At 61.6% G+C, this 115,343-nt stretch carries 104 protein-coding genes, 1 tRNA gene, 2 pseudogenes and 1 riboswitch (2 of these 108 cut by a window edge); of the genes and pseudogenes, 39 read left to right on the top strand and 68 right to left on the bottom strand.

Going from position 1 to position 115,343, the window contains the following annotated elements; genetic code table 11:
• Both R3E82_01105 and R3E82_01100 read left to right on the top strand, forming a co-directional pair.
• A protein-coding gene (locus R3E82_01105; protein ID MEZ5549465.1) for an ABC transporter permease crosses the window boundary here: on the top strand, positions 1-570 show its 3' portion. 315 nt of this gene lie to the left of the window's left edge; the window shows 570 of its 885 coding nt (coding positions 316-885); the start codon falls outside the window, past its left edge; the stop codon is at positions 568-570.
• Positions 567-1,496 carry an LLM class flavin-dependent oxidoreductase gene (locus tag R3E82_01100; protein ID MEZ5549464.1) on the top strand — a complete coding sequence of 310 codons (930 nt, stop codon included), beginning with the start codon at positions 567-569 and terminating at the stop codon, positions 1,494-1,496. Before R3E82_01105 ends, R3E82_01100 begins: the two co-directional genes overlap by 4 nt.
• A 63-nt stretch (positions 1,497-1,559) precedes the next feature.
• On the opposite strand, the gene R3E82_01095 is transcribed toward R3E82_01100, so the two are convergent.
• The 3 genes from R3E82_01095 to R3E82_01085 form a co-directional block, all read right to left on the bottom strand.
• Positions 1,560-2,474: a TIGR03564 family F420-dependent LLM class oxidoreductase gene (locus R3E82_01095; GenBank protein MEZ5549463.1), complete on the bottom strand. Its 915-nt coding sequence runs from the start codon at positions 2,472-2,474 to the stop codon at positions 1,560-1,562.
• Positions 2,475-2,596: 122 nt separating this feature from the next.
• Positions 2,597-3,208: a pyridoxamine 5'-phosphate oxidase family protein gene (locus tag R3E82_01090; protein ID MEZ5549462.1), complete on the bottom strand. Its 612-nt coding sequence runs from the start codon at positions 3,206-3,208 to the stop codon at positions 2,597-2,599.
• A gap of 19 nt (positions 3,209-3,227) precedes the next feature.
• Positions 3,228-5,825 carry a serine/threonine-protein kinase gene (locus R3E82_01085; GenBank protein ID MEZ5549461.1) on the bottom strand — a complete coding sequence of 866 codons (2,598 nt, stop codon included), beginning with the start codon at positions 5,823-5,825 and terminating at the stop codon, positions 3,228-3,230.
• Between the two features lie 207 nt (positions 5,826-6,032).
• Here R3E82_01085 and npdG point away from each other — a divergent pair, with 207 nt between their 5' ends.
• From npdG to R3E82_01055, 6 genes are read left to right on the top strand one after another with little or no spacing between them, the layout of a single operon-like run.
• Entirely contained in the window at positions 6,033-6,704 is a 672-nt protein-coding gene (npdG, locus tag R3E82_01080) for an NADPH-dependent F420 reductase (protein MEZ5549460.1), read from the top strand.
• 49 nt (positions 6,705-6,753) lie between these two features.
• The gene (cofE, locus tag R3E82_01075) at positions 6,754-7,527 is read left to right on the top strand and encodes a coenzyme F420-0:L-glutamate ligase (protein ID MEZ5549459.1); all 774 of its coding nucleotides are present in this window, start codon (positions 6,754-6,756) and stop codon (positions 7,525-7,527) included.
• The gene (cofD, locus tag R3E82_01070; protein ID MEZ5549458.1) at positions 7,527-8,453 is read left to right on the top strand and encodes a 2-phospho-L-lactate transferase; all 927 of its coding nucleotides are present in this window, start codon (positions 7,527-7,529) and stop codon (positions 8,451-8,453) included. Before cofE ends, cofD begins: the two co-directional genes overlap by 1 nt.
• A 41-nt stretch (positions 8,454-8,494) precedes the next feature.
• On the top strand, positions 8,495-9,223 hold the full coding sequence (gene cofC / locus R3E82_01065) for a 2-phospho-L-lactate guanylyltransferase (protein ID MEZ5549457.1): 729 nt from the start codon (positions 8,495-8,497) through the stop codon (positions 9,221-9,223).
• A complete protein-coding gene (cofH, locus tag R3E82_01060; protein MEZ5549456.1) occupies positions 9,220-11,709 on the top strand; it encodes a 5-amino-6-(D-ribitylamino)uracil--L-tyrosine 4-hydroxyphenyl transferase CofH in 2,490 nt (829 codons plus the stop codon). The genes cofC and cofH overlap by 4 nt, the downstream gene beginning before the upstream one ends.
• Positions 11,710-11,756: 47 nt before the next feature.
• Positions 11,757-13,043, top strand: a complete 1,287-nt coding sequence (locus R3E82_01055) for an FAD-binding oxidoreductase (GenBank protein ID MEZ5549455.1) — start codon at positions 11,757-11,759, stop codon at positions 13,041-13,043.
• Between the two features lie 15 nt (positions 13,044-13,058).
• Here the strand turns inward: R3E82_01055 and R3E82_01050 are convergent, their stop codons facing one another.
• Entirely contained in the window at positions 13,059-13,814 is a 756-nt protein-coding gene (locus R3E82_01050; protein ID MEZ5549454.1) for a gamma-glutamyl-gamma-aminobutyrate hydrolase family protein, read from the bottom strand.
• Between the two features lie 109 nt (positions 13,815-13,923).
• Positions 13,924-15,156 (bottom strand): MFS transporter, encoded by a 1,233-nt coding sequence (locus R3E82_01045; protein ID MEZ5549453.1) that lies wholly within the window; start codon positions 15,154-15,156, stop codon positions 13,924-13,926.
• A 508-nt stretch (positions 15,157-15,664) separates the two neighbouring features.
• Between R3E82_01045 and R3E82_01040 the strand changes: the two genes are divergently transcribed.
• The 4 genes from R3E82_01040 to R3E82_01025 all read left to right on the top strand — a co-directional run bounded on the left by R3E82_01040 (position 15,665) and on the right by R3E82_01025 (position 19,701).
• Positions 15,665-16,726 (top strand): Gfo/Idh/MocA family oxidoreductase, encoded by a 1,062-nt coding sequence (locus R3E82_01040; protein ID MEZ5549452.1) that lies wholly within the window; start codon positions 15,665-15,667, stop codon positions 16,724-16,726.
• Between the two features lie 153 nt (positions 16,727-16,879).
• Positions 16,880-17,713: an AraC family transcriptional regulator gene (locus R3E82_01035; GenBank protein ID MEZ5549451.1), complete on the top strand. Its 834-nt coding sequence runs from the start codon at positions 16,880-16,882 to the stop codon at positions 17,711-17,713.
• A 113-nt stretch (positions 17,714-17,826) separates the two neighbouring features.
• On the top strand, positions 17,827-18,210 hold the full coding sequence (locus R3E82_01030) for a nuclear transport factor 2 family protein (GenBank protein MEZ5549450.1): 384 nt from the start codon (positions 17,827-17,829) through the stop codon (positions 18,208-18,210).
• A 135-nt stretch (positions 18,211-18,345) separates the two neighbouring features.
• Positions 18,346-19,701, top strand: coding sequence for an alkyl/aryl-sulfatase (locus tag R3E82_01025; GenBank protein MEZ5549449.1), 1,356 nt, complete (start codon positions 18,346-18,348; stop codon positions 19,699-19,701).
• A 599-nt stretch (positions 19,702-20,300) separates the two neighbouring features.
• Here R3E82_01025 and R3E82_01020 read toward each other — a convergent pair.
• The gene (locus R3E82_01020; protein MEZ5549448.1) at positions 20,301-20,798 is read right to left on the bottom strand and encodes a helix-turn-helix domain-containing protein; all 498 of its coding nucleotides are present in this window, start codon (positions 20,796-20,798) and stop codon (positions 20,301-20,303) included.
• 93 nt (positions 20,799-20,891) lie between these two features.
• Between R3E82_01020 and R3E82_01015 the strand changes: the two genes are divergently transcribed.
• Entirely contained in the window at positions 20,892-21,482 is a 591-nt protein-coding gene (locus R3E82_01015) for an alpha/beta hydrolase (GenBank protein MEZ5549447.1), read from the top strand.
• 80 nt (positions 21,483-21,562) lie between these two features.
• On the opposite strand, the gene R3E82_01010 is transcribed toward R3E82_01015, so the two are convergent.
• The 3 genes from R3E82_01010 to R3E82_01000 all read right to left on the bottom strand — a co-directional run bounded on the left by R3E82_01010 (position 21,563) and on the right by R3E82_01000 (position 24,276).
• Positions 21,563-21,886, bottom strand: coding sequence for a cupin domain-containing protein (locus tag R3E82_01010; GenBank protein MEZ5549446.1), 324 nt, complete (start codon positions 21,884-21,886; stop codon positions 21,563-21,565).
• A 105-nt stretch (positions 21,887-21,991) separates the two neighbouring features.
• The gene (locus R3E82_01005; protein ID MEZ5549445.1) at positions 21,992-23,056 is read right to left on the bottom strand and encodes a sugar phosphate isomerase/epimerase; all 1,065 of its coding nucleotides are present in this window, start codon (positions 23,054-23,056) and stop codon (positions 21,992-21,994) included.
• Positions 23,053-24,276 carry a Gfo/Idh/MocA family oxidoreductase gene (locus tag R3E82_01000; GenBank protein MEZ5549444.1) on the bottom strand — a complete coding sequence of 408 codons (1,224 nt, stop codon included), beginning with the start codon at positions 24,274-24,276 and terminating at the stop codon, positions 23,053-23,055. The genes R3E82_01005 and R3E82_01000 overlap by 4 nt, the downstream gene beginning before the upstream one ends.
• 49 nt (positions 24,277-24,325) lie before the next feature.
• On the opposite strand from R3E82_01000, the gene R3E82_00995 reads away from it, so the two are divergent.
• Genes R3E82_00995 through R3E82_00985 form a run of 3 tightly spaced genes read left to right on the top strand, consistent with a single transcriptional unit; the run spans position 24,326 to position 27,290 of the window.
• Positions 24,326-25,378: a Gfo/Idh/MocA family oxidoreductase gene (locus R3E82_00995; GenBank protein ID MEZ5549443.1), complete on the top strand. Its 1,053-nt coding sequence runs from the start codon at positions 24,326-24,328 to the stop codon at positions 25,376-25,378.
• A complete protein-coding gene (locus R3E82_00990) occupies positions 25,375-26,139 on the top strand; it encodes a TIM barrel protein (GenBank protein MEZ5549442.1) in 765 nt (254 codons plus the stop codon). Before R3E82_00995 ends, R3E82_00990 begins: the two co-directional genes overlap by 4 nt.
• Positions 26,136-27,290 carry a PLP-dependent aminotransferase family protein gene (locus R3E82_00985; GenBank protein ID MEZ5549441.1) on the top strand — a complete coding sequence of 385 codons (1,155 nt, stop codon included), beginning with the start codon at positions 26,136-26,138 and terminating at the stop codon, positions 27,288-27,290. Before R3E82_00990 ends, R3E82_00985 begins: the two co-directional genes overlap by 4 nt.
• Before the next feature lie 37 nt (positions 27,291-27,327).
• Here the strand turns inward: R3E82_00985 and R3E82_00980 are convergent, their stop codons facing one another.
• Entirely contained in the window at positions 27,328-27,711 is a 384-nt protein-coding gene (locus R3E82_00980; GenBank protein MEZ5549440.1) for a zf-TFIIB domain-containing protein, read from the bottom strand.
• Positions 27,712-27,791: 80 nt separating this feature from the next.
• A complete protein-coding gene (locus tag R3E82_00975) occupies positions 27,792-29,042 on the bottom strand; it encodes an acyl-CoA dehydrogenase family protein (protein ID MEZ5549439.1) in 1,251 nt (416 codons plus the stop codon).
• Between the two features lie 175 nt (positions 29,043-29,217).
• Here R3E82_00975 and R3E82_00970 point away from each other — a divergent pair, with 175 nt between their 5' ends.
• Complete coding sequence (locus R3E82_00970) at positions 29,218-30,324, top strand: MBL fold metallo-hydrolase (protein ID MEZ5549438.1); 1,107 nt, start codon at positions 29,218-29,220, stop codon at positions 30,322-30,324.
• Complete coding sequence (locus R3E82_00965; protein ID MEZ5549437.1) at positions 30,293-30,631, top strand: hypothetical protein; 339 nt, start codon at positions 30,293-30,295, stop codon at positions 30,629-30,631. The genes R3E82_00970 and R3E82_00965 overlap by 32 nt, the downstream gene beginning before the upstream one ends.
• Here R3E82_00965 and R3E82_00960 read toward each other — a convergent pair.
• On the bottom strand, positions 30,613-31,491 hold the full coding sequence (locus R3E82_00960) for an MBL fold metallo-hydrolase (GenBank protein ID MEZ5549436.1): 879 nt from the start codon (positions 31,489-31,491) through the stop codon (positions 30,613-30,615). The genes R3E82_00965 and R3E82_00960 overlap by 19 nt on opposite strands.
• A 201-nt stretch (positions 31,492-31,692) precedes the next feature.
• Here R3E82_00960 and R3E82_00955 point away from each other — a divergent pair, with 201 nt between their 5' ends.
• Positions 31,693-33,501: a long-chain-acyl-CoA synthetase gene (locus R3E82_00955; GenBank protein MEZ5549435.1), complete on the top strand. Its 1,809-nt coding sequence runs from the start codon at positions 31,693-31,695 to the stop codon at positions 33,499-33,501.
• A gap of 26 nt (positions 33,502-33,527) precedes the next feature.
• Here R3E82_00955 and R3E82_00950 read toward each other — a convergent pair whose 3' ends face one another.
• The 4 genes from R3E82_00950 to R3E82_00935 form a co-directional block, all read right to left on the bottom strand.
• Positions 33,528-34,970, bottom strand: coding sequence for an OmpA family protein (locus R3E82_00950; GenBank protein MEZ5549434.1), 1,443 nt, complete (start codon positions 34,968-34,970; stop codon positions 33,528-33,530).
• A gap of 137 nt (positions 34,971-35,107) precedes the next feature.
• Positions 35,108-35,653, bottom strand: coding sequence for a sigma-70 family RNA polymerase sigma factor (locus R3E82_00945; protein MEZ5549433.1), 546 nt, complete (start codon positions 35,651-35,653; stop codon positions 35,108-35,110).
• Positions 35,654-35,686: 33 nt separating this feature from the next.
• Positions 35,687-36,535: a mechanosensitive ion channel gene (locus tag R3E82_00940; GenBank protein MEZ5549432.1), complete on the bottom strand. Its 849-nt coding sequence runs from the start codon at positions 36,533-36,535 to the stop codon at positions 35,687-35,689.
• Positions 36,536-36,583: 48 nt separating this feature from the next.
• A complete protein-coding gene (locus R3E82_00935; protein ID MEZ5549431.1) occupies positions 36,584-36,868 on the bottom strand; it encodes a hypothetical protein in 285 nt (94 codons plus the stop codon).
• A 138-nt stretch (positions 36,869-37,006) separates the two neighbouring features.
• Here R3E82_00935 and R3E82_00930 point away from each other — a divergent pair, with 138 nt between their 5' ends.
• Positions 37,007-37,666: a hypothetical protein gene (locus tag R3E82_00930; GenBank protein ID MEZ5549430.1), complete on the top strand. Its 660-nt coding sequence runs from the start codon at positions 37,007-37,009 to the stop codon at positions 37,664-37,666.
• Positions 37,667-37,677: 11 nt separating this feature from the next.
• Here the strand turns inward: R3E82_00930 and R3E82_00925 are convergent, their stop codons facing one another.
• The 6 genes from R3E82_00925 to R3E82_00900 all read right to left on the bottom strand — a co-directional run bounded on the left by R3E82_00925 (position 37,678) and on the right by R3E82_00900 (position 43,571).
• Positions 37,678-38,355, bottom strand: a complete 678-nt coding sequence (locus R3E82_00925) for a lytic transglycosylase domain-containing protein (GenBank protein MEZ5549429.1) — start codon at positions 38,353-38,355, stop codon at positions 37,678-37,680.
• Positions 38,356-38,902: 547 nt separating this feature from the next.
• Complete coding sequence (locus tag R3E82_00920; protein MEZ5549428.1) at positions 38,903-39,910, bottom strand: TIGR03617 family F420-dependent LLM class oxidoreductase; 1,008 nt, start codon at positions 39,908-39,910, stop codon at positions 38,903-38,905.
• Positions 39,911-39,968: 58 nt separating this feature from the next.
• Positions 39,969-40,976, bottom strand: coding sequence for a TIGR03617 family F420-dependent LLM class oxidoreductase (locus tag R3E82_00915; protein ID MEZ5549427.1), 1,008 nt, complete (start codon positions 40,974-40,976; stop codon positions 39,969-39,971).
• Positions 40,976-41,677, bottom strand: coding sequence for a histidine phosphatase family protein (locus tag R3E82_00910; GenBank protein ID MEZ5549426.1), 702 nt, complete (start codon positions 41,675-41,677; stop codon positions 40,976-40,978). The genes R3E82_00915 and R3E82_00910 overlap by 1 nt, the downstream gene beginning before the upstream one ends.
• A gap of 28 nt (positions 41,678-41,705) precedes the next feature.
• The gene (locus R3E82_00905; protein ID MEZ5549425.1) at positions 41,706-42,560 is read right to left on the bottom strand and encodes an enoyl-CoA hydratase-related protein; all 855 of its coding nucleotides are present in this window, start codon (positions 42,558-42,560) and stop codon (positions 41,706-41,708) included.
• Between the two features lie 27 nt (positions 42,561-42,587).
• The gene (locus R3E82_00900; protein MEZ5549424.1) at positions 42,588-43,571 is read right to left on the bottom strand and encodes an LLM class flavin-dependent oxidoreductase; all 984 of its coding nucleotides are present in this window, start codon (positions 43,569-43,571) and stop codon (positions 42,588-42,590) included.
• Between the two features lie 109 nt (positions 43,572-43,680).
• Between R3E82_00900 and R3E82_00895 the strand changes: the two genes are divergently transcribed.
• Positions 43,681-44,733, top strand: coding sequence for a phosphotransferase (locus R3E82_00895; GenBank protein ID MEZ5549423.1), 1,053 nt, complete (start codon positions 43,681-43,683; stop codon positions 44,731-44,733).
• Positions 44,734-44,787: 54 nt separating this feature from the next.
• On the opposite strand, the gene R3E82_00890 is transcribed toward R3E82_00895, so the two are convergent.
• Complete coding sequence (locus R3E82_00890) at positions 44,788-45,828, bottom strand: LLM class F420-dependent oxidoreductase (GenBank protein ID MEZ5549422.1); 1,041 nt, start codon at positions 45,826-45,828, stop codon at positions 44,788-44,790.
• 30 nt (positions 45,829-45,858) lie between these two features.
• Positions 45,859-46,197: a glutathione S-transferase N-terminal domain-containing protein gene (locus R3E82_00885; GenBank protein MEZ5549421.1), complete on the bottom strand. Its 339-nt coding sequence runs from the start codon at positions 46,195-46,197 to the stop codon at positions 45,859-45,861.
• A 48-nt stretch (positions 46,198-46,245) separates the two neighbouring features.
• Here R3E82_00885 and R3E82_00880 point away from each other — a divergent pair, with 48 nt between their 5' ends.
• Entirely contained in the window at positions 46,246-46,950 is a 705-nt protein-coding gene (locus R3E82_00880; GenBank protein MEZ5549420.1) for a thiol:disulfide interchange protein DsbA/DsbL, read from the top strand.
• 4 nt (positions 46,951-46,954) lie between these two features.
• Here R3E82_00880 and R3E82_00875 read toward each other — a convergent pair whose 3' ends face one another.
• Positions 46,955-49,093 (bottom strand): TonB-dependent receptor, encoded by a 2,139-nt coding sequence (locus R3E82_00875; GenBank protein MEZ5549419.1) that lies wholly within the window; start codon positions 49,091-49,093, stop codon positions 46,955-46,957.
• A gap of 45 nt (positions 49,094-49,138) precedes the next feature.
• A riboswitch (TPP riboswitch) is annotated at positions 49,139-49,239 on the bottom strand.
• A gap of 103 nt (positions 49,240-49,342) precedes the next feature.
• Between R3E82_00875 and R3E82_00870 the strand changes: the two genes are divergently transcribed.
• The 3 genes from R3E82_00870 to R3E82_00860 are packed head-to-tail and all read left to right on the top strand — an operon-like array spanning position 49,343 to position 53,008.
• Positions 49,343-50,044, top strand: coding sequence for a DUF4126 domain-containing protein (locus tag R3E82_00870; protein ID MEZ5549418.1), 702 nt, complete (start codon positions 49,343-49,345; stop codon positions 50,042-50,044).
• A 16-nt stretch (positions 50,045-50,060) separates the two neighbouring features.
• Entirely contained in the window at positions 50,061-52,421 is a 2,361-nt protein-coding gene (locus R3E82_00865; GenBank protein MEZ5549417.1) for a transglycosylase domain-containing protein, read from the top strand.
• Positions 52,418-53,008: a hypothetical protein gene (locus R3E82_00860; protein MEZ5549416.1), complete on the top strand. Its 591-nt coding sequence runs from the start codon at positions 52,418-52,420 to the stop codon at positions 53,006-53,008. Before R3E82_00865 ends, R3E82_00860 begins: the two co-directional genes overlap by 4 nt.
• A 151-nt stretch (positions 53,009-53,159) precedes the next feature.
• Here R3E82_00860 and R3E82_00855 read toward each other — a convergent pair whose 3' ends face one another.
• From R3E82_00855 to R3E82_00840, 4 genes and pseudogenes are all read right to left on the bottom strand, one after another.
• Complete coding sequence (locus R3E82_00855; protein MEZ5549415.1) at positions 53,160-54,527, bottom strand: MFS transporter; 1,368 nt, start codon at positions 54,525-54,527, stop codon at positions 53,160-53,162.
• Positions 54,520-55,776, bottom strand: coding sequence for a glycolate oxidase subunit GlcF (gene glcF / locus R3E82_00850; protein ID MEZ5549414.1), 1,257 nt, complete (start codon positions 55,774-55,776; stop codon positions 54,520-54,522). The genes R3E82_00855 and glcF overlap by 8 nt, the downstream gene beginning before the upstream one ends.
• Positions 55,757-56,866, bottom strand: a complete 1,110-nt coding sequence (gene glcE, locus R3E82_00845) for a glycolate oxidase subunit GlcE (GenBank protein MEZ5549413.1) — start codon at positions 56,864-56,866, stop codon at positions 55,757-55,759. Before glcE ends, glcF begins: the two co-directional genes overlap by 20 nt.
• Before the next feature lie 19 nt (positions 56,867-56,885).
• Positions 56,886-58,265, bottom strand: a pseudogene (locus tag R3E82_00840) (FAD-linked oxidase C-terminal domain-containing protein).
• A 195-nt stretch (positions 58,266-58,460) separates the two neighbouring features.
• Here R3E82_00840 and R3E82_00835 point away from each other — a divergent pair.
• Positions 58,461-60,410 (top strand): ATP-binding cassette domain-containing protein, encoded by a 1,950-nt coding sequence (locus tag R3E82_00835; GenBank protein MEZ5549412.1) that lies wholly within the window; start codon positions 58,461-58,463, stop codon positions 60,408-60,410.
• 13 nt (positions 60,411-60,423) lie between these two features.
• Here R3E82_00835 and R3E82_00830 read toward each other — a convergent pair whose 3' ends face one another.
• The 10 genes from R3E82_00830 to R3E82_00785 form a co-directional block, all read right to left on the bottom strand.
• Positions 60,424-61,365 (bottom strand): nitronate monooxygenase, encoded by a 942-nt coding sequence (locus tag R3E82_00830; GenBank protein MEZ5549411.1) that lies wholly within the window; start codon positions 61,363-61,365, stop codon positions 60,424-60,426.
• Positions 61,366-61,442: 77 nt separating this feature from the next.
• A complete protein-coding gene (locus R3E82_00825; protein ID MEZ5549410.1) occupies positions 61,443-62,213 on the bottom strand; it encodes a hypothetical protein in 771 nt (256 codons plus the stop codon).
• Between the two features lie 128 nt (positions 62,214-62,341).
• The gene (locus R3E82_00820; GenBank protein MEZ5549409.1) at positions 62,342-63,184 is read right to left on the bottom strand and encodes an ABC-2 family transporter protein; all 843 of its coding nucleotides are present in this window, start codon (positions 63,182-63,184) and stop codon (positions 62,342-62,344) included.
• A complete protein-coding gene (locus tag R3E82_00815) occupies positions 63,177-64,064 on the bottom strand; it encodes an ABC-2 family transporter protein (protein ID MEZ5549408.1) in 888 nt (295 codons plus the stop codon). The genes R3E82_00820 and R3E82_00815 overlap by 8 nt, the downstream gene beginning before the upstream one ends.
• Entirely contained in the window at positions 64,024-65,070 is a 1,047-nt protein-coding gene (locus R3E82_00810; protein ID MEZ5549407.1) for an ABC transporter ATP-binding protein, read from the bottom strand. Before R3E82_00810 ends, R3E82_00815 begins: the two co-directional genes overlap by 41 nt.
• Positions 65,071-65,119: 49 nt before the next feature.
• On the bottom strand, positions 65,120-66,772 hold the full coding sequence (locus R3E82_00805) for a long-chain fatty acid--CoA ligase (GenBank protein MEZ5549406.1): 1,653 nt from the start codon (positions 66,770-66,772) through the stop codon (positions 65,120-65,122).
• A gap of 85 nt (positions 66,773-66,857) precedes the next feature.
• Entirely contained in the window at positions 66,858-68,450 is a 1,593-nt protein-coding gene (locus tag R3E82_00800) for a glycerol-3-phosphate dehydrogenase/oxidase (protein MEZ5549405.1), read from the bottom strand.
• 100 nt (positions 68,451-68,550) lie between these two features.
• On the bottom strand, positions 68,551-69,597 hold the full coding sequence (locus R3E82_00795; GenBank protein ID MEZ5549404.1) for a GGDEF domain-containing protein: 1,047 nt from the start codon (positions 69,595-69,597) through the stop codon (positions 68,551-68,553).
• Positions 69,598-69,637: 40 nt separating this feature from the next.
• Positions 69,638-70,804 (bottom strand): CoA transferase, encoded by a 1,167-nt coding sequence (locus R3E82_00790; protein MEZ5549403.1) that lies wholly within the window; start codon positions 70,802-70,804, stop codon positions 69,638-69,640.
• A complete protein-coding gene (locus R3E82_00785; protein MEZ5549402.1) occupies positions 70,801-72,441 on the bottom strand; it encodes an acyl-CoA synthetase in 1,641 nt (546 codons plus the stop codon). The genes R3E82_00790 and R3E82_00785 overlap by 4 nt, the downstream gene beginning before the upstream one ends.
• 830 nt (positions 72,442-73,271) lie before the next feature.
• Between R3E82_00785 and R3E82_00780 the strand changes: the two genes are divergently transcribed.
• Complete coding sequence (locus tag R3E82_00780) at positions 73,272-73,499, top strand: hypothetical protein (GenBank protein MEZ5549401.1); 228 nt, start codon at positions 73,272-73,274, stop codon at positions 73,497-73,499.
• Positions 73,496-73,744, top strand: coding sequence for a PspC domain-containing protein (locus R3E82_00775; protein ID MEZ5549400.1), 249 nt, complete (start codon positions 73,496-73,498; stop codon positions 73,742-73,744). Before R3E82_00780 ends, R3E82_00775 begins: the two co-directional genes overlap by 4 nt.
• 12 nt (positions 73,745-73,756) lie before the next feature.
• Here the strand turns inward: R3E82_00775 and R3E82_00770 are convergent, their stop codons facing one another.
• The 8 genes from R3E82_00770 to R3E82_00735 all read right to left on the bottom strand — a co-directional run bounded on the left by R3E82_00770 (position 73,757) and on the right by R3E82_00735 (position 82,647).
• A complete protein-coding gene (locus R3E82_00770; GenBank protein ID MEZ5549399.1) occupies positions 73,757-74,665 on the bottom strand; it encodes a DUF6279 family lipoprotein in 909 nt (302 codons plus the stop codon).
• Between the two features lie 25 nt (positions 74,666-74,690).
• Positions 74,691-75,407 carry an amidotransferase gene (locus R3E82_00765; GenBank protein MEZ5549398.1) on the bottom strand — a complete coding sequence of 239 codons (717 nt, stop codon included), beginning with the start codon at positions 75,405-75,407 and terminating at the stop codon, positions 74,691-74,693.
• Between the two features lie 369 nt (positions 75,408-75,776).
• Positions 75,777-76,013: a hypothetical protein gene (locus tag R3E82_00760; GenBank protein MEZ5549397.1), complete on the bottom strand. Its 237-nt coding sequence runs from the start codon at positions 76,011-76,013 to the stop codon at positions 75,777-75,779.
• Between the two features lie 26 nt (positions 76,014-76,039).
• Positions 76,040-77,968, bottom strand: a complete 1,929-nt coding sequence (locus R3E82_00755; GenBank protein MEZ5549396.1) for a ShlB/FhaC/HecB family hemolysin secretion/activation protein — start codon at positions 77,966-77,968, stop codon at positions 76,040-76,042.
• Positions 77,965-80,499, bottom strand: coding sequence for a protein kinase (locus R3E82_00750; GenBank protein ID MEZ5549395.1), 2,535 nt, complete (start codon positions 80,497-80,499; stop codon positions 77,965-77,967). Before R3E82_00750 ends, R3E82_00755 begins: the two co-directional genes overlap by 4 nt.
• On the bottom strand, positions 80,496-81,221 hold the full coding sequence (locus R3E82_00745) for a protein phosphatase 2C domain-containing protein (protein ID MEZ5549394.1): 726 nt from the start codon (positions 81,219-81,221) through the stop codon (positions 80,496-80,498). The genes R3E82_00750 and R3E82_00745 overlap by 4 nt, the downstream gene beginning before the upstream one ends.
• Complete coding sequence (locus R3E82_00740; GenBank protein MEZ5549393.1) at positions 81,218-81,547, bottom strand: FHA domain-containing protein; 330 nt, start codon at positions 81,545-81,547, stop codon at positions 81,218-81,220. Before R3E82_00740 ends, R3E82_00745 begins: the two co-directional genes overlap by 4 nt.
• 242 nt (positions 81,548-81,789) lie before the next feature.
• Positions 81,790-82,647: a tetratricopeptide repeat protein gene (locus R3E82_00735; GenBank protein MEZ5549392.1), complete on the bottom strand. Its 858-nt coding sequence runs from the start codon at positions 82,645-82,647 to the stop codon at positions 81,790-81,792.
• Positions 82,648-82,826: 179 nt separating this feature from the next.
• Here R3E82_00735 and R3E82_00730 point away from each other — a divergent pair, with 179 nt between their 5' ends.
• On the top strand, positions 82,827-83,228 hold the full coding sequence (locus R3E82_00730; protein ID MEZ5549391.1) for a hypothetical protein: 402 nt from the start codon (positions 82,827-82,829) through the stop codon (positions 83,226-83,228).
• 49 nt (positions 83,229-83,277) lie between these two features.
• On the opposite strand, the gene R3E82_00725 is transcribed toward R3E82_00730, so the two are convergent.
• Positions 83,278-84,282, bottom strand: coding sequence for an LLM class F420-dependent oxidoreductase (locus R3E82_00725; GenBank protein MEZ5549390.1), 1,005 nt, complete (start codon positions 84,280-84,282; stop codon positions 83,278-83,280).
• A gap of 201 nt (positions 84,283-84,483) precedes the next feature.
• Between R3E82_00725 and R3E82_00720 the strand changes: the two genes are divergently transcribed.
• On the top strand, positions 84,484-84,918 hold the full coding sequence (locus R3E82_00720; GenBank protein ID MEZ5549389.1) for a hypothetical protein: 435 nt from the start codon (positions 84,484-84,486) through the stop codon (positions 84,916-84,918).
• Positions 84,919-84,964: 46 nt separating this feature from the next.
• Here R3E82_00720 and R3E82_00715 read toward each other — a convergent pair whose 3' ends face one another.
• Complete coding sequence (locus tag R3E82_00715; protein MEZ5549388.1) at positions 84,965-85,837, bottom strand: SDR family NAD(P)-dependent oxidoreductase; 873 nt, start codon at positions 85,835-85,837, stop codon at positions 84,965-84,967.
• A gap of 192 nt (positions 85,838-86,029) precedes the next feature.
• Between R3E82_00715 and R3E82_00710 the strand changes: the two genes are divergently transcribed.
• The gene (locus R3E82_00710) at positions 86,030-87,658 is read left to right on the top strand and encodes an AMP-binding protein (protein MEZ5549387.1); all 1,629 of its coding nucleotides are present in this window, start codon (positions 86,030-86,032) and stop codon (positions 87,656-87,658) included.
• Here R3E82_00710 and R3E82_00705 read toward each other — a convergent pair.
• From R3E82_00705 to R3E82_00680, 6 genes are read right to left on the bottom strand one after another with little or no spacing between them, the layout of a single operon-like run.
• Positions 87,643-88,404 (bottom strand): hypothetical protein, encoded by a 762-nt coding sequence (locus R3E82_00705; protein MEZ5549386.1) that lies wholly within the window; start codon positions 88,402-88,404, stop codon positions 87,643-87,645. The genes R3E82_00710 and R3E82_00705 overlap by 16 nt on opposite strands.
• Positions 88,404-89,183, bottom strand: coding sequence for an alpha/beta hydrolase (locus R3E82_00700; GenBank protein ID MEZ5549385.1), 780 nt, complete (start codon positions 89,181-89,183; stop codon positions 88,404-88,406). The genes R3E82_00705 and R3E82_00700 overlap by 1 nt, the downstream gene beginning before the upstream one ends.
• A gap of 13 nt (positions 89,184-89,196) precedes the next feature.
• On the bottom strand, positions 89,197-90,477 hold the full coding sequence (locus R3E82_00695; protein MEZ5549384.1) for a hypothetical protein: 1,281 nt from the start codon (positions 90,475-90,477) through the stop codon (positions 89,197-89,199).
• Between the two features lie 8 nt (positions 90,478-90,485).
• Positions 90,486-91,232 carry a DUF2238 domain-containing protein gene (locus tag R3E82_00690; protein ID MEZ5549383.1) on the bottom strand — a complete coding sequence of 249 codons (747 nt, stop codon included), beginning with the start codon at positions 91,230-91,232 and terminating at the stop codon, positions 90,486-90,488.
• Positions 91,229-93,511 carry a M20/M25/M40 family metallo-hydrolase gene (locus R3E82_00685; protein ID MEZ5549382.1) on the bottom strand — a complete coding sequence of 761 codons (2,283 nt, stop codon included), beginning with the start codon at positions 93,509-93,511 and terminating at the stop codon, positions 91,229-91,231. The genes R3E82_00690 and R3E82_00685 overlap by 4 nt, the downstream gene beginning before the upstream one ends.
• A complete protein-coding gene (locus tag R3E82_00680) occupies positions 93,512-94,792 on the bottom strand; it encodes an MFS transporter (protein ID MEZ5549381.1) in 1,281 nt (426 codons plus the stop codon). It lies immediately after the preceding gene.
• Positions 94,793-94,911: 119 nt separating this feature from the next.
• Here R3E82_00680 and R3E82_00675 point away from each other — a divergent pair, with 119 nt between their 5' ends.
• Genes R3E82_00675 through R3E82_00665 form a run of 3 tightly spaced genes read left to right on the top strand, consistent with a single transcriptional unit; the run spans position 94,912 to position 98,974 of the window.
• Complete coding sequence (locus R3E82_00675; protein MEZ5549380.1) at positions 94,912-96,402, top strand: amino acid permease; 1,491 nt, start codon at positions 94,912-94,914, stop codon at positions 96,400-96,402.
• 9 nt (positions 96,403-96,411) lie between these two features.
• Entirely contained in the window at positions 96,412-97,782 is a 1,371-nt protein-coding gene (locus R3E82_00670; protein ID MEZ5549379.1) for a glutamine synthetase family protein, read from the top strand.
• Positions 97,783-97,786: 4 nt separating this feature from the next.
• On the top strand, positions 97,787-98,974 hold the full coding sequence (locus tag R3E82_00665) for an iron-containing alcohol dehydrogenase (GenBank protein MEZ5549378.1): 1,188 nt from the start codon (positions 97,787-97,789) through the stop codon (positions 98,972-98,974).
• Between the two features lie 19 nt (positions 98,975-98,993).
• Here R3E82_00665 and R3E82_00660 read toward each other — a convergent pair whose 3' ends face one another.
• The 9 genes and pseudogenes from R3E82_00660 to R3E82_00620 form a co-directional block, all read right to left on the bottom strand.
• Entirely contained in the window at positions 98,994-99,308 is a 315-nt protein-coding gene (locus tag R3E82_00660) for a hypothetical protein (GenBank protein MEZ5549377.1), read from the bottom strand.
• Between the two features lie 231 nt (positions 99,309-99,539).
• Entirely contained in the window at positions 99,540-100,157 is a 618-nt protein-coding gene (locus tag R3E82_00655; GenBank protein ID MEZ5549376.1) for an amino acid transporter, read from the bottom strand.
• Between the two features lie 2 nt (positions 100,158-100,159).
• Positions 100,160-100,423, bottom strand: a pseudogene (locus R3E82_00650) (LysE family transporter).
• Positions 100,424-100,931: 508 nt separating this feature from the next.
• Positions 100,932-101,019, bottom strand: a tRNA-Ser gene (locus R3E82_00645).
• A gap of 51 nt (positions 101,020-101,070) precedes the next feature.
• The gene (locus R3E82_00640) at positions 101,071-101,880 is read right to left on the bottom strand and encodes an MBL fold metallo-hydrolase (protein ID MEZ5549375.1); all 810 of its coding nucleotides are present in this window, start codon (positions 101,878-101,880) and stop codon (positions 101,071-101,073) included.
• Positions 101,880-102,983, bottom strand: coding sequence for an outer membrane protein assembly factor BamC (gene bamC / locus R3E82_00635; protein ID MEZ5549374.1), 1,104 nt, complete (start codon positions 102,981-102,983; stop codon positions 101,880-101,882). The genes R3E82_00640 and bamC overlap by 1 nt, the downstream gene beginning before the upstream one ends.
• On the bottom strand, positions 102,980-103,858 hold the full coding sequence (gene dapA, locus R3E82_00630) for a 4-hydroxy-tetrahydrodipicolinate synthase (GenBank protein ID MEZ5549373.1): 879 nt from the start codon (positions 103,856-103,858) through the stop codon (positions 102,980-102,982). The genes bamC and dapA overlap by 4 nt, the downstream gene beginning before the upstream one ends.
• Positions 103,859-103,921: 63 nt before the next feature.
• Positions 103,922-105,037 carry an AI-2E family transporter gene (locus R3E82_00625; GenBank protein MEZ5549372.1) on the bottom strand — a complete coding sequence of 372 codons (1,116 nt, stop codon included), beginning with the start codon at positions 105,035-105,037 and terminating at the stop codon, positions 103,922-103,924.
• Positions 105,038-105,045: 8 nt separating this feature from the next.
• A complete protein-coding gene (locus tag R3E82_00620) occupies positions 105,046-105,291 on the bottom strand; it encodes a sulfurtransferase TusA family protein (GenBank protein MEZ5549371.1) in 246 nt (81 codons plus the stop codon).
• 136 nt (positions 105,292-105,427) lie between these two features.
• Here R3E82_00620 and R3E82_00615 point away from each other — a divergent pair, with 136 nt between their 5' ends.
• Positions 105,428-106,924, top strand: coding sequence for a M48 family metalloprotease (locus R3E82_00615; GenBank protein MEZ5549370.1), 1,497 nt, complete (start codon positions 105,428-105,430; stop codon positions 106,922-106,924).
• Between the two features lie 56 nt (positions 106,925-106,980).
• Here the strand turns inward: R3E82_00615 and R3E82_00610 are convergent, their stop codons facing one another.
• Both R3E82_00610 and nadA read right to left on the bottom strand, forming a co-directional pair.
• The gene (locus R3E82_00610; GenBank protein MEZ5549369.1) at positions 106,981-109,038 is read right to left on the bottom strand and encodes a TonB-dependent receptor; all 2,058 of its coding nucleotides are present in this window, start codon (positions 109,036-109,038) and stop codon (positions 106,981-106,983) included.
• A gap of 388 nt (positions 109,039-109,426) precedes the next feature.
• Positions 109,427-110,476: a quinolinate synthase NadA gene (gene nadA / locus R3E82_00605; GenBank protein MEZ5549368.1), complete on the bottom strand. Its 1,050-nt coding sequence runs from the start codon at positions 110,474-110,476 to the stop codon at positions 109,427-109,429.
• Positions 110,477-110,497: 21 nt separating this feature from the next.
• Here nadA and R3E82_00600 point away from each other — a divergent pair, with 21 nt between their 5' ends.
• Positions 110,498-111,358 carry a hypothetical protein gene (locus tag R3E82_00600; protein ID MEZ5549367.1) on the top strand — a complete coding sequence of 287 codons (861 nt, stop codon included), beginning with the start codon at positions 110,498-110,500 and terminating at the stop codon, positions 111,356-111,358.
• A gap of 27 nt (positions 111,359-111,385) precedes the next feature.
• On the opposite strand, the gene R3E82_00595 is transcribed toward R3E82_00600, so the two are convergent.
• A complete protein-coding gene (locus R3E82_00595; protein ID MEZ5549366.1) occupies positions 111,386-111,631 on the bottom strand; it encodes a hypothetical protein in 246 nt (81 codons plus the stop codon).
• A 180-nt stretch (positions 111,632-111,811) separates the two neighbouring features.
• Here R3E82_00595 and R3E82_00590 point away from each other — a divergent pair, with 180 nt between their 5' ends.
• The 3 genes from R3E82_00590 to R3E82_00580 are packed head-to-tail and all read left to right on the top strand — an operon-like array spanning position 111,812 to position 114,952.
• Entirely contained in the window at positions 111,812-112,684 is an 873-nt protein-coding gene (locus tag R3E82_00590; protein ID MEZ5549365.1) for an SDR family oxidoreductase, read from the top strand.
• A gap of 3 nt (positions 112,685-112,687) precedes the next feature.
• Positions 112,688-113,791: an acyl-CoA dehydrogenase family protein gene (locus R3E82_00585; protein MEZ5549364.1), complete on the top strand. Its 1,104-nt coding sequence runs from the start codon at positions 112,688-112,690 to the stop codon at positions 113,789-113,791.
• On the top strand, positions 113,792-114,952 hold the full coding sequence (locus R3E82_00580) for an acyl-CoA dehydrogenase family protein (GenBank protein ID MEZ5549363.1): 1,161 nt from the start codon (positions 113,792-113,794) through the stop codon (positions 114,950-114,952).
• Positions 114,953-114,996: 44 nt separating this feature from the next.
• Here the strand turns inward: R3E82_00580 and R3E82_00575 are convergent, their stop codons facing one another.
• Positions 114,997-115,343 carry the 3' portion of a YfcE family phosphodiesterase gene (locus R3E82_00575; GenBank protein ID MEZ5549362.1) on the bottom strand. It continues 262 nt past the right edge of the window, so 347 of the gene's 609 nt are visible here — the last part of the coding sequence; its start codon lies off the right edge, out of view; its stop codon occupies positions 114,997-114,999.

Raw genomic sequence — 115,343 nt, 5'->3', positions numbered from 1 at the left:
GGACGCGTCGATCAGTCGCTGATGCGCATAGTCGACGGACTCTACGCGCTGCCCTTCATTCTCATCGTGATACTGCTGGTGGTGGTGTTCGGACGGGAACCCTATCTGCTGTTCCTCGCCCTGGGCGCCATTTTCTGGCTGGACATCGCGCGCATCGTGCGGGGTCAGACGCTGCGGGTCAGAGAGCAGACCTACATCAGCGCAGCCCGGGCCATGGGCGCCGGCAGCGGCACCATCCTCCTGCGCCACGTGGTGCCGAACGTAGCCGGCCCCGCCCTGGTCTACGCCACACTGACCGTTCCTGCAGTAATCCTCGCGGAGAGCTTCCTGAGTTTTCTCGGACTGGGTATCCAGGAGCCGGATACCAGCTGGGGCGTGCTCATCGCCGACGGCACCCAGAGCATGGAATCCGCACCCTGGGCCCTGTTCTTTCCGGCACTCGTCCTCGGACTCACGGTGTGGAGCACCAACATGCTCGGCGACCGGCTGCGGGATCAGTTCGACCGGGAAACCCGCGGGTATGCCCGCGGGTATACTGCGGGCCATTCCAGAACGGGCACCTCACCATGACCATCAGCGCCGGTCTCGGCATCGCCAGCTATCCCTTCGCAAACCCGGGCGAGTTCTGGTCCTGGGTCGATCTGTGTGAAGACAGCGGTGTGGACTCACTCTGGCAGAGCGATCGGATCATCGGTGCGGATCCGAATCTGGAGTGCATGTCGGTGATGGCTGCCCTTGCGGGCAGAACCCGACGGCTGAAATTCGGGATGAACGTGGCAAGCCTGGGATTGCGGGATCCGGTTCTCATGGCGAAGGCATGTGCCACCATCGATGTGCTGAGCGAAGGCCGACTGCTGCCGGCTTTCGGCGTCGGCAGCGCACGCTCCAGGGACTACAGCGCGACCGGCACCCCGACCCGCGCCCGCGGCCAGCGCGCCGCTGAAGGGCTGGAAATCCTGACACGACTGTGGAGCGAAGAATCCGTGACTTTCGCGGGCACCCACTACCGGCTCGAAGACGCCAGCATTGCGCCGAAACCCGTGCAGAAACCGCTCCCGTTGTGGGTTGGCGGCTCCGCCGAAGCGGCCGTGCAGCGCACCGCGCGCTGGGGCACCGGCTGGCAGGCGGGAATCGAAACTCCGGCTGAGGTTGCGCCCGTCATTGCCGCCATCAAAGCGGCGCTGCCGGCCCACAACCGGCAGATCGACGAAGATCATTTCGGCGCAGGCTTCGGATTCCGCTTCGGCAGCCCGGATGAACCCGCCATCGCCCGCTATCGGGAAGTGCTGCAGAAACGCCTGGGTAAGGATCCGGACGGGCTGATGGCAGTGGGTGACGCCTCCGACATCCTCGGGCTGATCGACGCCTTCCGGGGCGTCGGCGTGCACAAGTTCATCCTGCGTCCGATCAGCTTCAGCGGGACGGACTACATTGCCCAGACCCGTCGGCTCATCGATGAGGTGTTGCCGGAAATCGCCAGACTCAACCGGCGCTGAACGGGAACCTGGTGGTCGCCAGCGGTGCCCGGGGAGCGATCCGGACACCTTCGTTGCACAACATCAGCCCTTGAGGCTGGAGAGAAATTCCAGGGTTCGTGCGTAAGCGCCCTCTTCGACATCCATGATGGCCGCGTTGAAATCCGTCACACCCAGTTCTTCGAGCCGGCGGATCTCACCGCGCAGCGCATTCTCATCACCGGCGATGGCGATGTCGGCAGGACCTTTGACCCCTTCCCGATCCAGCATGGCCCGGTAGCTGGGCAGCTGTCCGTAGATCGTCAGTCCCTGGGCGATTTTTTCCCTTGCAGCATCCGGTTTGGTCGTCAGGATCACCGGATAACCACCGACCACCCTCGAATCTTTGCGACCCGCAGCGGCAGCGCCTTCCTTCAGCTTCGGGATGATGTGCGCTGCCATGGTCTTCGGCCCCACCATCCAGGTATTGGTGCCATCCGCCAGTTCACCCGCAAGCTTCAGCATCGCCGGTCCCAGGGCGGCAACCACTACCGGCAGTCGATCCGCGCCGGGGACATCCAATGTGACACCGGTGACCCGGTACTGCTCACCGTGAAAAGTCACTGTCTCTCTGTGCGCTAGCGGCATCAGCACACTTAAGTATTCACGCATATGCCGCGCGGGTTTCTCGTAACTCATGCCCAGCATGTTCTCGATCACCAGCTGGTGCGACAGCCCGATACCCAGAGTAAAGCGGTTGCCGCTTGCGGCCGCCGTAGTGAGCGCCTGCTGTGCGATGGCTGTCGGATGCCGGGGGTAGGTCGGGGTTACTGCAGTACCCAGCGCAATCCGTCTGGTTTCACGACCAACCAGCGCCAGCGTGGAAATGGCATCGAAGCTGAAGATATTCGCCATCCAGACACTGTCGAGGCCGGCGGCTTCGGCACGCTGAGCGATTCCGATCACGTCATCGATGGTCGCACCCGGACCGTCCGCGCCGATCATCACACCGATTTTCATGGTTCAACTCCCTGGTTAGTCTGCTCCGAACAGCACAGCATGTTACGTGTTCACTCGAGGCAAGTCAGATTGAACAAGCTCCCGCGGCACATCCCGGGTCGCACAACGTACAACATCAATGCTCAGAGATTGCGCTGATAATCGCTCTCGATGCTCTCATCGATGGCGCGTGCCGTCTCTGCTGTCTTCCCTTTACGCGCCGCATACATCTCGCCAAAAGACACCCGATGTCTTTCTCCCCAGCTGTCCACGTCCCAGAGACCGGATCTTATGAAGGCTTTCCCGCAGTGAAAGAAACACTCCTGTACTGTGACCCGAATGGCGATAACTGCCGGCCTGCCTCGGGCTGCGAGGGAGTCTAGCAGTGGCCCGTCTGCAGAAAGTTCGGCGGTACCGTTGATCCGCAGTGTTTCCGAGGTTTTCGGTATGACGAAGAGAATGCCCACGTGCGGATTCTCCAGAATGTTGAGATGTCCGTAGGCGAGCTTGTTTCCCGGACGATCGGGAATCAGGAGGGTTTTCTCATCCACCACGGTGACGAATCCGGGCAGATCACCCTTGGGCGATGCATCTATCCGACCCTGTGCGTCCGCCGTTGACAGTACCAGAAATGGACTGCGCTCGATAAACGCTCGAGCGTAGCCGTCGATCCGGTCGATGTTCTTTTCACCGAGTTCCGGATGCGGTTCACCCACAACCTGTCGCAGTTGTTCGATCGTACGTATGGCTGTCATGTGTATTCTCCTGTTCCCCTCAAGTTTCAATCTCTCGTTCATTCAACTCGGCAAGCTGCTGCGCGCGCTCAATGCCTGATGGAACATCTGCTTCGCCGATCCGGCGCACTCCCTGCACCATGCAGGTCGCTTTCGGCAGTGACAGCTGCATACAGTTGAGCCGCTTTTCAAAAATGGTCGCCGCCGGGCTATTGCGGGCTCGATCCACGCCTACAAGCTCGAGAGCACTGCGGGTTTTCTGCACGGCCAGCTCCGTATTACCAGCCAGGTATTCGGCGAGCCCGCTGCCGCTGAGCAGCCATGACAGTGCTTCCACGTCCAACCTCTTGTGCGACTTATAGAGCCGTATACCGGACTCGAACAGCTCCCGGGCTCTCCCGGCATCCATGGACAGAAGCGCCAGTTCTCCGCCGACCAGATACAGATTCAGTCTGAGATAGTGCTCCTTTGGTAACGCAACCGCAGCTTCAGCCTTCGCAAAGACCTCTCGAGCCTCATCGAATAATCCCGTTGCCAGCAGATGCAGTGCATAGTTGCTCATCATGAGAAAGAGATAGGGATGGTCGCCGCCTGTAATTCTGTCCAGTTCCAGCACTGCGCGTCGACTGTGCTCAAGGCCAGCCTCGTAGTTGCCGAGACGCCACTCAAGCTGACTCATGTTGTGGTACTGGAAGACGTGTTCCTGAGTTGTTACCTCGCCGAGGTCTTCGAAGACGGCAATGCTCCGGCGGACCAGGTCAAGCGCCGCCACATACTCTCCTTTGCTTCTCGCAACAAAGGACAGGTTACCGAGTCCCACCGCCAGCAACCCCTTCAGCTGGGCATTTCTCGGGTTGCCGTTGGCCGCGATTGCCCGACGGATGAAGGTCTCTGCTTCATCGAGCCGGCCGGCTTCCAGCAGATACAGTCCGTAGTTGTGGAGAATTCCGACGTTGATGAACTCGGGAAGCCCGCTGACCTGCTCACGCAGCGCAACGGCTTCCTCGATATAGGCGCCAGCTGATTCGGGATCGAGTTCCCGTGCCAGCACGAACTGGAGATTCAGAAGGTAGGGCCGGGACGGAGACAGCCCGTCAATGCAGCACTCAGCCAGCCGCTCAGCCATGCGAACGACCCTCTCCCCTTCCTTGTATCTGCCGCTGTCCAGCTGAGCCAGTCCGATCGCATTGAGCATCCTCATCTGCTCTTCGGGATCGTCGGCGAATCTCGACTGAATCTCATCGGGCAGCAGCGCCAGAAGTTCCATCACGGTCAGATCCACCCCGCCTGCAATCGAAGACTGCACGCCACTGCTGGGCGACAGCAGCACATCGAAGAGAAACTCATTGGCCCGTGCTGCTCTGTCACGCTCGACGCGAGCCACGGACAGCTGCTGCAGCGCGATTAGCGTTGTACCCATCAACACCAGCCCGACAGCCACCGCAGCAGACACACCAACGCGGTGACGCCTGACGAACTTCGCTGCCCGGTAGCGCCAGGAGTTCGGTCTCGCAAGAACCGGCAGGCCTTCGAGGTATCGGCGGAGGTCTTCTGAGAGTTCATGCGCGCTCTGATAACGGCGGGCAACTTCCTTTTCCAGCGCTTTCGCGAGAATACTTTCCAGATCCTCCGAAAAGGCGCCTGACCAGGAACCGGTCGAAGCAACCCACCGCTGAGCGAGCCGGGGTGCAGTGACACGGGTCGCCAGCTCAACCACTTCTGCTGGTCGTGCAGAACGGACATCGTGTGGTGGTGCGCCGGTCAGAAGGGAAAACAGCAGCACACCCAGAGAATAGACATCGCTGGCAGTGGTGACAGACTCACCCAGCAGCTGTTCCGGACTGGCAAAGTCGGGAGTGAAGGCTGCATGGCCCACCCGGGTCTGATTTCCGCCGTCGGTCGTGAGCTGCTTGGCAATACCGAAATCCAGCAGTTTGATCCGGCCGGAGGCATCTACCAGCACGTTGCCGGGCTTGATGTCACGATGGACGATCAGCCGGGAATGCGCGTACTGAACGGCATCACAGACGGTGCGGAACAGTCTGAGCACCTCCGGCAGCGACAGCGCCTTCGATCTGCAGTACTCGTCGATCGGCTGCCCGTCAACCAGCTCGAGCACGAAATAGGGTGCGCCTTCCGGTGTCGTGCCTCCCGCATACAGCGCGGCAATATTGGGGTGCTTCAACCGGGCCAGCAGCGCTCGCTCAGACTCGAACCTCTGGCGAATATCTTCACTCAGGGCAATCGGGCGGGTGAGCTTGAGCGCCACATCATGATCGAAGCCGGCAGACTGGTTGCGCGCCCGGTAAACGTCTCCCATCCCACCTGTACCGATCCGCTCCAGCAGTTCGTAGCCGTCAATGGTGGTCCCGGTGCGATCCGCGATTCCCATCGACACGTCCAGAGCCACACCTAACCCGAACCGGGTACGCAGAAACTTCGCCCGTTCTCCACTGCTCTTAGCGACCGGGGAGGAGAAGGCACGATCGCTTTCATAGAGATCACGTACCGCTTCAATCAGCTCCGGGTCGTCACCGCATGCTGCGAGAAAAACACTCCAGTCTGCCTGTTCATCACGATCCAGCACCGCGGTGAAAACCGCGAAAGCGCGCTGCACAGGGCTGTTCGGACTGCTCACCTATCCACCTAATCCACCTATCCACCTATCCACCTACCCACATAACTACTCCCCCCGTTACTCCTACCCTCCCCGGAGAGAGATCGTATCGATCAGATGCGAACGATCATATACCGGCACTCCCGTGATGCGGCTTGCCCCGCTGCGCTGGCACTTCCAAGTCCGTTGCCGGCATAATCGACCGCTTTCACGCAGAGCGGCCCTCCCATGACCACAGATTCCAAACATACCATCGCCATTCTCGGCGGCACCGGCGACCTCGGCACAGGTCTCGCCATCCGCTGGTCCAGGGCCGGACATCGCATCGTGATCGGCTCCCGTACCCTCGAGAAGGCTACCAATGCTGTGGCTGAACTGAAAAAGATCAGTCCGGACACGCCGGCGGTACCCATGGAAAACGCCGCTGCAGCCGCAGCAGGTGACATTGTGGTGCTTACCGTGCCGGCCGAGCATCAGCTCTCCACTCTCGAAGGTGTTCGGGCTGGGCTGCAGGGAAAGATCCTGATCGATGTGACCGTGCCCCTGGTGCCGCCGAAGGTGGGCACCGTGCAGCTGCCCCCCGAAGGCTCCGCCGGCAAACGCGCCCAGGAACTGCTCGGCGATGAGGTCATGGTCGTGTCAGCCTTTCAGAACATCGCCGCTCATCTGCTCCAGCAGGATGTAAAAATCGAATGCGATGTACTGGTCGCAGGCAACAAAAAGGAAGCGCGCCAGACGGTGATCGATCTGATCACCCAGGCCGGAATGACCGGCTGGCATGCGGGACCCATCGCCAATGCCGCAGCGGCAGAAGCACTGACCTCAATTCTGATTCACATCAACCGGCAGGGAGTGATCTCCCATGCGGGAATCAAGATCGTGGGGCAGGCCGATCACTAGAAAACTGCAGATTAAACCTCCACCACAAGCCACCAGGTCATAAATCCCGATGAGCACCGTACAGGTTATTCCAGTTCCCGGGATCCCTCTGGTTCGCGAAGGCGACGATCTGGCCGCCCTCATTCTTGATGCACTGAATACATCCGGTCAGTCGCTGCACAGCGGCGACATCCTGTGCATCGCGCAGAAGATCGTCTCCAAATCCGAAGGCCGTCTGGTGCTGCTGGAAAGCGTGAGCCCCAGCGCCGCAGCCATCGAGCTCGCCCGGGAGACAGACAAGGACCCCCGCATGGTGGAGCTGGTACTGTCCGAGTCTTCCGAGGTGGTGCGCAAGAAACCGGGCGTGCTGATAACCCGTCATAGACTGGGTCTGGTGGGTGCCAACGCCGGCATCGATCAATCCAATGTCGCTCACGACGACGGTGAAATGGCGCTGCTGCTGCCTGTCGATCCGGATGCTTCCGCGGCCCGGCTGTGTCGGGAAATCAGAGAGCGCTGCAGCGTCGATATCGGCGTGATCATCACCGACAGCGCTAACCGCCCCTGGCGTCTCGGCACCGTGGGGATCGCCATCGGCAGCGCCGGATTCAATGTGCTCGATGATCAGCGTGGCGGCCACGACATGTTCGGACGCGAGCTGAAAGTCACCCTCATCAACCGTGCAGACACCATCGCCACCGCTGCCCTGCTGGTCATGGGGGAAACCATCGAAAAAATCCCCGCCGCCATCGTTCGCGGGGTACCCCGGCAGTTGCCGGGTCCGAACCAGTCCCAGCGGTCGAAAGCCCTGGTGCGCCCCCTCGAGGAAGATCTGTTCCGCTGATGGTCGACTACCTCGTCATCACCGGCGGTATCGGAGGCGCCAAACTCGCCCTTGGGCTGTCCAGAACCCTCGCACCGGCTGAAGTCGCGTTTGTGGTCAACACCGGCGATGACTTCGAGCATCTGGGGCTGCGTATCAGTCCGGATATCGACACCCTCGTTTATACCCTGGCCGGGCTTGCCAATACCGCCCTGGGCTGGGGCCGGCAGGACGAATCCTGGCAGTTCATGGATACCCTCGAAGTACTCGGCGGAGAAACCTGGTTCCGGCTCGGGGATCGCGATCTGGCGCTGCACGTTCGGCGCACCGCCCTGCTCGATTCGGGCCTGTCCCTCACCCGGGCCACCCGCATTCTCGGCCAGGCCCTCGGCGTGCAGCACAGGATATTGCCCATGTCCGACGACCCGGTCAGCACCTGTGTGATCACGACCGACGGGCCACTGGCGTTCCAGCACTATTTTGTCCGTGATCGCTGCGCGCCTGCGGTCACCGGGTTTGAGTTTCAGGGGCTCGCCAGCGCGGCTGCGAATCCGCAGATGATTTCGCTGCTCGATGACCTGAAAGGCATCATCATCTGTCCCTCCAACCCTTTCGTCTCTGTGGATCCTCTGCTGTCCCTGCCCGGGGTGAAGGACGCGCTGCGGCATTGTGCCGCACCCGTGGTCGCGGTTTCCCCTATTATCGCGGGCTCTGCGATCAAGGGGCCCACCGCAAAAATGATGCAGGAACTCGGCTTTCCAGCAACCGCCGCCCAGGTGGCAGCCCATTATGGCGATCTGCTCGATGGTTTCATCGTGGACAACGCAGACGCTGATCTGGTGGGGCACCTCGAGGTGCCAACTGTCGCCACTGCCACGCTCATGGTAACGTTGGCGGACCGGGACGCTCTGGCCCGGACCACCCTGGAATTCATAGCGGCGCTCTGAGCAGACGGGCCCATCGATCCGACACCGGAGCAGTAACCGGAGTGACACAGATCAACCAGACAGGCATCTGGGCCGTTGTCCCCCTGAAGTCCCTCGATCGGGCCAAGCAGCGGCTGGCCGCACGTCTGAATGACGAGGAACGCCGGGACCTGATGCTGGCAATGGCCCGGGATGTTCTGGGCGCACTGTGTCAGTCGACCAGACTGGCTGGCATTCTCATCGTATCGAGGACGACCGAAGCCGATGCTCTGGCGCGCGCTTTTGCGACCGAACGCTTCACCGAGAGCCCGACTGCCGACCTGCCCGGCGCGCTCACCCAGGCCAGCGCCCATCTGCGCGAACATTTCGGCGCTTCCGGCGTCATGATCGTGCCCGCCGACATGCCCCTGCTGGACGCATCGGAAATCGACGCTGTACTGGACCAGCATCGCCAGGTGACCGTGATACCCGATGCGGAAAATGTCGGTACCAACGCTCTGGTGCTGAGCCCGCCGGACGCCATCGACTTCATTTTCGACGGCCGCAGTTTCCGGCCGCATGTAGACGCCGCCTTCGCCCGGGGCATCACCCCCCGGATCGCCAAGCCGGCCAGCTTCACCCTGGACATCGATACCGAGGCCGACCTGCTGAGCCTGCTCGAACAGGGTCCGAACAGCCAGGCCGGCACCTATCTCATCCGCTCCGGAATCGCAGAACGATTGACCGGCAGCAGGGTCGGAACATCCAGGCGTAAAACACTCAGTGATGCGGATACCAGGAGAGTTCAGTGACACAACAGACACAGCTGCTAGACAGACTGCGCAGCCAGCACCGCAACGGCCAGTTGCCGGAAGCCTCCGATGCCCTCGCATTGGCCGGGATCGGTGATACCGCCGCCCTCGCCTGTCTCGCAGCCGAACTGCGGGATCAGGGCTTCGCCAACCTGGTCACTTACTCGAAGAAGGTCTTCATTCCCCTCACCCATCTGTGCCGGGATGTCTGCCACTACTGCACCTTCGCTCAGGTGCCACGCAAGGTGCAGGCACCCTACCAGAGCATCGAGCAGGTACTCGAGACCGCACGCCAGGGCGCCGCGCTCGGCTGCAAGGAAGCCCTGTTTACCCTCGGTGAAAAACCGGAACTGCGCTACAAGGCGGCCCGGGAAGCGCTGGCTGAGATGGGCTTCGAATCCACCCTCGACTATCTGCTGCATGCAGCAAAACGGGTCCATGAGGAAACCGGGCTGCTGCCGCACCTGAACCCGGGCACCATGACCCCGGAGGAACTGATGCGCCTGCGCCCGCTGTCACCTTCGATGGGCATCATGCTGGAGTCCGCTTCCGAGCGCCTGTGCGAAAAAGGCATGCCGCACTATGGTTCTCCGGACAAAGTCCCTGCAGTGCGGCTGCAGACTCTGGCGGATGCCGGCAGGGCAAAAATTCCCTTCACCACCGGCATTCTCATCGGCATCGGCGAAACCCGCGTCGAGCGCATCGAATCCCTGCTGGCCATTCGCGACATTCACGCGCAATACGGCCATGTGCAGGAAATCATCGTGCAGAATTTCCGTGCCAAGCCGGAAACCAAGATGGCCAGTGCACCCGAGCCCGATCTCAACGAACTGCTCTGGACGATCGCGGCCGCGCGCATCCTGTTCGGACCCCATATGAGCATCCAGGCACCGCCGAACCTGAGCCCCGGCGTGCTGCCCCGGATCATCGCCGCCGGTATCAACGACTGGGGTGGTGTGTCGCCGCTGACCCCGGACTTCGTGAACCCCGAAGCGCCCTGGCCGCACCTCGACGATCTCGCCGCTCAGACCCGCAGCGCCGGCAAGCATCTGCTCGAGCGCCTGACCATCTATCCACGCTATGCCCAGGATCTCGACACCTGGGCGGATGCGGGCCTGCACGAGCAGATCCTCGCTCTCACCGATGCGGACGGCTATCCGCGCACCGATGACTGGAGTCCAGGCGAGCAGATGGAACCACCGGCAGACGATCTGCGCGCAATCCGCACCATGCCCGCGCAGGTATCGAAGGACATCGCTGCAATTCTCAAGAAGGCAGAATCTGCAACCCTACTGGAAGATGCGGAAATTCAGCGGCTCTTCGAAGCCCGCGGCGATGATTTTTCCGCGGTCGTGCAGGCGGCTGACCGGCTGCGCGCCCGGATCAACGGCGACACAGTGACCTTTGTGGTCAACCGCAACATCAATTACACCAACATCTGCTATTTCAAATGCCAGTTCTGCGCCTTCTCCAAAGGCAAGCTCTCTGAGAATCTGCGCGGCAAACCTTACGATCTTTCCCATGAGGAGATTCAACGCCGCACCCGGGAAGGCTGGATGCGGGGCGCCACCGAAGTCTGCATGCAGGGCGGGATCCATCCGGACTACACGGGCGACACCTACGTGGACATTCTCCGCGCGGTGAAGGAAGCCGTGCCTGACATGCACATCCACGCCTTTTCTCCACTGGAAGTCTGGCAGGGTGCGGCCACCCTGGGGCTGGATCTCAACACCTACCTGAAACGTCTCAAGGAAGCCGGCCTCGGCACCCTGCCGGGAACCGCCGCCGAGATACTTGACGACGAAGTACGCCAGATCATCTGCGCAGACAAGATCAACACCCAGCAGTGGCTCGATGTGATGCGCGCATCCCACAGCGAGGGATTCCGCACCACGGCCACCATCATGTACGGCCATGTCGAACGACCCTGGCACTGGGCGCGTCACCTGCGTCGCATCCGCGATCTGCAGCGGGAAACGGGCGGTTTCACCGAATTCGTACCACTGCCTTTCGTGCACATGGAAGCCCCCATGTATCTCAAGGGGAAGGCACGCAAAGGTCCGACCTTCCGCGAAGCCGTGCTCATGCATTCGGTGGCGCGGCTCACGCTGCACCCCTATATCACCAACATCCAGTCGAGCTGGGTGAAGATGGGGCACAAGGGTGTCGTTGCCACTCTCCAGGCCGGCTGCAACGATCTCGGTGGAACCCTGATGAATGAAAGCATCAGCCGTGCCGCAGGCACCACGCATGGTCAGGAGACCTCACCAGAAGGCATGGATGAACTGATCCGCAGCGCCGGAAGGACTCCCCATCAGCGCAATACCCTCTATGGCGAGGTGAGCGAAGAACGGGTGGCTGCAGGTCGGGCGGGTATCGAACTGCTGGAGATCATCAATACTCCGGCCCGCAAATACGCGCGGGATCGCGGCGCGAAGCGCACGCTCGAACGGCCGGGACTGGTTCAGGCAGCACCGCTGGACTGATTCAGACACTTCCCGCCCTGGCAGCACACACAGGAAATGCATACGAAGTGAGCCAACGCACCGCGCACGTGGCCTCCTATTACGCCGACACCCGTAACGACACGGCCGATCGCCCGATTCTCACCGAGGCAATCGAAGCAGACGTCTGCATCGTCGGTGCCGGCTTCAGCGGGGTATCCGCGGCGCTGCATCTGGCGGAATCCGGATTCAAGGTTGTGATTCTGGAAGCGGCCCGGGCCGGATTCGGCGCGTCGGGACGCAACGGCGGTCAACTGGTGAACAGCTACAGCAGAGACATCGACACCATCGAGCGTCGCTATGGCAAGACCGAGGCTCAGGCCTTCGGGGCCATGGCTTTCGAAGGGGCGAACATCATTCGCGAGCGGATCGAGCGCTACGACATCCAGTGCGCCTATCGGCCCGGCGGCATATTCGCAGCCCTGAACGCCAAACAGCTGCGCGGTCTCGCCGAGCAGAAGGCCCTGTGGGAGCGTTTCGGCAACGACCAGCTCGAACTGCTCGATGCCCGCGGTATTCGTGAACACATTCAGTCAGACATCTACACTGGCGGCCTGCTCGATCACAGCGGCGGACACCTGCACCCCTTGAACCTGCTGCTCGGCCAACTGGCCGCTTTCGAATCTCTTGGTGGACGACTGTTCGAAGATTCGGCAGCTACGGGCCTGGAGCGCGCTGACCCCGCTGTGGTGAAAACCGCTCGGGGTCAGGTCACCGCACGCTATGTGCTGCTGGCCGGCAACGCTTACATGGGTGGCCTGATTCCCGAACTGGCCTCCACCACCATGCCCTGCGGTACCCAGATCGCCGTGACCGAGCCACTACCGGAGCCGACAGCCCGGGCACTCCTCACCCACGGCCACTGTGTGGAGGACTGCAACTACAAGCTCGACTACTACCGGATGACCGAGGACAACCGGCTGCTGTACGGCGGCGGTGTGACTTACGGCGGCGGAGATCCGGCGTCCATAGAGCGCTTCATCCGCGGCAGACTGGAAAGGACCTTCCCGCAGCTTGCCGGCGTGAAGTTCGACTACACCTGGGGCGGCGACTTTCTGCTGACTTTGAGCCGCCTGCCTCAGTTCGGACGTCTGCGCCCGAACATCTTTTACACCCAGGGTTACAGCGGCCATGGTGTCACCACGACCCATCTGGCCGGTCGCCTGGTCGGCGAGGCAATTCGTGGTCAGGCCGAAAGATTCGATGTGTTCGCCCGCCTGAGTCATCTGCCCTTTCCGGGCGGACGCCTGTTCCGTACGCCTTATACCGCGCTGGGCGCGCTCTATTACGGACTGCGGGACAGACTCGGCGTGTAGCCGCTGCCCGGGGTCTCAGCCCTTGCGGATGGCTTTCCCAAAGGCTTCGAACAGCCGCACCGCAGCCGGATTCTGGTCGTAACGCCACTCGGGGTGCCATTGCACTCCGAGCACCCACTGCCCGGGCAGCGAAACGGCTTCCACCAGCCCGTCTTCTGCACTGGCCTCGACCGCCAGCCCCCGGCCCAGAGTTGCGATACCCTGGGCGTGCAGTGAGTTCACCTGCAGCGGCCCGGCTCCCAGAATTCCGGCCAGCACCCCGCCGGGGGTCAGTTCCACAGGATGCGCAGGCTCGTACTGCAGTTCCCGCGGTGCGGTTTTGTCCTCCCGGTGATCCATGAAGCCGGGAACGTCCTGCACATTCGGATGCAGGGTACCGCCCAGAGCCACATTCAGTTCCTGCAGACCGCGGCACACGGCCAGCAGTGGCATCTTCCTTGCCAGGACTCTTTCGATCAGCGCAAACACCGTCGTATCCCGCTGTTCATCGAGGGACATTTCACTCTTCCGACCCGTGTACCAGTCCGGGTGAATGTTGCTCGCAGAGCCGGGCAGGAAAACACCCTGGGCCATGTCCAGGAGTGCATCGAGGTCATAGTGGGCTTCGAAGGAATCCATTTCGTGGCCATGACCCAGAGCGGGTAACAGCAGGACCATGCAGTCCGCACCGTGCACTACGGCATCGAGGTACTTTTCACCCACACAATGGAAGGGGCCGCCACCCGGGATCGGTTTCACATCGCAGGGCACCAGGACCAGGGGCTTGCTCATGGGTTCAGACTCACCAGTTTCATGCTTGCGTTTCCGGGTGACCGTGACGGGCACGGAAATACCGGGCCAAGCATAGCGTCTGACCCGGCACAAAACAGCGCATCCTCACTCACTCTGCCGTGATACCGGTCCGGGCAGAAATCGATGCCGCACGCACCGCGAGCAGCAGCGGCAGAATGATGGCCACAAAGATCAACCCGGTCGTGCCGGCGAGCAGGTACAGCGTGGTAGACATGCCCCACAGATCGAATCCATAACCCACCAGCGGCCCCGTGAGCAGGAATGCGCCCCGGAACCCGAAGCTGGTCAGCGAGTTTGCAGTTGCCCGGAACGAACTCGGCACCCGGGAATTGAGCGCATCCTTGAGCACCACGAAACCGACTCCCCGGCTCACGAAAAAGGTGAGGCTCGCCAGATAGGCACCGATGGTTCCGAAAAGATCCATGCCCAGGTATCCCAGAGCGGGGGCAATGCCGATAAACAGCAGCACCCCGTTCGTGCCAAAGCGCGCTTCGAGGGCGTGTGCATAGCGACCCGACAGTGCGGCAACCACACTGAGCACGGCCCAGAGATAACCAAAATGTTGCAAGCCGATGCCCTGCAGTTCCCACAGTTTCTGCAGGAGCCATACCGCGTAAAACGTCGTCAGGCTCCATATGGAAAGGGCCAGCACAGACAGGCGCAGCACGGCGGAATCCCGCATCAGGTGGGTGCAGATGCGCCGCATGTTGTCCAGATGACCACTGCTGAGCAGACGCTCAGCCGGAGGCTCCACGAGACGCAGCGCCAGCATCAGCGGAATCCAGCCGATCACCGCCTGCACATAGACGACGGCTTCCATAGAACTCATGAGCATGAGTCCGCTGCAGACCAGTGCGGCCAGCGCTTCCGAAAGTGTGCGGGCAGAATACAGGCGACCGACAATCTGCCGCTGAGCCTGATCCCCCCGGCCCAGCGCGAGTTCCGTGTCGTAAAGCAGCGCGATGTCCGCGCCCGAGATCAGACTGTGGCTGATCCCCAGCGCGAATTCGAACAGCGCAAGGCCCCAGAAACCTTCCGCTCCGATCAGCACTGTGTGACCGACCCCTGCAAAGACCGCACCGAGAATGAGCGTCCAGCGCCGTCCGAACAGGTCGGCAACGTAACCCGAGGGTACTTCGGTGATGAGCACGACCGCGCCGAACAGAGCCTGCAGGGTGAATACCTCCTGCATGGACAGGCCTTTGCTCTGAAAGAACGGCACCGCAATGGGCATGATCACCAGGAAAACCTGAAAGAAACCCAGCATCAGAGTGCGGGTCAGATTCCGGGTGAGTTGTTCTGGGCTGTATGTTTGTTCCATCTCTGCAACTTCCGACTGGCAATCAGGCCCCTGAAACGAAAAACCCCGAAGGCTTTCGGCTCTTCGGGGTTTTTTGTCTGCTCTGCTGTTAACTGAGCTATCGTGCTTTACCCGCTCGAGCCACCTCTGTCAGTGAGGATGACGAACACATCTGCCGGAATCGCCAGATAGTCCCCTGCGCCTGCCGGCATCTGCATCACAGACAGACACACACAGGACCACCGCCGCTTCTGCGCCGACTTCCCGGAAGTGTGATGTAGTGCCTGCGGCCGATTCATGGTGCGCGCTCGAACGTCTCGAATTAAACAGGGCGGCTATGCTGCACCCGGCTTTGCATTGAGTCAACCGATCCCGGCTGATAACTCCGTGTGCGGCAGAGGTCCTCCGACAGGCGGCCAGTGCGGGGGTTGTGTATCGCGGGCCATCGTCATCGAATAGGCAGATCGACAGCAAACTGGCACTATCTGCACAACCGGCAACGACCGCGGGCCTGAGGAATTCCTGAACCATGACCCTGAAGATCGGACTCATCGGCTGCGGCCACATTGCGAAATTCCATGCCCGCAACATCCGGGATGCGATCGGCCGCCATGGGATCGACTGCCGCTACGAAGCCGTCTGCGATCGGAGCGAGGATCGCGCGAAGGCCTTTGCCGAGATCGGCGGCTGCAGCCTCGCAACCACCCAGGCCGAGGTGGTGATCGATCGCTGTGACATCGTCTACGTATGCGCCGAAACCTCGGAACACCCGGCGCTGGTCGAGATGGCTGCAGCAGCAGGTCGGCACCTTTTCTGTGAAAAGCCCCTCGCCACCAGTCTGGCTCGGGCGCGGCAGATGACGCGGCAGGTAGACGCTGCCGGTATCGTCCACCAGGTCGGCCTGGTACTGCATTTCAGCCCGGTTTTCACCGTGCTCGCCGACCTCATGAAGGGTGATTTCGGACCACTGCTCAGCGCCCACATGCGCGACGACCAGTTCTTCCCGATCCGTGGCCACTATGGTTCGAGCTGGCGGGCCGACGTAAATCGCGCCGGCGGTGGCACTCTGCTGGAACATTCCATCCACGACGTGGATCTGTTCCGGCGTCTGTTCGGCGAAGTGCGTTCAGTGCAGTGCCATACCCGGGAGACATCAGGGCACAGGGGCATTGAAGACGTCGCCGAAGTGAGCTTCCTGCACGAGGCCGGGCATACCTCCACCCTGAGCAGCATCTGGCACTCGATCGACAGCCGAGCCTCGAGCCGCTTTCTCGAAGTGATCTTCGAACGCGCCCGCTTCACCACCGACCAGGACTATTTCGGCGCCATTACCTGCGAAATCGAAGACCGGCCCTCGGTGACACTCTCCAGCGACGAAGTCCTCGCCCGTTTCATGAGCCTGATGGATCTCAACCCGGCGGACGAGGATCTGCGCAGTCTGGCCGGGATCGGCGATCGGCGATTTCTGGAATGTGCCCTTAGCGGTACGCCGGCCGTGCCGGACTTCCAGACGGCATTGCAGAGCCACGAGATCGTGGATGCCTGCTATCGCAGCGCAGCCGAAGACAGAAGATCCATCGCGCTGCCCTGAGTTGCAGCCGCAGCCGCAGGAGGGCCTGCATGGTCGGACATCACGTGCCCGCAACTGCCGAAACCAGATTCCCCCGCCTGCGCAAACACTATCAAGCACGGCCAGATCCAGGATATTAGGATTCCTGTCGTTGGAGGATCGGAAGCTGCTTCGATGAAAGCTGTTGAGAAGGCGGTCTGGTACATCGAGAACCACTATCGCGAGGAGATCAGCCTCGATGACCTCGCGCGGTTGTCAGGTGTTTCCCGATATCACCTGAGTCGAATATTCTGCTACGCCGTGGGACAGCCGATAAGTCGCTACGTGCGGCTTCGGCGCCTGTCGAGGGCGGCGGAGTCCCTGGCGTCAGGGGAGAGAGACATCCTCAACCTGGCGCTTTCCGTCGGCTACAGCTCCCATGAAGCATTCACCCGCGCCTTCAAAAGTCACTTCCACAAAACCCCTGAACAGGTGCGATCACAGCGTCACACCGATGATCTGGAAATCATGGAGCCCATACTGATGAAATCGACAGAAGCAACGACCCTGGCAGAGCCGCGTTACGAAACGCTCAGCAGAAAGCTGTCAATCGTCGGCATTTCCCGCTACTACCCATTCGAGAAAGTCGCGGAAATCCCGGACCAGTGGCAGTCTTTCGCCCCTTTCATACCGCGTGTCACCAGCGCGGGTAAACCGGCAACCTACGGGATCATCTACAACGGCAGCGACACCAGCTATGACTATCTGAGCGGTGTGGAACTGCCGAAAGGCGCCGACAGTCCGGAGAACCTTGTCCGGCTGGATATCGCACCTCAAACCTATGCCGTTTTCGAGCACAGCGGACACGTCGCAAACGTGCGCGACACCTGCGATGCCATCTGGTCGGATTGGCTGCCCGGATCCAAACAGACCGTTGTTGAAGCACCCTGGTTTGAAAAGTACGGCGACAGCTTCAACCCGCAGACGGGTGAGGGTGGGCTGGAAATCTGGATACCGGTTGCGCGGTGAAACTCACAACTCCAGCAGAGTGTCATAGCGAACCTGTTGCATCAACCGATTGAATCGGCGGCCCAATGCGACCGCCGTGAACCAGACATCCTGGCTGATGGTAACCTGTGCAGATGAGCACCCCGCAGCGCAACAAGGAAAACGCGAAAGCCTTCTACGACCTGATGTTCAATCAGTGCAGACCACGGGAGGCCATCGAGCGATTCGTCGGGGACGAGTACGTTCAGCACAATCCGGAGGTTGCGGATGGCAGGGAGGCTTTCATCGGCTACTTCGAGCGGATGGCCGCCGAGTATCCCGGCAAGCGGGTGGTATTCAAACGGGTGTTTGCGGACGGCAACCATGTCGTTCTCCATTGCCATCAGCAATGGCCTGGAGATCACGACTATGCCGGAATTGACATTTTCCGGTTTGACGACGACGGTCGAATCGTCGAGCACTGGGACGTGCTGCAGATCGTCCCAAAGACATCAAAGAACGACAACACCATGTTTTAGTTTCGCGACCAGTCGGCTGCTTCCGGCCTGCCGGCGCGGGTCGTTGCACGCTATAAGCCCGGCAGGGATCGACCCTGAGCAGCCCCATTTATCGTTCTGTAGTATCGCTTTATCGACAATTCGAAGGAGAAGCTCTTGAGAATTCCAGTCAGCGCCTGCGTTAGCGCAGCAACAGTATTTTCTGCGGTCATCTGCGTTGCAGCCACCGACGCGGAAAAGCTTCTGCAACTGAGAAACTCTGAGTTTCAACAGGAAATCATCGAAGTCGCACCTGGCGTCCATACTGCGGTTGGATTTGGTGTGTCACCTACTTCGATGATCATCGGCACAAGGGGTCTGGTGATAATCGACTCGCAGATCGATTCAGTCACTGCTCAGGCTGTGCTGGCGGAATTCCGCAGGATAACGGACAAGCCAGTCAGCGGCATCATATTAACCCATGGGCACGGTGACCACACAGGCGGGGTGGGCGTTTTCGCCGCCGCCGGAGAGAACGTCCAGATCTGGGCGCGTGAGGGTTTCAATCAGGAGACCCGAACGCTCGATGAAGCAGGACTGACGATTCAGCAGGTGCGTGGCGCACGTCAGGGCGGCTTTCTGCTTAAACCCGACCAGAGGATCAACAACGGCGTTGCTAAAGCTTATTTTCCCAAGCGTGGTGGCGAGGTCTTTGCGGCTGAGGGCACACAGCCGACACACATGCTCAGTCGCCCGCGAGAACGGGTATCACTAGCGGGCGTTGAGCTGGATCTCGTGGCTGCGACTGGAGAAGCCTACGACGAAATCTATATCTGGTACCCCCAGGAAGGTGTGGTGTTTGCGGGAGATAACTTCTACAAGTCATGGCCAAACCTTTACGCCATACGAGGCACGCCATACCGGGACGTTCTGGCCTGGATCAACAGTCTTTCTTCGATGATCGACGAAAACCCGAATCACCTGGTGGGTGGGCATACGCGACCGATCAAAGGCCAGGCGCAGGCCATTGAGACGCTTACCAACTACCGGGATGCGATCAAGTCTGTATTTGACCAGACAATCGACGGGATGAATCGCGGCCTGACGCCCGATGAGCTCGTTGAAAGCGTCAGGCTCCCTGAAAAGTATGCCCAGTTGGACTACCTGAAAGAATACTACGGCAACATCGAATGGAGCGTGCGCGCAATCTTCTCCGGCTATCTGGGCTGGTTCGATGGCAATCCATCCAACCTGTTTCCGCTCTCGAAGAAAGAAGAAGCCTTGAAGATCGCTGCGCTTGCCGGTGGCTCTGACGCCCTGTTCAAGCAGGCTCAAACGTCCCTTCAGGACGACCCGCAGTGGACGGCGCAACTGTGCGATCACCTGCTGGCACTGGATTACAAGGCTGCTGAAGCCAGGCTTCTGAAGGCAGATGCCCTGGAACGATTGGGGCGCGATCTTCTCACTGCGACCGGCCGCAACTACTACTTTACGGTTGCCAGGCAGCTTCGTGACTCGGTGCCGGAACCATAATTTGGAATGACCGTAGTAGCTGGCCCAGAACTGCCAGTGATGCTGCCTCAGTCGTCTTCTGCCAAGTGCTCGGAGCCAATCTTCAATCTTCTTTGGTTTGCGATACTCCAGTTTCGATTGTCCGGCGAGGTTGCGGCTCGATGAAAAAGCACGAAACCAGGGCGCTGGACTCGCGCACCTGGCCAGCTTTCGCACGGCTGGTCGAAGCGAATAAAGGTGTCCGGGGGAATGCTGGTGCATGTGGTATCACGCGAAGAGCCAAAGCGCGGAGGACACCCCGGCGATAAGGCGGAAGGCGAAGGAATGCCTCGTCCGGGAAGGGTGGGCGCATCGAGGGATACCCGGAAGACATCGAGGGTCGCAATGCCTCGCCAGCATTTCTGTTCAATGGCGCCCTGTCCACCTTCGAGCATCCTGGCTTCAAGCGGTCGCGGATGATCGGAAAGCGCAAATGGGTGGTAACCCGAACTGTACGGTGATCCGCGGCCGATCTCCCCCGACGAAACGATTTTTGCCACTTAAGGGGTCGGATTGGCGCGTGGCGGCAATCCATTGCAGTGCATGGGGACACTGTTGATTGTGCCGCTTCCGACTACCTCTTAGCTCGTCCCTCCTCGCTTCGCCTCGTAAGCCGATTGAAGTACCTGTGCAACTGTCCGGCCTTTAAGTTTTGTACGTTTACCCAAATGCTCCACTCGGAGTTCTTTCATGAACTGCTCCCACATTTTCGGTCCACCTTCTTCCAGCAGCTGCGCACGAATGCTGAGCTCCTTCGACGCAGGGAAGTATCGGCGGCCCCAGGCGCCGAGGAGAGCCAGCACAGGAACCAGTGCGATCGACTTCTCTGTCAGACTATAAATGCTCTTCTGTTTGTGCGACGGGTCGTCGGATTTCGTCAGCATGCCGTTGTCTACCAGCATCTTCAGCCGCTCAGAGAGAATGTTCGACGATATCCCCTCCATCGACTGGTTGAGCAGTTCCCTGAAATGGCGCTTCCGCCCGAAAATCATGTCTCTCAATATGACGAGACTCCACCGATCGCCGATGATTTCAAGCGACAGGTTGATGGGGCAGCGCGATCTGTGCGGGGTTGTCATGGATATTGGTGAACCGGAAACTTGACAGCGATTCTATCCTGGTAGTATTGATTCGCAACCAGTTGCGTATCAGGATCAGTATAGGGGCGAACTATGAAACAGCAGGTGTTATTTGTACAGGGAGGCGGTGAGGGTGCGTATGCTGAAGACCAGGCACTGGCTGACTATCTGGGCGATGCTCTCCGCGAAGTCGCGGACGTCCACTATCCGAAATTTCCGGGTTTGGAATCTGTCGACTACCACCTGTGGCGGTCGAAGGCGGTTGACGCTCTCAAAGATACAGGTGATGAAGCAATTATCGTCGCGCACTCCTTAGGCGGAGCGGCGTTACTCAAGATGCTCTCTGAAGACAAACCGGCTCACAACATCAGGGCGCTGTTCCTCGTCGCAATGCCTTACAAATGCGCCGATGGGGAGTGGGGTGGCGACGATTTCGCCCTCGCCAATGATTTTGCGCAACACCTGCCAGCCATTCAGCACCTGACGCTCTATCACAGCCAGGATGACGAATGGGTACCGTTCAACCACCTGCACCAGTATGCGCAGAAATGGCCTGAAGCGACCACTGTGTCACTCGCCGGCCGAGGCCATTCGTTCATGAAGGTGGAGTTCACCGAGTTGGTTGAGGCGATCCAGTCATGCATTGATGGCCCATCATCGCAAACAGCACCGGCACCGCACTAAAGCACTAGCAACGGATACCGGCCAGTAGCCCCGCATTGCGGGATGAGGTGCGCATGGACTTTTGCCCGTTGAGCGCGGCACTACTGTCCGGGATAGGGCGTTCCATCTTTGTGGACAAAACGGCCATCGGCATTGGCGCTCATCATATCGATGTCTGAACAGGTCGTGAGATCCTGGGGCTGGCGCGAGCCAATTTCGGGATAAACAGCCACCGCACTGCCCCGATTGATCATGTGATGTCCGTTTCCGGAACCTTTCACAAACGCGGCACAATCACCGGATGTCAGTGTAGTCTCTTCATCGTCCTCGACCAGCGTCAGCTCACCTTCCAGCACATATACAAACTCGTCTTCATGCGAGTGCCAATGGCGCTGGCTCGACCAGTGGCCTGGTGGCAATGACATCAGATTGATCCCAAAATCCGTGGGCCCTCCCGCATCACCCAATCGCTGTCGAATACGTTTGGCCGATACCACTTGTGGTCAGAGCAGTTCGACAAAGTCAGCCTGCTACAGGCCCAGCAGCGCGCGATTCAATGCCGCATCACCACCCGCCCCTGCAGAAGTCGCAGCAAAATCATCAAAGGCCCGCTCCGTAACCCGGATGATGTGATCGGCGATGAAGGCGGCCCCTTCCCGCGCGCCGTCCTCCTGATGCTTCAGACAGCACTCCCACTCGAGCACGGCCCAGCCGGGGAAGTCGTACGCCGCGAGTTTCGAGAAGATGGCGCGGAAGTCGATCTGGCCATCACCCAGCGAACGGAACCGCCCGGGTCGATCGATCCAGTCCTGGTAACCGCCATACACGCCGCAGCGGCCGTCCGGGCGAAACTCTGCGTCCTTGACGTGAAACATCTTTATGCGGTCGTGGTAGTGATCGATAAAGGCCAGATAGTCGAGCTGCTGCAGCAGAAAGTGACTCGGGTCGTAGAGGATGCCGGCGCGTGGATGATTGTCGACCGCCTCGAGAAATCGCTCGAAGGTCACACCGTCGTGCAGATCTTCACCTGGGTGCAGTTCGAAACAGCAGTCCACGCCGGCCTCGTCGAACACATCCAGTATCGGCCGCCAGCGCCTGGCCAGTTCCGCAAAGCCGGTGTCCACCAGGCCGGGCGGCCGCTGGGGCCAGGGATAGAGCATCGGCCAGAGCAGCGCGCCTGAAAACGCCGCCTGTGCGGTCAGGCCGAGTCGACCGCTCGCGCGCGCGGCCAGCTTCACCTGCTCGGTCGCCCATCGGGTCCGCGCGGCCGGATCACCGTGCACCGGTGGCGGTGCGAACGCATCAAACATCCTGTCATAAGCCGGATGCACGGCAACCAGCTGACCTTCCAGATGCGTGGACAGTTCGGTTATCTCGACTCCGCAATCTGCCACCCGGCCCTTGAGCTCATCGCAATAGGTCTGACTGGTGGCGGCCAGGGCGACGTCGATAAAGGCCGGATTGCCGATCGGCACCTGAATGCCCGCAAAGCCCAGTCCGGCCGCCCAGCGGGCCATGGCTTCCAGGTTGTTGAAGGGTTCGTCATCCGCCATGAACTGGGCGAGAAAAATGGCGGGGCCGCGCAGGGTTTTCATAGTTCAGTCATCCATTCCACTCGTGATCCATCGCGCTGGTCGGCCTGCCGCACATCCTGATGGAGCGGCAGCCAGTCTCCGTTTGCCGAACTGCTGGCGACGGCGGTTTCAATAAACTGCAAGCTGCGTACTCCATCCTCGACTCCGGGGTAGTCCCGCTCGGGACTTGCTCCCCGCTCGACGCGCAACACGTCCTGGGCGAAATTCCGGTACAGGGCCGCAAAAGCTTCCAGGTAACCTTCAGGATGTCCGGCAGGGAGTCGGGTAACAGCGCTGCCAGCCGGGGAACCGCCCGGTCCTCCGGTGCGCAGAGTCTGCATCGAATGATCCGGCCAGCGCAGGGTCAGGGAGTTCGGCTCCATCTGGCTCCAGGCAAGCGCCCCTTTGTCACCGTAAACACGCAGGCGCAGATTGTTCTCTTCCCCGACGGCTATCTGAGAAGCCATCAGCACACCCTTCGCGCCGTTGTCGAAGCGCAGCAGCACGGTGCCATCATCATCCAGCCGTCGACCGGGTACGAAGGTACTGAGATCGGCGCACAGGGAGCCGACGACACAGCCGCTGACAAACTCCAGCAGGTGCTGCGCATGGCTGCCGATGTCCCCGAAACACCCCGCAGCACCCGAGCGCTCCGGATCCGTGCGCCACTCGGCCTGTCGATTACCCCGGGATTCCACATCCTCTGCCAGCCAGCCCTGAAAGTACTCACACACCACCTTACGGATGCTGCCAAGACGACCCGCCTGGATGAGCGCGCGGGCCTCCCGCACCATCGGGTAGCCACTGTAGTTGTAGGTCAGGGCAAAGAGCCGGTCCGTCTTAACTAGACGCTCCCGCAACGCCAGGGCGTCCGCCAGCCGGTGGGTGACGGGCTTGTCGCAGACCACATGCAGTCCCGCATCCAATGCCGCATGCGCGATCGGCGCGTGCAGATGGTTGGGTGTGGCGATCGTGACAAAATCGATGCGCTCTGCCGGGGGCAGCGTCGCCTGGGCAGCAAACATCGTCTGGTAGTCCGGATAGCAGCGCTCCGCAGGCAGACCGTACAGCCCGGTCCCGGAACGGATCGACCGCTGCGCGTCATTCGAAAACGCACCAGCCACCAGAGTTATGTGGCCATCGAGTTCAGCCGCCATCCGGTGCACGGGTCCGATAAAAGCGCCTTCCCCGCCACCGACGAGGGCCATCCGCACTTTACGGCGGGCTATCGATTCAGGCACCGCATCCATCCCTCATCCCGATGGTACGATACCTTATCGGGAGGACCCAATGAGCACAATCAACGTCGGACTGATCGGCGCCGGCCAGATCGCCGCACTGACTGCAAAGGACTTCGGCCGGCACCCGCAGTCGCGCATTCTTGCGGTGGCAGATGTGAATCGCGAGCGGGCTTCTGCACTGGCAAGCCAGGTAGGCGCAGAAGCGGCATACACGAAAACCGAAGATCTGCTGGCACGGGACGATATCGATGCTGTGTACATCGCGGTGCCCAATGCTCACCACGAAGCCCTGGCAAGAATGGCCCTGGCCGCAAACAAGCACGTTCTTCTGGATAAACCCTTCGCCATTGATCAGCATGCGGCAGAGCGCATCATTGCCACCGCCAGATTGAGCGATCGTCACCTGATGGTGGGCATGAATCAGCGTTTCGAGCGCAACGTGCAGCGCGCGCGCAATCTCTGCGCGGACGGTCGGCTCGGCGGGATCTATCATGTCAAAGCCTTCTGGCGCAGACGCGCAGGCATTCCGCGGCTGGGCAGCTGGTTCACAAACAAGTCCATGGCCGGGGGTGGCGCACTGCTGGATATCGGCGTCCATGTACTGGATGTGGCCATGCATCTGCTTGATGATTTCAGTCCGGTTTCCGTGAGCGGCGCGACCTTCACCCGCTTCGGCCAACGCGGGCTGGGAGAAGGGGGCTGGGGAATCTCGGAACGGGAATTTGACACCTTTGATGTCGATGACTTCGCCACCGCGCTGATCCGCATGGAGAGCGGGGCTGTGATCAGCCTCGAGGCCGCCTGGGCCATGCACCAGCGGAGCGGCACGGACCACGATGTGATTCTGCACGGCGAGAATGCCAGCCTGGCAGTATTTGCTGACGAACTCTACGAGGCAGGCGATGCGTCCGACTATCGCATCCTGCAGCATCCACATACTGCAGCCATCCGCTTCCCCCACTGTTCGAGAGTTCACCACTTCATCAACGTACTGCTCGGTGAGGAACAACCTCTGATCAGCCTCACCCAGGCACTGGCCGTGCAGCGGGTGCTGGATGGCATTTACGAATCATCAGTCACCGGCCGGGAGATCATCCTTTGAAACCCATCTCCGTGCAGCTCTACTCGCTGCGCAAAGAAAGCAAAACCGATATCAGCGCTGTCCTGCGCGAGCTTGCGGATATCGGCTACAGCGGTGTTGAGCCCTTCAACCTGTTCGGAAAGCCACCACGGGAATTCCGCCAGGCGGTCGAGGCCCTCGGCATGAAGATCTCCTCGAGCCACTTCCCCTGGGCGAACAGCAGACCCATTGCCGAGGTTGTGGACGTGCTCGGTGAACTCGGCCTGAAACGCGCGGCCGGGGGTTTCGCACCGGAAGATTTCGAAGATGAAGACGCGATCCGGCGCACGGCGGAAACCACACAGAAACTCATCGATGATCTGGCACCCCATGGACTGACCCTGTTTCTCCACAACCACTGGTGGGAATTCGCGCTGGTCGATGGGCGTCCGGGCTATCACCTGCTGCAGGAACTGGTCCCGGACGTACAGTTCGAGATCGACACCTACTGGGCGGCCAATTTCGGCGCCTGCGATCCTGCGGAGGAAGTCGCCCGGGTCCGCGCTCGCACTCCGCTGCTGCACATCAAGGATGGGCCACTGGAGCAGGGCAAAGCCCATGTCGCCGTCGGCAGTGGCAGCATGGACATACCCGCCGTTATTGCCGCTGCGGATCCGGAAGTTCTGGAGTGGCTTGTGGTGGAGCTCGATCAGTGCGACACGGACATGATGGCGGCAATACGCGACAGCTTCATCTATCTCACCACCGAAAAACTCGGACACTGCCGGGAGCAGAAATCATGAGCATCCGTTACGACTTCGGCAGCGGCCGATCCAACCCTGACACTTTCCCACTGAAGGCACTCCAGGATGCCGCCGTGCGCGCCCTTGCCAGGGAGGCGAAGGCGCTCAACGACTATCCCGGCAAACTCGGCTATGCGCCCTTGCGCGCAGCCATGGCCCGGCGTGAGTCGGAACGGGAAGGTGTGGAGGTGAATCCGGATCATCTGGTGATCACCAACGGTTCCATGCAGGCCGTTACCCTCACGGCCGAAGCCCTTCAGGAGGCTCCGGGAGATGCAATCATCCTCGAGGAATTCAGCTACCCGGGCACACTGTCCGCCTATCGCAGTCTGCGCTTCGACATGCACGCCATACCGCTGGATGCGGACGGCATGCGCCCGGATCACCTCGCATCGACCCTGGAAAAACTCACTGGCGCCGGCCGTAAACCCCGTTTCATTTACACCATCAGCACCTATCAGAACCCCACCGGGGTCACCATGTCCCGCGCCCGCCGTCTGGAGGTGATTGCGCTGGCGAAGCGCTACGATGTGCCTCTGATCGAAGACAACTGCTATGGCGACGTCCACTACGACGGTCCAGTACCCCCCGCCATCTATGCACTCGACCCGGATCCCCGTCACATCTATCTGTGTTCACTTTCAAAAATCCTCGCACCCGGTCTGCGCCTCGGCTACCTGCTCGCGCGACCGCCCATGCTCGAGCGCATCCTCGCCCGTCGCCACGACGCCGGCAGCAATACCCTGGCCGCCGCCATTGTCGCGGAGTTCTACAGCGAGGGGATCTGGGAACACACGAAAATGGGCAACGATGCACTGCGCATCAAGCGGGATCTGACAATTCAGGCCCTGGAGAACGAGCTGCAGGATCAGTGTGTGTGGTCGAATCCTGCCGGTGGTCTGTTCGTGTGGGTGCGTTTACCGGAGGATGTGGATCGCAGCAGGCTAGCGAAACTTGCGGCAGAGCGTGGCCTCGCCTATCTGCCGGGCGCCGCTTTTCACTACAGCGGCGCAGACGTGCCTTATCTGCGCCTGGCATTCGGTCATCTGCAGGAGGCCGAAATCCGGGAAGGTATCCCTCTGCTCGCCCGCTGCATACGGGAATCCCGCAGAAGTAACGAACGGCGGACGTTCAGCAATCTTTTCGATTAAGCAATCTTTTTGATTCAATGGTGCCACCGATCCGGGATCAGCCTTTGCGTCGACCCTTCACAAAGTCACGCACCCGGTCCATCAGCGTGTCATATTTCAGATCGGTGAATTCACCTGCATCGAAAAACATGCCATTGCAGGTCGGACAGGATTCGTACCAGATGTGTGTCTGTTTAGCGTCTGCCTTCTTGTCCATCAGGGTTCCGTCTTCCGGGCACTTGATGTCCGCAAGCTGATTCAAAGCCGATCCGAGCTTGGGATCTCCGGAATCCAGCACCGCCTCGGACATCCACTCTTTTTTCATTTCGAGCAGAACCTGAGGCTTACACCAGAGACCGCCGCAATCCGAGCAGCGGTGCACGGTGATTTTTCGGCCATAGGTCTTTGCCTGAAGCGATCCCGGACACTTAGGACATTGCATCGTCTACTCCCACTTTAGTTTCCTCCCACAAACAGCCCCGAACTGTAGCATCCCGAATGGCTACCGGGTACCGGACGGACTCAGTTGCCGAAGTCCCAGGTCTCTCCCGCGTGATAGCGGCGCAGAATGATTTTCGCCATGAGTATCTTGTGTACTTCATCCGGACCATCCGCGATCCGGAGCGTCCTGGCGCCCTGATACATGCCCGCCAGAGGCAGATCACCAGACACACCGGCGGCGCCATACACCTGAATCGCCCGGTCTACCACCCGATGATAGGCCTGGGGCACAAATACCTTGATCGCGGATATGTCGGTCCGGGGGTCCGCCCCGCTTTCCATTTTCTCCGCGCAGTGAATGGTCATGAGTCGCGCACTCTGAATGTCCATGTAGCTTTCCGCGACGAAGCCCTGCATGAACTGCTTCTCTTCCAGCTTCTCACCGCCATGCACTTCACGGGTCATGAGCCGGTCGATCATCAGGTCGAAGGCGCGCCACATGGAACCGATGGAGTTCATACAGTGATAAACACGACCCGCACCCAGGCGGTCCTGAGCAGCCTGGTGTCCGGTCCCTGTGCGTCCGAGCTGATTTTCCTTCGGCACCCGCACGTTGTCATAGATGATCTCGCAATGACTGGACGCTCTGCCCCAGACCGGAACCCCGCGCACTATGTTCACCCCCGGGGTTTTCTTCGGCACGATGATCTGGGTCATTTTCTCGTTGGCACCACCCGGATCGTCCGGATCCGAGGTACGGCACATCACAATGTAGAAATCCGCCGCATGGCCGTTGGAGGTAAACCACTTATGGCCATTGATCACCCACTCATCGCCGTCAAGTTCCGCACGGGTGGTGAGTGAGCGCGGGTCCGAACCCGGATTGTGGGGTTCGGTCATGGAGAATCCGGACTGCATGGTCCCGTCTGTCAGGGGCTTGAGCCACTTCTCGTGCTGGTCGGGTGTACCGTACTTCGCCAGTATTTTCTGATTACCCGAGTTCGGTGCGACCACCCCGAACAGGGAAGCTGCGCCCGGGCTGTAGGAGAGCACCTCGTTCATGTAGGCATGCTGCATGAAGGTCAGACCCATGCCGCCGAATTCTCTCGGCAGGTGGGGGGCCCACAGACTGGCCTTCTTGACCGTGTTCTGGATGTGCAGCCGCAGCTCGCCCGCTTCTTTCTTGGCCTGGTTCGGTGCGTTCGCGCTGTCGGTCATCCAGCCCCACAACTTACCTTCGTTGGGCAGAATGTCCCGGTTCACGATTTCGGCAGTGCCCAGGCGGATCTCGTTGACCTCGTCATCGAGTGTCGGCACAGGTTTTACGTTCATTGACATGGTGATTCCCCCCTAATGGAACTCGACAGTAGCGGCAAATCTACTGGATCCCCCCCGCTTTTGCACTCGAACCAGCCCGTGAGGGCCTGCTCTTGCGCCAACAGAGACCTGCGGGTGCTGCCGGCAAGTCGCTATACTGGCTGCTTTTCCGGATCCCAAGGAGGTCGCGGTGAGCGGTCTGACCTATCCCTACGCCGAGCACCCCAAACCGGGCACTACCATCGAACTGGCCCCGGGGGTTCGCTGGCTGACCATGCCCATGGGCGGGGGGTCGCTCAACCATATCAATCTCTACCTGATCGAAGACACCCAGGGCTGGTGGGTGGTGGATACCGGCCTGTCTCTGCCTCAGACCGCCGAGCTGTGGCATGAGATCTTCGCAAAGGAGCTGGGTGGTCGACCGGTGGTCGGGGTGATCTGCACTCATATGCACCCGGACCATATCGGCCAGGCACTGATGATCACCGATCACTTCCGCTGCCCCCTGTATATGACCAGGGCCGAGTACTACCAGGCACGGACATTTTCCTCGGGTGGGCCGTCTTTCCAGTCGAGCTGGCTCGGACGCACCTTCTACGAGCGGGCCGGCATGCCTGCCGACTACCTCGAAGGGCTGCGCAAAGCCTGGGAAGCACGCTCCTCAGAGGGCATGTCCGTATCCGAAATGCCATCCGGCTATGTGAGGCTCGAAGATGGCCAGGTGCTCACCATCGGCGGTCGGGACTGGCGCATCATGGTGGGTTCCGGGCATTCTCCCGAACATGCCTGTCTGTACTGCGCGTCGATAAAAATACTGATTTCCGGCGACCAGATCCTGCCGGTGATCACCAGCAATGTGAGCGTGCACCCGACAGAGCCGGAAGCGAATCCGTTGAAGGTCTGGATGGAGTCTCACGACCGCTTCCTCAGCATCCCGGCAGACACTTTCGTGCTGCCCGCACACAATCTGCCGTTTTTCGGCGTCAGAGAGCGGTTGCGCCAGCTTATCGGGCACCACGAAGACCGCATGCTGGCCATCGAAGAACACTGTGTGCAGCCGGCAACTGCCAGAGAGCTGCTTCCCGTGCTGTTTGCCCGCCGGCTGGATCCCCGGCAGATGATGATGGCGCTCGGCGAGGCCATTGCGCACGTGCACCTGCTTCTGCATCGCAACCGCCTGGAGCGCAACCTCTCAGAGGACGGCTGCTTCCGCTACCTGTCTATCGACCCGGACCTGAAACGACGCGCGCATCCGGATCTGCACGATGCGCCAAGCGATGGTCCTGTGCTGGTATGACCGGGCACGGATAGAGCTTCAGGCAATGAACAAGACCGAGCTTGCTCAGAAGATCGCAGGCTGGATGTACAGAGTGCTGCACTGGGGCAACACGCACGTGCCACCCGGCTTCCGGACGCTGCTGGGCTTCCTCTTCATGATCGGCGGCGTGTTCGGATTTCTGCCCGTACTCGGATTCTGGATGCTGCCACTGGGGGTGGCATTCGTCGCACTGGATGTCCCTCCCGCCCGGCGCCGCCTGAACATCTGGATGATCTCTCTGCATCGCAAGGCGGCCTTCGACGACGATCACGTCGACCTCATCTGACCCACGTCCAGCCAGTAGCCGCCTTCCGGCAGGCGCCGGATATGTCCGGCCGTCGGTGTGGCGAAATGGGTGCCGATGACAAGTACGTCCCCATCCGCGTAGTCGTCCAGCAGCTTTTCACGGGTGCTCCGACCCTCGGCCTTGTCGTAGTCCGCAGATGAACACCAGTCCGTGCGGGTCATCTGCACAGGATGGTGAATACAGTCGCCGGTGATCAGGGCTTCCGCTCCTTCTGAACGGATGTGCACGCTGATGTGTCCGGGTGTATGCCCGGGGGTCGGTTCGAGCTGCACTTCGGTACAGACCTCGTGGTGCCAGTCCACCAGATCTACCAGGCCGGCATCCACCACCGGCTGTATCGAGTCAGCAAAGATCCCGTCGTTGAGCCCGCCCGCATCCTCGGCGGACCAGTATTCGAACTCCTTTTTTCCGAGCAGATAGCGGGCGTTCGGAAACGTCGGCAGCCATCGTCCATCCACCAGCATCGTATTCCAGCCCACATGGTCCACGTGCAGATGAGTGCAGAGCACCGTGTCGATGGACTCTCGCGGATAACCGGCAGCTGCCAGGTCCGCCAGGAAGGCGGTCTGCAGATTCGTCCACGCAGGAACCGATCGCACCTTGTCATTGCCGATGCAGGTATCAACAATGATGCGCTGCTCTCCCGTGTCCACCACCAGCGCATGCACGCTCATGATCAGATTACCCGCCGCATCCATGAAGTGGGGCTGCATCCATCCGATAGGCAGACAGGCCTCCCGGGTAGCATCCGGCAGAATGAACCGGCTCCCCCCGGTCGCCTCGATCTCCACGATCCGGGTCACCCGAACCCTGCCGATCTGCCACTGATTCTCTGTCACGCCCGGATCTCCCTGTTGTCCTGAATGCACTTCCCCAGAAGCTGTCCGCAGAAGCTGTCCGCAGAAGCTGTCCGCAGAAGCTGCGGATACCGGACCCGAGGATGCCACAATACGCTTGATGGGGGGAATCGCGACAGCTATGGTTCTCCGACCCCCCGATTTAAGGGGTTGAGATCGAAAAAGGGGAGAGTTGGGGAAACCATGGGTATTGTCGATACTGTCCGCACCGTTGCTCAGGTACCTACACTGCTGGCGCTGAAGAAAGGCATGCAGCCACGTTCTGCGGACGAGCGCGACTGTTTCGCCGCACAGGTCCAGCGCAATGCTCAATCCTTCCCCGATCGTACTGCACTGATATTCGAAGGCAGGCAGCAGACCTGGTTGGAATTCAATGCCCAGGCCAATCGCTACGCGCACGCCTTCGCAGCCCAGGGGCTGCAGAAAGGCGATACCGTATCCGTGATGATGGAAAACCGCATAGAGTTTCTCGCCGTGATCGTCGCACTCAACAAGCTGGGCGTCACCGCCGCGCTGATCAATACCAATCTGCGGGGCAGGCCGTTGACTCATTGCGTGTCGGTCACCAGCTCCCGGAAATGCGTGTTCGGCGAAGAGCTCGGGGACGCTTTACACGAAATCAAAGAAGACCTCGACCTTGAAGAGGGAACCGACTACCTGTTCGTACCCGACGCAGGCAGCCAGGCTGCCCCGAACTGGGCTACCAACCTCGATCAGGCGGCCGAAGGACTGCCTGTCAGCAATCCCGACGAAGTGGAGACCGTCAGCCTGCGGGACAACGCCCTCTACATATTCACCTCTGGCACCACCGGCCTGCCGAAGGCTGCGGTAATGAGCAACCGGCGCTTTCTGGCGAGCGCGGGGTTGTCACACAAGGCGCTTTTCAAATGCACCGAGAAGGACCGCATGTACGTGTGCCTGCCCCTCTACCATGCCACTGGACTGATGATCGGAGTCGGCGCCGCTATTTCATCCGGCGCCAGTGTATTCATCCGCCGCAGGTTCTCGGCCAGCAACTTCCTGCCTGAGGTGCGTGAACACAACACCAATCTGCTCATCTATATCGGCGAGTTGTGCCGCTATCTCATGAACACGCCGGCAAAACCCGATGATGCCAGAAACCCGCTGACCACCATGACCGGCAACGGCCTGCGTCCTGATATCTGGATACCGTTCAAGAAGCGTTTTGGCATCAAGCGCATCAGTGAGTTCTACGGTGCGAGCGAAGGCAACGTGGCATTTGCCAATCTGCTGAATAAGGACTGCACAGTGGGCATGACGTCTTCGACCATTTCCCTGGTCAAGTACGATGTTCACAACGACACCATCGTCCGGGATTCTGAAGGCCACTGCATTGCTGCTGATCCGGGTGAACCCGGCCTGCTGCTGGGTCAGATCAATGAAACGGCTGTGTTTGAAGGTTATACCGATCCGGAAGCCACCGAGAAGAAAATCATCCGTAATGCCTTCGAGACCGGGGATGCCTGGTTCAATTCCGGCGATCTGATGAAACAGGTCGACGTGGGTTACTCCATGGGATACCCGCATTACCAGTTTGTGGATCGGGTGGGTGATACCTTCCGCTGGAAGTCAGAAAACGTTTCAACCAACGAAGTGGGCGAGATCCTCAACAGTTTCCGCCAGATCCGCTTTTCCAATGTCTACGGCGTGCCCGTACCCGGTGCCGACGGTAAAGCAGGGATGGCCGCACTGACATTGAAGGAAGGCGAGTCTGAGCTGGATATCGAAGCCTTCTCAGATTTCGTGCGTAAGGAACTGCCCGCCTACGCCCAGCCGGTTTTCCTGCGGGTGCAGGGAGACCTCGATGTGACCGGCACCTTCAAAATGGTGAAAGGCGATCTGCGGGAGCAGGCCTACGACCTCGACAAGGTCAGCGACACGCTCTACGTACTCAAGCCCGGTGCAGCCAGATACGTACCGCTGGATCGGGAATTTGCTGCGCTGATCTCCCGCGGTGAAGCCGGGTACTGAGTGCGACCCGGCTCCACAGGGGCACGCTACATGCTGGGATAGATGACCACGTCGATTCGCCGGTTCTTCCTCCGGCCTTCCACGGTCTCATTATTCGCAACCGGCTTGGTTTCGCCGAATCCGAGCGCAGACACCAGTGCGGGTGAGATCGCGCTGTTGGCGATGAGATAGCTGGCCACCGCGTCTGCCCGGGCTGTTGACAGCCTGTGATTGAGATCGTCCGCGCCGTGGGAATCCGTATGGCCCTCGATGATCAGAGGGCTTTCAGGGAACTGTCCAAGCGCCTCGATCAGCGTGGTGAGCAACGGATAGTGGCGTGTCAGCACATTCGAACTGCCGCTGTCGAAATTCAATCCGATCATGCGTATCACAATCCGGTCTTCCACCCTCAGCACCTGCGCTTCATCGTCCTTGAACAGCGCTTCGATCCGGCGGATGCGCTCGGCCTTGCGCTGCTGCTGGGCGAGTTGCTGATTCAGCCGCTCCCGCGCAGCGTTCTGCCCGCCCAGTTCACTGGTCAGCAGCTCGATCTGTGCATTGCTGTCTGCCATGCGTACACGCAGTTCATCACGTTCCTGCACCAGCGATTTGATGGAGGCTGCCAGCGTGTCGATCGCGAGGTCAGGACCATTATCGTAGAACACCGCAAGATCCAGCTCGTCTGCAAGCCGGTTGATCTGGTTTTCCCACTCCATCAGCACACTCTCAACGCTTTCGTCACGGTCCTGGATCTGCTTGACGACCTTTGTCACGTAGCGCGCATGCTTCGCGTAGTGCAGCGAGCTGCTGGCAAGGTTTCTGGGTTTGTCGGTGTCGTAGCGATTCTGCGCCAGTTCCGTGCGGGCCTGATTGAGCAGATCTACTGCGAACTGATAAGACAGTGGCGCATAGCGTCTCGCACCTTCATCGGCCGCCTGCGCGATGACCCGATCCGTTTCCGCCATCACCGAGGTATCGATGGCTTCGAGTTCCGCAGCCCGGTAAGCGGCCTCCGCGTTTCCTGCGTTGCGCGCCACTCGACGGGTGCTGTTCTTCTCCAGGGTAGTTACCGCATCATAGAAAGCAGTTTCGCCCTCTTTCCACAACTTGTTAGCGAATTCTTCCGCACCACTGGCTTCCGCATCGAGCCTCGCCTCGTATGCCGCGGCCACTTCGGTTGCCGCCTTCTGAGCCGCACTGCGCGCCGCATCGAACCCGCTCTGGGCCTGTTCAAGCAGAGAGCGGATCCGCTCCAGCTTGCCGCCCGCTTCGAACTCCTTCTCGGCCCGCCTGTAGGCTTCCGCCGCTTTTGCATAGGTAGTCGGCGCAAGCACACTGGCCTTCGCCGCGTTGGCACCCTCGAGCGCGGTGTTTGCCGCACCGAATACCGGACCTCGCAACGACTCGCGCAGATCTTCCGCCTGTACCGCGCAGGAAGCCGAAACCAGCAGGGCCAACACCACGACCCGCCACCAGGTGAACATTCTCATTTCCATCACTCCAAAATTTCTGATCAACGACCGGCAGCTTCTGATGAGCCGGCCGGACAAACCTGCAGCAGACGCCTGCGTTGCTCCCCTGAACATAAGTACTGCTCCGGATTCACAGGATTCCGCGTCCGTCACCGTCACTCCTGCGCTTCATCAGGCTCGATCCGGAGTCTGACTTTCTCAAGTGCCCGGTAGTAGCGCATCTTGGTCGCACTGATGCCAAGTCCCACCACTTCGGCAATCTGATTGAATTCCAGATCCTGCAGTATTTTGAGACTCACGATGGACCGTTCCAGCACTGACAGCCCGGCAAGCATGACCCCGAAATCTGCATCGGACTGCTCCGGATCAGGAGAGTCCCAGACCTGTTCCTCGGAGAACGCATAGTACTTCTCACGCTCCCGGCGTTCCTTCGCCAGATGTGACCGGGTCACATTGGTGGTGATCCGGGCCAGCCAGGCGGGAAATCGGTCTACGTCTTCCAGTTTCGGCAGACCGTGCATCACCCGCATCAACACGTCCTGGGTAATGGTATCCGCCGCGTCGCGATCACCGAGCATCGACAGGGCCAGGTATCTTATCGAGGAATACTGCCCGGCGGCGAGGCTTTCGAATGCCCGCATGCCATAAGGCAGCTCTTTACGTGCCTGCACGACCAGTTCCCGCTGTTCAGAATCCCACATGAAACTGCGAGGAGTCGAAATGCTTATTACAGGCTACTGGCCGTGCAGGCGGGTGACAGTGGCGTTGACGACTTCCGCGTTTGGCAGGGTAATCAGATCACCGGACTCGGTACGAAGTTCCAGCTTCACCGCCGTCACCTGGGTGACCGTGCCACTCACCGCTCCGATCACCAGGCGGTCTCCTTCACGGTAAAGCTCACGGGCATAGGTGCCTGCCAGAATATTGCCCGCGACTTCCCGTGAACCCAGTCCGAACGCCAGCGCCGCGGCACCTCCCAGAGAAATCAGCAGGATGGCGATAACCTGGTTGAGGATCTCGGTCTCGAGTTCGAGCTGACCGATCGCCAGGGTAACGACGATGATGACCAGCAAACCGTAAGCTGCACCACCCAGGCCACCGGCAGACTCAATGCCGAGACTCTCGGCACCGCCAACGATAAGGGCGCGGACAAACTGAGCGATGAACAGACCGACAAGCAGTATGAACGCAGCGCCCAGCACTTTCGGCAGATACTGCACAAAAGTGTCGATGGTGGCAGAAACCCGGGGCAGGCCCAGTGTCTCGGTCGCGGAGACCAGGAATGTCAGCATCAGCAGCCAGAACACCAGCCGGGAGAGCATAGCGCTCACGTCGAGCCGGATACTGGCGCGATCGAGCACAGTGCGCACCCCCACCCGCTGGCTGAAATCGTCGATGTGAATCGCCACCAGCAGCCTGCGCGTGAGCGTTCCAAGCAGCCGGGCAAGCGCGTAGCCGATCAGCAGAATCACGAAGAAGGCGAGCAGGTTCGGTATGAAACCGGCGACCTTCGTCCAGAGCGCTGTCATCGAATTCAGCAGTGTGTTTCCCCACAGATTCAGCGAATCCACCGTATCTGTCATACCCGTCTCCATCCTGTTTTCAGCCGATCGATCATTCGCTATCCGGGTCTACGGGTGACCTTCGTCCCTGTCGGGCATCGCCAGTGGTGCTGGACCCGGCTGGACCGAACGGGCCTGAACTCTGTTGAAAATCGTAGCCACCAGCGCAAGCATCGTGGTGAGCATGTGTGCGAAGCCGAAGCTCACAACGTCCCGCAACCCGACTTCCCGACGGGCACGACGCATGAGCAGACTCAGATCGGGCTGATCTTCGACCGCCCTGCCATCCAGACTCGCTTCGCGCAATCTGACTTCGATCGCGTCGAGATGCTCGGACCCTTCTTCTCGCGACACGTTCCGATCGTTCCCACTGTCAACTGGCGACATCTTAACGGCTTCCCGCATAGGCCTATAGACGACCCCGTCGGACAGGGCCGGGTCACACTCGCGCTGGAGGTGTGACCACCAGGGGAAATCGGTAGTCTCAGCAGCATGGACAGAAATCTGCAATCCGGTCGATCCACAGCCAGCTTCCGGGTACTGGCATTTCTGCTGCTCAGCCAGGGGACATTCTGGACAGCCTCCAGCAGCATGGCAGCGGAACAGGGTTCTGCCGAGCAGGCAGACCAGGAGATACGCCAGATTCGGGACGCTTTTGTCGAATTTCTCTCGCCACAGATCGAGAAGGCGAATTCATTCATCCTGAAAGATCGGCGCCGTGTGCTGAGCACCCGCCAGCTGGTATTGAATCGACTGGCCCTTACCCGCAGCCAGAGAGGCCAGTATCGCGGCATCTCGAATCGATACGGCATTCCCTTCAGAGCCGATCCCAGCCTTGCGGACGTGGATCGCCTGCTGCTGAGAGTGGACGAAGTCCCCCAGGCAATCCTCCTCGAACGGGCGGCCGCGGTGTCGAACTGGGGGGCCTCCCCCCGGGCACGTCAGACCGGAAATTTCTTCGCACTGCAGTGCCGCAGGGGCATCTGCAGGCTGCAGCCGGACACCGCACCGGGCACACCACTGTCGCGCTTCTCTTCCTCACTGGAAGCCACCCGCGCTTACGCCCACATGATCAACACCCAGCCCGAGTTCGAATCCTTCCGGGTGGCGCGCGCAAACAGTCGCGCGGCCAGAGGAACCAGACGCTCCTAGGGAACCGCTGACTAGAGTGGAAAGTTGACCAGATGCGCCCGGTAACGGTCGATCTTGGTCACGTACCGCGAGGGGGTACGCATCTCACTGCTGTTTATGCCGACGTTGTAGGCCTGCAGGGCGCAGGAGGTGTCATCGTCACAGCGCTCTTTCAGATGTGAAAGAACCTGGGCGCCGCAATAGATGTTCTCAGCCGGATCATGAAGATTGGTGGAACCGCAGAAACCTTCCCAGTACTCGGGGCGCACCTGGGCGGGTCCGATGGCGCCGACGGAAGAGCGGGCGTGTTTACGGAAAGAGCTTTCGGTGAGAACCAGGCTGGCGAGCAGTTCCGGCTCCAGGCCCTGTCGTTCCGAAGCCTCCAGAATCCACCCGGCAAATTCATTGGCCGTGGACCGGCCCACGCCGAAGGCCTGGCTGACTTTGTATCCGAACGCGTCGACCTCGGACTTCCAGGGTACCGCTGTCCGCTCCATGGCGGGCACGGCAAATGCGATCCGCTCGAAGCCCGGGTGAATTTTCAGCACCGGTACCGCACTCGCCACGCAGAGTGCGAAAGCCACGAGGAGAAGCTGGATTTTCATGAGGATGCGGGCGCCGGTCGGCAACAGTGCCCAGATCGAGCGCACTCTCGCCAGTTTCAGCTCGAGTAAGGCTTTCGGATATTCAAGTCGGCTCAGTTTCGACATTCGGTCGTTCTACCTTTTATGTTTAACCCAGGTCTGTGTAACCCTGGCGATCCGTTTCCCGGTTCCTCAGATAACCGTTGTTCGGATCGCATTCAGGCTGACCTTGCGCAGCAGAGACGATCCTGATGGGTGAGCCTATGGACTCCAGTCTGACTGGCGGCTGAACGGACTCCACACGGATTCCTGCCCCAGTCCACCTGCTCTCACCCCTTCGAACCCTTCCGGGTTCCTGTTCTTATCCTTCGAACCCTTCCGGGTTCATGTTCTTTATCCGGTGCTCAGTCCAGGGCAGTTAATCCCGGGAGTGCACTGAACGAACGCGGCAATTTTACTGATGTTGCATCACACAATAAACCGGGAAAGACGCACATTCCTTCCTGATCCGGTGTTGGGTGTGTACCGGCCATGTAACAAAACGTAAAGTAAATAGTTGCTATCATCAAACACCGCAAAAACTCGGACAGGCTCCGGGCGGAACCTGCCAGATGTTCTCACCAACTATGAGAAATTGGTCTAACCAGCGCTTTCGATAGCTGTAATCGCCCGATCAGCCCGCCCGCAGAGCAGAAATGATCTGATGCCGCTGTTCGGCACTCGATACCGGAAAAGTGGCCGATGTGCGGTCAGTGAAGCTGCCGTAGCGCCGCAGCATTTCCGGCGCGATCTGATCCGGTGTGCCGACGACCGCGAAGGCGTTGAGGATGTCGTCGGTGATCAGGTTGCCCATCTCCTTCCAGCGGCCCTGCTTGGACATGGTGTTGAGCTCCCCCTGCAGTTCGCCTACCCCGATGGACTCGAGCACCCCACGATACGCCGGCGTGGAGCCGTAAAAGGCGATCCGCTCCTTCGCCGCGGTTCTGGAGGCTTCGAATTCCGCCTCATCCCGCCCGGTGACTACGAAGTTCGAGTAAGAGATTTCGAATCCGTCCCGTTGCCTGCCGGCCCTGGCCAGTCCCTTCTCGATGGCGGGCAGGGTCACCGACTCGATATAGGGCAGTGTGCTGAAGGGGTGGATGATCATGCCGTCGGCAACCTCCCCGGCAACCTCGGTCATGTGCGGGCCGACCGCCGCCAGGATCACCTTCGGCGCACCATAGGTCTTATCCTGGGGGGTGAAGGCCGGCGTCATGAGCGTGTGGGTGTAGTACTTGCCGACGAAGGCAAGCGCCTCCCCCTCGTACCAGTTCGCCCAGATTGCCCGCATCGCCAGCACCAGTTCCCGCATCTGCGCCGCCGGCGCACCCCACTGCATGCTGAAACGTTTGGTTATGTGGGGCTTGATCTGGGAGCCGAGGCCCAGAGTGAACCGGCCCTTGGAGTAGGCGTTGAGATCATGGCCGATGTTCGCGAGGTTCATCGGGCTGCGCGCGAAGGCCACGGCGATGGAGGTGGCGAGCTCGAGTCGCTCGCTGTGCTCGGCGGCGAGCAGCAGCGGGAAGAAGGGGTCGTGGTTCATTTCGGCGGTACGCACCCCGTCATAGCCGGCCGCCTCGAGCTCACGGATCTGGGCGGGAATTTTTTCCAGCTGATGGCCAATGCCGGTATCGACTTTCATGGTTGTACTCCTTTTGATGTGTTCTGAACGGGGACCGACCCGGGAACGCCTGATCCGGTCAGGCGGCGGTCAGCCGGGCGATGATATCGGCGCGATCGTCTTTCGAAATGTTCGCGTAGGCCGCAGAAGTCCGGTCGACGATATCGCCATAGCGCTCGAGCACTTTGCCCGCAATCTGCTTCGGCTCGCCGATGATCGCAAAAGCCTCCAGCATGTCGTCGGTAATCAGGGTGCCCATCTCGACCCAGCGACCCTGCTTGGACATGCCATTCAGCTCGGTCTGCAGTTCACCTGCTCCGATGCTTTCGAGTACCGGCCGGTAGGCGGGTGTGGAACCATAGAAGGCGATCTGCTGTTTGATCGCTTTCTTCGATTCGGCGAGTTCCTTTTCATCTGTGCCGGTGGCAACGAACACCGGATAGCTGATCTCGAATTCGCTGCGCTTGCGGCCCGCTTTTGCAAAGCCCCGCTCCAGTGCGGGCAGGGTCGTCTCGCGCAGGTATTTCTCGGTGGTGAAGGCGTGGATGATCACCCCGTCCGCCACCTCGCCGGCGACCTCGGTCATCATCGGCCCGACCGCCGCCAGAAACACCCGGGGTGCCCCGAATTCGTTGTTGGTCGGAGTGAAAAAAGGCGTCATCAGGGTGTGGGTGTAGAACTTGCCGGTGAAAGCCAGCGGCTCTCCCTGGTGCCAGCTGGCCCAGATGGCGCGCATCGCCAGAATGAATTCACGCATGCGGGCGGCCGGTGCGGACCAGGGCATGCTGAAGCGCTTGCTGATGTGGGGCTTGATCTGTGATCCGAGGCCAAGAACAAAGCGTCCCTGGGAGGCGGCATTGAGATCGTGACCGATGTTGGCCAATGTCATCGGCGATCGCGCAAAGGCCACCGCGATCGAGGTCATGAGGTCTACGCGCCGGGTGTTCTGTGCTGCGATGAGCAGCGGAAAGAAGGGGTCGTGGGACGTCTCCGCACTGAGAATGCCCGAGTATCCCATCGCCTCGAGTTCCCGGGCCTCGGCACCGACCTTGTCGAGCTGCCAGCCGATTCCGCCGTCTACTTTCATCAGGTGCCTCCGGTTGATGGATCTCTTACCCGCAGCGTGTCGGCTGCGCGCAGCCGGTCGATTGTTTCACTGTAGGTTTGGTGAAGCAAACCAGCCCGGGGACCGTCGCCTGCCACGTAGTGGTTGACCACCACACCACCTGGTGTGAAATCGAACCGGTACAGAAGGTCGTTCGGGTGCAGCGTGGTCACGGTTTCTGCCTCGGTCAGCCCCAGCAGACGGCCCGCGATGACCCGGGACATCACCTGGTGTGTCACCACGACCACCCTGCGGTCTGAGCCTGTGAGCAGGCGATCCACCAGCGCTGCACAGCGCCGGGACATATCGGCAAGATTCTCGCCACCGGGGGGACGGAAATGGTAGGGCTCGCTGATCCGCGCCTGCCAGGCCTGGGGATCTTTGCGGGCAATTTCGCTCATGGTCAGCCCGGACCAGTCGCCGATATCCCGCTCCAGCAGCGCATCCTCATAGTGCACCCGGGTTTTCACATGGGCGTTAATGAGTGCCGCCGTGGCACGTGTGCGCCCGGCACTCGAGACAAACAGGGCATCGATCCCGCCAACCGCGCCAAGAAGACGACCATGAGCGTCTGCCTGCTCAGTCCCCTGCGCAGTCAGGGCGGAATCGAGTCGACCCTGCATGCGCCCTTCGACATTCCAGACCGTCTGGCCATGTCGTACCAGGAAGAGCGTTCTGAGCATCGTCAAAGGGCAGGCCCCGACCGCACCCTCATTTTTTCGCGTCTTGATCGCCGCCGGAATCCTGCCGTGTGCGGTAGTCGCCGAAGGCCGCATCCCGCTTCGACAGTGCATCCGTGAGGCCGGAACGCAGTTCTGCCAGGTGCGCCTGGGTGGTGCGGGTGAAGGTCGCCAGCTGCTGCATTTCGGTTCCCGCCCGGATACCCGCGCGGATCCCCATGGCGTCCATCTGACGATGCACGGCGCGTTTGTTGATCTGCTGCAGATCCGAGGGAACCCTGGCCACCCGTTCCGCAATTGCCAGAACCTCGGCTTCGAGATCGCCTGCAGGAAACGCGCGATTCGCAAACCCGCACGCCACCGCTTCCACACCGGACATGTGATCCCCGGTGAGCATCATTTCCATTGCCCTGCGCAGGCCCACAATCCAGGGATAGAACTGGTTGTCCGGCGGGCTGATGGAACGCACTACCGGGTAGCCGATCATCGCATCTTCGGCAACGTAGACCAGATCGCAGGCTGTCGCGAGTTCGGTACCCCCCGCGAGACAGTAGCCGTGTACCTGAGCGATCACGGGCTTGGCGAGATCCCAGATATGAAAAAAACCTTCCACCACATGGCGCGGCCAGTTGCCGAGACCCGGCGCGGTATAGAAAGGCTGATCTCTGCTGACATCCGACTTGAGATCGTAGCCGGCAGAAAAACAGCTTCCCGCACCACGCAGAATGGTTACCCGAATCTGGGGATCCACATCCGCCGCTTCCAGCGCTGCAAAGAGCTCGGCGCGCAGCTCGTTCGACAAAGGATTGCGTTTGTCCGGACGATTGAGCGTGATCCGCCGCACCTGGGGGCGGGGATCATCAATGATGATTTTCTGCTCACTCATCGCCTTCAGGCCTTTTTGAACTCTGCGCTAGCGCAGTTGAAAGCGATCCGCGGTGAAGGCCCGGAAGGTCCTGTCGAGATCCGCCTGACTGGCCGCCATGGGTGCGATGATATGAGTGTGCACCCCGCCGTCCGCATCCGCCTGGATCCGTTCCCGGATCTCGTCTTCGGTGCCGATGATCGCGATCTCATCGATGAGATCATCGCTCAAGGCGCCGGAAGTCCTGTCACGATCCTTTGCTGCCCAGCCTTCGGTGATCTGATCCGCCGCAGCTGCGAAGCCCGCCCAGGCGAGAAACTTGTTGTATACGGGAGTCGCGTAGTACGGAGCGAACGCGGCCCGGAAGATGTTGCGGCCTGCCACTTTATCGTCGGTCGCCAGCACCATCGCCCGATTGACAATTTCCACATCCTGCCAGCGTTTGCCCGCGCGCTCTGCACCGATACGCACGTGTTCCATCATCTTCGGCAGCACACTGCGGGGCCAGAGATTGAAAATCACACCGTCTCCCACTTCCGCTGCCATCTCGATCATTTTCGGACGCAGCGCGCCGATGTAGATGGGTGGCGGATTTTCCAGAGGCGCCTGCCGGTAACCGTGACTGGAGACGGTCTCACCGCTGAAATCCGATTTGGCTCCGCTGAGCATGGAGCGGACCAGTTCAGCCGTCTCTTTCACCCGGGTGAGCGGTTTGTGCAGCGGAATGCCGTTCCAGCGACCCATGATCGTCTGACTCGATGAGCCCAGTCCGAGCACGAAGCGACCGGGGAGCACCTGACCCAGCACATTTGCGGAAGCCGCGAGCACCGCCGGGGTCCGGGTGTACACGGGGGTGACCGCAACGCCGATCCGGATCGAGCGTGTGTGATGCGCAACCGCCGCAATCTGGGTCAGGGAATCCGGTGCCCCGGAGTCGCTGAACCAGGCATCGGGAAAGCCATTGTCCTCCGCCCACTGCAACCGGGCGATGGTGTGCTCCAGGGACGGCCCCGCCGGAAGTGTGACCGCCAATCGCTTTTTCAGCGCCATATCGCCCCCTTCTCTGAATGAGCGGCAAGCGTCGCATTTTGCCTGGGGCCAGATCAAGCCGTATCCTTCGCCGTTCATTCCGGAGGCCCACATGAGCAACGTAGAACTGACCGCTGTGCGTGAGGCACACCGTTTCGACGAGGAACGGCTCGCCCGCTACCTGTCAGAGCAGATAGACGGCTTCGCAGGCCCCATGAGCGTGCGCCAGTTCGAAGGTGGTCAATCGAACCCGACCTTCCGGCTCGAAGCCAGCGGCCGGGCCTATGTGCTGCGCAAGCAGCCACCCGGCGAACTGCTGCCCTCCGCACACCAGGTGGACCGGGAATATCGTGTCATGCACGCCCTCGCCGATACGGATGTCCCGGTTCCCCGGATGTACACCCTCTGCGAAGACACGGCCATCATCGGCACCAAATTCTATGTCATGGAGATGGTGCAGGGCCGCCTGTTTACCGAAAACCTGCTGCCGGGACTGACCCCGGATGAGCGACGCGCCATCTACAACGACCTGGCACGCGTGCTGGCACACCTGCACCAGGTGGACGTGAAAGCTGTCGGTCTGGAGACTTTCGGCCGCCCCGGCAATTACTACGAACGCCAGGTCGGCCGCTGGAGCAAGCAGTACATTGCCTCGAAAACCGACGAGATCGTCGAGATGGACAGGCTGATGGAGTGGCTGCCGAAGAACATCCCTGGTCAGCACCGCTCGGTGATCGTGCATGGCGACTACCGCCTGGGCAACACCCTCATCCACCCCACAGAACCCCGCCTGGTTGCGGTGCTCGACTGGGAGTTATCGACGCTGGGCGATGGCCTCGCGGATCTGGGTTATCTGTGCCAGGACTACCACGCCGACGCCTACACGGGGCCGGGACTGTGGCAGGCGGATCTCGGCAAACTGGGCATTCCGACCGAGGCCGAATTCGTGGCCGAGTACTGCCGACATGCCGGTCTCGAAAAGATTGACAACTGGCCCTTCTATCTCATCTACAACATGTTCCGCTCAGCGGCCATCGTGCAGGGCGTTTACAAGCGCGGGCTGGATGGCAACGCCAGCTCTGATCGCGCCCTGGAATACGGCGCGATCGCCCGCCTGCGCGCAGAGCGCGCCTGGCGTCTGGTGGAGTCCCTGGAAAGCCTCTGAGCGGGCAGGAGCCCTGTAGAGGCTCCCCCCGGCTGGAGGCTTCCCCGGCGAACTTCAGAGCATGGTTTCCGCGACCAGAGCCAGGGCCTCGGGCTGCTGACAGCCGAGCAGCATGCTCGAGACATGACCCTTGCTGCCCGCCTCTTGCCAGCGCTGCAGACGATCCCGGATACGGTCCGCCGGACCAACCAGATGACAGGCATCGATCAGTTCCGCGGGCACCGCCGCCATGGCTTCGTCCTTGCGACCGGCGAGGAACAGATCCTGGACCTTCAGCGCGGCTTCTTCGAAACCCAGCCGCTTGGCGTAGTCGTTGTAGAAGTTCTTCTCGCGTGCGCCCATACCGCCGATGTACAGCGCCATGCTGCCGCGGATCGGCATCATGCACTGCTCCACGTCATCGCCCATGATCACTGTGACAAATGGCGCGATATCGAACTGGCTCAGATTCTTATCGCCACCGGCAGCCTTGAAGCCTTTGTCGATCGGCGCTTCGAAGACATGGTACTGCTCCGGGTCCATCCACACCGGAAAGAAACCATCGGCGACTTCGGCCGCAGCTGCGACACCCGCCGGGGTGATGGTCGCTGCAAAAATCGGAATCTCCTCGGTCGCCTGCAGAATGCTCTTCAGCGGCTTGCCCAGACCGGTGGCACCGGGCCCGCTGTAAGGCAGCTGATACATCTCGCCTTCGAAGGTGACCGGCCCCTTGCGGGCGAAGATCTGTTTCATGATCTGAACGTATTCCTTCAGGCGGGTGACCGGCTTGCCGTAAGGCACGCCGTGCCAGCCTTCCACCACCTGCGGACCCGATGCGCCGACACCACAGATGAATCGACCGCCGGACAGTTCCGACAGACTCATGGCTGTCATGGCCGCCATGGCGGGAGAACGCGCCGGCATCTGCATGATGGCGGTGCCGACTTTCATCTTCGTTGTCTGGGCAAGGATCCACGCAGCCGGTGTCACCGCATCCGAGCCATAGGCTTCGGCAGTCCAGATTGATTCGTAACCGAGATTTTCCGCATGCCTGATCGCATCGATCGGAATGCTCATCTTCCGTCCGGAGTATCCGGCAATCAGTCCAAGTTTCATGGTCACTTCCCCCGTGTTGTTGATTCGTTCTTAAGCTGTTCGTTCCTGGAGACGCTGGCGCAGATAGTCGATGATGTCCATCGATTCATATAACCAGCGAACCACACCTTCACGCTCAATTCGCAGGCAGGGCACCATGCCCATACCGCCACCTTCGAGTAACTCCCGCCGTGCCTCGGGATCGCGCACCGTATCGCGCAGGGTCACCTCGATGCCGGCCGCCTCGAAGCCGGACTCCTGCAGAAACTGGCGAACCCTGAAACAGAACGGGCAGCTGTCGAACTGGTAGAGCTGATAGGTTTCCACGGCGGGCTTGCGGCAGCAGATGACGGCCGCCGAGTATGCCACAACAGTTGAGAAAACAGCCACGCTCCCGGTTATCATTGCGGGCTCGTAATCCGGAACCTTAAAGTACGCATGGCCAAGAAAGCGGACACCAGAACCGCCCGCATACGTAACACCATTCTCATCTTTGTGGTGAGTGTCGTGATACTGGTGCTGGGCTGGGGAACCATCTACAGCACAGGCATCGTCGGCTCGGAGTTCGTGGAAGGCGACCACTACAGGCTGGTCGAAAATCCGCCAAGACGACGTCCCGCAGATCCGATCCTGGTGCAGGAGTTTTTCTCCTACGGTTGTGTGCATTGCCGCAACTTCGATCCACTGGTAGTGGAATGGCAGGCCACACTGCCCCAGGGGGTGACCTTCAAGCGCACACCAGCTGCGTTTTCGCCTATCTGGAGTCTGCTGGCACAGACCTATTTCACCCTCGATTATCTGGGCATCATCGACCAGAACCACGATCGCCTGTTCCGCCAGATCCACGACAATCGCGGGCAGTTCCTCTCCGCTGATGAAATCGCCGATTTCATCGCCGGTAACGGCACCACCCGGGAAGAATTTCTCCGGGCATTCAACTCTCCCCAGGTCCGGCGTGCTTTGCGGGACGCCGATGTCGAGATGCGCGAATTCGGTATCGCTTCTGTCCCCACTCTTGTCGTCGCCGGGAAATACGTGGTGACCATGGATCAGGGTAGAAAAACAGCGCTGGATATCGCCGACTATCTGATCGCACTCGAACGCGGCGACGGCAAAGCGGCAAAGGAGAACAGCACCGACTGACCGGTCAGATCCGCACGTTCAGCGTCAGTCCATAGCGGCGCGGATCACCATACTGATAGAAGCCCCGTTCGGTGTAGAAGTCCCGGGGGTCATTGCCGAAGAAATAGCCGCGCACAAAATAGTCTCTGTCCGTCAGATTTCTGCCCCAGAGACGCAGGTCAAAGCGCTCATTGCCATAGCCGACGCTGGCGTTGATGAGTTCATAGGCTTCAGAACGCACATCATCCAGATCACGCCCCTGCGCATCGAAGCGGCGACTGTCCGAATAGTAGTAGGCGCCTTTGCCCTCGACTTCGACCCGGGCAAACCAGCCGGGTGCGAAACTGTAGTCCGCGCTGATAAAAAACTGATAGGCGGGTGACTGGGCCTGATCCTCACCGTCGAGATCTTCTCCGGCGCTGTTGATGAAGTCGTCGTAGCGCGTGCGCAGCAGGCCGGCGCTGGCTGAGAGATCGAGATTGTTCAGCAGGGCGAAAGTGGCCTCCACTTCGAAACCATAGTTGCTGCCTTTGGCGGCGTTATCGGTCAATGCAATGAACTCCGTGCTGCCATCGGATCTCGGTACTGTCAGCGAGGTATCCACCTGTACATCCTTGCGCTGCATCCGGAACAGGGCGAGCTGACCGGTCAGGCGCTCATCCAGCCAGCGGCCCTTGAGACCCGCCTCATAGTTCCATAATCCTTCCGGATCAAACTCCCGTAATGCCGCATCCAGTGTGCCGCTGGTATTGAAACCCCCCGCCTTATAACCCCGGGTGACACTGAGGTAGGCGAGTGAGCGCTCGGAGAGATCGTATTCGAGTACCACGCGCCCGCCCCACAGATCGTCGTCCGGATCCGTGTCAACCCCTTCCGAGTCTTCATACTCCGAGCCGTGGTGCTCGGCTCGAATACCGGCAGTTAGCCGGAATCGCTCACCCAGCATCCGGCTGAGCTCGCCGTACAGGGCGAAGCGGTCAACGCGATAGTCGCTGGAGAAGGGATCGTCGAGAAAGGTGTAGTGACGCGCAAGATCCACCTGCTGGCGCAGCGCGTAGGCACCGACCACCCAGTCTGTGGTGCCCGCAAAAAGGCGCCCCTCGTTCCCGGAGAGCGCGCGAACGTCCAGGGTCAGCGTGTCCCGGTCCCGCTGGTAGCGGTCGGTGGCGGTGTATCCGATCGGATCGAAGTCTTCGTAGACCCAGTCCTCGTCGTAGCCGTAGTCGATGCGACTGTCGGAGACACCGATCACCGCCTGCACAGCGACCGCCTCCGACAGTGCCAGGTCCAGACTCAGACTGCCGTAGAGCGATCGCTGCTGATCCTGGCCGGGTTCATCCGAGTAAGTGGTCCGCACATTGTCGAGCGAGAAAGCGTCGTAACCGTTGTCCACGTCCACCCAGCCCAGCACGAGCCCCAGGTCGACCCGATCGGTCGGCGTCCACTGCAGACGTCCTCGCAGGGATTGTTCTTCTCTCGCGCCGGTGTTCGAGCGGTCGAGAAAAGCGTTGTCTGTGAAACCGTCGTCCTGGTAGTGGCGCGCGGCGAAGCGTCCCAGCAGATCAGGCGCCAGTGGCCCGGACAGGCTCAGGCCAACGCCCCGGGCATCGTAGTTTCCAGCTTCGACTTTGAGGGAACCTGCGAAGGTGTCTGTCGGTGGATTGGAGCGCACCTGGATCAGACCCGCGAGTGCGTTGGCACCGTGCAGCGTACCCTGGGGACCGCGCAGGACTTCCACCTGCTGAATGTCGTGCAGCACCGCGGCAGTACCCGCCCCGCTGAAATCCACCCCATCGATGAGCAGGCCCACAGACGCATTGAGCGGTTCTTCGAACTGACCCCGTTCGCCGATCCCCCTGACCTGATAAAAACGCGCCCGCGAACTGCCACCGGAGAAATTGAGATTCGGAATCTGACCCAGCACATCTTCAATGTGGTTGAGCGCCTGACCACGGGCATCTTCGATCGTGAGCACCGTTACCGCGGCGGGTGTATCCAGCACAGAGCGCTGCCGGAACTCACTGGTGACCACGATCTCCTCGATCGGCAGACCCGCCTGCCCGGCGGGTTGTGCCAGGGCGGACCCCGGGGCACACAGCGTCGCGACCACCAGGGCCGCCCGCAGCCGGGTGCGTGGAAGATCCAGATGCACAGTGGATGACATGAACTGCTTCCCTGATGAATGAGGTAATGACCCAGGGAGCAGAATCGGACTTGAAGTGCCTATTCCTACGCCGGTATTAACCGGTTCAGGTTCAAAGGGTTCACCAACAGCTGGTGTCTCAGGTATTACCGCCCCTTAGGTCAGAGGGCATTCTGACCCCATGTCCGGGGTAGGCGCAACCCGGCGCTTCAGGATCCGTTCAGATTTCCCGGACTACCCTGCGCCTGAACGAATGCGCGGGGTACTCCGATGGGCGAATATCAGGCACTCATACAGACGCTCTCGCTGACCCTGGGGGTCGCCTGGGCCAGCGGTATCAATCTCTATGCCGTGGTTACCGTGCTCGGCATTGGCGGCGCCACCGGCTACATCGATCTGCCACCCGCCCTCCAGGTCGTGCAGGATCCGGTTGTGATCATGGCCGGCGCGATCATGTACTGCGTGGAATTTATCGCGGACAAAACACCCGGCGTGGACACTGCCTGGGACGGCCTGCATACCTTCATCCGAATTCCCGCGGGCGCCCTGCTGGCCGCCGGCGCTGCCGGTACCGTGGACCCGGCCCTGACCGTCGCCGCCGGACTGCTCGGCGGATCGGTGACCGCGGCGACTCATGCCACCAAGGCCGGCGCCCGGATACTCATCAACACATCACCCGAACCCTTCAGCAACTGGACAGCGTCTATTGCCGAGGATCTCGCCGTATTCGCGGGACTCTGGGCGGCACTGACACATCCCGTGCTATTCTTCTGCGCCCTTCTGCTGTTCCTCATTTCACTATGCTGGCTGCTGCCCAAACTCGCTCGCGGGATCGTCAAAGTTTTTCAGAAAATCGGTTCCTGGCTGGGTCTGATCCGCAGCGATCCCCGGGCCCGGGACCTGCAGCGCCTGTTCGAAAAAGGGGTGCTCACCGAAGCCCAGTACCGGGAAGCGCGCACCCGACTGACCTGAACCCGGACCCGCTCCCTTGAAGCCCGGTGAACGGAAGCGCGGCGGGATAAACAGCCGCGGCGGGAAGAGTCGTCGTGGCGGCAGACCCGGTGCCCGCAAGGGCTTCGGTGCACGACTGCTGCAGGCAGGGCTGGTGGCAATGGTCATCGGTGTCGTTGCTCTCGCCGGCTATCTGCTGTATCTCGACCGGCTGATCACCGAGACCTTCGAAGGGCGACGCTGGACCGTTTCCGCGCTGGTTTATGCACAACCTCTGGAACTGTTCCCGGGCGCCGCCCTCACCCTCGCGGATGTGGTCGGTGAACTCAACCGCAACGGCTATGAGCAGCTTGCCAACCCGGTCCATCCGGGCAGCTATCAGCGCCGCAACTCGGAACTGCTCGTGCATCTGCGGGCATTCGACTTTCTCGAAGGCGGCCGACCCAGTCAGCGCATCCGCCTGAGTTTCGGCGGCGGGGGTCTTGCGCAGATCGCAGACAGCAGCGGTCGACCGGTACCCCTGATCCGACTCGATCCCCTGAGTGTCGGCAGTTTCTTCCCCTCCCACGGCGAAGACCGGCAGATCCTGCCGCCGGAGGCGGTCCCCGATCTGCTGGAATCCGGATTGAAAGCGGTGGAAGACGAGCGCTTCGATTCCCATCTCGGCTTCGATCTCACCGGCATCGCCCGGGCGGCCTGGATCAATCTCACTGCGGGTGAAATCCGTCAGGGCGGCAGCACCCTCACCCAGCAGCTGGTAAAGAGCTATTTCCTCGATAACCGCCAGACCTTCGTGCGGAAGCTGAGGGAAGTTCTCATGGCGGTGATTCTGGAACTGCGCTTCTCCAAGGAAGAGCTGCTCAATGCCTACATCAACGAGGTCTTTCTCGGTCAGGACGGTGCCCGGGCCGTGCACGGTTTCGGTCTCGGCGCGCAGTTCTACTTCAACAGGCCGCTGACCGAACTGCAGCCCCACGAACTGGCCACACTGATCACCATCATCCGGGGACCGTCCTACTACAACCCGTACCGCCACCCGTCGCGGGTGCTCGAACGCCGCGACCGGGTGCTCGGCATTCTCCACACGGCAGGCCTGATCAGCGCGGACGTCCTGCAGGACAGTCAGGCGAAGCCCCTGGGTATCGTCTCCGGAGCGCGCTCCGGTGGCGCCTACTACCCCGCCTTCCTCGACATGGTCCGCCGCAGCCTGGCGGAAACCTATGCAGACGAAGATCTCACCACCGCAGGTCTGCGTGTGTTCACCACCCTGTCTCCGCGCAGCCAGGACGCCACCGAACAGGCGCTGGCGGATACACTGAGCCGGCTCGAAACCGGTTACAAACTGCCGGCGGGAGAACTGCAGAGTGCGGTAGTGATCGCCAGTACCCAGACCGGCGAGATCGAGGCCATCGCCGGCGGCCGCACCGCCGGCCGGGATGGTTTCAACCGGGCCCTGAACGCCAGGCGCCACATCGGCTCCCTGATCAAACCTGTGGTCTACCTCGCCGCTCTGGAGCGCGGCTACCACCTCGCCAGCATCCTTCAGGATGCCCCTGTGTCCCTGCCGATGCGGGGACAGGAGCCCTGGACGCCTCGCAACTTCGACGGCGAGGTCTATGGTCCTGTGCCGCTCGTCCGCGCTCTGGGAGACAGCCTGAATCTTGCGACTGTGAATCTCGGACTCGCCATCGGTGTGGATCAGGTCAGTGATCGCCTGCACAGTCTCACCGGTCGCCGGCCGAAGAATCAGTTTCCGTCGCTGCTGCTCGGAGCCGAAGATATGACGCCGGTGGAAGTGCTGGAGCTCTATGGACCCTTTGCGGGCAATGGCTTTCATGTGCGGCCGAAGTCGGTCGTCGCCGTGATGGACGAATCCGGTGTCCCCCTCACACAACAGCGCTTCGAACTCGAACAGAAAATCGATCCGGAAAATGCCGCTGCCATAAACCGCGCCCTGGAAATCGTGATGCAGGATGGCACCGGCAAGTCGTCACGATTTGCCCGACTGGGTGTCGCAGGCAAGACGGGTACTTCGGACGACTATCGGGACAGCTGGTTTGTCGGCTATGACGCCAGTCGGATCGCCGTGGTCTGGCTCGGCTACGATGACAACCGTGCCTCCCGCCTCACCGGTGCGACCGGTGCACTGCAGGTCTGGGACAGTATCTTCAGCCGCCTCGGCGTCAGCTCACCGGCGGTCGGTTATCCCGAAGACTGGGTGGACATCGAATATGCCACCGGTCTGCTGGCGAACGAGGACTGCGCGGAAGTGGTGCGTGTGCCACTGCCGGAGAGCGTGGATCGCGATCGTGATTTACAGGCAAAAGCCGGCTGTGGTATCACCTTGCGTCGATTCGGCGAAGGCATTCGGAGAAATCTGCGGGAGTGGTTCAATTGAGCTTTTCTGAAGTTGCCGTGTCACCCAGCCGGAAAAATGTTTCGACCGCGCTGCCGGCCTCCGCGCCGGCTCTCTCCAATCAGGTACTGATCTTCAGTCTGCTGCTGATCCTGGGCGGGTGCGCGACGACCTCACCACAACCTCGAACCGGACAACCGGCAGGTACCCCCGCGCCGGAGCGCACTGTCGAAGTGCCGCCCCAACCCAGCCCCGGGGCGCCCATGGACAGCCCACAACCCAGGCCCAGACAGGAACCGGACGCCAGTGCGGCAACGCTTGCGCTGCTGCAGCAGAGCGAACGGGCAGCGAGCAGCGGCTCTCTGACCGAAGCGATTTCCTATGCGGAGCGCGCAGTGCGCATCAATCCAAGACAGGCGGATCTGTGGACACGCCTGGCCGACCTGGAACTGCAGAACCGCCACCCCCAGACGGCGATCCAGTACGCCACCAAGGCCATCTCACTCGCCGGCAGCCGCACCGACTGGCAGCGCGACGCCTGGCTGCTCATCGCCGCCGCCAAAGAATCCCTCGGCGAACACGACGAAGCCCGCACCATCCGCGAACGCTGGAAAAGCGCCCGCGGCTAGCGCCGAAGGCGCAATAAACAAACGCGGCTAGCGCCGAAGGCGCAATAAACAAACGCGGCTAGCGCCGAAGGCGCAATAAACAAACGCGGCTAGCGCCGCAGGTCCCCGCCCACGCTCTGATCAACCGCATTCCGAACTTTCCTGGCCACCCCTACACTGCCGCAAACAGCCGCGCCCGGTCTCCCCGGAACCGCCGCCCCGCCAGATAGAACAGCGGAATCGCCAGAAGAGACAGGCAGGTGTAGGTGAGCAGCGTCACCGAATAAGGTTCCGCAACACCCCGCTCGATCAGCACGTCGATCATGACACCGCCGGTGGTGATGCCGATCCCCAGACCCACGAAGTTGAGCAGCAGGATGTAGAAGGCAACAATCGTGGCTCTTATCTGGGGCGGCACCAGTTCCTGCACAGTCGAAAAGGTCGGTCCATAAAAACAGCCGAGCTGGAAGAAACCGAGGAAGATACCGGCCCAGAACAGGAAGCTGTCCGCATCGACGATCCGATACAGCACATTGAACGGCGCAAGCACCAGCATCACCCAGAACAGAAACATTGGCCTGCCCATGCCAGTACGTTTCAGGAACCAGTCACCGCCCAATCCGCCAAAGAGATTGCCGAGGATGCCACCCGCCATTGCAAACCAGCCGCTGAGCCGGGCGATGTCCGCCCGCTCGAAGCCGCGTTCCTGCACATACCAGAGCTGATCAAAAGTGGCAGCACCCAGGATGAAATGCAGGCAGACTCCGCCGGCCACGGTGAGTCCGAGCGCAGGACAGCTGCGCAGCGCAAACCCCAGTGTTTTCAGAATTGAACCGAAGGTTGGATGCTCCGTTCGGGCATCCCGTTCAAGCTGATCGCGACGCGGGGTTTCCTTCAGGAACCACATCACGGCAGCCAGTCCAATGCCGATGGCACCCAGCAGGTAGAAGCAGTTGCGCCAGCCGATCGCAGGACCGAGATAGCCGACTATGAGCAGACTGACGCCCACCCCGATGGGCACACCCATGTAGTAAACGCCGGACGCAAAGCCCAGACGGGCCGCGGGGAAACGATCGGACAGCAGGGACATGGCGGTGGGGGTCATGATCGACTCGCCGACCCCGATCAGCATCCGCGGTGCTGCCAGGCTCCAGAAGCCTCTCGCCGCGCCGGAAAGCACGGTCAGCCCGCTCCACAGGGCGAGTCCGATCGCGATGAACTTCGTGCGGTTCACCATATCCGCCAGCGCACCCATGAACAGCCCCATCACCGAATAGAAGACGATGAAGAACAGGCCGGTCAGCAGTCCGAACTGGGTATTGGTTAGGCCGAGATCGGGCACGATGAAATTCGCAAAACTGCCGAGCAACTGGCGATCGACGAAATTCATCACGTTGAGCAGGGTCAGAAATCCCAGAAAAACATAGCTGCCGTTCGTGACGGTCTCGTTAGTGACCTTGTCAGTCACCGCCGCGGCTTTCTGCGCAGCGGACGCCGTTGCAAGACTGTCCGCCATCCCGCCTTCCTGCTTATCACTCACCCTGTTCCCCCTCAACCCGCTTCGAACCTTCCGCTGATGGTGAAACCAGCAGCTCCATCCAGTGCACCACAGACACACCCGCTTCGGTCGCCAGGTGCATCTGGCACCCCACATTGGCCGTCGCGATGATCTCCGGGCCTTGCGCCTGCAGGCATTCCAGCTTGCGCGCACGCAGTGTCCCCGCCAGTTCCGGCTGCAGCATCGAATAGGTGCCGGCCGAGCCACAGCACAGATGAGCGTCCTGAACCGGTACCAGTTCGTAACCGGCCGCTTCCAGCAGCTGCCGCGGTGGATCAGACAGGCCCATGCCATGCTGCAGCGTACAGGGCAGATGCAGGGCTATCCGGTGCAGATCGTCGCGCTTTCCCCAGCCCACTCCCAGCCTCAGCAGATACTCGCCCACGTCCATAACCTTGCGGGAAAATGCCCGCGCGACACCCGCATGGCGCTCCTCGTTCTCCAGAAGCCGCTCATAATCCTTCAGCGTCACACCGCAGCCGCTGGCCGTGGAGATCACCGCATCGACTTCGCCGAGCACAGGTCCGATGGCGTCGAGATTGCCTCGCATGTAATCGAGGGCTTCCGGCTGGGCGCCCAGATGCAGACTCAGGCCCCCGCAGCACTGCTCATCCGCCAGGCTCACCACTTCCACCCCGGCGTCTGCCAGCAGACGCTTCAGCGCCTGATTGGTGTCAGGTGTACTCAGCCGCTGCACACAACCATCCAGCAGCAGCACACGACCCTTTCCACAACTCGCCGCCACCGGCGTTGCCGCGGCCCTGCCGGCCGGACGGGAGATCTGGGACGCCAGCCGTCGCGGCAGCAGAAACCGGAAAAAGCGACCCAGTCGCATCCAGCGATTAAAAACCTCAGGGTGCGGCACCACCCTGCGCAGCCAGTTCCTGGTCAGACGGTCCAGGGTACCGCGGCGATGGTGGGTCTCAACAAAGTCCCGCCCGATCTCCAGCAGTTCTCCGTAAGCGACCCCGCTCGGGCAGGTGGTCTCACAGGCGCGGCAGGTCAGACAGCGATCGAGATGGGTGACCACAACCTCATCTGTCTGCTGGGTTTCAAGCATGTCCTTGATCAGGTAGATGCGGCCACGTGGACCGTCCAGTTCATCACCGAGCACCTGGTAGGTCGGGCAGGTGGCATTGCAGAAACCGCAGTGCACACAACTGCGCAGAATCGACTCCGCCCGCCGGCCCCGCGGGGTCAGACGGTAGGGATCAGGCAGTGATGTCTGCACGACACATCTCCGGGTTGAACAGATTATCCGGGTCGAAGGCCCGTTTGAGGCGGTGCTGGTAGCGTCCGCTGACAGGGTCGGCACGGTCATAAAGACTGCGGGCGTAACCCGCACCGAATATCCGCGCATCCTGCGGCAGTCCGTCCGCGGCATCGACTGAGCCGTCACCGCCGTGCACGCCCCAGCGTCGTGCACCACCCCACTCCAGCAGGGTTTCTCCCGGCTCCAGCGCGGCGGCAGGAGCCGGCTGACGCACCGTCATCGCGGTCCCGGATCTGAACAGCGGCAGTTCGTGATCCCGCAGTCTGTCCCAGATCGTGGCCTCACCCGACAGCACACCGCCGATCGCCGCACCCGCGGCATAGACCGATGACTCGGCGCCTGACAGGCGTACGAACAGGCGTCCGTCCATATGACAGGTTGCGGTGACCGGCAGCGGCAGCCGCGCCCAGCGGCGCATTTCGCGCAAGGCAGCGGCGGCATCCAGTTCCAGTTCACAGGTGAGTTCCACCGGGGCCTGCGGGATCACCCGCACACTGATATCCAGCAGTACACCGAGACTGCCGAACGTGCCGACCTGGAGCCGCGCCAGATCGAAACCGGCGACATTCTTCACCACCTGGCCGCCAAACTTCACCCGCTCGGCAAAGCCATTGATCATCACTACTCCGAGCACCGCATCCCGCACGCTGCCCCGCCAGGGCCGCGCGGGGCCGGTCAGACCACAGGCGACGGCACCACCCAGGGTACCCTTGCCCTGAAACTGGGGCGGATCGAAGGGCAGCATCTGATTTTCCCGGGCCAGCAACTGCTGGATTTCCTTGAGTCCGGTACCCGCTCTCGCTGTCAGAACCAGCTCCTCCGGCCGGTATTCGATGACACCGCGATGTTCCGCCGTGGACAGCAGCCGGCCTTCAGACTGGGTGTCGGCATCCTGTGTCAGGAACGTCTTGCTGCCGCTGCCCATGATGGCGACAGCTACCGCGCCTTCTTTGGCGCGGCGCACCGCTTCGAGCAGTTCGTCTGTCAGATCCCTGGGCGTGGTCATCTCGCGTACTCTGCCGTGCCCCGGGGTACCCGGCAGTTCCATGCCTTCCTGCAGCAGCCCATCAGAAACGATCCAGATTGGGAAAGGGCAGGCGGCCGGCGTGCACGTGCATGCCGCCCAGCTCCGCGCAGCGGCTCAGCGTCGGAATCGCCTTGCCGGGATTGAGCAGGTGCTCCGGGTCGAAGGCGTCCTTCACCCGGAAAAACTGTGCGAGCTCAGCAGCACCGAACTGGGTGCACATCTGGTCGAGTTTTTCCACACCCACACCGTGTTCGCCGGTGACCGTACCACCCACCCGCACACAGAGTTCGAGGATTCGACCACCGAATTCTTCCGCCCGCTCGAGTTCTCCGGGCAGATTCGCATCGTAGAGAATCAGGGGATGAAGATTGCCGTCGCCGGCATGGAACACATTGGCGACCCGAAGCTTGAACTGCTCGGAGAGCGTACGGATCTGCGCCAGCACTTCGGCGAGGCGATGCCGTGGAATGGTGCCATCCATGCAGTAGTAGTCGGGCGCAAGCCGACCAACAGCTGGAAACGCAGCTTTCCGGCCCAGCCACAGTCGCGCCTGTTCATCCGCATCTTCTGCCGCCTGGATCTCGTAAGCGCCCATCTCGTCGAACACCCGGGTCACGAGGCCCGCATCCGCGGCCACCTCCTCTGCCACACCATCCAGCTCACAGAGCAGGATGGCCTCTGCCTCCGAGGGATATCCGGCGTGCACATAGGCCTCCGCCGCTTCGATCGCCAGACGGTCCATCATCTCCAGACCCGCCGGCACAAGACCCCGGGCGATGATGGCGCTCACCGCATCCGCTGCGGCTGACACGGAAGCGAACGCACCCAGAAGAACCCGCTTTGTCGGCGGTATCGGCAGCAGCCGGACCCACACCTCGCTGATGACACCCAGCAGACCTTCACTGCCACAGATCAACGCCAGCAGATCGAGACCGGGCGGGCCGGCACCAAGGCCGCCGAGCGTCAGCTCTTCACCTTCGATGGTCAGCATTCTCAGCCCGATCACGTTGTGCACCGTGAGCCCGTATTTCAGACAGTGCACGCCACCGGCATTCTCAGCGACATTGCCACCGATCGAGCAGGCGATCTGTGAGGAAGGATCTGGCGCGTAGTAGAGACCGTGAACGGCCGCGGCTTCGCTGATGGCCAGGTTGCGTACCCCCGGCTCGACCCGAGCCGCACAGTTGTCGAGATCGATTTCCAGAATACGGCTCAGTTTTGACAGCCCCAGCAGCACGCCATCCGCCAGGGGACGTGCACCACCGGACAGTCCGGTACCCGCCCCCCGGGGCACCACGGGGACATGGAGTTCGCGGCAGACCCTGAGAACGGTACGCAGCTGCTCCTGGGTTTCAGGCAACACCACCAGACCGGGCATCTGGCGGATGGCACTGAGCCCATCTGATTCGAAAACCCGCAACGCGGCGGGATTCGATATCAGACACTGGCGCGGCAGCGCTGTGCTCAGACGTTTGAGAACCGCTGGATTCATGCAATCAACCTTATTTGTCCGGACCCATACTAACTCCCGGACGCCGGTACGACACGCTGAGGCGTTGATACTCGCTCAGAGTTTCCCTAGCATGCTCGCCCCGCCATTTGGGACCCTCCCTCGATGCCACTCATCCGCCTCCAGAATGCCAGCCTCGCCTTCGGCCATGTACCCCTCCTCGATGGTGTGGACCTGAGCATCGATTCCGGCGAGCGGCTGTGTCTGATCGGACGCAACGGCACCGGCAAGTCGACACTGCTCAATGTGCTGGCCGGCGAGCGGACCCTGGACAGCGGGCAGGTGGCCCGCCAGGGCGGTCTGCGGGTCGCCCGCCTCGCCCAGGAAGTGCCGGAAATCGAAGTCGCCAGTCTGTTTGATGTGGTGTCCGCCGGGCTCGGCGACCACGCCGCCCTGCTCTCCCGTTATCACTATCTCAGCCACCATCTGGGTGAAGCGGAAGATACCGAGGCGGCGCTGGCTGCCTTGAGTCGTCTGCAGGAAGAGATCGAGCGGGCCGGTGCCTGGGAAGGTTCCCAGCGGGTAGACGCGGTGCTCGATCGTCTGTCGCTGCCCGAGGATGCACTCATGTCCGAGTGCAGTGGCGGTATCCGACGCCGCGCCATGCTCGGCCAGGCCCTGGTCAGCGAACCGGACGTGCTGCTGCTGGACGAGCCGACCAACCATCTGGACATCGATGCCATCACCAGCCTCGAAGAAGCACTGCTCGGTTACTCGGGCTGTGTGGTCTTCATTACCCACGACCGCGCCTTCATCGACCGGCTCGCTACCCGCATCATCGAACTGGATCGCGGCATACTGCGCTCCTATCCCGGCAGCTACGCCGAATACCTGGCGCGCAAGGCGGCTCAGCTCGAGGCTGAAGCCGATGAAAACCGCCGTTTCGATATCGAGCTTGCCCAGGAGGAAGTCTGGATCCGGCAGGGTATCAAGGCGCGGCGCACCCGCAACGAAGGTCGGGTTCGGCGTCTCGAAGCGATGCGCCGGGAGCGCGCCGAACGCATCGAGCGCCAGGGTAACGTGAGGATGGCGGTCGCGGGCAGCACCCGCTCCGGACAGATCGTTTTCGACGCGGAACAGGTGGACTTCGATTACGACGGCACACCCATCATCCGCGACTTCAACGTGCGCATCCTGCGCGGCGATCGGATCGGCATCATCGGCCCCAATGGCAGCGGCAAGAGCACCCTGCTGAAACTGCTGCTGGGCGATCTGCAACCGACGCGCGGCAAGCTCACCCGGGGGACAAAAATCGAAGTCGCCTATTTCGATCAGGAGCGCCTGCAGCTCGATCCGGAAAGATCCGTGCAGGACAACGTCGCCGACGGTGCCGATACTCTGACGATCAACGACAAGCCCCGCCACGTGATCAGCTATCTCGCCGATTTCCTGTTCGCTCCGGCCCGCGCACGCTCCCCTGTGAAAACCCTGTCTGGTGGAGAACGCAACCGCCTGCTGCTGGCAAAACTGCTCGCCCGCCCGGCCAATCTACTGGTGCTGGACGAACCCACCAACGATCTCGACGTGGAAACGCTCGAACTGCTCGAAGAACTGCTCGCCGACTACGCAGGCACTCTGCTGCTGGTGAGCCACGACCGCAGCTTCCTCGATGCCACAGTGACCAGCACCCTGATTATGGGCAGCGACGGCCATATCGATGAACATGTCGGCGGCTACAGCGACTGGCTGCGCTATCGACAGCAGCAGCTCAGTGCCCGCGCGAAACGCTCGACAGACACAACGACAAAGGCCGCGAAGTCTCCAGCGCATGACGCAACTTTGAAGTCGGTCGCCACCGCGCCGGACAGAAAGGCCTCCGACACAGGGTCCGCACAGCGCAAACTGAGCTACAAGGAGCAGCGCGAACTGGACGCATTACCGGATCTGATCGAATCTCTGGAAACCGAACTGACCGCACTGCAGACCGCCACCAGCGATCCGGACTTCTACCAGAAGCCACGCAAAGAGGTCGCTGCTACCCTCGAGTCGCTCAGCCGGTCCGAGGCCCGGCTGAAGGACGCCTACGCACGCTGGGCGCAGCTCGACATCAGCTGATGTTCGATAATGCTCAACCTGCCAGATACCGCTTCGACAGGGCCTCTATGGTTTCGAAAAACTCGCGCCTGACTTCCTCGATGATCTCCGCCACCGGTCTGACCGAATCGATGCGGCCGCAGACCTGGCCTGTCAGAGCGATACTGGATTCCATGTCGCCGCCAAAATAGAGATCGATCGCCCGGCCGAACTCGGACATGGCATTGGTTTCGAGGTCGTTTTCGAGCCTGGTGGTTTTTTCGGTGCGCAGCGCACGCAGCGCAGGCGAGTGTGCGCGGTTGAGAAATACCGTATCCGTTTCTTTCGCCCCGATGATCGCGTTCTTCCAGTTTTCGTGCACGGGCGACTCTGCCGCCGACACCATCCGGGTGCCCATCTGCACGGCCTCAGCGCCCAGTGCGAAGGCTGCCGCCATCGAACTGCCATCGACAAAGCCACCCGCTGCAATAATGGGCACATCGACCTTGGAGCGTACCAGGGGCAGCAGCACCATGCTGGCGACTTCCCTCGGGTTCTTGAAGCCGCCGCCTTCGCCCCCCTCGACGACAAGACCATCCACGCCACAGGCTACCGCTTTCAATGCGGCCGACAGGCTCGGCACCACATGAAAGACGGTCAGGCCTGCCGCCTTGAGACTCTCGGTGTAGCGTTCGGGGCTGCCTGCCGAGGTGGTGACAAACTTCACGCCCTGATCGATCACGAAGCGAACGATTTCCGGATCCCTTACAAACGCCTGGGCGATGTTCACACCGAAAGGTTTGTCGGTGAGTTTGCGCATTTTTACGATCTCTTCCCGCACCGCATCGAGCTCGCCTGAGGAAGTCTCGATGATGCCGAGGCCGCCGGCGTTGGATACGGCAGAGGCGAGCTGGGAACGGGCAATCCAGCCCATGGGCGCCTGCACTATGGGAACTTCCACGCCGAGAAGGTCGGTGATGCGGTTCTTGAATTTCATTTATGGCGTCCTGTTGCTGAACATGAAGGCGAAAAAAGCGGGTATGTCGTGCAGTGCGTAAGAGATTGAAACAGACATCAGAGCGGCACCGGCAGTTCCAGATGCCGCTCGTAGACGGTGCGCTGATGCGCAGCCAGACGGTCACTGAAGGCAGCCTGAATGCCCTCGTCCTTACAGGTGTAGATCCCGCGCATGAAGGGCAGCATGGGCAGCTGGGCTTCCGGCAGCGGCCGGATGAGGTTGGCGAAGGTGGCCCAGTAGACGTCCAGCGCACTGAGCGAATCGCCGAGGAAGTAGCGCTTGCCCCCCAAGGTCGCGTGCAGCAGCGCGAGGATGTCGAGTACCCGCGCCCGCGCCTGCCGCACATCTGCGGGATGAAAACCGTACCTGGCCGCCAGTCGGGCGCTTACCGACGCAGGGAAACCCTCTCCTGAACCTTCGCCGTGGGCCATTCCCGCACGCAGCATCTCCAGACGCAGGCACCAGCCCAGCCCCATCTCACCACAGATCTCGTGGGCAAGACCGAACATCTCCGCCCGGGTGCGCGGATCTTCCGGAATGAGCCGCACTGCCGGTGCCAGCCGTTCGGCCAGCAGCAGAATTTCCGCCCAGCCGGTGCGCAGGGCCTCCTTCTCCCAGGCCACCACCGGTACCGAGGAATCTCCCGCCCAGGCAGCAATGGCGTGGGGCTCGTCGGTCTCGCTCTGGGCGGCGAGCACACAGTCGAGACCTTTCACATGAAAGATGCCCTTGGCCGCTTCCGTCCAGGGACTGGGAATGCCGCGCAGACCGGCGAGGCGCAGGCCGCCGGCGGCCCTGGCTTCGGCAATGGAGACAAACCTGGACATGGTGGATCCTTTGAATACTGCGGACTGACTCGGCGCGCGATGCGATCCGGCGCGGAGGATGGCGCTCTACACTAGGGAGACTCCGAGCAAGAATCAACGCCCGCCGCCAGCACGCCGGGCCGCTACCGTCAGCCACCCGCCGAAGTGTAGTGACGGATGCCGAATCCCCAGGCGAACAGCGCCGCTGCGAAGAACACGAAGCCTGCAAGCGGTGCCAGACACTGCAGCAGCAGCGTGGATCCCAGCGGGTCGTTGATGCCGAAGATGGCCAGCGTCGGGAAATAGCTGATGCAGCCGAGCGGCACCACGAAAGTGAAGAAGCGCCAGAAGCTCTCACGGTAGATCGACATCGGATACTGGGCCGTTTCGGTGCCGCCGTAGGTGAGCGTGTTCATGATCTCCAGCGATTCCGTTGCCCAGAAGGACAGGGTGGCCTGGAAAATGAACAGCGCGTAGAAGAACAGTACCCCGCTGCAGATGGTGAACAGCAGCAGCGCGACTTTGCCCGGGTGCCAGTCGATGTCGAGCATGCAGATCGCCCAGCCGAGCACAATCAGACCCTGCAGCAGGCGGCCGATGCGCTGCAGCTGAAAATCGAATCCGGCGATCTGCAGGAGTGTGCTGCGCGGACGCACCAGCACCCGATCGAAGTCCCCCGTCTTCACGAACTCCGTGCCGAATACATCGAAACCCCGCGCAAGGGCCTCTGCCAGAGGGAAGGCACAGTTCACGATGCCGTAAAGAAAGGCCACCTGGGGCAATGACCAGCCCGCCAGCATGCCGAATCGATCAAACAGGGCCCAGATGCCCACGGCTTCCACCGCCGATGTGATGAAGTGACCGAACATCATCAGCATGAAAGACAGCCGGTACTGCAGATGCCCGCGCACCGACTGAGCGACGAAGCGCAGATAGAGCCCAGGACCGCTCACACCTGCGGCCGTGCCACCTGCTACCCGGGCCTCAGCCACCCTGCACCACCAGCCGTCGACCGGCACGACCGAGCAGCGCCAGCCCGAAGGTCACGATCAGCCCAAACCACAACCACTGCAGGAGCAGTTCGGGCAGGGCTTCGGCGGCGCTGATATGACCGCTGTAGATGCGGAACGGCACATCCGCCATGCTGCGGAAGGGCTGCCAGTACAGAACAGGCTGCAGCCAGTCCGGGAACAGGGGCAGAGGCACCACAAGCCCTGCGAGCAGGGGCACGATACCGGGCATCATCCGATTGATGCCCTCCCCGGATATCGTCCAGATCAGGCCGATGTGCAGCACCATGGTGAAGGCCGTGGACAGAAACAGCGCACCCGCTACCGCAAAACAGAAAAGTACCGCGTTCACCCACCCCGGTGGCGGCGGCAGCGCCCACTCCCCCAGGCCGAGCAGCGGCAGCGCAAACCAGGTGAATACAAGCATGGGCACTACCCGCAAGCCGGTCGGCACCAGGCGGAAAGCCAGTGTGCGGGCAAACCAGTAGGCATAGAGCCCCAGCGGCCTGAGCAGTTCGTAGGCCACATTGCCGGTGCGGATCTGACCGGCAATCTCCCGATCCACGTTCCAGGGCAGCAGGCCAAGCAGACCCTGACCCAGCCAGATGTAGACGAGCACCTGGCTGAAATCCAGCGGCTGGGGTTCACTGACCGCGGCATAGAAGGCCACGAACACCATCACCTTGATGAAACCCCAGAAAAGCTGCGTCACGAAACCGGCGAAGGCGGCCGCGCGATACTGCAGCAGCACCTTGCAGCGCATGCCGAGGATGGCCAGATAGGCGCTCACCACAATCGCCCGACGCCTGGAGTCGACCCGCTCATCCCGGAGTCCCCGGAACCGGACGACCGGGCTCGGCATGACCAAGCTCGGTATAAAGTGCGGCCACCGTCTCCTCGATGGGTGGATGTTCCACCATCAGATCCCGCACCGCGTAGCAGGCCGTGAGCTCGGCGACCAGTGCGGGGGCACCGGCCTCCACCTCGAACACCACCCGCTCGCCACGCCCCCGCCCGGGCAGAAATGGCCCGGCACCCGCGCTGGCGACCTGCTGCACAAGCCTGCTGTGTGCCGCCTTGAGTTCAGGTATCCCGTCGAAGTCCACCACCACCCGGCGGCGGGCGCTTTTCAGATTCTCCACGGTACCATCCATCAGCAGACGGCCGTGGTTGATGAGCATCACCCGGGTACACAGCGCTTCGATGTCATCCATATCATGTGTGGTGAGCAGCACGGTGGTGCCCCGCTCACGATTCTGTCGCTTCACGAAATCCCGCATGGCAAGTTTGGAGACCGCATCGAGGCCGATCGTGGGTTCATCGAGAAAGAGCAGGCGGGGCTGGTGCAGAAGTGAGGCAGCCAGGTCGCAGCGCATGCGCTGACCGAGACTGAGCTGTCGCACCGGGACATCCAGTAGCGGCGCGAGACTCAGGAGCGCGACCAGTTCATCGAGGGTGCGCCGGTAAGCGCCATCTTCGACCCGATAGATGTCCCGCAACAGTTCGAAGGATTCCACCACCGGCAGATCCCACCAGAGCTGCGTGCGCTGACCGAACACCACACCGATGTCGGCGACATGAGCCACCCGGTCGCGCCAGGGTACACGCCCCTGTACCCGGCACTCACCTGCCGAAGGCACCAGAATACCGGCGAGTACCTTGATGGTGGTGGATTTACCCGCGCCGTTGGGACCAATGTAGCCCACCAGCTCGCCGGCGTTTACGGAAAAGGAAATGTCTTCGAGCGCACGCACGGTGCGGTAGCGGCGCCGCGCGAGACCGCGAAGCGCGCCCCAGAGCCCGGGATCCCGCTCAGCCACGGTGAACTGCTTCTGCAACCCCTCCACGATGATCTGCGGTTGAGTCATGGCGGCTTTAAGCAATTCACCTGGCCGCGCATTCTAGCAGGCTGTTGAATCAGCCTGCCTTGTCCCGCAGGTCGGGCAGTTTGTAACCCTTTGCATCCAGTTCGGCCCGTACGACCTTCTTATCCATTTTGCCGGTGGAGGTCAGCGGTACGCTGTCCACGTAGATCACATCGTCGGGCAGTTGCCATTTTGCAAAGGTCTTGCCGCAGTGCTCGAGAATCGTCTCCTTCGAAACTTCCGCGTCCTTGTCGAGAACGACCAGCGCAACAGGTCGTTCATCCCACTTCGGATGCGGCTGAGCCACCACACAGGCCTGGGCAACACCCTTGATCGCAACGATGTTGTTCTCCAGATCGACGGAAGATATCCATTCACCCCCGCTCTTCACCAGATCCTTGGAGCGATCGCTGATGATGAGGTACTCCTCCGGATCGATCTTGCCGACGTCGCCGGTGATGAGCCAGCCGTCGTGGAACTTCTCAGGCTGGGGGTTGTTGTAGTACTCCGAACAGATCCAGGGGCCGCGCACGAGAATCTCGCCAACTGTCTCGCCATCGTGGGGCAGCCTGTTGAACTCATCATCGAATATTTCCACCTCGATGCCCGGCATGATCTGACCCGCTTTGGCCACGTTCTCGAACTGCTCATCTTCCGACAGCGCAAGCTGAGAGCGTTTGTTCACCCGGCGTGACAAAGTGGCCAGCGGCGAGGTTTCGGTCATACCCCAGCCCTGAATCATCTCCACCCCCAGGGTGTCCCAGTACCAGCGGATCAGTGACGGCGGCGGTGCGGAGCCACCACAGGTGACCCTGGAGAGATGGGAGAGATCGTATTCGCCGGGATTGGCTTCATAGATGGCTTTCACCCCCTGCCAGATGGTGGGCACGCCAGCCGAGACCGTAACCTGCTCATCCGCCATCAGCCTGATGAGTCTGGCGGGATCCATGAAGCGGTGCGGCATCACCTGTTTGCAGCCGAGCATGAGCGCAGACCAGGGCAGCCCCCAGCCCATCGCATGGAACATCGGCACTATGCCCAGCAGACAATCGGTCGCAGACAGATTCATGCTGTCGGTCATGCACTGGGTCATGGTGTGCAGATACTGGGAACGATGCTCGTATTCCACGCCTTTCGGATTTCCCGTGGTGCCGCTTGTGTAACAGAGTCCCAGGGGCGAGTTCTCATCGATCTGCGGCCACTCGTAACGGGTCGGCTGGCCTTTGATGAAAGCTTCGTAGTCCACCGGGTTCGGCAGATCGGTCTTCCAGCCCTTATGGCTGTCTTCGGTCGCCACCACAATCCGCTCCACACTGGGCATGCGGCCTTTGAGTTTTTCCAGCAGCGGCAATGTGTCGGCATCGGCAATGATGAGCCGATCCTGGGCATGGCCGATGATGTATTCGAGATCGGTATCAGACAGGCGGACGTTGAGCGTGTGCAGCACCGCGCCCATGCCCGCACAGGCATGGTAGGCCTCCAGGTGACGGGAGCCGTTCCACATGAAGGTGCCGACCCGGTCGCCGACCTTCACACCGGCATTCTTCAGCGCATGAGCAAGCTGATGAGCCCGATTGGCGGTATCCCGATAAGTCTGCCGGCGTGAACCTGTCTCTGTCGCCGTGACAATTTCCTCTCCGGGTGCAACCTTTGCACCACGATCGAGCACGTTCGACATCAGCAGGGGCGTATGCTGCATGGCCATGGTGAAAACCTCCTCGACTGGCTTTAGAACAGATGGTGAAACGAAAGAGGGGAGTCTAACATTCCCGCAGGCGATGGCAGACGGATCAGCCGGCTTTGAAACTGAGGTCCTGTCGTTCCCGTTCTTCGAAGGCGAGCCTCTGACGGGAAAGCTCCGCTGCGTCCCACCCCAGCAGCCCGGCCATGATGGTGCCCGCTGCCGCCGCGACCGTGGCGGTCTCTGCGGGTCTGAACCAGGGCAGACGCAGCCGCCGGTACATCAGATCGACCAGGGTCTGGGCGCTTTCCTGCTCTACCGCCCAGCGGATTTCTTCCTCATACACACCCGGTGAGACACGCACCGGTGCAGCACCCAGCACCCTGTCGATCTCGCTGCCATAGAGCCTGGCCAGCCGGCCGGAGACGATCTCGTCGAGATCGAGTCTGGCGGCGATATCGCTGCGGAGTACTTCCACATCTTCACAGTCCCCACCCGGCAGCCGGGCCAGAGGGTCCTGCAATGCGACAGATCGGCCAAGCAGCCGCCCCACCGGCGCCAGTACCTGCTCCGCCATCTTGCGGAACCCGGTGAGTTTGCCACCCGCCACCGTGACGGTGCGACCATCCACCCAGATCTCTTCCTTGCGCGACATCTCCTTCGGTGCCCGACCCGGCTGATTGATCAGCGGACGCAATCCGGCCCAGGCGCTGACCACGTCTGCTGCACGGGGTGTCGTGTCAGGAAAGTAGGTTCGCAGCGGGGCGAGCAGATAGTCCACATCCGCCGGATCGACCCGGGGCCAGTGGCCGGGGGCCCCGCGCTCGCTGGTATCCGTGGTGCCCACATAGGTGACGGTACCCCGGGGGATCGCGAACACGGGTCGACCATCCGGAGCCGTCATCATCACCATGTTGCGTACCGGCAGCTGGGTACGGGGCAGTCCGATGTGCACGCCTTTGGACAGATGCAGGCGATCCCCACCGGGGACAACGCCCCGGGTGCGGCGCGCGTTCACCGCCTCCACCCAGGGACCCGCGGCATTCACCATCACCGACGCCCGAGTACTCAGGACAGACCCGCTGAGCGCATCGGCGACGGTGAGGATCACCTCACCGTCACGCTCTTCAAAGGCTTCGAGACGCGCGTAATTGCAGACGACCCCGCCCTCCGCGACCGCAGAGCGCAGTGCAGCGATTACCAGCCGTGCATCGTCGGTCAGATATTCTTTATACGCACAGGCAAAGGGAAAGTGCGCCCGGTCGAGGAGGGGTTCCCGGTCGGAAAGATCCGCAGCGTCCCAGTTCTGGTGCCTGTCGGCACGCTCTACCGCGCCTAGTTTCTCGTAAGTGGTAATGCCCGCGCGCAGCTTCCACAGCTCCGCACGACTGGCTGCGGGCACCACCATCCACTGGGACTGGGCCAGATGGGGTGCCATGGTCTTGAGACTCTTGCGCTCGAGGGCCCCCTCTCTCACCAGCGCAATGTCACCCATGGCGAGATAGCGCAGTCCGCCGTGAATGAGTTTGGTGGAACGGGACGAAGTACCGGAAGCAAAGTCATCCGCTTCGATGAGCAGGGTCTTCAGACCGGCGAGGGCTGCATGACGCGCCACACCGGCGCCGGTGATACCGCCGCCGACGATGGCAAGGTCGAAACGCTGATCCGCTATCGACGCGAAGTCGCGCTGCAACCGGGACATGCTGTGTGACTGCCGCAGGGAACGGCCCAAATTACTCCGAATGCGGGATTGTAGCCGCATGTTGCGCTGCAAGAAAGAAATTGCCGGTGCGAGGCGTCGCTCAGCCGCTGCCGTTGGCCTCGAGATCCGCTTCGGTGGTGACACGGTTGCGGCCATGCTGTTTGGAGCGGTAGAGGCACTCGTCCGCCCGGTGCAGGAAATCACCCGGGGTTTCTCCCGGCGCGAACTGGGCCACACCCAGAGAGATGGTTACGGATTCCAGACGCTTACCGTCGTGGCCGTCGATCACCTGATTCTCGATGATCACCCGGATACTTTCCGCCAGCATGCGCGCACCGGCGATCGGCGTGGCCGGCAGCAGCACGGCGAATTCCTCACCGCCATAACGCGCCAGCATGTCCCGCCCTTTCACACACTGCTGCATTTCCTGGGCGACCACTCGCAACACCTGATCCCCCACCATATGGCCGTGGGTATCGTTGAAGGCCTTGAAAAAGTCGATGTCGACCATGATGAGGCACAGCGACTGTCCGGAGGCTGTCGCCTCCGTCGTCAGCCGGTCGAGGGCCTTGTCGAACGCTCTGCGGTTCGACACACCGGTGAGGGCATCGGTCTGTGAATCCCGGCTCAATGCATGCACCTGGGCGCGCAGTTCACCGAGTTCCTGATGCATCACCTGCAGCGAATTCTCCACCTGGGCGCTGCGCTCCCGGGTCACCTGGGTCTCCCGGGCGAGCTGGGTAACCAGCTCCTTGATGTCTTCCTGACTGAGGTCTTCCCGCAGCTTGTCGCCGCAACTGTCCAGCACACCGGAGAAATGGGACACGTCCTGGCCCAGCGCACCCAGTTCCCGGATCACGGTTTCAACTGCTTCCCTGACCGCCCCCTGGATACCGTCCACCTCGGCCCGGATCTCGTCGAGGAAATACTTCTCGTAGATCTGCCGGCACAGATCGGGTGTGAATTTGTCGTGGTTGGCGATATGAGCCTTCAGCTCGTCGCGCAGTTCGCTGGAATGACTGGAGATGTAGTCGAACCAGACCGCATAGTTCTGGGGAATCGTCGGTACCCGGTACTGGCTCATCAGCGGCAGCGCCTGTTTGAGGATGGCGACCGACTCTTCCAGCGAGGTTTCGAATTGCGGCATCGACGGCATAACTGAAAACTTATCCGGGACTGGATTAAATCTAGCCGAGATCCCGCAAAGTACCAGGGTCGAAGCCCAGTTCCTCCAGCAGTTGCGCCGTGTGCTCGCCAAGGGTAGGCGCATGCCGGGTCATTGAGGCAGGTGTCTTGTCGAACTGTGCCGCGGGCCGGGGCTGGCGGATCCGCCCCGCCACCGGATGGTCATATTCGCTGACCGTGCCGTTGATACGGATCTGCTCCTGTACGAAGACCTCATGACGCTGCAGGACCGGACCGCAGGGCACCCCTTCCGCATCCAGTCGATCGAGCCATTCCGCGCTGCTGCGCGTCGCAAGTACTTCGCCCGTCATGGCAAGGCGTTCGCGCACATTGATGATGCGGTCGTTGGCCGTGCGGAAACGTGCGTCTTCGAGCCACTCAGGCTGCTCCAGGGCACGGCACATGCCCTGCCACTCCGCATCGGAAACCGCACCGGCGGTGATATAGCCATCCAGCGTCTGAAAGATCAGATCCTGGGCGAGCTGAGCCCGCGCAGCCTTCACCTCTGTACCGACGAAGGTGAAGCCCGACATGCCTTCGGGCCACAGATAGGCCACCATCGCATCGAGCATCGCCAGCTTCACATGCTGCCCGCCGGCGCCGCGCTCCCGGGCAAACAGCGCCGCCGTGATCGCCTGGGCTGCAGCCAGTGCCGTGGTCTTGTCAGGGATGATGGTGCGCACCATCTTCGGCCGGCCGGTCTCCCCGTCTTTCTGAATATCCGCCAGTCCGGACAGCGCCTGAATCACCGGGTCATAGACCCGTTTGTGGGCATAAGGCCCGGTCTCCCCGAAGCCGCTGATCGAGACATAGACGATGTCTTCCCGCAGGCCTCGCACCACTCCCTCGCCAAGACCCATCCGCTCGATGGCACCCGGGCGGAAGTTCTGCACGAAGACGTCTGCCGTGGCGATCAGTTTCTTCACCACCGCCATTCCGGCGGACGTTTTCAGATCCACTACGAGGCTGCGCTTGCTGCGATTGGCAGAGATGAAACCGGAACTCAATCCTTCCCGGTTCGGACCCATGTAACGCACCAGGTCACCGGACGGCGGTTCCACCTTGATGACATCGGCGCCCTGATCGGCCAGCATCATGGTGGCTACCGGACCGGAGATCATGCTGGTGAGGTCCACCACACGAATGCCATTCAGGGGTCCGGCGTTCACTGAGCTCCCCCACCCGCCGCGGTGTCTTTGCCATAGGCGGCAAGGGCCACTTTCTTCGCCCACTTGTAATCCGCCTTGCCATTGGGCGCGCGCTGTACCTGCTCGACAAAGAGCACGTGACGGGGCAGTTTGTAGCCCGCCAGATGATCCCGGGTGAAATCGATCAGGCCGGTTTCGTCGAGACTTGCGTCTCTGCTGCTCGCCACCGCCACCACCCGCTCTCCGAAGCGCTCGTCCGGCACCCCCACCACCAGACAATCGGCGATATCCGGATGGCGTTTGACCGCCTCCTCCACTTCCTCCGGAAATACTTTCTCACCACCTGTATTCAGGCAGGCGCTGCCCCGGCCGAGCAGGTTGATGGTGCCATCGGCTTCCACGGTGGCGTAGTCGCCGGGGAAGCTGTAACGCACACCGTCGATCTCGCGGAAGGTCTGGGCGGATTTTTCCGGATCCTTGTAGTAACCCAGCGGCACAAAACCACTGGTGGCCACCTTGCCGATCTCGGCGGATCCGGGTGTCACCCGGCGACCGTCATCAGTAAACACAGCCACCCCTTCGTTGAGGGTGAACTTCGCCGTCTTCGAGGTGCTTTCACGGGTCGTGACACTGCTGCCCATGCCGCCTTCGGTGGAGCCCATCACGTCGGCAAGGATCATGTCGTGGTGACGCAGCAGTCCCTGTTTGGTCTCGGCACTCCACATCACGCCACTGGAGATGATCTGCTTCACCGAGCTGAGATCGTACGCATTGCCGCGTGCAGCCGCGGCATCGAGGGTGGCCAGCATCGGGCGGGCGAAAGCATCCCCCACGATCACAAGGTCGCTCACCCGGTGCTGCTCCACCAGTCCGAAGAGCAGATCCGGATCGAAACCCAGTTTCGGCATGAGCACCACCGTGCCTCCGGCCAGCAGCGGCACCATTGCGCCCAGCCACATTCCCGTGCCGTGCATCAGCGGACAGGCAGGCAGAGATACCGGCGGCTCGCTGATCTGATCCAGATAGCCGGGCACCTCAGCGAGGCAGGATGGCGGGACAAGGCCGCGGCCTTCTGCACCCATGCGCACGAAGTACCCGCAGAACTCACCGCCGGGATACATCACCCCTTTCGGCATGCCTGTGGTACCCCCGGTGTAGAGCATGTAGACGTCCGCCGGATCCCGTTCGATACGTGGCATCGGCGCAGCGCGGGACAGGGCGGTTTCGAAATCCAGCGCCCCGTCGAGCAGCGCTTCGGTGCGGTCATCGACCTGCAGGAACAGTTTCACCTTGGGCAGGCGTTTACGGATCTCCCACAGGCGCATCGCGTAGCTGCTCTGGAACACCACGGCTTCGACGTCCGCATTATCGAGCAGATAGATGAGTTCCTCCGCCTTGTAGCGGTAGTTCACGTTGATCGGGCAGCCGCGGATCTTGAACACACCGTACTGAGCTTCCAGATACTCACCCGTGTTGTGCAGATACAGGCCGACCTTCGCACCGGGTGCCAGCCCGTGCGCAGTGAGCACCGAGGCGAGACGCGCCGCCCGCTGATCGAACTCCGCCCAGGTACGCCTGTTTTCCCCCCAGATCAGTGCGGTACGACCGGGTACCCGGTCCGCCACCCGCTCCCAGACACTGGCAAAGTGAAAATCCATGATCGTCCCCCTCTGATTGATCCCCTGCAGGTTATCTAACCTGAGGCAACCTCAGGGAGCAAGGCGGCCGGGCTTGGTCCCAAATCATCGACCCGCACCTGGCGGGGCAGATCGCTGGCGTTGCAGTGTGGGTGCTCGGCGGGGCCCGTTGTCGGAGCTGTTTTCGAGGCTGGGGTGGCGCAGGGGGTGTGGCGGACCTCGCTCCGGCGCTCCGCGCTGCCCTCTGTTGGCCCCTTGCCCCGAAGCGGGTCAATTGGCCGCCCTCGGCGTCGCTCCACGGTCCGCCACACCCCCTGCGCCACCCAGCTTCGAGATCGATCCAGGGCAGGGCCGCGCGATCTCCCCGACTGGCAGCCAGAAACGCAGCCAGGAAACTCGGAAGGATTCCTCAGGCGTGGTCGAGGAGGGGTGACCCCGGGCCGTGTAGCGCGGCCGAGTACGGAGTTTTGACTCGTGTTCCTGCGCGAGGCAAAACTCCACACGAGGGCACAGCGGAGCTGCCGAGCGAGGCCCGGGGTCACCCCTCCTCGACCACGCCCTGATCAACCTCCTTCCGAACTACCTGGTTGAGCATCTCAGACTGGCCCCCACCGGGAAATCAGCGCCGACGCTGGCTAAAAATTGGTCAACTTCACCATCCGCGGGAGAAATCTGGTGCCGTACCGCGCTCCCGAACGCGCAGGGGGCCAGAAAAATAGGGAGCTTCAGCCCGCCTGAAGCATTGGCACGACTATTGAATAACCACAGACGTACGTCGCGAATGCGGCAGTGAATTCAGAAAAGACATCGATTTGAATGGGGGCAGGCTCCCAGTGGCAAGGAATACAGACGTGGAAACCAAAGCATCAAACGCACTCCCCCGGGGTCCGATGATCAGTGAGATCCGGCTCTCCCGACTGACACATCCCCGGGCATCCCTGCTGGCGATCATTCTGCTGGCGGCTGTCTTCGTCCTCTTCGGCATGTTCGCCAACGCCCTGCCGACCCACCCGGTGGCACCACCGAATACCTTCGATGGTGCCGCCTTCCTGATCAGCGACTGGGTGCTGGGCCGATGAGCGGCTACCGCTCCGGATCGAACGATTCTCTGGGGATCCACATCCGGCTGGATTCCCGCAACGGCTGGATCGCCGGTGTCTGTGCCGGCATTGCCAATGCCCTGAAGACGGATCCTGCCTTTGTACGCACCGCAGTTGCGGTGTGTGCGCTGTTTTTTCCGAAGCTCACGATTGCCGCCTACCTGATCGCCTGGGCGGTTTTCGATCACAAGGATCGGCGCTCTGAGCGTGAAGGCGGCCGCTGATTCAGGGTGCACTCAATCCGCAGCAGCCGGGCAGCGCACCAGGCAGGCACCACCCTCGGGTGGTGCAACCGGCGCTTCTGCAACAAGCTCCCGGAACAGGCCGGCATATTCCAGCAGCCGTTCTGAAAACCGCTCCTTCTGTTTTTCGTTCAGATTGTTGATAAGCCACACCCCGACGTCCCGGGCGAGCCGCTCATTGGCAGCAAACACCGCGGTCAGTTCCGCGCCGTAATAAGACCTGCGCAGCTTTGTCAGGGCTTCGAATGCTGCTGCAAATTTTTCCGGATCTTCCCGCTCATTTCTGAGCAGATCGAGCAGATCGGCCTGCCAGCGGCGCCGGTAATCGGTCCACAGCGCCATCTGGGGGATGTAGTGCACCGACTGGGCGGCGACGTGCGCCTTCTGGGTTGAGTTCAGTTTGCCGCTGAAACGGCTGAATCCGTCCGTGTATTCGCGCCACCAGTGCTCCTGGATTTCCTCGAGAGACCGCCCGGCCTCGTCTTCGCCAAGTTCCTCGTTGTCGGCCGCGAGTTTCTCGGGCAGTCGCGCGAGCTGGGCATCGGACAGGGACAGCATCAGCTCTGTCACCATCGGCAGGCCCTGCTGCTCGATCGCCTCCCACCAGCCGAACATGTCATCGAACAGCGCCTGAATCTCAGCTGAGTCCGTCCCATCCCGGGTGACTGCTTCCAGCGCTTCCAGCGTCCCGGCGTAGGCGGGCAGCTGGGTTGTGCGATGCCAGTGCATGAACACCGCAAACTCCTGATCGAAGTAGTCGCGCTGGGCTCTGTCCATATCCAGGTAGTCGCTGACCGACCAGCGCGCGAGACGATCCGCATTGTTGTATACGCTCTTCACGCTGCAGCCACCGGCCAGCAGCAGTACGGCAGTACAGATCAGGATCCGCCAGCAATTCCGCATCAGAATGTCCTCCCCCTCGCGGGAATCAACCTGCCATGAAGTTGAGCATCCACCGGGCAACCACCGCTTCATCGGTGTTCTCAGCCAGTGACTCGATGCCTTTCCGGTACACCCGCTCACCGAGTACTTCCCTGCGGAAGTCCATGAGAGAGGCAGAATACGCCTTCACGAATTCCGGATGTCCCTGCAGGGTCATGATGTCGTCCTCGATCACGAATCCTGCGATGGGACAGGAACCGCTGCTCGCAATCAGGCGCGCGCCGTCCGGCAACCGGCTCACCTGGTCTTTATGACTCGACAGCATACCGACCGATTGCCGGGCTGGCTTCATCCAGGACTCTTCGGTCAGCAGCCGGGTGTCCTGCACACCCACGACCCAGCCACAGGCCGCCGGCGTCGTCTCCCCGCCGAAATAGTGCGCGATCAGCTGATGACCGAAACAGATACCGACCACTTTCCGCCGGGCTTTTCGGACTTTCTTCAGAAACTCGATCAGCGGCGGTATCCAGGGCAGGTCTTCGTACACACTGTGTTTGCTGCCCGTGATCACATAGCCGTCGCAATCGACCGTGTCCGGCAGCGGATCACTGCGCACATCGATGCTGTGGATTTCCAGCTCGACACGCGGCTCGAACGAGTCCGCCGCCTGCCGCAGCAGGCGCGTGAACATCGCCGGGTAATCGCCGAATCTGGGCTGGAACTCGTCGCGGACCGAATCGGTCTGCAGGATGCCAATCTTCAACACCACCTCGCAGGAAGCTTCTGACCGGGCAGGTGGGATGATTTCAGACTCAAACGTCTGCCGCCAGCCGGGCCGCGCGCTGGCTGCTGAAACAGGAGAGGGGATCAGGGCCGCGATCAGGAAACAGTGCAGGCGCCTGTGGATAACTCTTGGGATAACTTCCGCAACAACCGCCTGGCCAAGTCAAGCAGAAAAACTGTGTCGGACAATAAAATCTCGGATGAATGCGGATTAAATCGCAATAGATCAACAGGTTAGCGCTGTCACATTCCTGTCAACGCGAAAAACTGCCACCATCTCACCACTGTCACAGACGAAGTTGCGAAATGTGCATAACCCACATAGCGTCTGATGGCGGCCGGAGAGGAACTACTCCTGCTGATCCTCGGGCAGACGGATCGCCTGCTCGGGCACCGTCAGTGGCGATATGTCGGTGAAAATAGCCTCGTCGAGCTGCGGGATCCGCACAGTCTGGGCCCGTCCGGTAAGGTAGGCGGCTTCGGCGGACACCGGCACCTGTACATCCGGTACAGCGGGCATGGGCGCTTCACCGGCGAAAACCACACCGGCCAGCAGCAGGCCCGGGTACAGCAGCATCATTCGCATGGACGTTTTCTCCTTCAGCCGGGTGATCATCGGGCGTACTGCAGCGACCAGAATATCCGCACACCATCGTCGTCGAGCCCGTCGCTGCCGTCGGTGTGGATGGGCACAGCACCACTGAGGCGGCTGACAAAGCCTTCGCCGAACTCGGCCTCCCAGGCAACTCCGATGTCGACAAGACGCGCCCAGGTATCGTCGATGTTGTTGTGGGTCCTGCCATAAGTCAGATCGGAGAAGAACAGGATCTCGCCGAGGGCTACCGGTGTGCGCAGGTCGACCCGCAGCAGGCCGCCACTGTCGGCAACGAACAGATCACGCTGATAACCCCGCGCGCCTTCAGCACCCGCCACACCCAGGCGACGACTGCTCGGCAGCTGGGAATCAGTCAGACGACCGGTAAAGGAAGCGGAAATCTTCTGTCTGCCTGGCAGCCATTGCACATCGAGCGGCCGCCATGCAAACAGATCCACACCGACCCGCCAGTACTGATCGTCCTGACCTGCAAAAGTCTCTTCGTCGATGCTGCCCGCCTCGGCGTGGAGGCGCGCACGACCCTCGATCAGCAGTGCGTCCCAGACCCGGTGACCCTTGAGTGCCGCAGACAGGAAACGCACCTGTTGATCGAGATCACCGTTATCGGTGGACCATTCCAGACGGTGCAGACCGGCACCCGCTTCCACGGACAGCGCCCGGGTTCGGCTGCGGAACAGGTAGCGCTCTACACTCGCGTCAAACAGCAGACCCTCGCCATCCGTGGCATCCAGACCACTGGTGGAAAAGTCGTTGCTCGCCAGTCGCACCCGGGCCTGGGCACGTCCGCCAACCGGGGTCTCATAGCCCAGGTAGCCGAAGACCTGGTTGGCGGGATGGAACGCGGCAATCAGCCCGGCATTGAGCAGGTCGCCACGGTTCAGCGGATTGGCCCAGCTGCCATTCAGGCTCAGGCGCGTCTCTCCGGTGTCTTCATCGCCATGATTGTCAAAGCCAAGACTGCCGTTGAAGGTCGTCTGCTCCACGACCTCGAGCTGCAGGCGGGTCTCACCCACCGCCGCGCCCGGCTCGAAGCTCGCCTGGGCAAGAATGCCCGGAGCCTGATTCAGGGCATAGATACGGGTGTTCACTGCTTCGGCCGTGATCGGTTGATGCAGAAGATCGTCAAAACGCCCGGCGAGTCGGGGATGGCTGCCGCGCACCACCACTTCACCCAGTGTGCCCGCCAACACGTCGATGCGGACACTGCCCTCATCCACCGACTGGGCGGGTACATAAGCGGCCGCCAGGAAATAACCGGCTTCCCGGTAGTGGGCCTGCACCGCCCCGGCCACGGCTTCGAGTTCCACCACCGACACGCCGCGGCGGCGCTTCTGATCCTTCACCAGTTCCGTCAGGTCCCGGGTGTCCTGCGCACTGAACCGCTGATCGGGCTGATGTGCACCCAGCGCATTGAGCAGCCGGCCGATTTCTTCCAGCTCGGCTGGTGTGAAACCATGAGGGCCCGGCTGGTTGCGGGCCCGCACATCCGCCAGCGCCGCATCCGCCACTGCCTGCACGGATTCGATCGACAGACCTGGCAGCTGGGGCACTTCCCCCAGCACGATCCGCTCTACCGGCAGTCTCGGGCTGGTCGCCGGGTTCGGATCCCGGTCCGCCATCGCGGGAATTTCCAGCGCGAACACCTGGGCTGCAGCCAGCGCAGTGAGCAGTATCAGCACCAGCATCATCCAGCCGACTGCGGACCGGGTGGGTGGTGTCCCCTGAGTTGTGTCATCCGTGTTTTCCAGAACTTCTCCCTTCCAGCGCGGCTGTGTGTCGTCATCATCAGGCACACTGGCTTTGAAATTGGTGATCACTTCCCGTCGCGCGAGCCGGTAGTCACTCAGGCTGAATTCACCGGCCGCATGGGCTTTCGCAATACGCCGCAGGCGCACGGATTCCGGTGCCAGTTTCATCAGGCTCATGACAGTTCCCTCACCAGTCTGAATCCGGTATCGGCAGATGCCGCACCATCATGAGCGCGGCTGGTAGTGACCTGACAGTCGCTGATCGGATCCAGATAGGCACCACCGAGGGCGCGCAGGCTGTCGTCATCGCGCACCCATTCCTGGACATTGCCCAGCATATGCACCAGCCCGAAAGCGTTGAGCTGTCCTGCACTGATTGGCAGCGGTGACACGCCGCGCTGCAGTCCGTCGATCTGCACCCGGCAGTTGCGATTGGGATCCGCATGCCCCTCGGCGGCCCGCAGCCACTCCTGCGTGGTCGGCAGCCGATAGTGGTAGCCCGTGCGTTTGCTGAGCCACCGCGCATAGGCCTCGACCAGTTGCACGCCGACACCCAGCACCGGCAGACGGTCGTCATCGGCAGGCACTATCGATTCACAGGCACCGGTATCCGTACAGAAGGGACGCAAATGGGCCCAGCTGATCTCGTGTCGGGTCATGGCAAATCGCCCGGCACCATCGCTGGTGGGTACCACCACCAGCCTGGGCCCCTGCAGGTCACCATCAATCTGATCAGCGCAGTAACCGCTGCGCCCACTCTGGGCGCCATTGCCGACCAGATAGCTGAGTCCACAGGGATCCAGTGCTACCCGGTTGCCGGCGAGCAGGTCCGCATCGAAGTAGCGCTCGGCATCACGCTCCAGAGCCCTTGCCCGATCCGGGTCGAGTTCTGCGAGCTGAGACATGCAGCCGCTGACCCGCTCGGCCACCAGCCGACGACCGGCTTCGGCCAGTTTTGCATCTTTCTGCAAGCGCGTGCGGAACACATCCGCCACTGCCGCGAGATCGAGACGGGGACAGGACAGACCCAGCAGCTCTTCGAGCTGCGCCAGATTGTTCTGACGTGTACGTTCAAGCTTCACAATGCGCTGGCTGCGGGCCAGCTGACGCTGCGCGGTTTCGACGCCCTCCTGCAGGGCGTCGAGACGCTCTGCATCAAAGAGCAGCGGATTCAGTTCGGTAAGCAGGGTTCCGGCGGAATCCGCGTCGCCCGCGCTGATCGACTGCTGGACCAGTGCCTCGAGTTTTTCTGCGACTTCGAGGCGGATCTCCGCCAGTCGCGGGTCACCGGCGAACAGCCCGGAGATGCGCGCCATCTGGCTGTCAAAGGCCTGCATCCAGACATCTTCAGACTGATAGCTGGCAAGCAGCTCGTGCAGCCCGGCGAGGGCGCGCGCCCGGAGGTTTTCCCGTGCCTCGCTGAGTTCACCGAACACCGATCCCCGCTCGAACAGCAGCAGCGCCGCATCAAGATCCGGCGTGACGTCGATTCGCTCGGTATAGGCCCCGGCAATGCGTTTCTGCAGCGCGGCGACCGCAGGAGTCGCACCCTGCAGCTGCTGCAGTGTTGCCAGCTCCTTCGCCAGTTGCGTCTGCCAGTTATCATCAAACACCGGTTCTTCCAGAAGACCGGCGAGACGGGCGACCTGCACGTCCACCAGGGTAAGCTGACGGACCTCCTGTTTGACGGTAGTCAGCTCCGCATCCCCGAGCAGATAGTTGATGCCGAACGCCAGGGTGAACGCACCAAAAGCCACCAGAGCGCTGCGCGAACGCCAGGGCGATGGCTGCAGGAGCAGTTTCTCGAGCTCGGCGATATCCGCCGGCCGATCTGCCCGATCGAAGGCGAGACTGGCGGCGAGACCGCGCCACTGGCGACGACTCAAACGCCGGGGCCTGGCGGCCTTGAGTCCCTCCCGGGCGGCTTCGTCTGCCGCTTTCCGTTCGTAGGGATGTTTGCCGGTGAGAATCTGATAGATGACTACTCCCAGCGAATAGATATCGTCCCGGGTCTCGGGCGCCTCTCCAGCCAGCATCTCGCGGCTGGCGTAGGCGGGAGTGAGCGCCGCCAGACGGGCAGGATCGAATACCGTATCTTCGCCGCTGCGCTCGGTGAGCTGCACTGCGCGGGCGATACCGAAATCGAGAATCTTCGGCGCATTTTTCGATGACACAAACACATTGCCCGGTTTGAAATCAGCATGGATGATGCCGGCGTGGTGTGCGTGCTTGAGACCGGAGCAGAGCCCGCGGATCACATCCCAGGCCAGCTGATCAGGTAGCCCGTCAGGATGCGCGCGCAGCAGCGGCGCGAGCTCCTGACCTTCGAGCAGTTCCATGGTCATGAAGGATACGTCGCCGTCTTTGTCAAAATCGTAGATGGTGACAATGTTGGGATGCGACAGGGCCTGGGACTTCGCCGCCTCGCGCTGCAGCGCGATGAAAGCTTCCGGATGTTCCCGGAAATCGTTGTTCAGAATCTTGATGGCCAGAAACGGCTGCCGATCCCGGGCCTCGACCTTGCGCAGGTCCTTCGCCTTGAAGACCGTGCCCATGCCACCGCTGCCGAGCTTCTCTTCGAGCACAAAGCGCTGTTTGAGGACCCGGGGTGCATCGGCCTCCCGGTTACCACTGCCCCCCGAGAGACTCCGGGACACACTGGTATCCACACGCAGAACGGTTGCGTCCTCTTCGATGGCGGGATTCACAGCGCCCTCGTCACGACCACAGACACATTGTCTCTGGCCGCACCCGCAAGACATTGAGACATCAGTGTGTTGACCGCTTCGTCCGGCTTTACCGCTGCGATCTGTGCCGCCAGCGATTCCCGGTCGATTTCCCGATACAGACCGTCGGTGCACAGCAGGAAGGTATCGTTGTTGGCGACATCAAAGACGACGACATCCAGATTCAGTTCCGGCTGACCGCCAACCGCCCGGGTGATGATGTTGGTATCCGCCTCGAGGGCTTCCGCCTCACTCACTCCGCCGGTGTCGAGCAGGTCGCAGATCGGATTGTGGTCCCGGGTGATCTGCTCGAGTCGCCCGCCGCGCTGCCGATACAGGCGCGAGTCCCCCGCCCACAGCGCAACACCCACATTGTCACGCACCACCAGTACCACGACAGTGCTGCCCACGGTGCCGCCCTGACATTCCACACGGGCATGCAGGCGCAGCTCATCATTCACCGAAACCAGGGCGTCTTCGATGCGATCCACTACGTCGGCAAGACTGCCTTCCAGCGACAGTCTGCGCAGAGAATCGGTAATGGCCTGACTGGCGACATCTCCCGCCATGTGTCCGCCCATACCGTCTGCCACTGCCCAGAGACCGACATCCGGACGGCTGAGTACCGAGTCCTCATTGTTTTTTCTGCGGTTTCCCTGGTGGGTTTCCTGCGCCGACTGCCAGCAGAACATCGCTTCGCTCACGTGTGCTGGAACCGCACGGCGGTTTCGAGGTTGAGGCGCTCACCCAGTGCGATCCAGCCGTTACCCCAGAGTTTGAACTCACCCCGGCGCACGAAGGTCACCTGCTCATCCTCGGTCTGGATGTAGGAGCCATTGGTGCTGTGATCCACGAACACGAAATACTGTTTGCGGCACTCGATGTGCGCATGCTCCCGGGAAGCATATTCACCGGGCACGGTGAGATCCGACCGGGCAGAGGTACCCAGGCTGGTGCATCCGGACCCGGCCGCCACGACTCTTCGGTCATGCCAGTCCAGGACGAGTTTTGAGGTTTCGCGCGAATCCATGTCGCTACCGGTCCGATGTTCGACGTTACCGGCAGATGAGCGTTGCACCACACGACCACTGCGACCCGCCGACAACACGGCGCGCAGGCATGGCGGCACGCAGCAACAGCTGCCTCCCGAACTTGAAGGATAGGGGAGCCCTCAGACTGAGGATGGGATGCAGATCACAAAGAGGGTGGACGCGCCCGCCGTAGTGAGACAGTCCGCGGGACGCCGGCGCCTGAGCGCCGATCCGGCGTCTGTCAGCGGTGCATGAAGGTGAACATGCGTCGCCGGTAGCTGGTCGCCAGCTCCGAGCCTTTACCGAGCAGTGAAAAGATGCGGATCATCGTCAGACGACCGATGTCTTCGCGGAAGGTGCGGTCTTTGCTCAGAATCGCCATGGCATGGTCGAGTGCTTCGGGATACTCACCCGCCGCGGCTTTCACCACAGCCAGCCTGTAGTGAAGCTCGAGATCGTCCGGTCGCCGGGCAAGTTCCTGCGTCAGTACAGCGGCGCTGTCCATGGTGGCCGCTTCCTGCATGAGCTCGATACGTGCCTGGGGACGTTCGCGGCCTTCGGCATCCGCGGGAATCAGCGCCAGCGTGTTCCGCGCTTCGTCGAGCTCACCCTGCTGGGCCAGCACATCTGCCAGTTCGACTCGGAAGTTCTGATTGTTCGGCTCTTCCGCGATGGCCTGTTTGAGCAGTCCGAGGGCAGTGGCGAAATCACGGGCTTCCAGCAGTACCACGAGCTGTTCGCGCAGTGCGTCTGCTGAGCTCATGGTGAGCTGATCGAGCAGCTGACGCAGCGCGCTCTCCGTCTGGGGCCCCTCCACCTGACTCACCAGTTGACCATCCCGCACGACCTGCAGGCTGGGCAGACCCCTTACCCGCAGGTGCTGGGCCAGCACCTGATCCTTCGCAACATCGGCCAGCGCGAGCAGGACCTTGCCCTGAAACTGCGCCACCATTTTTTCGAGCATCTGGCGCATCTGCACCGATGGCGCCATCTGCGCGGCCCAGAACAGCACCAGTACCGGCATCTGACGGGATCGTTCGATCACATCGGTCTGAAAATTCTGAGGGGTTACCTCGAAGACGTAGCTGTTATCACTCATGGTGGCCTGACACTGTCTGAAGTTCGAGCGCTGGTATGCGCCTGTTGTTCGTTTTGTCGACCCGCTCAATCGCAGGGTCGAAATCCGCCCTCCCGGAGGGACGCGGGATTCTACTACAGTTGTCCACCGGGTATCCTCGATCGGGTCGGAGCGAGCACTCCAGCCACCGGGCGAAGCAAATGCCCATTGATTACCGGATACCGGACCCAGCCACCGGCATTGATCTGGAAACCAGGTATACCGGGACCGTTGTACCCGCCGAAGTGGTGGACTATCTGCAGCATGTCCATCTCCTGCACTCGAGCTGGGAGGGCAGGCGCGCTCTACTGTGCTTTGCGCCAGACGCCAGAGCCTCGGGCTTCGGCTATGCGGCGATCAGTGAGATTGCGGCCGTGTCCCGCACACACACGGACGCCCTCGCCGGCTGTCGCTTCGCCGCTGTCGCACCGCGCGCGATATCTTTCGGTTTCCTGCGCATGTATCTCGCCCTGCGGGATCCCCCCTATGAATATGAGGTGTTCAGAACCCGGGAAGCCGCCCTCGACTGGTTACTGCTGGAGGTCGACCGCGAAGCGGGATAGCGGCGCGGGGCTCGCAGCTGCACAGGCGGGCCGCCCGCTGCTATGGCGGCTACAGCAGCTCTTCTGCAAAAAACCGCAGGGTGTCCAGATCACCTGTACCCACATTGATCTGAGTCACGGGACTGTCCTTCCAGCCCTGCAGCCGTTCCCGGATCCTGGCCTTGGGTCCGCACAGGGCGATTTCGTCCACCAGCTGATCCGGTACCGCCGCGAATGCCTTGTCCCGCTGACCCGACATGAACAGATTCTGGATCTCATCTGCCGCATCACCAAAACCCATGCGACTCACATGATCCTTGTGCACGTTGAACGACTTCGCGCCCATGCCGCCCACATAGAAGCCCACATTCTGCTTGATCTGCGCTCTCGCTTTGTCGACATCGTCATCGATCACCACCGGCACCGCAGCAGCGATCTCGAATCCAGCGGGCTTGATGCGCATGGCGTCCGCATACTGTTCCTGCATCCGGTAGGGCGACAGAAACATCGGGATCCAGCCGTCACAGATTTCCGCCGCCATGGCGACGTTCTTCGGTCCTTCGGCACCCAGATACACGGGGATGTGCTCGCGCAGCGGATGCTGCATCAGCTTCAGCGGTTTGCCGAGGCCGGTGCCGCCGTCCAGGGGCAGCTGATAGTGCTCGCCCTGGAAAGACACAGGCTCCTTGCGCTCGATGATCTTGCGGAAGATCTGCATCCACTCACGGGTCCGCGCGAGGGGTCTGGGATAGGGCTGACCGTACCAGCCCTCCACGACCTGGGGACCGGAAACGCCGATGCCGAGAATCAGGCGGCCGTTGGAGAGATAGTCCATGGCCACCGCGTGCATGGCGGCGGACGCCGGACTGCGCGCCGAGATCTGCATGATGGAGGTACCCAGATTGATCCGGGAGGTATGCGCGCCAACCCAGGCAAGCGGCGTGAAACAATCCATACCGTAGATCTCCGGGCACCAGATGGTGTCGTAGCCCAGATTCTCCGCTTCCTTCGCCAGTGCAATGATGCGCTCCCCACCCGGCGCACCCATCGGTCCGATACCCAGTCCCAGTTTCATAGTCATCTCCCTGCACCTGCCCTTGAATCGATTGCAGCAGAACTTACCTCAAGCGGTGGTACTTTGCGAAATCCCCGCTGCAACAGCGAACGTCTGAGGCGCTGAGGCCGGAGCGCAGAACCCGGACGTTGCGAGCGTCCAAGCGCCGCACATTACCGGCTGATCGACGAGGGTCGACCCGCGGATGCCAGGCTGATCGAAATGGTCCGCATGACCTGGTGCGCCAGACTCGCACAGGGTATCGAATCCACCCTGCTCGGCGATCTGCGCTGGAGTGCGGCTGCGCTCTGCGAATGTGATTCGCTGCACGGACAGCGGGCGGCACTTTCTCCGAAGCTGGCGGCCATGGACCGCCTGTTTTCCTCTGCCCTGTTCGGACTGGCGCTGATCTGTTTCAGCCTGGCCTTTCTGCTGCTGCTGAACGACTTCGTCGTCTACCTGCAGACCGGGCGCTGGCAGACGCTGTCACTGCTGCAGTTCGGCTACGACAGTTCGCTGCTGCGGGCGCGCTGGTTTCTCAGCCACCGCTGGGGGCTGCAGTTGCACGACGTGCTCGCGCAGATCCCGGTCCCTGCCGTTCTGCTGTGTGTCTCACCGCTGGCCTGGTGGGCCAGCGACCGCTTCGAGCGCCGCTGATTTCCGGACGCTCCGCTGGTCAGCACCAGCTGAAAGACAGGCAGCATCAGCCCTGGCGTCTTTGTCGAGGCGCGGCTTCTTTCATATCCAGCAGCTGCTCGGCCAGCGGCGCCAGGTCTTCGTAGGTCGCGTCCACACCGAGACGCACGCCTTTGTTCACGAATACCTCCGCACGGGAAAAATTGCCCCCCGCAGCGTTCAGTGTGACCCCGTTTGGTGCGTTCTCACTGCACATGAACAGTACCGCGGGACTCACCAGCCGGGGATGACGTTCCGGATCCGGGTTGTCCGGATCCACATCCCGGCCGGGAATGGAGCCGATCATGCGGGTGGCAGCACCCGGAGCCAGACAGTTCACGCGTATGTCCCGACCCGCTCCTTCCAGGGCCAGCACATTCATGAAGCCGAGCATGGCCATCTTCGCCGCACCATAGTTGGACTGTCCGAAATTGCCGTAGATACCGGAGCCTGAGCTGGTGAATACGATCCGGCCGTAGCGCTGCTCGTACATCAGCGGCCAGGCTGCGTGCGTGACATAGGCAGTCCCCATCATGTGCACCTGCATCACGATGTCGAAGTCGTCCAGCGTCATCTTCTTGAAGGTCCGATCCCGCAGGATACCGGCATTATTCACAAGGATGTGCACGGTACCGAAAGCATCCACCGCATCCTGAATGATGCGCGCGGCACCCGCCCGATCCGCCACGGAATCCCGGTTGGCAACTGCGGTGCCACCCAGCGCGCGGATTTCCTCTACCACCTTGTCCGCCGCGCCTCCCGAGCCTGTGCCGTCGACAGACCCGCCGAGGTCGTTCACCAGCACCTTGGCACCGCGCTTCGCGAACTCCAGGGCGTGGCTGCGGCCGAGCCCGCCCCCGGCGCCCGTGATCACCACGACTTTGTCTTTGAATTCCGACATCCCGATTCCTCCTTTCTCTGACCGTCGGAATCTTAACTCACCAGCGCACAATGCATAGATCTATGGGCTACCGGACGCCTGGTTCAGGCGGATGGCTCACGCGGGGTTGCCGCATCTGTAGAATACGCCCAGCCTCACACCGTCAGGGAGTACCCATCGAACGCCGGTCTGACCCGCCGGGCATTCGCCGCCATGTCTGATTCAATACCCGATCTGAATTTCGGTGACCTGTTCGATGGGATCGCCGAGGCCTTCCCCGAACGAACGGCCATCCGCTTCGGCGAACTCAGCTGTTCGTGGCAGACGTTCGCCGAGCGCTCCAATCGGCTCGCCAGAAACCTGGGCCGGCAGGGTCTGCAGCCCGGCGCGAAAGTCGCCTTCTATCTTCGCAACAGCCCCGCCTACATCGAGCTTTTCGCAGCCTGCGCGAAGGGCCGCTTCGTGCACGCCAACGTGAACTATCGCTATGTCGAGCAGGAACTCTTCTACCTGCTCGACAACTCGGACGCTGAAGCCGTGGTCTACGATGCCCAGTTCCGGCCCCAGGTGGAGGCGCTCAAGGCGCGTCTGCCGAAGGTGCGGACGTACATCGAAGTCGGCGATGCGCCGGTCGCCGGTTTCGCTTCGAGTTTCGAAGACCTGTGCCTGCAGGGCGACAGCACACCCCTGCAGATCGAGCGATCGGGCGACGATCTCTACTTCATGTACACCGGGGGAACCACCGGCTACCCGAAGGCGGTCATGTGGCCCGCCAGAGCCCGCATTGCCGCCATAGGGATGGTGACGGCGGCCGACGTGGCAGGTCATATCCAGGCACTGCGGGCAAGCGCGGCGTTTCCGGTCGCCCTGCCCGCCGCGCCGATGATGCACTCCACCGGGCTTACAACCGTGATGAGCACGCTGGTCGCCGCCGGCACCCTGGTGGTGCTGCCGACCCGATCATTCGACCCGGCGACCTGCCTGGCGGAAGTCGCCAGACACCGGGTCACGAGAATCGCCATCGTTGGCGATGCGTTTTCATTGCCGCTGCTCGAACACCTGCGCAGCCACGCGGATCGCTACGACCTGTCTTCGGTCGAGCTCATCTCCTCCGCCGGCGCGATGTGGAGCGAACCCTGTAAGCAGGGCCTGCTCGAGTACTTCCCCCGGGCCACCCTGGCAGACTCCCTGGGTTCCTCGGAAGGTTCACGCATCGGCGCCGCAACCGCCCGCCGCGGCGAATCCGGCAGCACCGGCCGCTTCGAACTCGGTCCCGACGTCAAGGTGTTCCGCGAGGACTTCAGCGAAGTGCCCGCCGGCTCCGGAGAGGCAGGCATGCTTGCCAAGGCGGGCGCCCTGCCGCTCGGCTACTACAAGGATCCCGCCCGCACCGCCGAGACCTTCCCCACGATTGACGGTGTGCGCTACTCCATGCCCGGCGACTGGTGTCGACTGGAGGCCGACGGCACCATGACCCTGCTCGGTCGCGGCAATCACTGCATCAACACCGGTGGTGAAAAAGTGTTTCCCGAGGAGGTGGAGGAAGCATTGAAACAGGTACCCGGAATCATCGATGCCGCCGTGGTCGGCGTTCCCGACGAGCGCTGGGGCCAGTCTGTGGCAGCACTGATCAGGACAAGCGAGGGACGCGAGCTGCCGGATTCGCTGCTGCACGAACATCTCAACCGGCACCTGGCCAGATACAAGCATCCACGGCGGCTGCACAGGGTGACAGACGGATTCCGCCACGAAAACGGCAAGATCAACTACCGGGCGGTCAACCGCATGCTGCTCGAATACCTCGAGGAAAGCGGTCCGTCAGATCGTCAGTCCCGCAACTGAGCGAGCAGTTCAGGCGCGCTACGCAGCCGCTCGATGATCTCATCGATCTCAGCATCGACCAGTTCCCCGGCAGCCACCAGAGAACCACACAGATTGACTGCCGCCGGGATGCAGGTCGAACGCGCTCTGAACAGGTCCAGTGCGGGACCACTGCCGGTCAGCAGATCGCGCACGACCGGTGGACTCAACACACCCGCAGATTCGATCACCGGAAAATCCAGCAGGTTGTGCAGGGTGGCCAGCAGTTTGGGCCCGATGAGCTGGGGCACCAGCGCGCCCTGGTGTCGGTAGAGAATCCGTTCCGCAAGATAGAGATAGGCGCCGAGCAGAGGATCCCCGGCGGCAAACTGCATGAAGGCGTTGTGTACCTTGGAATAGACGCGCCAGTCAGCACCCTGACTTTGCACCCAGACCTCCCGGCCGAAGGCGTGTCCCGCATCCAGCAGTTCGAGCCGCTCAGGTGCCAGCACAAAGACGTCTGCATCGATCCAGACCGCGGTATCGAAGCCTGCAGCAAGCGACTGCCGCAGTGCGTGGAGACGCCCCAGGTCGGCGGCGATGGCGCGCTGGCCGAGCGTCTTCTGCTTGAGTTCGGCTGACAGAGGATCGAACAGCTCATCGCCCATCCAGCGATAATCGTAACCGCGGCCTTCCGCCCATTTCCGCACCGAGGCAGTGCAGGTCTCATACCAGGCGGCCGGCAGCGGCGTGCGATGCGACTGCAGCACCTGCACCCGGGGAGGCATCAGCCGTTGCCGTGTTCGAGGAAACCCGCCAGCAGGTGATTGAACACCGCCGGCTGTTCGAAGTAAGGGGAGTGACCGGCGTCACGGATCAGCTCGAAGCGGGCATCCCGGAAATAGGGAACATAGGAAGCAAGCAGGTCACTCGGAAACAGGGGATCTTCCGCACCCGAGATGAACAGCACCGGGCACTCGATCCGCCCTGCGTCTTCGAAACTCACCGCCACTTCGGGATCCGCCAGACCACGCAGACAGCTCATCGAAAAACCGGTATTGAATGCATTGATCGCCTCATACAGCAGCATGCGATCCGGGCGCGCGGCAGTGGCCTTCGCCATGGTGCCCATCACCCCCGCTCCCGAGGACCCGGTGCTGGTCGTCAGATTGCGCATGGAATCGGTGGGTCGCTGATTGGGCAGACCACCTGGCGTACAGCTCATGGTGAGAGACGCAACCCGCTCCGGATGATCGAGCAGCAGACGCAGACAGGTCCAGCCACCCATCGACTGGGCCACCAGATGGGCGCGGTCGACTTTCAGCGCATCCAGCAGCGCCAGTGCATCCCGGCTGAACCGGGGTACCGACACGGACGCCGGGTCCGCAGGTGAGCGCGCGAAGGTCCGATGATCGAAGGTGATGCAGCGGTACTGCCTGGCGAACACCGCGACCTGTTCAAACCAGATCGCCGCGTTCCCTCCCGCACCGTGGGCAAAGAGAATCGCCTCTCCGGCTCCGTGTTCTTCGTAATAGATGGCGGTGCCATCGACATCGACCGTGGGCATGCAACTGTCTCCTTCAGTTAACCAGCGAAATTGGCAGCAGTGCTGTGCGAACCTGGGCAGGCTTGATACTGACATCCGTCCAGGCGAGCAGCAGCTCATCCCCGAGCAGCAGCATTCTGGGAAATCCCGCCGGCCGGTTCAGAGCTGTGGTCATGGTCGGATAGGGAGTTCCCGGGGCCTGGGTGCCCGGACCGAAGCGCTGCACCATCAGGGTGGCTCCGCCCTCGCCGTTGCGCTCCAGCCAGCTCACATAGGTGCGGCCGCGATCATCCAGTGCCACATCGACCCGACCCAGTGGATCGCCGGCACCTGCAGTCGCCGGCGGCTCGAAGCTCGCACCGCCATCGCTCGAACGCGCCAACCGCACCCGTGACACGGAATCTGCCGCCGTGTACCAGGCAACGGCGAGTTCTGATCCTTGCGCGGCGATTGCGGGTCCATTTACCGGACACCCTTCGATGCGCCAGCCGTCCACCGCCACATTCGCCGGCTGTGTCCAGCCCTCTGTCTGCCAGCGGCTGACCGAAATGTCCCGTATCTCAGCCTCGGAGCGATCCCGATACACCAGCACCGGGCCCTCGGCCGCCACCGCAACATCGGTCTGACAGCAGTCACAGGCCCGGGTATCGAGTACCGTCTCATTCGATATCAGACCCCGGGCATCCACCCGCGCAAACCGCACCGTCATGTCACCACCCTGCAGGGTCTCCCGCCCATCCAGCCAGACCACACCGGCGCCGACACCGCTACCGGTATCGAGGGGGAAGAGAGACACAAAGCCATGCTCGGTCGCCGTGCCGTCCAGATTCAGTTTGAAAGGAGCACCCCAGTGCACGCCGCCATCCGGCGAACTGGAGAGATAACTGTCGTAGGCGTAGGGGCTGTCTCCCGCGCGAACCAGCCAATGGGCGAGCCAGAACGATTCATCGACGGGTACCACCGAAGGAATATCCGCCCAGTTGACGAACCAGCGGGTACCGCCGGCAACGGTTGCCGCCGGTGACCAGGTGCCTGAAGAAAGAGTTGCAGTGCGCAGCCTTGTTGGAACCTCCTCTTCTGACTGCGGAGATTCCGAGTGGTGGCTGTCCGTTGTGAACAGATTTCCGGAAACTTCGGTCTCAATCCAGCTCAGCACCGCGCGGCCCTGGCTATCCTGCGCCAGATTGACCTGACCGCTGCCTGGTGCCGCCGGCGTCACAAGCATCCGCAAGCCGCCGTCATCGCAACCCGCACCGGCCCCGGACAACACGAGCAGTGCGATCAGCCGCCGCGACAGTGTAGAAGGGCCATTCAACACCACACCTATTCCCCGAGCCTGCTCTGGCGCGCCGCAAGCATTTCGGCAATGGCCTCTTCGCCGAGGGGTTCTGCCTGCTTGACCCGGAAACTGTCGACCCACTCCGCAGCGAAATCCCGCTGCAGCCAGACGTTCACTCCGATCACGATACCCATCGCCAGCAGTGCCCCGAGGCCGCCCAGTGCGATGTCCTTGTGGGCATCCCAGATATCACCCTGGGTGCCCAGATAGGCCATGCCGAGATCGCCGCCGAACACCACTGCCGCTCCCCATTCGATCATTTCATAGAAAAAGGACGAGGAAAGTGTCAGATCAAAGGGCAGGAAGTAGCCCCAGAAACCACGCACATTGACGATGCGCAGAAACATCTCGCGGATCGGGTAGGCGATCAGTAATCCGTAGCACAGGTGCACGAAGCGATCGTAGTGGTTGCGCTCCCAGCCGAAAGTATCGCTGATCGAGCGACCGAACAGCGATTCAGCCATCGCGTCATAGGGTGTCAGTGAATAGGTGTAGTGCGCGCCCACCACATGGATGCAGAGAAAAACGAAGATCAGCGTGTAGGAAAGCCGCGACAGGCGGAAGCGGTGATAGGAATAGAGCAGCCAGATCACGAACACCCCGGTGAGCACGTTCTCCAGCAGCCAGGCTGAACGATCTTCGACCCCGAACGCGAGCAGCAGCCAGAACACCGAAAACACACTGAGCAGTCCGATCACATAGTGATCGCGATGCTGCTCGGGCTGACTCACAGTGTTATGACCCGGTAGGCGACGCGCTGATCGCCTCTGTGCTGGGGTACCGCCAGTTCACCACGGGCTTTGACCAGGTTGTGAACCGGCAGGGGCAGCTGGTTGCTGCCGTCTGCAAGCCAGGCACTCACGGGGCCGTCACGATCGAAGGTCAACTCGAAGGTGGCGCCCGCGTCTCCGGGAGCGAACAGGGCAAGCACGATGTTCTCTCCAGAGTTCTCCAGATTCAGCGCCCGCCCTTCGATTTTCGCGCCACTCAATCCGGCCGATTTCGGTACCACCAGCAACACGTAGGCTTCCGCCGCCCGCCGTCGATACTGCAGTTTCACCTGGTTGCCATCGCGCTCGATGAGCATTTCGGACGGTGCGATCTCCACCACCGGTGCATCGAAGTGGGGCACATCGCCGATGGTCCAGGGTCGCGCCGGGGCGAGTGTGATCTTGCCACCGGCGCGCCGCACCGGTTTGGGCAGTGGATTGCTGGCGACTACCGCCCATTGCGCCCGCTCGTTGTCCCGATCGAGCACATAGTGCAGCGAAACATGCTGAGGACGCTGAGGCGAATACAGGTCCGTAACACCAGACCAGACGAGCCCTGCGAGCAGCGCAACAGCAGCGATCACGACGAAGCCCCGACCCGGTCGCAGCGGAATCAACGCCACTACGAGCAGCGCCAGGGCCGCGAAAATCGCCGGTGCCAGCCGCCAGCCCTGGGTCTCTTCATTCGCGAAACTCAAAGTCAGCATCGAATAGGCCAGCAGCGCCAGGGCGACGATGGCGATACCCGATTGCAGTCGGCCCGCGGCACGCCAGCGACCACTCAGACCGACGGTGGCGAGCACCGCCGCGGGCACCCCCGCCACCAGCAGCAGGTTTGCCGCCAGAGGAGCAGCCACTGCAAGTGTCAGGGCGAACAGTCCCAGCAGCGTCCAGGCACCAAGGAACAGCGGCCAGAAGGACAGTCGTGCCGCCAGCCACCAGCCGAGCGCCCCCAGGCTCAACCCACAGGCGCCATAAACCAGCAGACGCCAGGGCCAGGGATTCGCCGGGAAATTCACCCGGGTGCCGGCAATCTGATCCGCCAGCCAGAGCAAGCCGAAACACAGCAGCAGTGCCAGCAGCAGCACGGCGCCGGCAATGCCAAGTCCTGCCAGCAGTCGCGGCAGACTCAGACCAAGCGCCGCACGATCTGCCTGACTCACCCGCGCAATCACCAGCAATGGCAGCAGCAGGGCTGCCAGCGCCAGCGGCAGATTCCAGGTCGCCGGCCAGCTCAGCCAGAACTTCTGCTGCACAGTCAGGTAGGAAAAGGCCGGCGCAGTTTCCTCAAGCGACATGTCGCGAAGCAGCTTCACCAGCGGCAGAAGATTCTCACCGTGATGCTGCACCGAACCCGGATCCAGATTGGCGATTGTGTCCAGCGGCGTGTGATAGTGGTTGAATTCGTAGGCGAAGGAGAAGTCGATGGCGGGAAACCCCGCACGTTCCGCAACGGAGAAATCCGTGTCGTTGGGCATGCGCGCGAAGATTTCCTGAGCCACCGACAGGGCTACCGGTGCCGGTGCCGCCTCTTTGAACAGCCGCACCAGCCGCCCGCCGTCACTGGTCGCCCGCAACAGCAGTGAAGGCCCCCGGGAGCCGCTGCCTTCCATGTTGATGACGGCCTTTACCTGCGCCGCCAGCGGATGCTCCGCAAAAAATGCCTCGGCACCCAGCAGGCCCACCTCCTCCGCATCGGTGAAAACCAGGAGAATCCGATTTTTCGTCGGGCCATCTGCCAGCAGTGCGCGCGCGGTCTCGAGCAGGGCAACGACCCCTGAACCGTCGTCCGCCGCACCTGGTGCGTGGGGGACCGAGTCATAGTGCGCCATGAGCATGACCGTGTCATCACGCTGCCCGGGAATCGCCGCGATGACGTTCTCTACCCGGGCGCACAGGGGCCCGCTGCCCGAACAGCCGACCGTGCGCTGCACCTGAGGTTCGAGGCCCAGCTCTTCCAGTACATCCACCAGCCGGTCGCGCACTGCACGGTTGGCCGCACTGCCGACCGGGTGCGGCGTCTCGTCGCCGAGCAGCCGCCGCAACACGACAATGGCCCGCTCGGCGGAGAACTCAGTAGCCGGTGCAGCAGCGGAAACCGGTGCAGGCGGGTGCATGGAAAGCCAGCCGAGCACACCGACAACGGCAACGGCCAGCAACGCCAGCCAGGCACTTCGTTCAGACGCTCGCGCACCGGGACTGGGGTTCAATGCCTTTTCTCCATCCAGTGATTCTGTCACTCAGGCCCCCGGTGCAACCGACTCTGACTGTGTCGCTGAGTCAGATTTATCCCGGAATGTCTGACCGGCGCGCATGGTCCGCACTTCCCGATCGAGCAGCGCCAGCGCGGTCGGCACAATGATAAGGGTCGCGGCGATCAGCAGAGTCTCCCGTGATCCGATACTGTCCAGCAACAGCCCCGCCATGACCAGCCCGAAAGGCGCGAGCACGATGGAGCCCAGATTGTCATAGGCGCTCACCCGGGACAGCAGATGGGAAGGAATCCGCTGATGCAGGGTGGTAACCCAGAGGACACCGAATACCTGCCCCGCGATGCCGTTGGCAAAGGCGCCGAGCGCCACCACCCAGACCAGATCGGTGAGCGCCATGAGCAGAATCGGCAATGCAAACACGAACACACAGTTCGTCGCAAACAGCATGGGGCGTTGCACATTGAGCCGCAGTGCAACAAAACCCCCGGCCAGAGTACCCAGCCCGAATGCTGAGACGATGAAACCCCAGTCCGCAGCACCGCCCAGTTCGGCCCGGGCAACCGCCGGTCCGATGAGGCCGAGGAAGGCATGGAAGCCTGCGACCACCAGCGAGAACTGCAGCACGATGATCCACAGCCAGCGGTGCGAGGTGAATTCCTGGAAGCCGAGCTGCAGGTCCTGCAGGAGGCTCGCAGACGCGATCGGCACCTGCGCTCGCCTGGGGATCCGTGAGATCAGAACCGCGGAACAGAGGAAGGTCACCGAGTTGATGCCGATGGTGATACCAGCACCGAAAGCAGCAACGAGTACTCCCGCGATGGCGGCCCCAGTCGCTGTGGCACCACTGCGCGCAGTACCGATCAGGGCATTGGCCGACTGCAGACGGTGTGCCGGTACCACTTCGGGAATGAATCCGATCAGCGCCGGTGAGTGGAAGGCGAGCGCGAGACCATTCAGCGCCATCAGTACCATCAGCAGCGGCACCGTCGCCGTTGCGCTGAGAAAGGCAACGGCCATACCACCGAGCGCGAGCATCGCCAGCAGGTCCGCACCGATCATCACCCGCCGCCGGGGCAGGCGATCGGCCACTACCCCGCCGAACATCAGGGCGAGCACCTGAGTGCCGGTCTGACTGGCCACCACCATACCCGTGTCCCGTGCGGAACCGGTGAGATTGAGCACTCCGAAGGCCATAGCGATCGGAGCCATCGAAGTGCCGAACCAGGCCACCAGATGGGCACCGAAGAGCTTGGGAAAGTCCGGTTCCCGCAACAGCTTCAGGCCTTCGATAATTCTGTTGTCAGCCATCAATGTCCTGCTCAACCCGTTGCTTCTCGATGGGGGCTCCAGTCCGTATGATCCCGGGCTGATCAGTGTGATTGTGCAACGTGCGCCGCGACCGGGCGCCAGCGGAAAAGGCTGAGAGTGTGACTGAAGGAGGTGTACGTCTCCAGGGCGTCGGCTACACCAGGGCTGAAGCCGGCTATTTCGAACGCCGTGGACTGCGCCGGCACGCGGGTGTCTGGTCGCTCTGGGCACTCGCCGTGGGCGCGGTAATCTCGGGTCATTTCTCCGGGTGGAATCTGGGCCTCTCGATTGCCGGCTGGGGCGGCATGCTGGTCGCCACCCTCATCATTTCGGTGATGTATCTGGGTCTGACCTTTTCCATTGCGGAGATGTCGCCCGCGCTGCCCCATACCGGCGGGGCCTACTCCTTTGCCCGCACAGCACTGGGCCCCTGGGGTGGCTTTCTGACCGGATTGTCCGAAAACGTCGAATACGTGCTCGTGCCCGGAGTAATCGTCTTCTTTATCGGCACCTACCTCACCGGCATCTTTGAAACGCCTCCGGCGCTGCAGCCCCTGTGGTGGGTGCTCGGCTACTCGATTTTCGTCGGCCTCAACATCCGGGGGGTGGAACTGTCTTTCAAGGTGACCCTGGTCGTGACCATCCTCGCCCTGCTGTGCCTGGTGATCTTCTGGGCCAGCGCACTGCCGAACATGGACTTCGGACGCTGGGCCATGAATGTCGGCCCGGATGGCGTCGAACTGCCGGAGGGTCACGGACCCTTCCTGCCCACCGGCTGGCCGGGCGTGCTGGCCGCCCTGCCCTTCGCCGTGTGGCTGTTTCTCGCGGTGGAACAACTGCCCCTTGCCGCCGAAGAGAGCCATGCCCCCCAGCGCGACATGCCCAGGGGCATCCTGGCGGCGATGTTCACCCTGATGATTTCCGCCTTCATGATCCTCTGGCTGAATCCCTCGGTGATCGGTGTCGGTACCCATGCCCTGGGGCAATCCGGCGAACCCCTGCTCGACGCACTGCGTGCCATCTACGGCGACGGTACCGCCAAGGTGCTCGCCCTGGTGGCCATCATCGGCCTCATCGCCTCCTTTCACGCCATCATCTATGCCAAAGGCCGGCAGATTTATTCCCTTTCCCGGGCGGGGTATTTTCCAACACCGCTTTCCGTCACTCACAGCCGCTTCAAAACGCCCCACGTAGCGATGCTTTCCGGATCCCTGCTGGCACTCACCGTGATGCTGGTGCTCTGGTTCAGTCTCGGCGCCGAAACGGGCGGTGTCATCATCGGCGGCACCCTGCTCAACATGGCCGTGTTCGCCGCCATGTTTTCCTACATCATGCAGTCCCTTGCCTTTATCCGGCTGCGCCAGAAACTGCCAGACATTGTCCGACCCTACCGCAGCCCCCTCGGCATGGTGGGGCCGGTGCTGACCATTCTCATCGGCACGGTGACCATCTGCTTCCAGCTCACCGATCCCGTCTATCGCCAGGGCGTTCTCGGCGTTGCCGTCTGGTTTGCCGTCGGCATCCTCTACTTTGCGCTGATCGGCAGACATCAGCTGATCCTCTCACCCGAAGAATCCTTCGCCCTGGATCACCAGACGAAAACGCCTTAAGGAACCACCATGACCGGCATGCTCACGCTCGATGAACTCAAAGCAGCCGCTGCAGACGGCAGCATCGATACCGTGCTGGTCTGCATCGTCGACATGTTCGGTCGACCGATCGGCAAGCGCTTTCACGTCGAGCACTTTGTAAACACCGCCTGGCAGGAAACCCATGGCTGCAACTATCTGCTGGCCAACGATATCGACATGGAGCCCGTGCCCGGCTATCGCGCCGCCAACTGGGGTGCCGGTTACGGCGACTTCGCGATGAAGCCGGATCTGACGACACTGCGCCGGATTCCCTGGCTTAAGCGCACCGCGCTGGTGCTCGCCGACGTGCAGGATCATCAGGGAAAGGATCTGCCCCACAGCCCCCGGGCGATTCTCAAAGCCCAGTGTGCGCGCCTGGCAGAGCGGAAATTCGAGGCTTACCTTGCCTCGGAGCTCGAGTTTTATCTGTTTGAAGAATCCTACGACAGCGCCCGTGAGAAACACTACGCCGACCTTAAAACCGCCAGCCCCTACATCGGCGACTACTACATCCTCGCCACCACCAAGGAAGAGGCGGTGATGCAGGCCATCCGCAGCGGCATCCACGGCGCGGGCATTCCTGTCGAGAATTCGAAGGGCGAGTGGGCGCCCGGCCAGGAGGAGCTCAACGTGCGCTATGCGGACGCGCTGACCATGGCCGACCGCCACGTCATCATGAAAAACGGCATCAAGGAGATCGCCTTTCTGCACGGTCAGTCGGTGACCTTCATGGCCAAGTGGCACTACGACCTCGCCGGTTCGTCCTGCCACATCCATGCATCTCTGTGGGACGGGCAGGGTAAAAAACCGCTGTTTCTGGACCCCAAAGCCGATCGGGGTATGAGTCGGCTGATGCGTCAGTTCCTCGCCGGTCAGCTCAAATATGCTGCGGAACTGACCTGGTTCCTCGCTCCCTTCGTGAACTCCTACAAGCGTTTTCAGCAGGCGGGCACTTTCGCACCGACCCGCATCGTCTGGTCCGACGACAACCGCACCGCCGGTTTCCGCCTGTGCGGTGCGAAGACCAGGGGTATCCGCGCCGAGTGCCGCATCGGTGGCGCGGATCTCAACCCCCATCTGGCGTTCGCTGCACTGCTCGCGGCGGGGCTGGCGGGGATCGATGAAGAGCTGAAACTCGAACCGCCGTTCGAAGGCGACGCTTACGGCAACGCAGCACTGCCGGAAATTCCGAAGACCCTGCGGGATGCCACGGAGCGACTCGATGGCTCCGCGATGCTGCGGGCCGCCTTCGGCGACGAAGTGATCGACCATTACGTGCACACCGCCCGCTGGGAGCAGCAGGAGTACGACCGCCGCATCACCGACTGGGAACTGACCCGCGGTTTCGAGCGCTACTGAAATCATGGCAACACCCAAGGCGAACTGGAGCTACCCCACCGCCGTGCGCTTCGGCGCAGGACGCATCGACGAACTCGCTGATGCCTGTCGCAGTACAGGGATGAGGCGCCCGCTGCTGGTCACCGATCAGGGCCTGGCGGATCAGGCCATCACCCGCACAGCCCTGCAATCCCTGAAAAGCGGCGGCCTCGCTGCGGCGCTGTTCGCCGATGTCAAGCCGAATCCGGTAGAAGCGAATCTCGAAGCCGGCCTCGCCGCCTATCGTCAGGGCAGTCACGACGGTGTGGTCGCCTTCGGTGGCGGCAGCGGGCTGGACATGGGCAAACTCATCGCCTTCATGTCCGGCCAGAGCCGGCCGGTGTGGGATTTCGAAGACATCGACGACTGGTGGACGCGCGCTGATGCCACCGGAATCGCACCCATCATCGCGGTACCCACCACCGCGGGCACCGGCTCCGAAGTCGGACGCGCAGGCGTGCTCACCGATCTGTCGACCCACACCAAAAAGGTCATCTTCCATCCGCAGATGATGCCGACCATCGTGATCTGTGATCCTGCGCTGACCGTCGGGCTGCCGTCGCGCATTACAGCCGGCACCGGCATGGACGCCCTCGCCCACTGCCTCGAAGCCTACTGCGCACCCGCCTATCACCCGCTCGCCGAAGGCATCGCCGTCGAAGGCATGCGCCTGGTGTTCGGCAATCTGCGCAGGGTGATGGCCGACGGCACGGACCTCGAAGCACGCGGACACATGATGAGCGCAGCCGCCATGGGCGCCACCGCTTTTCAGAAAGGCTTAGGGGCGATCCACGCACTCTCCCACCCGGTAGGCGCCCTCTACGATACCCATCACGGCATGACCAACGCGGTGTTCATGCCTTACGTGCTCGAGTTCAATCGACCGGCGATAGAGGAAAAAATATCCCGTCTCGCCGCCTGGCTGGGGTTTGCAGACGGATTCGAAGGCTTTCTGCAGGCGGTGCTCGCCCTGCGCGAAGCTATCGGAGTCCCGGCAACACTCAGCGGGCTGGGGGTGGACCACAGCGAGCTCGAGCGCATCGCGGCGATGGCCATCGTGGATCCGACCGCGTCAGGGAATCCCGTTGCGCTGACACTTGACGGCGCCCGGATGATATTCACCGCCGCAGTGACAGGTCGATATCCTTACTCGAACCAGACCTCAATAGCATAGCCGTCCGGATCGGCCTCAGCTAAGGATCGAAGGTCTCAGCCACCTCGACGGATCCGCCGCTGGCGAGAATCGGGCAACCCTTCGCCTTCGCAATCGCATCCTTGAGATCTTTCGCTTCGATCACGCTATAGCCGGTGGTCGGATTGCTGCCGCCATTGTCGACTACCGAGCCGTCGGCCTGCACGGTGGTGGATTGCCCCACCGGGTTGCCGCCGTCGACTACATCGCCACCCATCGAACCGAACCAGTTACCCCAGGCTGCCATGGCTTCCGCCGCCGCTTTTTCGGATTCGGGCATGCCGCCGCCGTGATACACAAAGAGATATTTTGCCATCTTCACTCCCTCCCACAGTGAAACCGTGCTCTACCTTAGTACACAGGGCGCAGGAACTCACCCGCCGGAAGCACTCGACGACAGTCCCGTTCCACTCCGGATGCCGCAGCCGGCTGGATGGCCGGATCAGCTTTTTGAGACCAGACCGCGATGTCTGCCATGCCATCTTCATAAGGGTGGGGATGCTCATATCAATTGTCTCGTGACAAGTCCTTCCGATCGCACCTTCTACTACAGCGCATCCAGCCATTGATGCCCCGGTTGAACCAGCGACAGGTAAGTAGCCAGCCACGATCGGGCAGCGGGGGACAGGTGCGGCAGGCATGACTCGAAGTCCGCCTGGTCTTTGGCACGGTGTGCTTTAGCCTTGTAGAGCAGTACACCTTCCGGCTTCAGGAAGGGGATACCGTCGCTACGGTCGATCATGCGTCCTCTGGGCTCCTTGATGCGCTCGTCCCGGCGGCATACCCAGGTCTGGGAGTCACCCGGTTCGAGCATCAGATCAAGGCGCCACCTGCCAGCGGTGGAATCCGCAATCCAGCATTGGTGTTTTTCGGAGGGCATCGGCTGATTTCCATCGAGTCCGAATGATTCCCCGTCACCCACTGCGTAGAGGCGATAGCCTGGTTCAAAGAACCTGCGCAGCTCGACGAAGTCACTCCGGGGAGCCGCGATCTCTATGTCGGAATGGGGACGCGTCACCCGGCCAAGCCAAAGATCAATTGCCCAGCCGCCGACGACGCACCACACGGGCGTGGCCGAACCCAGGATCCGGGACACTTGACGCGGTGACCATGCTTCCCAGGCCTCCAGCCCAGGTCCCTGCCAATGTGCTTGCACACCCGGCATTTTCAACGGCGCGCGTTGCCAAATTTGAGGCGACGCCACGCAATCGCTGCGAAAACCACAAACGCGGAGGCCATAAATAATGCTCCGAGAATGATGATCTGCTCAGGCACGGAACCATTTACCGGCTCCGCGAACTGAGGCAGAAAGGCCAGGAAGAAAATCGCAACCTTGGGATTTGATACCTTCATAATCACCCTGCGAAGGTACAACTCCCGGGCTGTCAGTTTGGCCTCTTCGTAATCCGAACCGGTGTTTGGCGCTGCGCGGAATGCCTGCCAGGTCCGAGTGAGCGAAAGAAGGGGCTATCCACGCAACGCGCATCCCTTTCTCAGCTTCTAATGTCTCCAGCACCTCCTGACTGGCGCAGTTGGGGAAATCACTCGTCAGGATGAGCTCCATCGGCTACCGAAATGGCCTAAAACGCACGGCTATGCGACGCCTGACGGCTTGAACGTACCTTGCACCTGGAACACATTCGGCGAATTCTCGATGGCGGTAACCGGCATAGAGACTGTGAAGGTAATGATCGCAGCATGTATCGCCGCACCGTTCAACGCGGTGGTCCTTGTGTCTGCGCGATGACCTGAGTGTGCCTAACAACCAGATGGACGACAAACGGCCGCTCGAACAGACAGCATCGCCAGTCCGCTGGCATTTACGATTCCGAGTAGAGGCACACGAAGTCTGCCTTGCGCAATCTTGCAGGGATGCCTGGATGGAGAAAACGGCCGCCCATATAAAAATCGAACTAAAACAATGTGTTGAGAAATGGTATGGCGGAGAGGGTGGGATTCGAACCCACGGACCCTTGCGGGTCACCTGATTTCGAGTCAGGCACCTTCGACCTCTCGGTCACCTCTCCGGGAGACTGGATTGAGACTGCGGTTTTAAGGCGCGGATTGAACAGGGATCTTCAGTTGAGTTCAAGTATCGGTTCCGGTCGTTCCGGGGCTGGTTCGTCGATTGCGGTAACGGTGATCCAGTCCGCGCCCTGATCCTGACTGGCAAAGCGCAGCTGTCTGACCCGGCTGCGCAGTGGTGCGAAGGCGGCCTCGAGCAGATCGAGGTGGTTGTTTTCCTGGCTGATATGCCCCACCAGGACTTCAAGCTGGTCGTGAGCAACCGCCTCGAGGAAGGCGACCGACTGCGGATTGGACAGATGCCCCAGTTCACTGGCGATGCGCCGTTTTACCGATGCGGGATAGCGACCGCGCATGAGCATCTGCTCATCGTAGTTGGCTTCCATCAGCAGACCGTCGAGGCGCTGGTACGCAGCGGTGACAAAGGACGTGACATGGCCCAGATCGGAAACCACCCCGAAGCGGCAGCCGGCATTTTCGAAAACAAACTGGGTCGGCTCCCTCGCATCGTGGGGAACCACCACCGGGTGGACGGTAACAGCGCCGATCTCGAAAGGACTGTGGGAGTTGATGGGTTTACCGAGCAGCGGTGTACCACCACCGCTCGATGCCTTGAGCGTTCCGAAGGATGCGAACACCGGCAGCGCATACTTGTAGGCGAGGGCAGCGACACCGCCTGCGTGATCACTGTGTTCATGGGTAACCAGCACTGCAGAGATATCCGCACCCTTGAGATCCAGTCTTGCAAGGCGCGCTTCCGCCTGCTTCAGCGTGAATCCGCAATCCACCAGAATCCGTTCGCCGCCCATCTCGATGAGGGTGCCATTACCCCGGCTGCCGCTGCCGAGCGAGGCGAACCGCATCAGCTGGAGAACTCGCGCAGCATGCTGAGCACCTGCTGACTGAATTCCCGGTCCAGTGGCCTGGCTTTGTCGTCCTGTACCGTCACCTGGAAAATGGTATCGGATGTCCTGGCCAGGTGCAGCTGCAGTTCATACTTCTTCTTCCCGCCACCGAACAGGCCGGCCAGCCAGCCGCGCTGCTCGCCGGTCAGTGCCTTATCGGGAATACTGACTTCGTAGATGCCTGTGTCTTCGTCGAGACTGATCACTTCGACTTCCGCCCGTGAGAGCGCCTGGCCGATTGTCGCCCAGGCCCGTTCCTGATCGAGGCGGAGATTCAACGCAGGCTCACCACTGGCATCCCGCCCGAGTTCAGATTTGATGCCGCCTTTAATCTCCTGGGCCACCATCGAGATGGTCTGCTCGGATACCCGCGCGGCGATATAGGCGCCGATCTCGTTGAGCATGTCGACTTCGACCTCCGGCACCAGGGATTGCATCTCATTGAGATCGATCACCCCATACCGCGGCGGTGCAAGACCATCGTTTTCATAGCGCAGGTGGATTTCCGACGTCAGCTCCCGCAGACCGGGCTCGACCCGGATGAGCAGTCGATCGCGACCCTCGCTGATGCTGGCGTCGCTGCGATCATCGCGCAGTATGCTGCGGATGATGTCCCGGTACTGTCGATCGCTGATTTCGAGCCATTCGGTGTCGATCCTGCCCTGACTCGAAACTTCCGCCGCGATACCTACCCCGTTCTCCGCCAGAAACTGTTTCACTTTCGGCCACACTGTGGTGGGTGCTTCCGGTACTGCCAGCCAGCGCCGCTCACCCAGACGCTGGATGCGCACTTCGTCCCGGTTATCGCTGGCATAGATCGCGTCCGGTTGCGGCGGTTGATCGGGATAGAACTCGGCATTTACCTGGTTGGGTATACGCGGTACCGGGAAGGGATCGGCGACCTTTGCGCTGTTCAGATCGGAAGGCACCACCAGATCATGGTTTTCGGTTGTGGTGATGTAGTCGTCGCCGCGATTCACGAAAAAGCCTTTGTCGTCGTTGAACCAGCTGCAGGCGCTGAGACCAGACAGCATCGCTGCCACTATTGCCAGGTTTCTCATGCCATGGCTCCTGCCGCCCGGAGACGACGAACCAGCTCCGGCCGGTGTTTCTCAGAAAGTTCGATCAACGGCAGACGGATACCCCGTTCGGCTCTGCCCATTTCGTACAGCGCCCATTTGGTGGGTTGCGGGCTGGATTCCACAAAAAGAATTTCGTGGATCGGCTGCAGCACCGCATCGAGCCGCTCGGCTTCCGATTTGTTCCCCGCCAGGAACGCCTCACAGAATTTCGCCATGAGAGCCGGCAGCACATTAGCGGTCACCGAGATGGTGCCCACCGCGCCGAGCTTCATCATGTCGAGTGTCTGAGCATCTTCTCCGGAGAGGATCACGAAGTCCTCGGGTACCGCCTGGCGGATTTCGCTCACCCGCTCGACTCTGCCGCAGGCTTCCTTGATGGCGACGATACGGGGATGAACCGCGAGCCGGCCGACCGTGTGTGCAGACATGTCACAAGCCGTGCGGGGCGGCACGTTGTAGAGCACCAGTGGTACTTCAGTCGCCTCCGCAATGGCCATGTAATGCCGGAAGAGTCCTTCCTGGGTCGGCTTGTTGTAATAAGGTGTCACCACCAGACAGGCATCCACACCGGCACCCTGCGCTTCCCGGGTGAGGTGAATGGCTTCCGCGGTGGCATTGGCACCGGTACCGGCGACTACAGGCACCCGTCCTCCGACGAGTTCCACCACCTTCTCGATCACCTGAAGATGCTCGTCCACATTCAGCGTCGCGGATTCTCCCGTTGTTCCCACCGGCACGATACCGTGGGTGCCTTCCGCGAGATGCCAGCCGACCAGCCGCTCCAGCGCCGCCCAGTCGATGCTGCCGTCATCGTGCATCGGTGTGATCAAGGCGACGAGGCTACCCCTCAACATCAGCTGTCCTGTTCCGGTGGAAGTGTGAAACCGGCAGGATGTTACTGGCGCGGGACCGGCACCTCAAGGCGCAGCCGCGGATTGACCGTCAGTTTCCGTCCGTAAATCACCGCCTTCTGCCACCATATCGTGCCGGGGCCAGGCGTTATAGATGGCTTTGACCAGCGTGGCGAGCGGAATGGCGAAGAATACCCCCCACACACCCCACAGACCGCCAAAAGCCAGCACGGCTGTGATGATCGTGATCGGATGCAGATCCACCGCCTCAGAAAACAGCAGTGGTACCAGCACGTTGCCGTCCAGGGCCTGAATGATGCCGTAGGCGATCATCACGGTGCCCATTTCCCAGGTCCAGCCGAACTGAAAGACCGCAACCAGCGCTACGGGGATCGTCACCACCGCAGCACCGACGAAGGGAATGAGCACCGAGAGCCCGACAATCAGTCCCAGCAGTGCGGCATAGTTGAGGCCCAGCAGGCGGAAAGTCACAAAGGTGACGGCACCCACAATCAGAATCTCGATGAACTTGCCGCGCACATAGTTGGCCAGTTGCCTGTTCATCTCGCCACCTACCTGGTTGAGCAGGGGCCGCTCAGCCGGGAGCAGCGACAGAAACCAGTCCATCAGCTGCCGCCGATCCTTCAGAAAGAAGAACACCGATATCGGCACCAGCACCAGATAGATCAGCAGCGCGATCACCGAAGGCACCTGATTCACCAGTGTGTTCAGCAGCGAGCCGCTGACACTGCCGATCTCATGAGTTGCCAGGTCGAGCCACTGGTTCACCTGTTCGGCGGTCACGAATCCCGGCGCCACCTCCGGGAGTTCGCGCAGCATTTCCTGAAGTCGCGTGACGATGTTCGGCACTGCCGCGCGCAGCGCGACCAGCTGCTGCCAGACAAGGGGCAACACAAACAGCAGTCCGGCCAGCATGGCGCCGAGAAAGGCGATATAGCTCAGTCCGACCGCGATGGGTTCCGGAACTTGCATCGCTCTTAATCGTTTGACGAGGCCCTGGAGCACGAATGCCAGCACCAGACCCGTGAGCACCGGCGCCAGTACTTCGCCAAGCACCACCAGTATCGTAAAACCGATGACCAGGAAGACGATGAGATAGATGGCATCCTCATTTGAGAAATGCCGATTGATCCAGCCACCGATGATTTCCAGAAAACGCATTGCCGATCTCAGCCTTTTTTGCGCAGCAGATACACGAACGTATCGCCGTCCCGGCTCGATTCGAGCAGTTCATGGCCGCTCTGCCGGGTGAAAGTCTCAAAATCCCGCACAGAGCCCGGATCCGTGGCCAGTACCCTGAGCAGCCCCGCCGGGGGCAGCGAATTGAGCGCTTTTTTGGCCTTCAACAGCGGCATCGGGCAGTTCAGACCGGTGACATCGAGCAGCAGCGGTGTATCGGCAGAGGAATCGACCATTTCTAATCCTGGCTGGTCGCGCAATCATACTAGGGAACCTCCGGCTAAGTCGCTGCGGTGCGGCGACTTAGCCGGAGGTTCCACTGGTTTTGAACTTTTCCTGCCCGCCACACGTCCATGCAGTATGATCGCCCGCATGAATTTCCAGCTGAATAACGCCCGCCGCCGGCGCCTTCCGCGCTGGAATCTCGCCTGGATCACCACGCTTATCCTGCTGTGCGCGGGCCCCACGGCGGCCTCCGGCGCACCCGCCGCCTCGAATCCGGCCAACGATCTGCCAGTACTGGGCGACGGCGCGTCGCGGCTGATCTCGCCCGCCCTGGAAAAGGAAATCGGTCGCAATTTCCTGAAACAGATTCACGCGGTGCTGCCCACCATCCGCGATCCGATTCTCAAGTACTACGTCAGCAACCAGATCGCCAACCTCGCCCAGCATTCCGAGCTGCGGGAAAAAGTCCTCGAAGTGGTGCTCATAGACTCCCCGGCGGTGAATGCTTTCGCCGCACCCGGGGGCGTGGTCGGCATCAATCTCGGTCTGATGCTGTACGCCGAGGATGTCCACGAATACTCCTCCGTGATCGCACACGAGCTGGCTCACCTCAGCCAGCGGCACTTCGCCCGGGGTGTGGAAGAACAGCGGGCCCAGATGCTGCCCACCCTGGCGTCTCTGGTCGCAGCCATCATGGTCGGTATGGCGGCTGGCGGAGACGCCGGTATCGCTGCGATTTCCGCCTCCCAGGCGGCCGCCCAGTCCGCGCAACTGCAGTACAGCCGCTCCCGGGAGACTGAAGCTGATCGGATCGGCATGAATACCCTGGTCAATTCAGACATGGATCCCCAGGGCATGGCCCGGATGTTCGATGCCATGAACCGCGCCTACCGCTACACGAGCAAGCCGCCCGAGTTTCTGCTCACCCACCCGCTCACGGAAACCCGCATCGCCGATGCGAAAACCCAGGCCATGAAGTATCCCCAGCGCGCCTACCCGGATGCGCCTGACTACACCCTCGCCCGGGTACGCGCCAAGGTGCACTACGCGGCAAGCCCGGAGGCCGCGGTGAAGGACTACCGCAAACAGGTCAACGACGATCCGGATTCCGGCCCCGCCCAGTACGGCCTGGCCCTGGCGCTGAGCCGCGCGGGCAAGCACGATGAGGCCCTCCCCATTGCCGATTCCCTGTTTACCCGCAATCCGGATCGGCTGCTGTTCGTCGCCGCCTATGCCGAACTGCTCACCGCTGCAGGGCGCCTGGAGCAGTCCCTGTCTCTGCTCGAGCGTCAGCTCCTGTTGAACCCGGATAATCCGCCCCTGGCGATGCTCTACGCCGACGCGCTGACCAAGCACCAGGAATACGACATCGCCGAGACGGTGCTGGAGCGCCAGAGCCTGCTGCGGCCGAACGATGTCGATGTCTGGTATGACCTGGCCGAAGTATCCGGACAGGCCGGAGACATTGTGGGCGTGCATCGGGCACGCGCCGAGTACTTCGCGCTCCACGGCGACTACCACCGGGCCATCCAGCATCTGGAATACGCGCGGCGTCTCACAGGAAGCAGCAATACCCAGCTCAACGCCAGGCTGGATCAGCGCATCAACGATCTGCGCACCGAGCTGCGTATCGCCCAGTCCTGAGCAGGTATCCGGTGCGCCGCTGCGCTTTCCGGGGGCCCACTCTGCTCCCCGCCTCGTTAGAAGCTCGCCCGTATCCCCGCTTCGAGCGTACGACCCGGCTGGGGTGCTGAATCCTTGATGAATGATGAATGCTGGCGCTGTTCGTCGTCGGTCAGATTGCGGCCCTGCAGGAATACCGTGAAAGCAACGCCTCCGGCGCTCAGATCGGCACCGAGATAGGCCCGCAGGTCTTCATAGCTGTCGCTGGGCAACTCGAAATCTGCGACATCCTGCTGCGCCTCCACCCACAGATAGTCGACGCTCGCCCGCACGATTCCCCAGCGTGCGCTGGCACTCACGCCATAACGGGTCGGAGGCAGTCGAGCCACGTCATCGTTGCCGGAGACATCGAGCGACGCCGACACCGTATCGAACTGTGCGCCGAGTTCGAGCGAGCCGCCCTCCCAGCTCGCAACCGTGCGCCGGATCTCCACATCCAGGCCCAGATATTCCGCGTCTGTCTGCCGGTAGACGAACACCGGCAATGCTTCGATTTCGGCCCCGGTGGGTGCTTCGTAGACGTAGTCGGAAAAATCGATGTAGTAGAGCGTGCTGCTGAAAAACCAGTCCTCTGTCGCATAGCGCAGATTCGCCGAGAAACTCAGCGCCTTCTCTTCATCGAGCTCAGGATCGCCGATCTCGAAGGCATTAGTGGTCAGATGCGGGCCGTCTGAATAGAGCTCTTCCGCCACCGGCGCCCGCACCGAGTAGTCCATCAGCAGGCCCAGCGACCAGGCGTTCGCGAAGGGCCAGATGAGGCCCAGGGACGCTGCGGATTCAGAGAAGTCTTCACTGGCACCGTTGCTGGAATCCACGCTGACACCACCAAAGCGCAATCCGGATTCGATATCGAACGCCGCGAAGCTCTGCTCGACTACCCAGAAAGCGCCCAGGGACCGGGTATCGACGGGGGCGATGAAAGCCTCTTCCCCGAGCGCAGAAAAATCCCGGTCTGTGTACTGCACGCCGAAGGTGCCCCGCCACCCCGCCAGTGGCAGATGGGTGAACTCGACCCGGGCTTCAATGGCGTCATTGTCGAATACAGTCGCCACCGCACCATCAGGCTCGATCTCACGGTGCCGGTAATCGTTGCTGGCGACCCGCACGTTCACACTCTCGAATCCCTCGAAGGGATCGTCGAGCCCCGCTTCGAAGTCGATGCGGGTCTGGTTGAGATCGAGACTCGGATTACCCTCTTCGCCTGCGCCGCCTTCCTCGACATGCGCATGCCCGCCGGGCAGTCCATAGTCAGCGTCGTATCTGCTCACCGCCGCCCCGATGAAGCCCCGTTCACCAACAAGGCTCAGACCCAGAGCACCGCCCTGCACCTCCAGATCGCTGCCCGGCAACTCATCGCGCACCGACTCGTTGGCCGACTCGCTGGCCGCTGCAGCCTCTGCTGCTTCCTGCTCCCTCAGCCTCCGGGACTCGGCGTAACCGGGGATCTCATAATCGTCCGCATCCCGCCTGAAACCATCGACGTGCCAGGCCAGGCCGCCGCTGCCGCCGTCAAGACGACCGACCAGCGTCTTACGATCGGCATTGTCCGCCACCCGGGCTTCCAGGCGACCCGAGATCGGGGTTTCGGCCTGCGCGTGGGGAATGCGACCGGTGTGGGCATCCACCACACCACCGATGGCACCAGAGCCATAGAGCAGCGTGCTCGGACCTTTGAGGATTTCGATGCCGTCGGCCAGGAAGGGCTCGACGCTGGTGGCATGATCAGCGCTGGTGACAGAGACATCGAGCGAGTCGATGCGATCCTCCATGGTGCGCACCCGGGGACCGGACAGCCCGTGGATCACCGGGCGACTGGCCGCCTGGCCGAAACCGGCAGCATGCACACCCGGTTCATAGCCGACCGTTTCACCGATGCTGCCCGCCAGGCGTCTCGACAGTTCCTCCCCGGAAAGGCTTTCGCTCGCCAGCGCCAGCCCCTCCGCAGACAGGGGGTGGGCGGTGACCACAACAGTCTCAATCTCAGACGTTGTGTCGGCTTTTTCCGCGGCAGCCAGCGCCGGTTGCAGTGCCACCGCCGCACAGTAGACGGCCAGGAATCCCATAATACGAAACATGCTGATCAACCCTTTTTCCCACTCCTGAAATGAAACGCACACTCGCCGCGTAAGACGCGGCCAAAGTACCGTCAGATCAGGATTGCAGGGGGCGCCCGGGGCGCAAAAGGGGTTCGCTGAAGGGAGCAGGGAGCGGATACGGCCCGGACATCAGTCGACAGGATCCTGCCCCGGACAGGCAGGGGTAGTGCGAGCTCAGCGGTCGGGATCGGGCAGACCTTCGCCAGGGAGCAGATCCCGCAGTCGGTCTCCCAGGTGCCGTCGTCGTGGGCGTGTACAGGGGCCAGCAGCAGCAGGCCGACGACCACCGCGAGGCCGATCGACAGGACTTTTCTGTGAATACCCGATCTCAAAATCTGCTGCTATCTGCTACTGGAGGGCCTTGTGACTAACGCTTGAAGTCGAGCATCCGGTTCAGCGGCACCATGGCGCGCGCTCCGATGTCCGGATCTACTTTAACTTCATTGTCGCGCCACAGCGTATCTGCTTCGAGCACTCGCGCAAGCTGGCTGAGCTCGTTCATCGCCATCCAGGGACAGTGCGCACAGCTGCGGCAGGTTGCACCATCCCCCGCGGTCGGGGCTTCAATGAACCGCTTGCCCGGGTTGCGCTGCCGCAGCTTGTGGAACAGTCCCCGGTCCGTGGCCACGATGAAGGTCTTGTGCGGCAGTTCAGAGGCAGACTTGAGGATCTGGCTCGTGGAACCCACCGCATCGGCGATATCGATCACAGCGGCCGGCGACTCGGGATGCACCAGTACCCCCGCGTCCGGGTAGATCGCTTTCAGGTCGAACAGCGCCTGGGCCTTGAACTCCTCGTGAACCACACAGGCACCACTCCACAGCAGCATGTCCGCGCCGGTACTCACCTGAATGTAATGACCGAGATGCTTGTCCGGTGCCCAGAGGATTTTTTCACCCTTCGCATCCAGATGCTCGACGATGGGCAGGGCGACACTGCTCGTCACTACCCAGTCAGACAGGGCCTTCACTTTCGCAGACGTGTTCGCATAAACCACCACAGTGCGATCCGGATGCTCTTTGCAGAAGGCTTCGAATTCGTCCGGCGGGCAACCCAGATCCAGGGAACATTCCGCTTCCAGGGTGGGCATCACTACCCGTTTGTGTGGTGAAAGAATTTTCGCGGTCTCTCCCATGAAGCGCACCCCGGCCACCACCAGGGTCTCTGCCTTGTGATCCCTGCCGAAGCGGGCCATCTCGAGGGAGTCTGAGACACATCCGCCGGTCGCCTCAGCCAGATCCTGAACATCCCCATCCACATAATAGTGGGCGATCAGCACTGCATTACGCGCTTTCAGGCCCGCCTTGATGCGCTGTCTGAGATCGACTTTCTCATCTGCGCTGAGAAAAGCGGGTTCATGGACGGGAACCTGCTTCGCCGGCAGACTGTAGTCGCGCAGATTGATCGGTTTGTTCATCTAAGAGAATCCTTCGCACTCGTGTCAGAAATACTACTGCTTACCAGCGATGTCCAGCCGCCACCCAACGACAACGCCGAACGCTTTGCCCGCGGCTTCCGCGGTGCCGGCTGGAAAGTCTGCTGTGCCTGCCACGATCAGCTTGCCATTCGCGGCAATCGACTGGTCGTCGCTACCCGGACACCTGACTCCTTCGACCTGATCTGGCCGGTCGGGTTCGGTCGCCAGGCCACCTTCTTCGATCGCATGCAGTTGCTGAAAACCCTTCCCCGGTCGCGCTTTGTGACCGAAGTGGATGCCTTCATGTACCTGCACGGTAAACACCGCTGGCTGGACCTGATGCCGGAAACCCACACCAGCACGGATCGCGACTATCTGCTCGAGGTGGTCGCAGCCGGCGGAGACTGGGTGCTCAAGCCCACAGCGGGCAGTTACGGGCGGGACGTGTATCGGATCCACGATGAGGAACAGGCGCGTCGGCTGCTGCAGCGCCCGTTGCCAGCCGAGGAGCAGGGGTACTGGCTGCTGCAGCGCTTTATTCCGGAAATCGCAGCCGGGGAGAAGCGTACCCTCATCGCCGGCGGTGTGCCCATCGGCACCTACCTGCGCCTGCCCAGCGACGGACTCAGGGCCAATGTCGCGGCCGACGCACGGATCGAGCCCGCCACCCTGAGCAGCTCCCAGCAGCACCTGGTCAGCCGGCTGGCGGCGGAACTCACCGGTCTCGGTGTCGGCTTCGCGGCCATTGACCTGGTCGGCGATTATCTGATGGAGGTCAACATCGCCAATCCAGGTGGTTTGAGCAGTCTGCAGACGGTTTACGGCGAGGATTTCACTGCGGCGGTGGTGAAGGCCATCCTCTGCTGGCGGGGTAAGCCCTGATCTTTCAGCCTTGAACGCTGGCGCCGCTTAAGAAGGATCCGTATCCCGCTTCGCCAGAAGCAGGGTCTGCAGCTCCTCGAGGGCATCCTGCCGTTCGTCCAGGGAGCGCACGTGCCAGCGGATGATTTCGGCGCGCTGGGGATGTTTCGAGAGTCGATAGGTTTCGAGCGACGCCTTGAGGCGCTCGATTTCCCGCTCAAGCAGCCCGATGACATCATCCAGCGACTGGTTCAGTTCGCCATCGGTGTCGGTCGGTTCCTGCATATCCGGCATGGTGCTGCGCCCCCTTTCATCAAGTTAAGCACAGGCGCCGGCCTCCCTGAAGACCAAACCCTCGTGCTTTGCATTTGCCCACCCGGGCCTTAGACTGCGGCGTTCACAAAAATCCCAGCTGGATCATGGCCTTCGGGTCTGATCAGTCGAAAAATTCAGTCAATCAATCAGGAGGACACTATGGGAATGCTCGATGGAAAAGTCGCACTGGTAACCGGTGCTGGCGGCGGTCTGGGGCGGGCACACGCCCTCCTGCTGGCCAAGGAAGGGGCCGCAGTGGTGGTCAACGATCTCGGTGGTTCACGGGACGGTACCGGCGCCAGCAGTTCGATGGCCGATGGAGTGGTCGACGAAATCAAAGCCGCCGGTGGCAAGGCGGTCGCCCACTACGGCAGCGTGACCGAGAAGAAAGACGCCCAGGGCATGGTGGAGATGGCCATCAAGACCTTCGGCAAACTCGACATCCTTATCGCCAACGCCGGCATCCTGCGCGATAAGTCGTTCAAGAACATGGACGACGACATGTGGGACATCGTGATCAACGTGCACCTGCGTGGCACCTACCTCACCACTAAGGCGGCCTTCGATCACATGCTCGAGCGGGGCGAAGGTGGTCGCATCATCATGACCAGCTCCACATCGGGTCTGCTCGGCAACTTCGGCCAGACCAACTACGGTGCAGCCAAGGCCGGTATCGCCGGTTTCGCCCGCTGTCTGTGGCTGGAAGGGCTGAAGTACGGCATCAATGTCAACGTGCTGGCACCCACTGCCATGTCGCGTATGACCGAGGACATACTGCCGGAAGGCATGCAGCAGGCGTTCCCACCGGAGAACGTTTCCCCCGCCATCGTCTGGCTGTGCTCGGACGAAGCGAAGGAAGTCACCGGCCGCCAGTGGCTCGTCGCGGGTAACACAGTGAACCTGCTGTCCTGGCAGATCACGCCCATCGCCAGCAAGGATCTCTCGGAAGGGACCTGGGATGTCGCGGAGATCGGCCAGAAGATCCTCGCAAGCAAGGAGAGCTGGCCGCCCATCAATCCGATGCGTGGCTGATCGGTGAATTTCGGCTTCACCGAGGAGCAGAACCTGCTCCGGGAGCAGGTCGCCCGCTTCATGCAGGCCGCCTGCCCCACCACCCGGGTCAGGCAGATCATGGCCCGGGAGGACGGTTTCGACGCCGACCTCTGGGCCCAGGCGGCCAAACTCGGCTGGCTGGGACTGATCACACCTGAAACCCAGGGTGGGATCGGTCTGAAATGGATCGATCTCACCGTGGTGCTCGAAGAGACCGCCCGGGGTCTCTGCCCCCTGCCCATCACCTCCCAGGCACTGGCCAGTGCCGCCATCCTGCGCTGCGGCAGCACACAACAGCAGTCTCAGTGGTTGCCGATGATGGCGGCGGGCACTGCCATCTGCACCCTCGGCCTCTACGACGAAGCCAACTGGATCGCCCCGGAAGCCGTGACCTTAACTGGCACCCGTACCGCCAATGGTGTGCGGGTGACAGGCAGCAAACCCTTTGTCTGCGACGCCATGGCGGCCAGTCATTACCTGCTGGCGATCCGGGTTGCAGACGAACTCAAGCTGGCTGCGCTGTCCCGGGATCAGGTCCAGGTGACCGCTCAACCCACCATGGATCGCACCAAGCCCATGGGCAGGATCAGTCTCGACGGCGTCGAGATCAGCGACGACCACCTGTTGTCCCTGTCCACGGCGGATCTCGCCTGGCTCACGGATCTGGGTGCAGTGGCGGTTACCGCAGAGATGATTGGTGCTGCGGAAGCCGCACTGAAAATGACTTCGGATTACGCCCGGGAACGCATTCAGTTCGGCAAACCCATCGGCCAGTACCAGGGTGTGAAACACCGCCTCGCCGACTGCTTCGTGGACGTGGAGTCCTTCAAGTCGCTGCTCTACTACGCGGCCTGGTGTGCGGACGATGCGCCGGAGCAACTGCCCCGGGCGATTTCACTGGCAAAGGGTTATGCGTCGGACGCCTTCGTGCGCATCGGCATCGACGGCGTGGGACTGCACGGCGCCATCGGCTTCACCGCCGAATACGACGTCCAGCTCTACCTGAAGCGCTCCAAGTGGGCACGCCCCATGTACGGCGACAGCGACCACCACCTCGACCGCGCCGCTGCGCTGGGAGGTCTTTAGATGGATTTCGAATACAGCCCCGAAGAACAGGCCTTCCGGGAAGAAGTGCGTGCATTCCTCGCGGAGAATCTGCCGCCAAAGGAGTCCCGTGACCGCAACTTCCTCGCCACCTGGCTGAAGAAAGTCCGCGAACGCGGCTGGGTGGGATTTTCCTGGCCGAAAGAGTTCGGCGGCAGCGCCGGCGGCCTCATCGAACAGACCATTCTCAAAGAAGAGATGGCCCTGGCGAAGGCACCGCCCCTGGGCGCCTCCTTCATGGGCCTCGCCTGGGTCGGTCCGGGCATTATTCAGTACGGCACCGAAGAACAGAAGCGTCGCTTCATTCCGGACATCCTCGACAGCAAGGTGATCTGGTGCACGGGCTATTCGGAACCCAACCACGGCTCCGACCTCGCCGCCATTCAGTGCAAGGGTGTGCGTGACGGCGATGAGTATGTGGTGAACGGCCAGAAGATCTGGACCTCGGGCGCCCCCTTCGCCCAATGGATCATTCTGCTGGTACGCACCAGTTTCGATCCTGCAGTGAAACACCAGGGCATCACCTGCCTGCTGGTCCCCATGGATTCGCCGGGCATCGAAGTGCGGCCCATCGAGAACATGGCCGGCGACCGCCACTTCGCCGAAATATTCTTCACCGACGTGCGTGTGCCCGTCAGCAACCGTCTCGGCGAAGAGGGCGACGGCTGGAAGGTCACGGTGTCCGCGCTGGCAAACGAGCGCTCGAGCATCGGCGAAGTCACGCAGATGTTCGACAAACTCGACAATCTGAAAGCACTGGTGAAGGCCACCCGCAAACAGGGACGGCCGGCAAGCGAAGATGCGAAGACACGCCGCACACTGGCCATGTTCGAAGCGAAAATCGCGGCGATGAAATACAACGGACTGCGCTATCTCACCAAACAGATCAAAGGTGAACCGCTCACCAGCGAAACTTCCGTGAACAAGCTGCTGCGGGCGAGCCTCGAAATCGAGATGGATGACTTCGCAGTTGAGCTCACCGGCCAGGCAGGCCTGCATCTGCAGGGCAGCGCGGACGCGGTGGATGCTGGCAGCTGGGCGAAATCCGCCCTCAACTGGCCCAATGTGGTGATCGGCGGCGGCACCCCGAACATCCAGCGCAACATCATCGCAGAGCGCATTCTCGGACAGCCGAAGGACTGACACCCGGGCACCGGCGTCTGCCGGTCGCTGAACAGAACACCCTGTTAGCGCCCTGCGAGTGCGCGCGCCTTCCAGGGCGGCACCGCATCCCAGTCATAGGCCTCGATACCCTGCTCTGTGATGAGGTGAATGTCGGCGCTGGCCGCACCCGCATCCAGCCGCAGAAAACCGATGGTGCCGTACTGGGTATCGTAGTTGTGCGGATAAGTCGGTGAGCCGGGATTCACACAGAAGATCCCCTGCACTTCGGCGATCTGCTCACGATGGGTATCTCCTGAGACGATCACATCCGGTCGACGCTCGGGAAAGTAGCGATCGATCCAGCGCTCGAGGGTGAAATTCGGCGGCCGCTCCGGCACCGGCACATAGTGGGTGAGACCGACCCAGAGTC

This window comes from Pseudomonadales bacterium, from assembly GCA_041395945.1.
GTDB lineage: Bacteria > Pseudomonadota > Gammaproteobacteria > Pseudomonadales > Azotimanducaceae > SZUA-309.
The sequence above is the reverse complement of the archived record's forward strand: the minus strand, read 5'-3'. Positions and strand labels throughout refer to the sequence as shown.

Bases quoted from the DNA above. Each gene is read 5' to 3' on its own strand.
- R3E82_00830 (MEZ5549411.1), bottom strand. From the start codon at position 61,365: ATGAAATTCAAGAACCGCATCACCGACCTTCTCGGCGTGGAAGTTCCC.
- R3E82_00580 (MEZ5549363.1), top strand. From the start codon at position 113,792: ATGGATTTCGAATACAGCCCCGAAGAACAGGCCTTCCGGGAAGAAGTG.
- cofD (MEZ5549458.1), top strand. From the start codon at position 7,527: ATGGTCGACTACCTCGTCATCACCGGCGGTATCGGAGGCGCCAAACTC.
- R3E82_00715 (MEZ5549388.1), bottom strand. From the start codon at position 85,837: ATGTCGGAATTCAAAGACAAAGTCGTGGTGATCACGGGCGCCGGGGGC.
- npdG (MEZ5549460.1), top strand. From the start codon at position 6,033: ATGACCACAGATTCCAAACATACCATCGCCATTCTCGGCGGCACCGGC.
- R3E82_01030 (MEZ5549450.1), top strand. From the start codon at position 17,827: ATGAGCACCCCGCAGCGCAACAAGGAAAACGCGAAAGCCTTCTACGAC.
- R3E82_00620 (MEZ5549371.1), bottom strand. From the start codon at position 105,291: ATGGTCGATTCCTCTGCCGATACACCGCTGCTGCTCGATGTCACCGGT.
- R3E82_00725 (MEZ5549390.1), bottom strand. From the start codon at position 84,282: ATGAAACTGGGACTGGGTATCGGACCGATGGGTGCGCCGGGTGGGGAG.
- R3E82_00980 (MEZ5549440.1), bottom strand. From the start codon at position 27,711: ATGCAATGTCCTAAGTGTCCGGGATCGCTTCAGGCAAAGACCTATGGC.
- R3E82_00835 (MEZ5549412.1), top strand. From the start codon at position 58,461: ATGCCACTCATCCGCCTCCAGAATGCCAGCCTCGCCTTCGGCCATGTA.
- R3E82_00945 (MEZ5549433.1), bottom strand. From the start codon at position 35,653: ATGTGGGATTCTGAACAGCGGGAACTGGTCGTGCAGGCACGTAAAGAG.
- R3E82_01095 (MEZ5549463.1), bottom strand. From the start codon at position 2,474: ATGAAAATCGGTGTGATGATCGGCGCGGACGGTCCGGGTGCGACCATC.
- R3E82_00610 (MEZ5549369.1), bottom strand. From the start codon at position 109,038: ATGTTTCGTATTATGGGATTCCTGGCCGTCTACTGTGCGGCGGTGGCA.
- R3E82_00705 (MEZ5549386.1), bottom strand. From the start codon at position 88,404: ATGCCTCCCCGGGTGCAGGTGCTGCAGTCGCATCGCACGCCGCTGCCG.
- R3E82_00815 (MEZ5549408.1), bottom strand. From the start codon at position 64,064: ATGCCGAGCCCGGTCGTCCGGTTCCGGGGACTCCGGGATGAGCGGGTC.
- R3E82_00795 (MEZ5549404.1), bottom strand. From the start codon at position 69,597: ATGCCGCAATTCGAAACCTCGCTGGAAGAGTCGGTCGCCATCCTCAAA.
- R3E82_01045 (MEZ5549453.1), bottom strand. From the start codon at position 15,156: ATGGAACAAACATACAGCCCAGAACAACTCACCCGGAATCTGACCCGC.
- R3E82_00915 (MEZ5549427.1), bottom strand. From the start codon at position 40,976: ATGAAAGTAGACGGCGGAATCGGCTGGCAGCTCGACAAGGTCGGTGCC.
- glcE (MEZ5549413.1), bottom strand. From the start codon at position 56,866: ATGGAACTGCCGGGTACCCCGGGGCACGGCAGAGTACGCGAGATGACC.
- R3E82_00720 (MEZ5549389.1), top strand. From the start codon at position 84,484: ATGGTCCGCATGACCTGGTGCGCCAGACTCGCACAGGGTATCGAATCC.
- R3E82_00785 (MEZ5549402.1), bottom strand. From the start codon at position 72,441: ATGGATTTTCACTTTGCCAGTGTCTGGGAGCGGGTGGCGGACCGGGTA.
- bamC (MEZ5549374.1), bottom strand. From the start codon at position 102,983: ATGAGAAACCTGGCAATAGTGGCAGCGATGCTGTCTGGTCTCAGCGCC.
- R3E82_00930 (MEZ5549430.1), top strand. From the start codon at position 37,007: ATGGACAGAAATCTGCAATCCGGTCGATCCACAGCCAGCTTCCGGGTA.
- R3E82_00965 (MEZ5549437.1), top strand. From the start codon at position 30,293: ATGCGCCAAGCGATGGTCCTGTGCTGGTATGACCGGGCACGGATAGAG.
- R3E82_00870 (MEZ5549418.1), top strand. From the start codon at position 49,343: ATGGGCGAATATCAGGCACTCATACAGACGCTCTCGCTGACCCTGGGG.
- R3E82_00680 (MEZ5549381.1), bottom strand. From the start codon at position 94,792: ATGGCTGACAACAGAATTATCGAAGGCCTGAAGCTGTTGCGGGAACCG.
- R3E82_00905 (MEZ5549425.1), bottom strand. From the start codon at position 42,560: ATGAGTGAGCAGAAAATCATCATTGATGATCCCCGCCCCCAGGTGCGG.
- R3E82_00655 (MEZ5549376.1), bottom strand. From the start codon at position 100,157: ATGCCGGGTGTGCAAGCACATTGGCAGGGACCTGGGCTGGAGGCCTGG.
- R3E82_00615 (MEZ5549370.1), top strand. From the start codon at position 105,428: ATGAATTTCCAGCTGAATAACGCCCGCCGCCGGCGCCTTCCGCGCTGG.
- R3E82_00755 (MEZ5549396.1), bottom strand. From the start codon at position 77,968: ATGAGCCTGATGAAACTGGCACCGGAATCCGTGCGCCTGCGGCGTATT.
- R3E82_00800 (MEZ5549405.1), bottom strand. From the start codon at position 68,450: ATGTCCCGGTTGCAGCGCGACTTCGCGTCGATAGCGGATCAGCGTTTC.
- R3E82_01100 (MEZ5549464.1), top strand. From the start codon at position 567: ATGACCATCAGCGCCGGTCTCGGCATCGCCAGCTATCCCTTCGCAAAC.
- R3E82_00955 (MEZ5549435.1), top strand. From the start codon at position 31,693: ATGGGTATTGTCGATACTGTCCGCACCGTTGCTCAGGTACCTACACTG.
- R3E82_00775 (MEZ5549400.1), top strand. From the start codon at position 73,496: ATGAGCGGCTACCGCTCCGGATCGAACGATTCTCTGGGGATCCACATC.
- R3E82_00995 (MEZ5549443.1), top strand. From the start codon at position 24,326: ATGAGCACAATCAACGTCGGACTGATCGGCGCCGGCCAGATCGCCGCA.
- R3E82_00880 (MEZ5549420.1), top strand. From the start codon at position 46,246: ATGGCCAAGAAAGCGGACACCAGAACCGCCCGCATACGTAACACCATT.
- R3E82_00825 (MEZ5549410.1), bottom strand. From the start codon at position 62,213: ATGTCCAGGTTTGTCTCCATTGCCGAAGCCAGGGCCGCCGGCGGCCTG.
- nadA (MEZ5549368.1), bottom strand. From the start codon at position 110,476: ATGAACAAACCGATCAATCTGCGCGACTACAGTCTGCCGGCGAAGCAG.
- R3E82_00950 (MEZ5549434.1), bottom strand. From the start codon at position 34,970: ATGAGAATGTTCACCTGGTGGCGGGTCGTGGTGTTGGCCCTGCTGGTT.
- R3E82_00760 (MEZ5549397.1), bottom strand. From the start codon at position 76,013: ATGCGAATGATGCTGCTGTACCCGGGCCTGCTGCTGGCCGGTGTGGTT.
- R3E82_00625 (MEZ5549372.1), bottom strand. From the start codon at position 105,037: ATGCGTTTTCTGGAAATCATCGGTGGCTGGATCAATCGGCATTTCTCA.
- R3E82_00920 (MEZ5549428.1), bottom strand. From the start codon at position 39,910: ATGAAAGTCGATACCGGCATTGGCCATCAGCTGGAAAAAATTCCCGCC.
- R3E82_01005 (MEZ5549445.1), bottom strand. From the start codon at position 23,056: ATGAAAACCCTGCGCGGCCCCGCCATTTTTCTCGCCCAGTTCATGGCG.
- R3E82_01020 (MEZ5549448.1), bottom strand. From the start codon at position 20,798: ATGACAACCCCGCACAGATCGCGCTGCCCCATCAACCTGTCGCTTGAA.
- R3E82_01050 (MEZ5549454.1), bottom strand. From the start codon at position 13,814: ATGAGCAAGCCCCTGGTCCTGGTGCCCTGCGATGTGAAACCGATCCCG.
- R3E82_00730 (MEZ5549391.1), top strand. From the start codon at position 82,827: ATGCCCATTGATTACCGGATACCGGACCCAGCCACCGGCATTGATCTG.
- R3E82_00805 (MEZ5549406.1), bottom strand. From the start codon at position 66,772: ATGGCCATGCAGCATACGCCCCTGCTGATGTCGAACGTGCTCGATCGT.
- R3E82_00875 (MEZ5549419.1), bottom strand. From the start codon at position 49,093: ATGTCATCCACTGTGCATCTGGATCTTCCACGCACCCGGCTGCGGGCG.
- R3E82_01010 (MEZ5549446.1), bottom strand. From the start codon at position 21,886: ATGTCATTGCCACCAGGCCACTGGTCGAGCCAGCGCCATTGGCACTCG.
- R3E82_00810 (MEZ5549407.1), bottom strand. From the start codon at position 65,070: ATGACTCAACCGCAGATCATCGTGGAGGGGTTGCAGAAGCAGTTCACC.
- R3E82_00640 (MEZ5549375.1), bottom strand. From the start codon at position 101,880: ATGCGGTTCGCCTCGCTCGGCAGCGGCAGCCGGGGTAATGGCACCCTC.
- R3E82_00700 (MEZ5549385.1), bottom strand. From the start codon at position 89,183: ATGCCCACGGTCGATGTCGATGGCACCGCCATCTATTACGAAGAACAC.
- R3E82_00735 (MEZ5549392.1), bottom strand. From the start codon at position 82,647: ATGAGTGATAACAGCTACGTCTTCGAGGTAACCCCTCAGAATTTTCAG.
- R3E82_00665 (MEZ5549378.1), top strand. From the start codon at position 97,787: ATGGCAACACCCAAGGCGAACTGGAGCTACCCCACCGCCGTGCGCTTC.
- cofE (MEZ5549459.1), top strand. From the start codon at position 6,754: ATGAGCACCGTACAGGTTATTCCAGTTCCCGGGATCCCTCTGGTTCGC.
- R3E82_01015 (MEZ5549447.1), top strand. From the start codon at position 20,892: ATGAAACAGCAGGTGTTATTTGTACAGGGAGGCGGTGAGGGTGCGTAT.
- R3E82_01040 (MEZ5549452.1), top strand. From the start codon at position 15,665: ATGACCCTGAAGATCGGACTCATCGGCTGCGGCCACATTGCGAAATTC.
- R3E82_00890 (MEZ5549422.1), bottom strand. From the start codon at position 45,828: ATGAAACTTGGACTGATTGCCGGATACTCCGGACGGAAGATGAGCATT.
- R3E82_01035 (MEZ5549451.1), top strand. From the start codon at position 16,880: ATGAAAGCTGTTGAGAAGGCGGTCTGGTACATCGAGAACCACTATCGC.
- R3E82_00660 (MEZ5549377.1), bottom strand. From the start codon at position 99,308: ATGGCAAAATATCTCTTTGTGTATCACGGCGGCGGCATGCCCGAATCC.
- R3E82_00770 (MEZ5549399.1), bottom strand. From the start codon at position 74,665: ATGCGGAATTGCTGGCGGATCCTGATCTGTACTGCCGTACTGCTGCTG.
- R3E82_00975 (MEZ5549439.1), bottom strand. From the start codon at position 29,042: ATGAACGTAAAACCTGTGCCGACACTCGATGACGAGGTCAACGAGATC.
- R3E82_00910 (MEZ5549426.1), bottom strand. From the start codon at position 41,677: ATGCTCAGAACGCTCTTCCTGGTACGACATGGCCAGACGGTCTGGAAT.
- R3E82_00985 (MEZ5549441.1), top strand. From the start codon at position 26,136: ATGAGCATCCGTTACGACTTCGGCAGCGGCCGATCCAACCCTGACACT.
- R3E82_00925 (MEZ5549429.1), bottom strand. From the start codon at position 38,355: ATGTCGAAACTGAGCCGACTTGAATATCCGAAAGCCTTACTCGAGCTG.
- R3E82_00740 (MEZ5549393.1), bottom strand. From the start codon at position 81,547: ATGGATTCGCGCGAAACCTCAAAACTCGTCCTGGACTGGCATGACCGA.
- R3E82_00895 (MEZ5549423.1), top strand. From the start codon at position 43,681: ATGAGCAACGTAGAACTGACCGCTGTGCGTGAGGCACACCGTTTCGAC.
- R3E82_00710 (MEZ5549387.1), top strand. From the start codon at position 86,030: ATGTCTGATTCAATACCCGATCTGAATTTCGGTGACCTGTTCGATGGG.
- R3E82_00940 (MEZ5549432.1), bottom strand. From the start codon at position 36,535: ATGACAGATACGGTGGATTCGCTGAATCTGTGGGGAAACACACTGCTG.
- R3E82_00595 (MEZ5549366.1), bottom strand. From the start codon at position 111,631: ATGCCGGATATGCAGGAACCGACCGACACCGATGGCGAACTGAACCAG.
- R3E82_00590 (MEZ5549365.1), top strand. From the start codon at position 111,812: ATGGGAATGCTCGATGGAAAAGTCGCACTGGTAACCGGTGCTGGCGGC.
- dapA (MEZ5549373.1), bottom strand. From the start codon at position 103,858: ATGTTGAGGGGTAGCCTCGTCGCCTTGATCACACCGATGCACGATGAC.
- R3E82_00670 (MEZ5549379.1), top strand. From the start codon at position 96,412: ATGACCGGCATGCTCACGCTCGATGAACTCAAAGCAGCCGCTGCAGAC.
- R3E82_01090 (MEZ5549462.1), bottom strand. From the start codon at position 3,208: ATGACAGCCATACGTACGATCGAACAACTGCGACAGGTTGTGGGTGAA.